This is a genomic window from Haloferula sargassicola (assembly GCF_040362925.1).
In the GTDB taxonomy this organism is placed as follows: Bacteria; Verrucomicrobiota; Verrucomicrobiia; order Verrucomicrobiales; family Akkermansiaceae; genus Haloferula; species Haloferula sargassicola.
This window is the reverse complement of the sequence record NZ_BAABRI010000008.1, coordinates 115,343-210,939: the sequence shown is the minus strand read 5'-3', so window position 1 is coordinate 210,939 and position 95,597 is coordinate 115,343. Positions and strand designations below refer to the sequence as shown.

Below are 95,597 nucleotides of genomic sequence, written 5' to 3'. Positions count from 1 at the left end.
TGGATCCCCGGCAGGAGCGGTGGAATCCGCGGAGAAGCTTTTCGATGCCGCGCTCTTCCCCGCCCCTGCCGGGGCTGGATGTGACCGGGACGGGTTCCGGTGGTTGTCACCACCGGCTAAGCTCCCAAGTCCCTCCGGGACGAAAGAGTAAGGCCCTATCTTCCATGGATCCCCGGCAGGAGCGGTGGAATCCGCGGAGAAGCTTTTCGATGCCGCGCTCTTCCCCGCCCCTGCCGGGGCTGGATGTGACCGGGACGGGTTCCGGTGGTTGTCACCACCGGCTAAGCTCCCAGGTCCCTCCGGGACGAAAGAGTAAGGTCCTATCTTCCATGGATCCCCGGCAGGGGCGGTGGAATCCGCGGAGAAGCTTTTCGATGCCGCGCTCTCCCCCGCCCCTGCCGGGGCTGGATGTGACCGGGACGGGTTCCGGTGGTTGTCACCACCGGCTAAGTTCCCAGGTCCCTCCGGGACGAAAGAGTAAGGCCCTATCTTCCATGGATCCCCGGCAGGAGCGGTGGAATCCGCGGAGAAGCTTTTCGATGCCGCCCTCTCCCCCGCCCCTGCCGGGGCTGGATGTGACCGCGACGGGTTCCGGTGGTTGTCACCACCGGCTAAGTTCCCAGGTCCCTCCGGGACGAAAGAGTGAGGTCCTATCTTCTATGGATCCCCGGCAAGGGCGGCGGAATCCGCGGAGAAGCTTTTCGATGCCGCGCTCTCCCCCGCCCCTGCCGGGGCTGGATGTGACCGCGACGGGTTCCGGTGGTTGTCACCACCGGCTAAGCTCCCAGGTCCCTCCGGGACGAAAGAGTTCGGAGGGGGATCTTCCTCCCTGCCATTTCGGGCTCGGACTTTGTCATGACCGCAACTTCAAGAGGGACACCGCCGATGAACTGGATGGACGCAGATGGGAGGCTCCGGAAGGCGGGTGGATCCGCTCGGTTTCGCTCGGCGAGGCCGGACGGGGCATCGGCCGGACCGGAGGGCGAATCGGTACGGTCGAAGAGCGGATCGGTACGGTCGGAGGGCGGATCGGTACGGTCGAAGGGCGAATCGGTACGGTCGGAGGGCGGATCGGTACGGTCGGAGAGCGGATCGGTACGGTCCGAACCGGCGCCGGCTTCGACTGCTTTCCCTGCGGGACTTCGGTTTCCGCAGGGAGCACGGGTGGATGGGCCGATTTCTTCCTCGGCAGGCCCTCCACGGAGCATCAGGCGCGACGCCGGCGGGACAGGACGGCCAGGCCGGCAAGGGCGAGCAGCGCGGTGGAAGGCTCCGGAACGAGATCGGTGACGCGGACGTTGTCGATCAGCGTGACGTTGAGCAGGACGTCGTTCGGATCCGCGGAGGCACCGGCGTTGGTGTCGGAGTGGCCGAAGAGGATGTTGCTCCCGCCGAGGGTGACGGTGGACAGGTCGAGGGTCGCCATGTCGAGGCCGTCGATGGACCAGGTGGCGAACCCGCCCTCCACCAGGATCTCGACCGCACGCCAGGCGAAGGCGGTTTCCCCCGCATCCGTGACACCGGTCTGGCCGGGAAAAAGAAGCGTCTGCGCGGCCGGGGCGGAGGTGGAACCGAAGACGCTGTAGTAAGGATCGGAACCGTTGGTGGAGGGGCCGGCATAGACCGCATTTCCCGAAGGGTAGCTGGTCGGGGAGGCCGTGGAGTACGCGCGGAAGTCGGAGGCGGAGCCCCCGTCCAGGGTCGCGGCGAAAAACACCGAATCGACCCCGGCGGCCGCCCCCGCCCACTGGGCGCTGGTGCCGGCGGTGCCGAAGCCGGCGATCGAGAGCTGGGTGGAGCCGCTGCCTCCCGGACCGAGCGGGCCGACGTAGTTCGACCACAGACTGAAGCGGATGAGGTAGTCGCCGCTGAACGACTGGCCGGTGGGCGAGACGCTGAACCCGCTGAACACGCCGCCGGAGTTGTTGGCGGTCATCTTCAAGCCGGTGGTGGTGGCGGATCCCGGGGCGGCCGGCACTCCGATCGCGGAGTAGTCGTAGTGAAAGTCGACGGTGACGTCGGAGAGACCCGGAGTGTTGACGGTCCAGTTGGCGGTGTCGTCGAGGTCGAAGTCCTGCTCATAGAGCACGGCGGCATCGACCGCGAGGGGCGCGAGGATGGCGGCAGCAGCCGCGCGGGGGAGCAGGGATCGGCTTTTCATGGATAAGGGCTCGTTTGAGCCAAAATCCGTGGTTGCGCAAGCTTCCGGGAAGATCGACGGGATTTTTGTCCGTCGTCCGCTCGACCCCGTCAGACCCGCCGCAGGGTGAGGTGGAGGATTTCCGCGGGAGCGGCGGTGCGCAGGGGAAACCAATTGCCGGCGCCGTTGCTGATCACGGTGGCCTGGCCGGTGGGCTTGCGATAGAGGCCGGACCAGTAGCGATACATCATGGGCCCGACGCCGACCTCCGGGGAAAGCATCAACTGCCCGCCGTGGGTGTGGCCGCCAAGGGTGAGCGGGATGCCAGCCTGCGCCGCCACATCGAAGGCATGCGGGTGGTGCGCGAGGAGGATGGGAAAGGCCTCGTCGCGGCGGCGGGTGGCGGTTTCGAGAATGTCGCGCGCCATCGCCTCCTCGGAGTGCTCCCAGCGGATGCCGAGCAGGTCGACGGGGTGGCCGCGCACCTCCAGGGGCGCGGCGGCATTGCGCAGCAGCGGAAACCCGGCGCCCTCGACCCCCCGGGCAAAGGCCTCGCGGCCCTCGAAGAGGTCGTGGTTTCCCTCGATGAGCACCAGCCCGCTCCGCGGATCCATGCGGCCGACCATGGCGAGCGCCTCGGGCAGGTCGGCCAGGGCGTGGTCGATGAGGTCGCCGGTCAGCGCGACGAGGTCGGCCTTCATCGCGTTGGTGGCGTCGGCGAGGTCGTGCAGGAGCCGGCCGTGGGTGAACTTGCCGACGTGGACGTCCGAGACGTGGGCGATGGTCATGCCGTCGAGATCCTTCGGCAGGCCGGCCAGCGGGACCTCGATCCGCCGCACGCGGAAATGGCGGGTCTGCGGGATGCTGATGGCCGTGGCGCCATAGGTGGCGATCACCGGCAGGGCGACGGCGGTGGTTTTGAGGAAACGGCGGCGGTCGGTATCGACGGCCTCGGCAACCGCCCCGTGCCGGCTGCGCAGGTGGCGGCGGAGGCGGGCCCCGCTTTGCCACAAGCCGCCGATGACGAGCGTGGGCAGCGCGACGAAGGGCAGGAAGAGCAAGCCCCACAGCAGCACCGCGGCCTGGAGCCAAGCAGGCGGCTCCGACCCCAGATGCCCGCCGCGGGCGAGAAAGATCCAGACAAAGCCGACGACCAGGAGGACGACCGAGGCGAAAAAGGCGATCTTCACCGGTCGGGCGGCCTGCCGCAGGGGGTTCGTTCGGATGGCCCAGAGGAACCACAGTCCGGACAGGATCGGGATCCCGAGGAGGATGAGCAGGAAGAACGACATCGGCGCGGGAAGATGGCCAGTGATCGCCGTGCGTCCAAGGGAATCGAGCGGAGGAGCGCCGCAGGAGGAGCGCCGATTATGAAATCGGCATCGCCTCACCCCGAGAGCCGGGATGACGTTCGATAGGGAGCCTCGCAGCAGCTTCGTGGCGATCTACCTTGAAGTCGCCATCCCGTAGAACTGGCGATGCCGATGTCATCATCGGCGCTCCATGTGATGCCGATTTTATCATCGGCGCTCCTTGCCTTCAGTAGGGCCGGCTCGCGAGCCGGGATCCTCCCCAGCTCAGGGAAACGGCGGCCCAGACGGTGCAAACCAGTGCGAAGGCCGCGCCGAGGTGGCCGAGCCAGAGGCGAGCAAAAGCCGAGTCGGGCTCGAACGGTATGCGGTCGAGCCGGAGGACGACGCTGATGCGCAACGCGTCGAGCGGGTTCGAGAGCAGCAGGCCGAGCCACAGGTCGGGGTGCTCGTCCGCCAGGCCATCGCGAGCCGCGCCGAGCGCCAGCAGGTCGGGACCGGTGAGCAGGGCCAGCCACAGGCAGAGGCCGAGCAGGTGGGACTTGAGCCGGTCGCGGACGGTGAAACCGACCGCCATCCCGAGTGCGGCGAACACGGCACCGGCACCGAAGGCATGGAGCCAAAACCCCAGCATCTGATCACCCGGCGCCCCGGCGAGCAGGGCGGGCACGATGAGCAGCACCGTGGCTACGGCAAGGATCGTAGCAAGCGCGGTGAATTTCCCGAGCACCCTCACGCCGCCGCCGAGCGGCAGGCTGGCGAGGTAGTCGCGCTCCTCGTCCTCGCCCTGCGCGGAGCCGACACCGGTGAGCAGCGAAAAAAGCGGGACCATCCACAGGCAGGCCTGCAGCAAGGTGTAGGCGGCCGTCGTTTCCGCCGCGGCGGACATCAGCACCGGAACGAGCCCGACAACGAGGCACAGCACGGCGAAGAGATAGACGAAGCGGTTCAACAGCGCGCTGCGGATCTCGCGCAGGAAGAAGGCGGTGAAAATGTTCATACGGCTTGCTTGAGAAAAGGGATGAGGATGCGGTTCTCCGGGCGCAGGCGGTCGGGATCGACCTCGCCCTCGATGCGCCCGTCGCGGCACGACAGGCAGCGGTCGGCCGCGCCCTCCCACTCGGCGAGCAGGTGGGTGGTCACGAGCACGGTCTTACCGCGCGCGGCTTCGTCACGCAGCAGCGACTGGAGCTTGCCGCGCCATTCGGGATCGAGGCTCAGGCCGGGCTCGTCGAGCAGCAGCACCGGGACATCGGGCAGCAGCAAGGTCGCCAGCCCGAGCCGCTGGCGCAGGCCGCCGGACAACTTGCCGGCACGCTTTTCCGCGTGAACGGCGAGGCCGGTGAGGTCGAGCACGTGGTCGATCCGGCCGCGATCGACGCCACGCAGCCGGGCGTAGAATCCGAGCACCTGGCGGCAGCTCAGCCGCGGGTGGAAAGCCACGCCCTGCGGCAAGTACGAGAGTTGCCGTTGTGCCCGGCGGCGATGGCGGAGGACGTCGATGCCCGCCACTCGCGCGCTGCCCGAACTCGCCCGGCCGAGCCCGGCGAGGATCCGCAGGGTGGTCGTCTTGCCGGCGCCGTTCGAGCCGATGAGCAAGGTCACCTCGCCCTCGCGGGCGTCGAGCGACAGGCCGCGCAGCACCTCGTGGCGGCCGTAGCGTTGGGTCAGGTTCTCGGTGAGGATCATGATGGGAAATCAGGGTCGGGTGGTGAGCGGCGCAGGATCGGTGATGCCGTGGACCTTCGGCAGCGCGACGTGGCGGTGGGCGAATTCCAGCAGCCCGAGCCCGGGGCTGCCGGACAGCAGGCCGACGGCCGGCGCCTCGCGGCGGAGTCCGCCGAGCAGGTCCACCTCGCGGTGCGGCAGCTCGCCGGTACCGTCGCCATCGAGGTCGATCGGCGCCGCGCCCTGCCAGTGGTTGCCGATGCCATCGAGCGACCAGCGGTTCGTCTCGTTCTGCCCCGCCAACTCGGCGGAGTGCATGTTGCCGGCGAAGGTGTTGCGCGTGAAAACGTTGTCGCCCGACGAGGCGGTCAGCCGGACGCCGACGTAGTTGCCCTCGATGGTGTTGCCGGAGATGACATTGTTGTTATTGTTTTCGAGATAGATGCCGATGGTGTTCCGGCATAGCCGGTTGCCCTCGATGCGGGTGGCGTCGACCGAGCTGAGCAGCAGCCCGTAGGCGCGGAAGCCGTGGTTCGCCTCGAAGCGGTTGCCGCGGACGACGAGGTTCTTCGAGAACATGATCGCCGCGCCGGCCGCGTTGTCGGCGAAGCTGTTGCCATCGAAGGCGTTGTCGTCCGAATACATGTAGTGCAGCCCGTAGCGCACGCCGTGGATACGGTTGGCGCGGACCGTGGTGTGGTCGGTGAAGGAGAAATACATGCCGTCGCGCGTGTCGGTGATGGTGTTGCCATCCAGCTCGCACCCGCGGCTGTTCCACAGGTGGATGCCGTTGCCGCGGACGTTCACGTTAAGCGGCGAGCAGAGGTCGGGGCTGTCGGTGACGATCGTTTCCGAGGCCGGTCGCGCCGGCGCGGGCAGGGTGGTTTTTCCGCGGATCTCGTTGCGCAGCACGCGGCTGCCGGTGCTTTTCTTCAAATAGATGCCGTGCAGGGCGTCGGCGATCCGGTTGCCGGAAATGACCGCGCGGTCGGCGGTGACGTGGATGGCGGCATCGTCCCGCGTGAGGTCGGTGCCCGAGTTGGCGATGACCAGCCCGCGCAGGCAGACGTCGTCCGCGCGGATCGAGATGACGCTGCCCTTTCCGCCGCCATCGATGCGCGGCCAGCCGTGGCCGGCGAGCGTGAGCGGCTTGTCGATCACCAGCGGCCCGGCGTAGTGGCCGGGGCCGACCTTGAGGGTGGCGCCGGGCGCGGCGGCGTCGATGCGCTCCTGCAGCCCGGAAGCTCCAGCGGCGGCGCTCAGCGCGAGGCCGAGGACGAGACCGGCGAAGGTTCTTTGCGGGAAATCCATAGCGCGAGGATGAGGAGGATCATGAATCCCCAGAGCAGGTAGGTGCCGGCTTCGGGGAAGCTCGATTGGGTGAAATTGGCGATCTTCTGCGTGCCGAACATCAGCGGCGTGAAGGGCTCGACGTTCATCGGCGCATGCGGGTCCAGGTTGTGACCGTAACTATGGAGCCTGTAGTAGAAGGCCCCGATCGAGAACAGGCCGAAGTAGGAGGCGAGAACGAAGAGATCGACGACTGCACCCATGTAGCCGAAGACCGCGGCCCTCAGGGAGAGCAGGATGAACAGCCCGAGCATGAAGGGCATCACCTGCATCTCCGTGAAGTCGGCCTCGGAGATGGTTTTCATGCCGATGTAGTGGTTCAGCATGTTGATCTCCTTGAGGTCCTGGCCGTCGTTTCCTCCGACGATCTTGTAGGCGTGGATGGTCATCTCCAGGCCCTCCTCGTACTGCGGGGCCACGAGGTGCAGGCGCCACAGCGGAAAGTAGAGGGAGCCGGCCACCAGCAACGCGCCGAGCAGCAGCAGCACTCGCGACCACCCGTTGAGGGGTTTTTGCAGGAAGGCGTACTCGGCGCGAAGCAGGCGGTTCATGATATCTTCGGGTCGAAGGTTACTGGACGGGCGCTTGCGTTTCACCGGCCTCGCGGATGACGAGGTAGCCCTGCATTTCCTGGTGGAGCGCCGAGCAGAAGTTCGTGCAGTAGAACGGGTAGATGCCCGGTTTCTGGGCGACGAACTCGACCGACTTGGTTTCGCCCGGGTCGACCACGATGTTGATGTTGTGGTCGTTGATGCCGAAGCCGTGGATCATGTCGGGCGTCTGCTCGATGTTGGTGACGTGGAGGGTCACCGTGTCGCCCACGCGGGCCTCGACCTTGTCCGGTCCGAAGCGGCTGCGGACGGCGACGATTTTCGCAGTGACGTGGTTTCCCTCGCGCTCGACCTTGCCATCGGCGAGGTCCCAGACGGCGTTCGGATTGGTGTTCTCGGCCTTCGGGTAAACCTCGATCGGCTTGATTTCATCGACCTTGAGGATCTGCGCGAAGTGCGGCTCGGGCTCGGTGTAGGCCTCGGCGACCATCTTCATTTTCTCGCCCGAGATATCGATGAGCTGGCTGGACTCCGGCTGCGAGGGGCCGACGCTGATATGGCGGCCCTTCGACAGCTTGTTCATCGCCACCAGCCACTTGCCGTAGGGCGCGTTGGTATCGCTGCCGGCGACCACCAGGTGGCCGATGCTGTAGTGGACGGTGATCTTGTCGACCACCACCTTGGACAGGTCCGCCTTTTCCTCATCGGTCCACGGCGGCAGCTTCCACTTGGCGACCGCGGAGTCGATGAACAACGAGGTGTAGGCATTTCCGCGTCCATCATACTGCGTGTGCAGCGGACCGAGCCCGACCGGCACCTCGCCCTCGACCACGCTGTCGTGGCTGACGATCGGGATGCCGCGGAAGTCGCCCTCGTAGTCCTCGCCTTCGATGGCACCGAGGAGTTTCTCGACGTTGATGACGGTGGTGGTGGGCTGCAGCTTGCCGCCGGCGACGACCCATTTCCCGGAGGGATCGACGTCCATGCCATGCGGCGACTTGGCGATGCCGATGAGGTGGACGATGCCCGGCACCTTGGCAGGGTCGAGCACCGGCACGCCTTCCATTTCGGTCGCCTTGCCATCGCGCACCGCCTGGGCGGCGGCCTTCCAGTTGATGATCGCGCCGAGGTCGCGGTCGGCCTGCGAGGCGTTCACCTCGAGCGTGTCGTGGGCCATCTCCGTGTTGTAGGAGGTGAAGAACACATAACCACTGCTCGGGCCCTTGCCGGTCGAGGCCAGGTCGAAGTCGAAGGGCGGCATGAGGATCTGGAAGCCGACCTTCATCTCGCCGCTCTCGGGATCGACCTCGACCGCGGTGACCATGCCGTTGAACTCGTCGGCATACTTTTCGAGATCGGCGACGCGCCCTTTCGGCAGCGGGGTCGAGAAGCGGGTGGAAACGAAGAGATACTCGGTGTTTTCCGTGACGAAGGACGAGGCGTGGCTACCGCTGGCGTTCGGGATGGGACCGAGGATCTGCTTGGTCTTGAAGTCGCGCAGGTCGACGCGTGCCACGCGGTTGTTGGCGTTGTCATTCACGAACAGCCAGCGGCCGTCGTACTTGCTGCCGGTCTGCGAGAGCGCCGGGTGGTGGACATCGCCCCAGGTGAAGTCACCGAGCATCGCCTTCGACTCCTCGTCGAAGCCATAGCCGGTGCCGGGATAGGGAGCGAAGACCGGGATGGTGGAGATGTGCCGCATCGACGGGATGCCCGCCACATAGACCTGGCCGGAGTGCCCGCCGGAGTAGAACAGGTAGTAGTCGTCCTTTTCGCCGGGCGCGACGTAGCTGGCCTGCGCGGCATCGGCCGCGACTTCGTTGCCGGCCTGTTCGCCGGCTTGCTTTCCGCAGCCGCCGAGCGCCAGGCCGAGGGCACCGGCGCAGGCGAGGCCGCCGAGGGTTCGTGGGATGTGTTTCATGTCGTGGGATGGCTTACTTGATGGTGAGGAGGCCCTTCATCCCGATGCCGAGGTGGCCGGGGAAGGAGCAGTAGAAGACATAGTCGCCCGGCTCGGACGGCGCGTTGAAGGTGAGCGTCTCGCTTTCGCCGGGGCCGAGGATCTTGGTGCGGGTGATGACCTGGTCCTCCATGTCCGGCGGGATGTAGTCGTTGCCGGCGGCGGTGAAGGCGTTTTCGGCGAGCTTGTCGGGATCCGCTCCCTTGATGAGCAGCACCCAGTTGTGCCCCATCGAGGCCTTCGGCATGGTGCCGGCGTTTCTGAAAGTCACCTCGAGCGGCTGGCCGGGTCCGGCTTCCAATTGCGTGACGCTGAACTTCATCTGGTCGTTGGCCGTGACCTCGATCTTCTTCAGCGGCAGGTCGGACTTCACGGCGGCGGGCGCGGTTTTTGCGACGGCAGCCACCGTGGACGGGGCCTTGGTGGTGGCCGCGCGGTCGGAAGATTTTTCGCACTGGGTGAGGAGGCCGGTTCCCAGCAGGGCCAGGAAAGCGGCGGAATAGCTTGGTTTCATGATGGTTGGTGGTTTGCGTGTGAATCAGTTGACGGAAAGGGCAGCCGGGCTCGTGCCGAGGGCTTCGAGCACTTCCGCGGGCTTCCAGGCATTGCCGCGCCAGATGCGCTGGATGGTGCCGCCGGGGCCGACGAGGGCGGTGCACAGGCCGTGGTTGATGGTGCCGTATTCGGTCTTCCGATAGACCGAGAAGGCATGGGTGAGGCGGTCGATTTCCTCCGGGCTGCCGCTGGCGAAGCGCCAGAACGCGGTGTCCTTGGTGTGGAAGGACGCGTAGTTGGCGAGCACCTCGGGCGTGTCGAAGTCGGGATCGAAAGAGATGCTCAGCAGGTTGACGCGGCCGGCCAGCGCGGGGTCGCGCTTGATCGCTTTTTCCAGCTCGGCGAACTGCGACGACATCCGCGGGCAGAAGTCGGGCACCGGGCAGCGGGTGAAGATGAAGGTGAGCAGCACCGACTTGCCGGCGAAGGCGCAGTTGCAGAACTCCTCGCCATCCTGGTCGGTGAGATGGATCTCCGGCAGCTTGTCGCCTTCCTTGAGCCGCGGGGTGTCGGCCACCGTCTTCGGGGCCGCCGTTTCCTCCGGCAGATCGAGCACGGAGGCATCGATCTTCCGGAGGTCGCGGATCCACGATTCCGTGTCGCCGACGACGAACTCGAACTCGACCGCGTCGCCCGTCTTCACGCCATCGATGCCCTCCCCCGCCCCCACGGTGAAGGGCATGGTCATGGACGGCATGAAGCCGGGGATGTCCTCGTGCTGGATGAGCAGTGTGGAGTCCGCCGCCTCGACCCCGCAGACGCGGCCGCGCACCTCGAAGCGTTTGGCGCCGGAGATGTCGGCACTTTCCTGCCGTGAGCAGGCGGCGAAAAGCGGAAGTACGATGGCTGCCGTAAGCGCGGGGAGTTTCATGGTCGTGCGGCGGTTCGGGTTTCAGCCCACCTCCTCCTGCAGCTTGCGGGCGGCGGGAAAGAGGACGGAGTTTTCCAGGTGGATGTGGCGGTGGAGGTCTTCCTCCAGCTCGGCCAGCCCGGCGAAGAGGGCGCGGTAGGTGTTGCAGGCGTCGTCGGGTGGCGTGAACCCGTTGGTCAGCTCGCGGAGCTTCGCCAGCGCTTCGCCGGCGTCATCGTGCTCGTGGAGCATGCAGTCGATCGGGCCGTCCAAGGGCATGGCAGCGGAGTCCCCCTTGGCGAGCTTCTCGATGGCGGGAAACAGCACCTGCTCCTCCTTCATCAAGTGCTCGGCCAGCTCCACCGCCAGCCCCTGAAACACCTCGTAAACCTTCACCAGCGAGGGCGTGTGCGGCCCGTGCACGTGGGCGACGCGGGCCGCCATCGCGTCGAGTCGCGGCAGCTCCTCGCGGAGAAAACCATGATGGACGGCAACGACATATCTCGTCAGCTCGGCCGGCGGATAGGTCGCGGGATTCACCTCCGGGGCCGGCTTTTCGCGAAGCTCGGCCTCGAGCTGCTCGACCACGCTCTGCAGCGCGACGCCCTTCCGCTCGCAGGCCTCGCGCAACGTGCGGCCGCCCTGGCAGCAGAAGTCGATCCCATAGCTCTGGAAGACCCGCGACTGCGCCGGACGCTCGGCCACGATCTCCCCCACGGTTCTTTCCTCCATCGGCGTTCCCGCCGGCGAAAACTCAATCGTTCGGTGACTCATAACGGCGCCACCCTCTCGCCGTCGGGCCGACTTCACAAGATAAAAAGAAATGTTTTTCTTTTTATCGTTTGCCACGATTGACAGCGGGTGGCCGATCCGCTCCCTTGGTCGTGTCGCCGGGCGCGGCCGCGTGCCGGCCGGTGCTCCGCCAGGAAGGAGAGATCATGTTTGGATACGGAAAAATGAGCGCCTGCGCCGTGGCCTCGATGAGCGCCCTGGCGGAGAAGCACCCGGGCGGCGAGTCGCTCAGTTCGCAGCAGATCGCCGACAGCCGGAACCTCACCAAGCCGCTGGTGGCGAAGGTGCTGACGGTGCTTTCCCAAGCCGGCTTCGTAACCGGCACCCGTGGCCCGGGCGGCGGCTACCGGCTGGCGCGCGATCCTGCGGAGATCACCGTGTTGGAGGTCGTGGCGCTGTTCGAGGGGCACAAGGAGACGAGCGCCTGTCCCTTCGGCCCGGGCTGGTGCGGGGTCGGCGATCCCTGCCCGCTGCACCACATCCTGGCCGACATTTCCGAGAATGCGGCGGCGACGCTACGCGGCGTGAGCTTCGCGGCGTTCGTGGGGCATGGCAAAGGTGAGCTGTGAGGAGCGCCGCAGGAGGAGCGCCGATTATGAAATCGGCATGGCCTCAGCCTGAGAGCCGAGATGACCCTCGATAGGGAGCCTCGCAGGGGCTTGGTGGCGGTCTACTTAGAAGTGGCCATCCCGCAGAACTGGCGATGCCGATTTCATAATCGGCGCTCCATTTAACGACGCTCCGGTCAGCCCCGCATGTCGAGGGTCAGCGGAAAATCGTGGCTCGGATCCTCGGGGCGGACTTCGGTGTAGCTCACCGCCGGGCCACCGGGTCGCGATTCCATCCTGCGGCGTCCTCCGACCCCCACGGCGGCCGTTTCGATGATCCCCGGAGTGTGCCCATGCTGCCAGAAGCGGCTGACGCGGCGGGCCTCGGCCTCGAAGGCGTTCACGGGGAAGGTCTCGTAGCTGCGACCGCCGGGGTGCGCGACGTGATAGACGCAGCCGCCGAGCGACTTGCGCGTCCAGGTATCGACCACATCAAAAGTCAGCGGCGTGTGGATGCCGATGGTCGGGTGCATGGCCGACCACGGGTCCCAGGCCTTGTAGCGCACACCGGCGACGTATTCGCCGCGGCGGCCGGTCGGGTGCAGCGGGATGCGGCGGCCGTTGCAGACTAGCACATGCCTTTCCTCGACCATGCCGCGGATGCGGACCTGCACGCGCTCGACGGACGAATCGACGTAGCGCGCGGTGCCGCTGCCAGTGGCTTCCTCACCGAGGACGTGCCACGGCTCCAGCGCCATGCGGCACTCGATTTCCACGCCATCGTGGCAAACCCGGCCGTAAACCGGGAAGCGGAACTCGTTGAAGGGTTCAAGCCAGGCCCAGTCGAAGTCGATGCCGGCGGTCTTGAGCTGGTCGGCCACGTCGATGACATCCTGGCGGACGAAGTGCGGCAGCATGAACTTGTCGTGCAGCTCGGTGCCCCAGCGGATCAGCGGGCGCTCGTAGGGCTCGTCCCAGAACCAGGCGACCAGCGAGCGGACCAGCAGCATCTGCACGAGGCTCATCCGCGCGTGCGGCGGCATTTCGAAGGCGCGCAGTTCGAGCAGCCCGAGGCGGCCGGACGACGAACCGGGCGAGTAGAGCTTGTCGATGCAGAACTCGGCGCGGTGCGTGTTGCCGGTGAGGTCGGTGAGCAGGTTCCGCATCACGCGGTCGATCAGCCACGGCGGATCGCCGGGCTTGGGCAGTTGCTTGAAGGCGATCTCCAGCTCGAACAGGCGGTCATCGCGACCCTCGTCGACACGCGGCGCCTGGCTCGTCGGCCCGAGGAAAAGCCCGGAAAACAGGTATGACAGGCCCGGGTGGTTCTGCCAGAAGGTCAGCAGGCTGCGCAGCAGGTCGGGCCGGCGGATGAAGGGGCTGCGGTCGGGCGTCTCGCCGCCGATCGTCACGTGATTGCCGCCGCCGGTACCGGTATGGCGGCCATCGAGCATGAACTTCTCCGTGCCGAGCCGCGACTTACGGGCTTCATCGTACAAGGTCGTCGTGATGTGCGTCAGCTGGTCCCACGAACCGGACGGGTGGACGTTGACCTCGATCACGCCGGGGTCGGGCGTGACCTTGATCCGCTCGACGCGGCGGTCGTAGGGCACGTCGTAGCCCTCGATGATGACCGGGAGGCCGAGGCGCTTGGCGGTCGCCTCGACGGCCTCCAGCAGGACGAGGTAGTGCTCGAGCTGGCTGACGGGCGGGAAAAAGACGTGCACGCGGCCGTTTCGCTGCTCGAAGCACATCGCGGTGTGCGGCATGCCGAGCGCGTAGCCGGCGTCGCCCTGGTCCTGCGCCTCGCGGCCCTCGGCGGGTGGCAGGTCGGCGAAGTAACCCGATTGCCGTACTTCACCATGCGCGGTCTGCAGCGTGCGCCCGACCGGGAGCGGTCCGCCGGGGGCGAAATGGCCGGCGTTTTCCCCGGGAAGGTGGCTGCCGGGCGGCAGGAGCGGGTCGACCGGCTCGAACGGCGAGCGCTCCAGCTCGGCGCGCTCGCGGAGGCGGGCTTCGTTTCCGACCAGCGACTGCAGCGGCAGGCGGAAGCCCATCGGCGAGCCGCCGGGCAGCAGGAACATCTGCTCGCGGCGGAATCGCCACACGGCGCTCTGCCAGATGCCGAGACCGATGTTCCACTCGATCGGAAGGGCGTATCCGGTCGGCGTCTCCAGTCCGCGGTCGAGCAGCGCGGCCAAGTACTGCCTTTCCAGTGGATCCTTGAGGTCGGCCTTGTGGGGATCGACGTCGACCGGCAGCGTACCCTCGCGCCACATGTAGTAGAAGGCGTCCTCGAAGCCGGTGACCAGGTGCTGCGGCCGGCATTTCAGGATGGAGGCGAAGGTTTCACCGAAGCGGCGGGCGTCCTCGGTGGTGTGGCCGTAGTCGCGGGTCGGCGTGGCGAGCAGCGAGCGCTCGCGCCACAGCGGCTGGCCGTCCTTGCGCCAGAGCACGGTGTAGGCCCAGCGCGGCAGCGGCTCGCCGGGATACCACTTCCCTTCCCCGTAGTGGAGCAGGCCGCCGGGGGCGAAGACCTTTTCCAGGCGCTCCAACAGGTCGAGCGCGAGCCGGCGCTTTTCCGGGCTGTCGGCGGTGGTGTTCCACTCGTCGCCGTCCATGTTGTCGATCGAGACAAAGGTCGGCTCACCGCCCATGGTCATGGCCACGTCGGCGGCATCGAGGCGCTCGTCGAGCTTCCGCGCGAGGGCGTCGATGGTCGCCCACTCCGCCTCGGTGTAGGGCATGGTCACGCGCGGGTCCTCGTGGACGCGGGTGACTTCATTGACCCAGGAAAACTCGGTCTCGCACTCGTCGAGCGAGCCCACCACCGGCGCGGCGCTGGCCGGCTCCGGCGTGCAGGAAAGCGGGATGTGCCCCTCGCCGGCGAACAGGCCGGAGGTCGGGTCGAGCCCCACCCAACCGGCGCCCGGCAGGTAGACCTCGGTCCACGCGTGCAGGTCGGTGAAGTCCTCGGTCGGGCCGGAAGGGCCGTCGAGCGACTCCTGGTCCGGCTTGAGCTGGACGAGGTAGCCGGACACGAAGCGCGCCGCGAGCCCGAGGTGGCGCAGCACCTGGACGAGCAGGTAGGCGGAATCGCGGCAGGACCCCGACTTGGCGGTCAGCGTTTCCTCGCACGACTGGATGCCGGGCTCGAGGCGGATCGTGTAGCCGACCGCCTTGTGGACGAGCATGTTGAGCTCGACGAGGAAATCGATGGTCCGCTTTTCCCCGCGCGGCACCTCGGCAAGGAGGGCTTTGAGTTTTTCCCCGTCCTCCCGGATCTTCAGGTAGGGCGCGAGCTCGTGCGAGAGGTGCTCGTCGTAGTCGAAGGGGAAATCCTCGGCGTCCTTTTCGAGGAAGAAATCGAAGGGGTTGATCACGGTCATGTCCGCGACCAGATCGACCTCGATCCGCAGCTTGGTCGCCTTTTCCGGGAACACCAGACGGGCGACCCAGTTGCCGAAGGGGTCCTGCTGCCAGTTCAGGAAATGCGTCGCCGGCTCGATCTTCAGCGAGTAGGCCAGCACCGGCGTCCGCGAGTGCACGCAGGGCCGCAAGCGGATCAGGTGGGGGCCGAGATGGATTTCCCGATCGTAGGAATACTCGGTGACGTGGTGGAGGCCGACGCGGATGGACATGGAATTTACCTTGGGCGGGGAGCCACTATTCACAAGCGGATCGGATGCCAAGTCCGACTTCGAGGCGGTCATGGCACGCGGGTTGCAAACCGCCCGCAAAGCGCTCATACGATCCGCGTGCCCGCCACCGACACCACCCGACCACCCGCCGGCTATCCGGCGAGCGATGGGGATGAAATGATCCGCCCGGACGGCTCGCTCCAGCCCGCGTGGGCACCCGTGGCCCGCTGGATTTCAGAGACCGACGCCGCCGGCCGCGACACCGTGGACACCCAGGTCCGCCGCCTGCTGCGCGAGAACGGCGTCACCTACAGCGTCTATGGCGGCCCCGGCGAGGAGCCGCGGCCGTGGCAGCTCGACGCCGTGCCGTGGGTGATCGGCGAGGACGACTGGAAAAGCATCGAAGCCGGCCTGATCCAACGCGCCGAGCTGCTCGACGAGATCCTCACCGACCTTTACGGCGCTCGTTTGCTCCTCCGCGACGGCTGGATCCCCTCGAAGCTCGTCTCCGCCCACAAGGGCTACCTCCACGCCTGCCGCGGCATGAAGCTGGCGGCGAAACGGCAGCTCATCCTGGGCGCCATGGACCTCGCCCGCGGTCCGGACGGCCGCATGTGGGTCGTCAACGACCGCACCCAGGCCCCCTCCGGCTCCGGCTACGTGGTCGAGAACCGCGTGGTCATGACACGGACCCTGCCGCGCCTGTTCCATGCCAGCGGCGTGCGGCGGATCGCCACCTTCTTCCGCACCCTGCGGGAAACGCTCGAGACCTGCGCTCCCGCCGGCAGCGGCTCGCCGCGGGTCGTCATCCTCACGCCCGGCCCGCAGAACGAGACCTACTACGAGCACGCCTTCCTGGCCTCCTACCTCGGCTATTCGCTGGTCCAGGGCGATGACCTCACGGTGCGCGACGGCCGCGTCTGGCTCGGTTCGCTCGGCGGGCTGGAGCCGGTCGATGTGATCATCCGCCGCGTCGATGCCTGGTTCTGCGACCCGCTGGAACTGAAGGAAGACTCCGCCCTCGGGGTGCCCGGCCTGCTGGAGGCGATCCGCCTCGGCAACGTGCTCGTCGTCAACCACCCCGGCAGCGGCGTTTTGGAAAACCCGGGCCTGATGGCCTTCCTGCCCGGCCTCGCCCGCCACCTCCGCGGCGAGGAGCTGCTGCTGCCCTCCGCCGCCACCTGGTGGTGCGGGGAAAAGCCGGCCCTCGACAAGGTGCTGGCGAACCTCGACCGCTTCGTCATCAAGTCGATCGAGCGCGCGCCGACCTTCGGCACCGTCTTCGGCAGCGAGCTGACCAAGGCCCAGCTCGCCGAACTGCGCGCGCGCATCCTGGCGTTTCCCGAAGGCTTCGTCGGCCAGGAGCAGGTTGCCTACTCGACCGTCCCCTGCCTGCACGAAGGGAAAATCGAGTCGCGCCGCGGCGTCATGCGCGGCTTCGTGACCGCCACCGCCGAGGGCGGCTTCGCGGTCATGCCCGGCGGCCTCACCCGCACCGCCGCCTCGCCCGACGAGATGGTCGTTTCCAGCCAGCTCGGCGGCAGCTCGAAGGACACCTGGGTCATCGGCCGCGACCCCGAGCCCTTCGTTTCCCTCTATGAAAACGGAGCCGGTGCCCCGCCGGAAATGGACGCCCGCAGCGTGCCCAGCCGCGCCGGCGAGAACCTCTACTGGACCGGCCGCTACGCCGAGCGCGCCGAGGGCACCGCGCGCCTGCTGCGGCGCACGATCCTCGCCCTGATCGACGGCTTCGGCGAGGATTCCAGCTCGGCCGAACGCCACCGCGAGATCCTCATGCAGGGCCTCACCGGCGTCACCAACGCCGCCCCGATCAAGCCCGGCAAGAACGCCTCCGCCGTGGCCGATGAGGACGAAATCCTGTCGCTGCTCGGCGACCCCTCGCGCCTCGGCTCGCTGCCCTCGGTGCTGCGCGCGTTCCGGAGCTCCACCTTCGCCGTGCGCGATTTGTGGTCGCCCGACTCGTGGCGCGTCATCGACACCATCCTCGCCGAGTGGGCCGACCGACCGCCCACGCCGTCGCCGCGGCTCGATGCCTTCGCACGTCCGCTCGACCGCCTCATCATCGACCTCACCGCCCTGCTCGGCCTCAACCTGGAATCGATGACCCGCGATGCCGGCTGGCGCCTGCTCGACTCCGGCCGCCGCATCGAGCGCGCCCACTACCTGATCGGCGTGCTCCGCCATTTCCTCCTCGCCCCCCGCCCGCCGCACGAGGAGCGGCTGGTCATGGAGTCGGTGCTCGCCGCCAACGACAGCCTCGTCACCTATCGCAAGCGCTACCGCACCCACCCGCGGCTCGACCTCGTGCTCGAGCTCCTCCTGCTCGAGCCGAACAACGCCCGCTCGCTGCTCTATCAGGTCAACCGCCTGAGCACCAACGTCAACGGTCTCCCCCGCCAGCCGAACGCCGCCCGGCTCACGCCGGAAAGGAAGCTGCTCGTTGAAATCGACAGCCGCCTGCGCCTCGTCGAGCTCGACCGCCTGTGCGAGACCCGCGACCTCAGCCGCCGCCGGCTCGAGATCTTCCTCGACCACATGACGCGCTCGCTCACGCACCTGTCCGACGTACTAACCCTCACGTACTTCCGCCACGCCGAGCGCACCCGGCTGCTGCGCGGTTGAGGTAAAAAACCACTGAACCCATGGTTTACCGCATCCGACACCGGACCACCTATCTCTACGAAGATCCGGCCAACCTCTGCCACAACCTCGCCCGGCTGCGCCCGCTCGACCTGCCGCGCCAGCGCTGCCTCGACTTCCGCCTGCGCATCATGCCGCGACCGGACCTCGCCTCGTCGCACGAGGACGGCTTCGGCAACCATGTCGACTATTTTGCCATCCAGCATCCGCACGACGAACTCGTCATCGAGGCCGAAAGCCGCGTCGAAATGCGGCCCGAGTCGCAGCTCCTGCTCGACTCCAGCTGCGCCTGGGATCAGGTCCACGCGCTCATCGCCGGCACCGGTGACGCCCAACTCGTCGCCGCCCGCGATTTCACCCTCAGCTCGCCGATGATCCCGCGCGTGCCGGGTCTGGAAAAACTCACCGACCCCGACTTCACGCCCGGCCGTCCGTTGCTTGAGACCATCACCGCCCTCAACGAGAGGATCTTTTCCACCTTCGACTTCAAGCCCGGCTTCACGAATGTCGCCACGCCGATCAGCGAAGTCCTCGAAAAGCGCGCTGGCGTTTGCCAGGACTTCGCCCACCTCATGGTCGCCGCCCTGCGCAGCCTCGGCATCCCCGCGCGCTACGTCTCCGGCTATCTCGAAACCCTGCCGCCTCCGGGAAAACCCAAGCTCATCGGCGCCGACGCCTCGCACGCCTGGGTGTCGGTCTTCATCCCCGGGCAAGGCTGGGCCGAGTTCGACCCCACCAACAACCTCCGCCCCGGCCTTCGCCACATCGTCGTCGCCTACGGCCGCGACTACTCGGATGTCTCCCCGCTCCGCGGCGTCACCATGGGCGGCAGCGACCATCGCCTGAAGGTCGCCGTCGACGTGAATCCCGAGTGAGGTCAGTTTGGACTGCTGCGATTCATCGCAGCTTTCCGCAGGACGATTCATCGCCGGCGATCAATCGCCGCACTCTAAAAACTCCTCGGTCGGCGTGCTGAACTCCACCCCGATCGTCATCGAGGAAAACGCGTTCGCCGGTCCGGAGAACTGCCCGGACAGCGGCATCACCCCGCGAGGGTGGTGGCTGGTCCCGGTCACAATGTGCCGGTGATCGCAGGCCCGCCCCGCCGTCGGATCGAAGCCCCGCCAGCCGAGCCGCGGGAAATACACCTCCGTCCACGCATGGGTCGATCCCCGCGCCGCCCGCGTGGCCGGGCAGTCGAGATAGCCGCTCGCAAACCGCGCCGCGATGCCCAGGTGACGCAGCGCCTCCATCATCAGTGTGGCATAGTCCCGGCACGAGCCCGACTTCAGCGCCAGCGTCGATCCCGGCGTCTGCACCCCCTTGGTTTCCCGCCGCTGATACTGAATCGACTCCTTGATGATCTCCGTCAGCCGGATCACGAAGGCCTCGATGCTGGAAAACTCCGACGGCTTCGGCAGCGTCGCGATCCACTGGTTGAGCGCCGCGGTTTCCTCCTCATACACCGGCGTCAGGTAGCCGAGAATGATGCCGTGCTCGATCGGGTCGTATTCCGGCGGATAGGGACTCGGGCTGCGCTCGTAGGTCGGCGGAGACTCCGGATCGAAAAACCGCCGCACCACCACGTCCGAGACCACCTCGAGTTCCGTCGATTCGCCCTCGATCTTCGCCCACGCCACGGAGTTCCCGAAGATATCGCGCGTCCACGACAGCCCCGCCTCCGGTGAAATCGACAATACATGTTTTTCCACCCGCAAATCATGCCCCTCCCGCGGCCGCATCACCAGCCGATGCGTGCCGAAGCGCACCGGAAAGGCATACTGATACACCGTCCGGTGCTGGATGCGGAGGAGATGGTCAGGTGGATGGCTCATTCATCTGAAAAGTAGAACCGCAGATGAACGAGTATGAACGCAGATGAAGATCGGATCAGGAAGAAATTCCCCATCTGCGACCATCGGCGTTTATCTGCGGTTGGAAAATCTGGACTAAGGCTCGAGCACCACCGCCCGCCCTTTCAACTCGTCGTGGGACAGCGGATCGAAGTCGTCGGAGGTACACGATACCATCATGTTCGTCATCCGCATCGATCCGAAGATGGTGGCCAGGGAGGCATCGGCGGCATCGCGCCCGGTGGCGATCCGGACCAGGCCATTCGGGGCGGACAGGCGGGTGGGATCGAAGATGAACCACTGGTTGCCCACGCAGACCTCGAAGCAGGCGTGGAAATCCGGCAGCTCCATGTCGCAGGCATAGCCCGTGAAGTAGCGGGCAGGGATCGACAGCGCCCGGCACAGCGCGATGCCGAGATGCGCGAAGTCGCGACACACGCCGGCGCGCTCGACCAAGGTCTCGCAAGCTCCCGTGTTCGAGTTGGTGGCACCGGGGACGTACTGGACGTTCTCGTAGATCCAGTCCGAGATGGCGGCCGCCTGTTTCAGCGGGTGACCCAGGTCCCCGAAAAGCTGGTAGGCCAGCCGCCCGAGCCGGTCCGACTGGCAGTAGCGGCTGGGAAAGAGATAGGGCAAGGCCTCGCGATCGAGCTCGCCGACCGCGACCTCGTCGATGTCGCGGATCCGGCGGGCGTCGGGATGGGTATCGACCTTCACCGAGTAGGTGATCAGGAGATCTTCGACCTCGCCTGTTTCCAGGCGGACATAGCGGTTCATGCCGACCTCAAGGGGGAAGATCTCGCAAGAGGCTCCCTTGGTGACGGTGAAGGACTCCTCGGAGAGGGTCTGGTTGGGGGTCGAGAGGGCGTGCATCGAGAGCAGCGCCGTGCTCGGCTGGAGCACCTGGTAGCGGAGCTCGGCTTGGATGTTGAATGGCATCCGTCGAACCTCGCCGAGAACGTTTCGGCGTAAAGGGGCAGTTCGATCGCCGCCGGTCTCTTTTGTCGTTGGCAACAAGAAGGGGCGCTCCTTTCGATGCCGGTTTTATCATCGGCGGTCTTTACCCCACCTTCGCCCGCTCCAGCAGCTCCCGCAGCCGCTCTTCCGTGGTGGCCGAGGATTTCGCCACGAAGCCGCGCGCGTGAGCGAAATGGACGTCGCCCTCATCCTCGATCCTCGTGAAGTCGAAACGGGGGTCATCGTTGTGGCGGGAGAGGCCGTAGCCCTGGCCCCGTCGATCCGGATACACCAACGCCGCCACTTCCTCGTGCAGCCCCTGCTCCATCAGGTAGCGTCCGATCCCCGCCGAGGGCTCCGCGGGCAGCGGTTCGGTGCGGGGAAGGTAAAGCACCTTTTCGCCCGCCACCTGCCACATCACGGCATGCTCGCCGACGAAGCGCAGCCGCTCGCGCAGCGAGTGCAGATACTCGACCAGGTCCGCGCCGATCCAGCGCATCACCTCGTAGAGCGGCTCGCCGGGCTCCAGTTGCTGGCATTTCGCGAAGCGACGCAGCAGCGTGACGTCCACCGGCGAGTTCAGCTTCGCCAAGGTGTCGCGATCCACGCCGAGCCACTTCGCCGTCGAGTTCGGCCCGGTGACGTCGAAGCGCTCCGCCGTTTCCAGCCAGTCGCAGAAACTACGAGCATCGTCGTAGATGCCCAGATCCATCAGCACCAGGCTCAGCGCGCAACAGGGCGGCGCCTCGACCGGGAACTGGTGGTGGTCGAAATTCCGCCTCGCCGGGTCGTGATGCCCGCCCACGTCCACGACCGCCGTCGCCGGATCGGCGAGGTCCTCGTCGGTCGGCTCGCGGCGAACGATGGTCACGCCGTGCAGGCCGGCGAGCACGGCGCAGGCGAGGAACTCGTCCTTATGCGCGCTGCCGGGGTGGGTCAGGATCTGTCGGATGGCCATGGCGGGGCATCGTTGGCACGACGGCCCCGCTGGCAAGCCCCGAACGATTCACTTGAAGGTCAGCTCGAAGCGCGCCTCGCCCTTCGGGTCCTTGGCCGGCAGGTGGATCCAGTTCACGCCCAGGCCGCGATGGAGCCTTTGCTTCTTGCCGGTCCAAAGTTCGAACTTCCCGCCCTCGCCGGCGGTCAGCTCCAAGCGCGCGTCGTAAGGTTCGATCTCGATCCGCGCGGAAACGAAGCCCTCTTCCGAGATTTCCTCGCCGCGCAGCTCGGTCCAGCCATCCCACTTCTCCTTTTTCCCGCCGATGCGGACGAACTCGTAGCGGTCATCGCGGGTCTTGTCCTCCAGCTTCTCTTCGTCCCTCTCGTAGGAATACAAATTCGGGATCTTGATCCGCAGCGCGAAACGCAGGTCCTCGTCGGTGAGCGTGCCCTTGCCCACCAGCCGGCCCCCCAGGCGCACGGTGGAGCCATCGATTTCCATCGTGACCTCGAACTCGGCCCCACCCGTCACGGTCCCGCGGTAGGCGATCTTCTCCGCTTCCTCGGAGGCCTCGGTCAGGGCGGTCCAGCCGTTCATTTCCACCTTCTTGGTGATCGGTCCGCGACCCTCGCGGAGCTGCTCGATGACGGGCGTGATGCGGATCCAGTTCTTGTTGTAGATCGTTTCGTCGCGGTTCTTCATCGGCATCAGGAATGCCTCGCCCTCGCGGTTGACGCCGAATCGGAACTTGCGGTCCTGATAGCCGGCGAACCAGCCGGTCCACGGGTCGTGGTCGAGCTGCGGCAGCATGTCCGCCCGCACCACGGCGGAGGCCAGGACGAGAAAAAGGAGACTCTTGATCATGCGTCGGACCTGCCAGATCCGACGCTTTCTGGCCAGCACGGAAGCGCAACGAACTTGGCGTCCCCAGGCCTCTCTGCCAGCGTGGCCCGAGCCATGACCGCCGAAGAACTCGCCCGCTCCGCTGAAACGGAACCGCAGCCGCCCGCCGATGCGGGCCCCGCGTTGCAAGCGCTATGGCTGGCCAAGGCCGGGCGCTGGGACGAAGCCCACGACCTGTGCCAGGAAATCGACGGCCCGGCCGGGGCCTGGATCCACGCCTGGCTGCACCGCGAGGAGGGCGATGACGCCAACGCCGGCTATTGGTACGCGCGCGCCGGCAAACCGGCTCCCGCTGCCGGGGTTTCACTGGGCGACGAGTGGTTCCGGATCGCCCGCGAGCTGGCGGGCTGACGGCATCAATCGAAAAACCCGCGCCCCTTCTCCAGTTCGCGGCGGTTGCGCTTGGTCGGACGGCCCTGATCGCCCTCCTTCCGCATCGAGCGGGACTCCCGCCAGATCCGGCGGCTTTCCTCCACGTCCGGCGGCGTCAATTCCTCGCAAGCCTCCCGCGCCAGCGGGGCAGCGACGCGGCGGTCAATCAGCGACCGCACTTTCACCACGCGGGTTCCGGGGCCTTCGGAAAACGGCAACTCGATCACCTCGCCGCCGCGCAGGACGCTCGACGCTTTCAGCTCTCTTCCCTCGCATTTCACCCGACCGGTTTGGCAGGCCCTGGCGGCCATTCCGCGGGTTTTGAACAGCCGGACGGCCCACATCCACTTGTCGAGGCGCACACTTTCCACAGCCCAACCTTCCCCGAAACCCGCTGGCACTCAAGCACCTCCTTCTTTCGCCGCGACCCACTGATAGGAAGCCTTTCTTTAATGTCCCTGAGAACGCTTGCCGCGGGTCGTGGATTTCCCTTACATCCGCCTCCTGCCGCCATCCCGAACAGACTGTCGGCAATTCAAACCCTGAACCCACGCAACCCATGGAGACCCTCGATTGGATCGTCATCGCCGGCTATTTCGGCCTCATCGGATACATCGCCTGGTGGTACGGCCGCCAGCAGAAGGACACCGCCGACTACTTCCTCGCCGGACGCAATGCCGGCTGGATCACGATCGGCGCCTCGATTTTCACCTCGAACATCGGCTCCGAGCACATCGTGGGCCTCGCCGGCCAAGGCGCAGCCACCGGCATGGCCATGGCGCACTGGGAACTCCATGCGTGGGTGCTCATCATGCTCGCCGGCCTGTTCGTCCCGTTCTATTACAAGTCCGGCGTCGAAACGATCCCGCAGTTCCTTGAGAAGCGCTTCAACGCCCGCGCCCGCTGGGTGCTCTCGGTGGTCTCGCTGGTCGCTTATATTTTCACCAAGGTGTCGGTGACCGTTTACGCCGGCGCGATCGTCTTCAAGGCGCTCCTGCCCGAGGTCAATCTCACCATCGGAGGTCTCTACCTCAATGCCTTCTGGATCGGTGCCTTCACCACCGTGGTGATCACCGGTCTCTACACCGTCTTCGGCGGCATGCGCGCGATCATGGCCACCTCCACCCCGCAGGCGCTGGTCATCCTGTTCGGTTCGGCGGTGATCACCTCGATCGGCCTTGCGCGGCTCGGAGGCGGCGACGGCATCGGTGCCGGCTGGGGGGAAATGGTTTCCTCCGCCAAGGCCAACGCCGACCAGTTCGCCCTGTGGCGGCCGCTCTCCGACCCGGATTTCCCGTGGCTCGGCGTGCTGATCGCCTCCCCGATCATCGGCATCTGGTACTGGTGCACCGATCAGTACATCGTCCAGCGCACACTGACCGCCAAAGACCTCGCCACCGCCCGGCGCGGTGCTCTCTTCGGCGGCCTGCTCAAGGTCTGGCCGGTGCTGATTTTCCTGATCCCCGGCATGATCGGCTGGACGCTCGACAAGAACTTCAACCGTGGCGCCGCCGACCCGATGCTGGCCCAGACTTTCAGCCGCGACATCTCCAAGGAGGACGAATCGAAGGCCGAGCTGGAACTCAACTCCCGCCTGCGCGAGCTCAACGACGTGACCAACGCCGACGGCCAGAAGGGCTTCTTCATCCAGCGCGAGCTGAAGGACACCAAGATCGACGGCGAGACGGTGAAAGCCTTCCAGATTCAGGGCGACCAGGTCTTCCCGACCCTCGTCACCTCACTGCTGCCCACCGGCATCCGCGGCCTGATCGTCGCCTGCCTGCTCGCCGCGCTGATGAGCTCGCTGGCCTCGCTGTTCAACTCGTCCGCCGCCCTGTTCACGGTCGACATCTATGAGAAAATCCGGCCCGGCAACTCGCAGAAGCACCTCCTCACGGTCGGCCGCATCGCCACCGTGGTGGTCGTGGGCGTGGGCATGATCTGGATCCCGGTCATGGCGAAGGTTTCCGACGGCGGCCTTTACCAATATCTCCAGAGCGTGCAGGGCTATCTGGCCCCGCCGATCACCGCGGTGTTCCTGCTCGGCCTGTTTTGGAAACGAATGAACGCGCAGGGTGCCGTCGCGGCCCTCGTCACGGGTTTCGTGCTCGGCATGATCAAGCTGTCGCTCCAGTCGTTCTTCGGTTCCGCCGAAGGGAAAATGAGCGATCCCGCCTTCCTGGCCGCCATCGGGGACTTCAACTTCCTTTACGCCACCGGCGTGCTGATGGTCATCAGCATCGTGGTCATGATCGTGGTTTCGCTCGTCACCGCGCCGCCGACCGAGGACCAGACCCGCGGCCTGACCTACGGCTCGATCCACCACCTGGCGGAGGACGAAATCGAAGGCAGCTGGGATACCGGCAACAAGGTGTTGGCCGTCCTGATCCTGCTCCTCGTGCTCGGCATGTATACCTATTTCAGCTTCTGGCTCAAATAGACCTCCAATTCATGGGCTTCCCGGAGCCGGCCCTCCCGCGGGCCGGCTCTTTTCGTTTTGCACTCCGGCATCGGCGGGTAGCTTGCGGGTCATGAAAACCCTGACCGCCCTGATGTTCGCCAGCTCCTTCGCCGCCGCCAGCCCGACCCTGCAACCCGTCACCAAGGCGGTTGATGAGGCCATCGACGCCTGGCAGGTCGCCGGCGCGGTCACGCTGGTCTCGGAAGATGGCGAGATCCGCCACCTCGGCGCCCAGGGCTATGCCGACGTGGAAAGCAAGAAGCCAATGCCCGAGGACGCCTTGTTCTGGATCGCCTCCATGACCAAGCCCGTCACCGCGGCCGCGGTCATGCATCAGGTCGAGGCGGGAAAGATCGACCTCGAGGCTCCCGTGTCCGACTACCTGCCTGCCTTCAAGGACCTCAAGGGGCCCGAGGGGAAGCCGGCCACCGTGACGCTGAAGCAATGCCTCACCCACACCAGCGGTCTCGCCGACCTGGAGCCCGGAGAGGGCGCGGAGCCGACCACCTTGGAAGAGGTGATTCCCCTGATCGTTGCCAAGCCCCTCAACTTCGAGCCGGGCTCCCAATGGCAATACTGCCAGACCGGCATCAACACCGCCGCCCGGGTGGTCGAGGTGGTTTCGGGCCAAGCCTTTCCCGACTACCTGCAGCAGCACTTCTTCAAGCCGCTCGGCATGGACGACACTTCGTTTTACCCGACCGAGGACCAGTCCAAGCGGCTCGCCACTTCCTATGCCAAACAGGAAAACGGTGACCTCGAACCCGCAGTGCTGCGCTTCCTCTATGGCAAGCCGGTGACCTCGAAGAACCGCTATCCCCTCGCCAATGGCGGGCTTTTCTCCACCGCCCGCGACTACCACCGCTTCTGCCGGATGCTTCTCGGAAAAGGCGAACTCGAGGGCGAGCGCTACCTGAAACCGGAAAGCGTCGAGATGATGTCATCGATCCAAACGGGTGACCTCGAGACCGGCTTCACGCCGGGCAACGGGTGGGGCATCGGCTGCTGTGTGGTCAAGGAACCCCAGGGCGTGACCGCCGCGCTGTCGCCGGGCTCTTTCGGTCACGGCGGGGCCTACGGCACCCAGGCTTGGATCGATCCGGTGAAAAAACGCGTCTATCTCCTCATGGTCCAGCGCGCCAACTTCCCGAATTCCGACGGCTCGAACCTGCGTGAAGCCTTTCAGGACGCCGCGGCGGAAGCCCTCGCCCACGGTTCGGAATCATCACGTGATGGCGATTGACATGACTTCCTCATGGTATGGGATCGCAGGAACTTCGCTCCCATCCGCATGTCTTCTTCCCGGCCTCGCGCCCTGATCTTCCTCTCCGCGCTGGGGGCCTTCACCTCCGCCTGCCTGCCGGCGGAGGCCATCCTCGACACCAACTCCAATGGCCTGAGCGACCTCTGGGAACGTCGCTTCAATCATGGACTCCTGTTCGACGCCTCCTTTTACAAGGGGGATGACGACGATGGGGACGGCTGGACCAACCGCCAGGAGGCGGAGGCCGGCACCGATCCGCGCAGCGCGCGCCCTCCCTTCGGCATGATCCGCCCGGAGGTCGAGATCACCCCAGCCGGCCAAGCCCTGCTCACCTGGCCGCAGGTGTTAGGGAAACACTATGAGGTCGAGAAGTCCACGACGCTGCTCGCCGGCAGCTGGAGCCTCTGCAGCGAACCGATCACTCCCTCGGGCGGCAGCTGCACAAGCGAGATCCACCCGGGCGACGACCCTGCGGATCCCCTGTTTCTTCGGATCACCGTGAGCGATAGGCATTCGGACGCTGACCAGCTGACCGACACCGAGGAGCTCACGCTCGGTACCGATCCCTACTCGGCGGACACCGACGGTGACGGCCTGATGGACCACGAAGACCCCCTGCCTTTCAACAACCCCATCCTCACCGATCCCGATGGGCAGAACCTCGATGCCAGCCTGGCCAATGGACTGATCGGGCGCTGGGACTGCGAGTCGATCGGGACCTTTGGCACGAGTCGCGGCGTGGCCGACATCGCTCCGGACGGTGTCGCGCATCACGCCCTGTCCGCGGCGGACTCGCTGAACCTCGACAACTCCGGCATCATCTCCAAGGGCGTCCGTTTCAATAACTGGGATGACTCCCTGTCCGCCCCGGGCACCCTGTTTGCCGGCCGGCCGGCTTTCAGTTTCTCGATGTGGTTCAAATGCCAGGCCGACACCATCCAAAGCCGCGGCGGCGTGGTGCTGTTCTCGCTGAATACCCAGCTGACCGGTTACCCGCCGCTGATGTTGTTCATTTCCCGGGCACCGACCGCCTTCGCCTCGCAGAACGTTCAAATCGTCGGCTATGCGGGGGCATCGCTCGTGCCGATCGGCACCGGAGCCCTGGCCACCGGCGTCCGCCTCGACGACGGCCACTACCACCACGTTTCCTTCGTCAAATCCGGCACCAGCGGCAGCGCCTACATCGATGGCTCGCTGCTGGCCTCCGGCGTCGTCCCTTCCACCTACACCTCCACTTCGACCGGCTACTTCAGCTTCGGCAAGGCGATCCCGGTGGCGAACGACACCGGCACCATGTTCCTCGGCACCATGGACCGCCTTCGTTTCTACTCCCGCGCCCTCACCGTGGCGGAGATCGGCAAGCTCTACCATCACGACAGCGACGGGGATGGAGACACCGACCTCGAGGAAATCGAGAGCGGCACCGATCCCGCCGTGTGGGGCCGGTGATCAGGCCGTGCGCCGCGCCAGCTGGCCGCAGCCGGCATCGACGTCGATCCCGCGCCGCTGCCGCACCGTGGCCGGCAGCCCGGCGTGCCGGAGGATCTGTTGGAAAGCCATCACCCTCCCCCAGTCCGCCTCGCGGCCCTCGTAGCCCTCGGTGGGATTGAGCGGGATCAGGTTCACGTGGGCATCGATGCCGCGCAGCAGCTCCACCAATCGGCGGGCGTAACCTTCGCCATCGTTGACCCCGTCGATCAGCGTCCACGCCACCAGCACGCGACCTTTTTTCGCTGAATACTCGCGCATCGCCGCGGTCAGGTCCGCCAGCGGCCAGCGCCGGTTCACCGGGATCAGGCGGCCTCGTTCGTCATCGTCCACCCCATGCAGGCTCACCGCCAGCGAGTAGGGTGCGGGATGGTCGGCCAGCCGCAGGATGCCCGGGATGTGGCCGACCGTGCTGATCGAGACCTTGGAAGGCGCGATGCCGAGGCCGTGGCTATCGGTCGCCACCGCCAGCGCCTGCATGGTGGCATCGAAATTGTGCAGCGGCTCGCCCATGCCCATCATCACCAGGTTGCGCAGCCGTTCGCCGTGGCGCTCGGCCGTCAGCCGCGCCACCTCGCGGGCCTGGGCGACGATCTCGCCGGCATCGAGGTGGCGGGAAAAACCCATCTGCCCCGTGGCGCAGAACACGCAGCCCATCGCGCAGCCGACCTGGGTGCTCAGGCAGCCGGTGAAGCGGCCGGGAAAGCCCATCAGCACCGATTCGATCCGCGCATCGTCGCGCAGGCCGAACAGGAACTTCGTCGTCCAGCCGTCCTGGCTCACCGTTTCGGTCACCGTCTCCAGTTCGGTTCGCAGCCCCGCCCGGCCTTCCAGCCAGCGCTCGAGCGGAGCGACGAAACGGCCCCGCACGCCGGTTTGCAGCCAGCGGAAAAGCCCCGCGGCATGCGCCGGGTTGACCCCGTCCGTGACCAGCCGCTCGCGCAGCTGGTCGAGTCGCAGGCCATCGAGGGCGGCAGTCGGTTTCAGGGAAATCGGCACGGCGCGCAAGCTGCGCGATCCCCACGGGTCGATCAAGCCACCTTGTGCCCGACATTGACCTCGGCCCGACGCGCGGGGATGCTGCCGGCGATGTTTCCGCGGCTGATGATTTCCGGCGTGCTCGCCGTCCTGCTCCCGTCGTGCGGCCTGATCCGCGCCCCCTTCAAGATCGCCGGCGGCCTGGTCGAAGGCACCGCCAAAGCCACCAAGGCGGCCGTCAATGCCCCGGGCGAAGCGCTCGAAAAACGCAAACAACGCAAGGCGGCGGAAAAAAAGAAGCAGGAGGCGAAGGACAAGGCCGCGGCACGACAGGGCTCCACCTTTGACGCCGCCGATCCGACCGCCATGCCGCCGCCCGAGCCTACCGTCGAAGAACCGCTGCCCGCCCAGGACGAGCTGCCGTTGCCCGAGTGAGGCTCAGCGGTCCGCCACGAAAAGCGTGTGCGAGAACTTCTTGGCCTGCGGATAGGCCTTCGCGCCCACGGATTCGACGCGGCGGAATTCCTTCTCCAGCAGACGGGCAAAGGACTTGTCGCGGTGGGCCGACCAGAACACGACCCGCCCACGCGGCGACAACGCCGACTTGATCCGGCGCAGTCCTCCCCGCCCGTAGAGCCGGTCGTTTCCGCCACTGACCAAGGCATCCACGCCGTTGTCGACATCGAGCAGGATCGCATCGAAGCCGCCGCCCGAGGCCGCCGCGATGCAGTCGGCCACATCGCCCCGATGCAGCTCGACCCGCTTGTCATCCAGGCAGCCTCCATTCACCCCGCCGAGGAACTCGCGATTCCACGCCACGACTTCCGGCAGCAGCTCCGCCACCACGACCTCACCGTTCGAGGGCACCAGCTCGAGCACGCGCTTCAGGGTGAATCCGAAGCCCAGCCCGCCGATCAGGACCCGCCCGGCACCCCGCGCGCAACCCAATTCCGCCAGCGTCGCCTCGGACGCGGTGGCGGTGGTGCTCATCAGCGTCACGCCGTCGACTTTCAGGAAAAACTCGCCGTCGTGCTCTTGGAGCAGCATCGGGAATCCATCGGGCGTGGTGGTGCTGGCGAGAACGGTGGTGGCTTTCATCCGGGCTTCTTTTCCCGCTCGGCCGGGATCGGGGCGGGCGCCTCCTTGCGCACCGCGTCCACGTCCGGAAGCGTCAACCGAGGGTTCTCCTGACCGGGATAGATGTCGAGGTTCTCGTTGAGTTCGTCCTCGGTCACCGGTGAGGATTTCACGCCCCCCTCCGGCACCTCCATGCCGGCGGTCCAGACGATCGCATTCAGCACCAGCGTGCGGAAGTCATCGATCGCCCAGTTCTTGTGGTAGTGCCCGCCCACGAAGCCGACGCCGCGGCCGCCATCGTCGCGCTGCACGCCCCACATCAGCGTCTGCTCCTTGCCCATGCCCTCGGCCCCGCGCCAGTTCCACATGTTGATGTAGTGGCGGATGCGCTCGCGGGTCGGCACCGCGGTGACCAGATCGAGCACCGCCCCGCGGTCCTCCTGGAAACGCATGTTGTAGTAGAATTCGTCGAAGCCCTCGAAGCTCTCCGACAGCCCGCGGGCGATCGGGTGGTCCGGCTTCACCTTCAGCTCGGCCACCCAGTGCGGGTTCACGGAAAAGTCGTCTTCCATGGTCGCGCCGACCCAGTGCCGCTGCCACGCGTCGGCGTTCTCTTTGCTCGGGTGCACCGCGTAGTGCATGAACATGAGGCCCTTGCCCTGCTTCGCGAGGCCGTCGATGAATTCCCACTCGCCGGCGATGCCGGATGACGCATCGCAGTAGATGAGGATCGCGTCCGCCTTTTCCAGCACGCCGCGCTGCTTCGCCGGCCAGTCGGAGCCGACGACCGTCGCGTGAAGGTCAAGCCCGCTTTCCTCATTGAGCGCCTTCTGCAGCAGCAGGCAGCCCGCGCGGAACTCGTGCTCGCCCGAGCCATGGCTGCGGTCGCCCGCGATGAAAACGATCTCTTTTTCCGCCGCGAACGCCCCTCCCGCCAGTCCACCTGCCAACAATGCGCTTATGATCATTCGGTTCATCGCCCCAGAATACGGTGGGGCGGGAGATTCCTTGCGCGCACCGAAGGGAAACCTCCGGCGGTCTTTCCTGCTAGCGTTCGAAGAAATGAGGGTGAATATTCGACCGTCAATCGTCATCCAAAACCGCGCGAACCATGAAAAACCACATCCTCAAAATCGCCGCCATCGCCCTGCTGCCGCTGATGGCCGTATCCTGCATGACCACCTACGATGCCGCCGGCCGGCCGGTGCAGAGCGTCGATCCCGGAGCCGCCGCCGCCATCGCCGTGGGCGCAGCCGCGCTGGGCGTCGCCGCCGGGCGCCAGTATCGCGGCCATGACGTCTACTACTACCGCGGCCGTCCCGCCTACTACTACGGCGGCCGCCGCTACTGGGTGCCCCGCGGCCACCGCTGGTGATCAGGCCAGCCCGCAGAGCACTTGCGCACCGGCCCGGAGCTTGTCGTCCGGGACGGTGTAGCAGATGCGGAAATGCGTGTCCTTTTCGCTGAACACCCCGCCCGGGATGATCAGCACGTTGTTGGCGATCGCTTTTTCCACGAAGCTCGTGCCCGTGAAGCCCTCGGGCGCCTTCGCCCACAGGTAGAAGGCGCCGTCCGGCGGGCCGAGCTCGAAGTGCCCGCCCAGCAGCCCGACCATCAGGTCGCGCTTCGCCCGATACTGGTCGATGTAGGGCTCCAGAACCACCTCCGGCGCGGCCAGCGCCGCCCACTGCGTCACCGACGGCGCGCAGACGAAGCTGTACTGCTGGACCTTGGTCATCGCCCCGATCACGTCCGCCGGACCGCAGGCATAACCGAGCCGCCAGCCGGTCATGCCGTAGGCCTTCGAGTGTCCGGCCAAAACCAGCGTGTCCTCGTAGATTTCGGCCATCGACACCATCGCGGTATAGGCGAAGTGGCGGTAGATCTCGTCGCTGATCACCAGCACGCCGTGCCTGCGACAGACCTCCGCCACGCCCTCCAGTTCGCTGCGCGAAAGGATGCGCCCGGTCGGGTTCGCCGGAGAATTGAGGAGCAGCAGCTTCGTTTTCGGCGTGATCAGTTTTTCCAGGCGCTCCGGATCAATTCCGAAGGCCGCATCGTAGGTATCGAGATACACCGGTACGCCGCCGAACAGCCGCACGAGGTGCTTGTACATCACGAAATACGGGTCCGGCACGATGACCTCGTCGCCTTCGTTGATGAGTGCCAGCAGCGCCAGGAAAAGCCCGCCGCTCACTCCCGAGGTCACCAGCGTTTCCGCCTCCGACCACTCGCGGCCGGTGAAGCTCTTCTCATCGGCCCGCAGCATCTCCCGCAGCTCGCCGAGCCCCTGGGTCGGCGTGTAGGCGTTGCGACCAGCATCGATCGCCGCGTGCGCCGCCTGCTTGATTTCCGGCGGCACATCGAAGTCCGGCTGACCGATCGAGAGATTGATCGGATCCTTCATCGAGCGCGCCAGGTCGAAGACCTTGCGGATCCCGGAGGCATCGATGACCGAAGTGCGGTGGGCGAGTCGTGACATGCCCGCTTCTCTGCCAGCCTCCGCCCGGGGAAACAAGACGGCTTCCCGGAATTCCGTCGCAGGATGAACCCGATGAAAAGGATGAAAAGGATAAGGAAAATGGATTCAAAACCCTGATTCCCATCCCATTCATCCTCCCCCATCTCATCCATCCTGCTCCCAAATCCCCAAGACCCCGCCTGTTCTCCAGAGTTTCCCTTCCCCAAACCCGCTCCGCCCGCTAGACCCCGGCCCCCAATGCAGCGACCGCAACCCGGACAACGGTGGGTTTCCACCTCCGAACCCGCCCTCGGCCTCGGCATCGTCCTTTCCGCCGGCGACGGCAGGGTGGAGCTGCATTTCCCCGCCGCCGAGGAAACCCGACTCTACGCGCTCGACTCCGCGCCCGTCGTCCGCGTCCGATTCAAGGAGGGCGACACCGTGGCCGACCACCACAGCCGCGAGTTCCGCATCACCGGCATCCGTGAGGAAAACGGCCGCCTGACCTATCTCGACGGCGCCACCGAGGTGCCTGAGGCCGCGCTGCTCGACACGCTCAGCTTCACCGCGCCGGAGGAACGCCTGCTCGCCGGGATGTGCGACGAACCCGGCGACTTCGACCTGCGCCGCCGCGTGCTCGACATGGCCACGCAGCTCCGCCGCTCGCCCGCCCGCGGCTTTCTCGGCGCGCGCATCGACCTCATCCCGCACCAGTTCGCGATCGTCGCCGAGGCCTGCCGCCGGCCCCACCCGCGCTTGCTGCTGGCCGACGAAGTCGGCCTCGGCAAGACCATCGAGGCCTGCCTGATCCTCCACCACCTGCACCTCACCGGCCGCGCCGACCGCGTGCTGATCCTCGTCCCCGAGCCGCTCGTCCACCAGTGGTTCGTCGAGCTGCTGCGCCGCTTCAACCTGCTCTTCGCGCTCTTCGACGAGGCCCGCTGCGAGGCCATCCGCGCCCACGATCCGGAGGCCAATCCTTTCACCGACTCGCAGCTCATCCTCGCGCCGGTCGGCCTGCTGGCGGAAAATGACGAGCTCACCCGGCTGGCCGCCGCGTCCGGCTTCGACCTGCTGGTGGTCGATGAAGCCCACCACTTCGAGTGGTCGCCCGAGGCGAAATCGCCGGCCTACACCGCGGTCGAGTCGCTGGCCGCGGAAACGCCATCGCTGCTCCTGCTCACCGCCACCCCGCAGCAGCTCGGGCCGGAGGGTCACTTCGCCCGCCTGCGCCTGCTCGATCCCGCCCGCTACGGCGACCTCCGTACTTTCCTCGACGAGGCGGAAGGCTACGGCGAGCTGGTCGAGTGCATCGAGTCGCTGCCCGAAGGCTCCGACGAGGCGCGCGACCTGATCGACCGCTTCGGCACCGGCCGTGTGCTCTTCCGCAACACCCGCCGCCGGCTCGAGGGATTTCCCCGCCGCCTGCCGCACCTGCACCCGCTGCCCACCGATCAGTCGCCCTACGCCTGGCTCGCCGACCTGCTGCGGCTGCTGCCCGACGAGGAAAAGGTCCTGCTCATCACCGGCAGCCCGGAGGCCGCCGAAAAGATCCGTGAGAAGCTGCTGGAGGAAATCCACGTCGAGGTCGCCGTCTTCACCGAGGACCTCACGCTCATCCAGCGCGACCGCAACGCCGCCTGGTTCGCCGACCCCGAGGGCGCGCGGATCCTGATCTGCTCGGAGATCGGCAGCGAGGGCCGCAACTTCCAGTTCGCCCACCACCTCGTCCTCTTCGGTCTGCCACGCGATCCCGAACTGCTCGAGCAACGGATCGGCCGACTCGACCGCATCGGCCAGGCCGAGGACATCCACATCCACGTCCCCTACGGGGAAAATAGTAGCTCGGAGCGCCACGCCCGCTGGCTCCACGAGGGGCTCGACGCCTTTTCCCACCCGCTCCGCGGCGCCTCCACGCTCGCCGCCGAGTTCCTGCCCGAGCTTGAAAGCGGGGCGGAGCTCGACGACCTGATCGCCCGCAGCGCCGCCCGCGCCGCGGAGATCGCCGACCAGCTCGACCACGGCCACGACCGGCTCCTCGAACTCGCCGCGCCGCCCGCGTCCGACGCGGAAGCACTGATCAGGCAGGTCGGCGAACACGACGAGGACGCGCGTTTCGAGCGCTTCGTCATCCGGCTCTTCGACCGCCTCGGCCTCGACGTCTCCGACCTCTTCATCCGCGCCTACCATTTCGCCCGCGGCCAGCGCCTCAGCGAAGCCTTCGCCGACCTGCCGGAGGAGGGCCTCTCCGCCACCTTCGACCGCGAGACCGCGCTTGCCCGCGAGGACCTCGCGCTGCTCACCGCCGACCATCCGCTGGTCCGCGGCGCGGTCGACCACTTCCTCACCTCCGAGTCCGGCAACGCCACCTTCGCCCGCTGGGAAGGCGGCCGAGGAAAAGGAATTCTGCTGGAAGCCTGCTACGTTCTCGAGGTGCCCGCGCCGGCGCGACTCCACCTCGACCGCTTCCTGCCGCCGACCGCGATCCGTGTGATGACGAACCACCAGGGCGCCGACCTCTCGGACAAGTCCGCGCCCGCGCCCTTGTCCGGCGGCAACGCGCGCAAGCTCGTCCAGCAGCCCGCCTTCCGCGACAGCGTCTTCCCGATGCTGCTCGGAAAGACCCGGACCTACGCCGAGTCCCGTAGTTCCGAGCCGGCGGAAAAGGCCCGCGACACCGCCGCGGCCGAGTTTTCCCGGGAAATCGAGCGCCTGCGCGATCTCGCCAACCGCAATCCGCAAGTCGGCGAGGACGACATCGCCCAGCTCGAAAAGCTCCGCGACGAAACGCTGGCCCACCTCGATCACCCGCGGCTGCGCCTCGACAGCCTGCGGCTCATCTGGTGCAGCTGATCAGGCCATCGCCGGCTCGTCCTTGGGCTCCGGCACCGGCGTTTTTGAAGTACGGACCCTGTAGTGCTCCGGCGGCTGGGTGTCCCACACGAGGTGCTTGGTCGACCAATTCACCAGCCCGCGGCCATAGCGGCTGCGGGTCGTCACGCCGGAGACCATCCGCGTGATGTTGGCGGTGAGGTGTTTCTCCATCAACGAGGGCAGCTGCCACTTGCCGTAGGCCTCGCGCAGCTTGGTGCCGGCTTCGTACATCGAGAACATGCGGCCATCGTAGAAATACTCGATGATCTCGCCCCACGAGGTGTGCCAGTCGAGCATCTCCGCCTTCACCTTCTCCAGCTTCGGCGCGAGTTTCTCCGGCTGGTCGAGCACCTTCGGCCCGCCGGCGAAGACTTTCTCATCGAGCAGCTCCGCCATGTGCATGGCCATGAAAAGCCCGGGGGAAAGCATCGGGTCGACGAAGCCGAAGGCATCGCCCGCCGCGATCCAGCCGGGGCCGTGCGAGCGCTCGGAGATCAGCTGGTAGTTGGTGTAGGTCTTCACCTCGGTCACCCGCTTGCGGCCCTTGCCGGGGCCGGCGAGGATGGGCTGCGAGTCGATCAGCGACTCCAGCCGCTCCTCGGCGGTGTCGCCGTGCTGCTTGGCGATGTCCTTGTCGATGACGATGCCCACCGACAGCCGGCCGGGGAGCGGGATCCGCCAGCTCCAGCCGTGTTCGAGGATGGAAATGACCACCTGCCCTTCGGTCATGGCGGTGGAGTCGAAGTCCTCGTAGTGGGCGAAGTAGGCCACGTCGTTGCGGTCGCCCTTCTTCGCACTCAGACCGAGCGCCTTGGCGACGGCGCGGGTGCGGCCGGTGGCGTCGACCAGCAGCTTCGGGTGCTTGCCGTTCAGCTCGGGCACGACCGACATGGTATCCGGGGAAAGCTGGATCTCGCGACCATCGCTTCCCTTTTCCACGGAAGCGCGGTGCTTCACGAAGGTGACGCCCAGCTCCCCGGCGCGGTCGCGCAGCAGGTTGTCGAACTCGGGCCGCGGGATGTTGTAGGAGTAGTTCGGCGTCTTGCCGAGAACGCCGTGGGGGAAAAGGAAGTCGAGCCGCTGGCCGTCGCGGTGGACGAAGGCGACGCCGGGCTTGAACTGCGAGAACTTCGCGACGCGGTCCTCGATCTCCAGGCGGCGCATGAGGTCCACGACCGTGGGCAACAGCGACTCGCCCACCAGCAGCTCGGGGCGACGTTCGTCATCGAAGCAGATGACCTTGAATCCGCGCTTCGCCAACAGGGCACCCAGCGTGCTGCCGGCCGGTCCCGCCCCCAGAATCCCCACGTCGAACGCGTCACTCATGCCGCGTTTCTTATCGCCAATCGCCCGGCGCTCAACCCGGAATTTTCATTCCCCGTGGACACCCCGCCTTCCCCGGCCAATGCTCCGGGCGCACCGCGAAATCATGCTTCGATTTTCCCTCTTCGGCATCCCCGTCACGATCCAGCCCTGGTTCTGGGTCACCATCGCCCTGCTGGGCGGCGCCCTGCACAGCGCCACCCCTGATGCCCTGCTTGAGACCCTGATCTTCATGGTGGTGGCGGCGATTTCGATCCTGGTCCACGAATTCGGCCACGCGCTGACCGGGCGGCGGCTCGGTGGCGGGTATCCCGAGGTGGTGCTGTGGGCCTTCGGGGGGCTCGCCTACAATCACGGCGGACGTTTCACCCGCTGGCAGAGGTTTTGGATGATCCTCATGGGACCGGGCGCCGGCTTCCTTTTCCTCGGCCTTGTGGCGATCGCGCTCATCCTGGTGTTCGGCTTCCAGGGCGGCTGCAACATCCTCACCGTCGGGGCCATCGGGAAGGTGGTGTTTCCCGTTTCCGAAGAGGTCCTCGCCTTTCTCCAGCCCCATCATCGTCCCTGGTGGGTGGTCAGCTCGGTGATCTGGATCAACCTGTGGTGGGGGTTGATCAACCTGTTGCCGGTGCTTCCGCTCGATGGTGGCCGAATCGCCGAGTTGTGGATGCGCACTCCCCGCCAAGCCTACTTGCTTTCCGCCACCTGCGCCGGCGGAGTGGCGTTGCTGTTTCTCGGCAGGGGCGACCTGTATGCGACCCTCCTCTTCGGCTTCCTCGCCTTCCAGAGCTTCAAGCACTTTCAGGAGCTGCGGTGATCCTCAGACGAACATTCGGATCGCCGCCACGGCGGCAAAGGCCAGGATCATCCACTCGAAGACGCGCTGCGGCACGCGGTGGAGCAGGGATTTCCCGATGAAAACGCCGGCCACGATCGCCGGGGCGAGCATCAGGCCGGTGGTGACTGTCTGCGAGTTGATCGTGCCGAGGCTGCGGTTGAGCGGGATCTTGATGAAGTTCACCAGCGGGAAAAACCGGGCGCCGATGCCGATCAGCTCCATCTTCGGGATCCGGCGGGAAAGCAGGTAGAGCTGAAAGATCGGACCGGCGGCGTTGGCTAACATGGTGGTGGTGCCCGCCGCCACGCCAGCCCCGGTGCCAAACGCCCGGTGGCCGGCGATTTTTTCCAGCAGTCCGGGTTTCGCAAATCTGAGCCCCTGCAGGGCCAGCATCAGCAGGATCAACCCGCCGATGAGGCGCCGGGCGGTGGTTTCCTCCAGATGCCCCAGCAGCCACCAGCCCGCCGCGAGGCCCACGAAGGTGGCGGGCAGCAGCTTCCAGACATCGGCCCAGTTGCCATGCTTGCGGTAGGCGGGAAAAACGCAGAGGTCGGCGATCAGCAGCAGTGGCAGGCCGAAGCCGGCCTGGGCCTTGGCCCCGAACATCTGGGTGAAGATCGCCACGGCGATCATCGAGGTGCCACTGAAGCCGGACTTCGCGACCCCGATACAAAAGGCCGCGACCGCCGCCAGCAGCCAGTTTTCCCATCCGGAAATCACGGGCCGGTGTTACGTCCGTTGAATCCTCTCCCGCAAGCCCGCCGGGCCGCGCAATCCATCGATCCGATGAGACTTGAAGTTTTTATACGCGTATATACATTCACCTCATGAGCCAAAAGACGATGGTTTTCAAAAGCGGCAATTCCCTTGCCGTGCGGCTGCCAAAGGACTTCCGGCTGCCGGTCGGCGAGGTGGAGATCGAGCGTCTGGGTTCGGATATCATCCTCCGCTGCCCGCGTGCCGGATGGCCGGAGGATTTCCGCGAGCGCTTCACGCCTGACACCGACCTCAGGGATTGGGAAACCCCGGCACGGGAAACGGAATCGGACGATCTCACCTGGTGAAGCTGCTCGACACCTCCACGGTGATTTCCGTTCTGCGCGGACATCGGATGAGCCTCGACCGGCTTCTTGCTCACCAAGTGTCCGAGCTCCGGATCTGCCAACACATTCATTACGAGCTCCTTGTCGGGCTCGAAAAATCGGCGCTCGCCGACGCTCCGGAACTCTTCGCGAAGAAGCAGCGCCGGCTCGACGATTTGCTCGCCTATCTCGACGTCATTCCTTTCACCGCCGAGGCTGCCCACGAAGCCGCCCGTGTCCGTGCCCTGCTCGAAAGCAAGGGAATGAAGATCGGCCCCATCGATACTCTCATCGCCGGAACCGCACGCTGCCATGGATTCACTTTGGTAAGCGAAAACCTCTCCGAGTTCTCAAGAGTGGATGGGCTGGTCGTGGAGAATTGGTCGATGCCACCTGACATTTGAAAATCTTGTCGGACATCCGGCTGCCCGGTGAATTTTGCAGTTTGAAAGCCGCCCGTTCCGGCCTACCCCTCGCGCGACATGAAGATCGTCGTCGCATACTCGGGAGGGCTCGACACCTCCGTCCTCCTCCTCTGGCTCAAGGAAAAATACAACGCCGAAATCATCGCCTACTGCTCCGACTGCGGCCAGGGCGACGAGCTCGACGGCCTCGAGGAAAAAGCCCTCAAAACGGGCGCCTCGAAGTGCTACATCGACGACCAGAAGGAGGAATTCGCGCGCGACTTCATTTTCCCGATGTTCCAGGCCAACGCGCTCTACGAAGGCCGCTATTTCCTCGGCACCTCGATCGCCCGTCCGTGCATCACCAAGGGCATGATCGACGTCGCCCTCAAGGAAGGCGCTGATGCGATCGCCCACGGTGCCACCGGCAAGGGCAACGACCAGGTCCGCTTCGAGCTCTCCGCCGCCGCGCTCGCCCCGGACATCAAGGTCATCGCCCCGTGGCGCGACGCCGAGTTCCGCAAGCAGTTCCCCGGCCGGGCCGAAATGATCGCCTACGCCGAGGCCAACAACATTCCGGTCAAGGCTTCGATGAAGAAGCCCTACTCGATGGACCGCAACCTTCTGCACATCTCCTTCGAGGCCGGTGCCCTTGAGGACGTCTGGCACGACGCCACCGGCGAGGCCGACAAGGACATGTACGTGCTCTCCGTTTCCCCGGAGGATGCCCCGGACGCCCCGCAGTATCTCCAATGCCTCTTTGAAAAGGGCAACATCATCGGCCTGCAGACCGAGGGCCTCACCGAACTCATCGCCGGGCTGGGTGACTTCGAAACGCAGGGCGAAAAGGACGGCTACACGCTGCTCAGCCCCTACGGCGTCATGCGCGTGCTCAATGCCCTCGGCGGAAAACACGGCATCGGCCGCATCGACGTCGTCGAGAACCGCTTCGTCGGCATGAAGTCCCGCGGCATTTATGAGACTCCCGGCGGTGCCATCCTCATGGCCGCCCACCGCGACCTCGAAACGCTGGTGATGGACCGCGAACTCCAGCTTACCCGCGACACGCTCGTCCCGAAGTACGCCCAGCTCGTTTACAACGGCTTCTGGTTCGCGCCCGAGCGCGAGGCGATCCAGGCGCTCGTCACCGAAAGCCAAAAAACCGTAAGCGGCGAGGTCCGCGTGAAACTCTACAAGGGGAACGTCATGCAGGCCGGACGCCGCAGCCCGCACAGCATGTATTCCGAAGCCGTCGCCACCATGGAAGGCGGCCAAGAGGAGGCCTACAATCAGGACGACGCCACCGGCTTCATCGCCCTCAACGCCCTGCGCCTCAAGGCCAACGCCCGCCAGAGCAAATAACGAGAGCGAGTTTTAACTCGCTTCCCCGATCCCCTCCCAAACCCCGCGCGCCCAACCGGCCGCGGGGTTTTTCCCATCGATTGAGATCTCGATTCCCCTGTTTCGCCCGGCTATGCTCGCGTCATGGAAAAAGTCGTCGTCATCCATCGCTCCCACTGGGAGGCCGAAGAGGCGGACAATGCCTACTACCGATCCCTCACTCCCGAGCAGCGCCTCGACATTCTCCTCGAACTGACCCGTCCGGATGAAGCTCAGCCCCGACTTGAAAGAGTTTATCGAATTGTTGAACTCTCACAAAGTTGAGTTCCTCATCGTCGGTGCGCATGCCCTCGCCTTCCACGGCCTCCCCCGCTACACCCGGGACGTCGATTTCTTCATCGCATCGACTCCTGAAAATGCCGCGGCACTGGCAAATGTGATCGACGCTTTTGGATTCGCTTCGACCAGACTGAAAGCGGCCGACTTCCTCGTTCCCGATTCGGTCATCCAGTTGGGAGTCGAGCCCCATCGGATCGATCTCCTCACTGGCCTCAGCGGCATCGATTGGTCCGAGGCGTGGGAAACCAAGCAATCCGGAACGATTGGCGGTCTGCCGGTCTTCTTTTTGTCTCGCGAGAACTATATCAAGAACAAGCTCGCCTCCGGCCGCCCGCAAGACCTCGCTGACGTCGCGCGCCTCCGCGCCATGGATTCGCATTGATCCACCTCCTTTAGCGATCCCGTTCGCCCCTCGACGTCGAACCGGCATTTCATTAAGAACCGCATCGAGCTTCCGAACCTCCTGTCCAAGACAGTCGCCATCCTGGTCCGGCTCAAATCCATCGACTCCTTCCAGCAGCACGTCCTTTCCCAGCTCGCCGACGATCCCGTCCAACTCTCCCGCTGGCGCGAAATGCTCGCCCGTCAGGATTCCCCGGACGCCGAGGTCCCGCGAATCATGATCGGCTACTGGCACTCGGTCATCCGCGAATTCCTCCTTCCCGCCATCGTCTCCGGGGAACAGAGCTGGATCGGAGGAAAGACCGAGCCCTATCACCTGCCCGACCCCGCCGAAACCATTGCGGCCTACACCGACGACAACCGCGCCATCCAGGCCTGGGCGATGGGCCGAGCTGAATCTCCTCCCGATTACGAGCCTGATTCCTTCTCCCAGCTCAGCGAGGAAGGACGGGAAACCATGAGCATGCTGGTCATCGGTGCCTCGGCCTGGTTCCGCGGCATGGAGCGGACCAACACCCTCACCGCCCTCAATGACGCTCTTCTCGCCATCTCGCTCGGCGAGGAGCCCCCGCCGGATCCGGTGACCGGCCAGCCGTTCCTTTGGGACTCCGCGACCCGAACGCTGTCCGCACCGGAAGGCGTGAGCGAGATCGATCCGGTGACCCTCCCCTGACAGCAGCTCGATCGCCCGCGGGGTTTTCCTTTTCAAAACGCGGCCCTCCCTTTATCTCCCCGCCGAACTCAACAAGGAGGCAGTCATGAAGCAATCGCATCAAGAAGACCTGCCCTTTCTACGAGCGCTCCAGTAAGCGCCGGAAGGGCTTCCCATCCGAAACACGGGTCAAGCGCGGCCGCCGGGTCCTCGGCGGCGGCAAGGAACTCAGTGAAAAACTCGGCCGCAACGACCTCTGTCCGTGCGGCTCCGGTCACCGCTTTCAAGGCCTGTTGCCTGGCTGCGGGGCGGTTCGATGGGAGCCTCCGCGATGACTACTTTTAGGGACGATCCTGTCTGATTCTCCGCCCCGTGCGCCGCCCGGCCACGGGGCTTTTGTTTTCCAAAATCGACCTAGCAGAATTTCCGCAGGATCAGCCGCGACGGACGCCTCGTCGCGGCCTGAATGCTCGCAAGCCAGATGGCGCGGACGATTCCGCTGATCCCCTTTGGCCTAACTAGAATTTTGGCGCTCCTGACTACCAGGTTTTACATCATAAGAACTTTCTTTTCTTCCCCGGAAAAGACGCGTTCAATGGCGCGAATCCCTTGGGAAACGTTGGCTCTGCCGGCGTTTCCGACCCCCGTTCACCCCCAAATCCCCCCATCATGAAAAAGCTTATCCTGGCGGCAGCCACGGTTGCCGCTTTGGCCGCTCCTCAGGCCTTCGCCGGCGATTGCCAACCGGTGATCGAACGCATCGCGTCGGTGGCCTCCCGCGCCAAAGTCGATCCGATCGAATTGCTCAAGCTGGTCGATGCCGAGGTGACCGCCCAACCGGGGTGCTGCTGTGAAATCGTCAAGGCCGCCATCCTCGGCACCGAGTGTGATGACTCGATCGTCGGTTACGTGGTCGAGACCGCCATTCAGGCCGCGCCCGACCAGATGCGGCTGATCGCCCAGTGCGCCATCGCCACCGCCCCGGGATCGCTCGATCACGTGCAGGAAGTGCTCGCCCGCCTCGATCCCGGCGCAGGTGAGGCCTACAGCGCCAAGGATGCGAAGGACGCCAAAGTCGAGGTCAAGCCGGCCGCCAAGCTGCCGGATCCGCTCGATGTGCCGATCATCATCATCCCGCCGATCCCGCCGGTGATCGTGCCGCCGCCGTCGACCTATCCGGACTACCGCTACGATTGCCCGTGAGCGGCGTCTGAAAAACACGAATTTTTCCCAAAGCCGGCCCGTCCCCGACGAGGCCGGCTTTTTCATGACCTGCCACCGCGCAGGCCGGGCAAAAGAAACACCGACACGCTCATCGAGATCAGGATCCCCAGCAGGGCGACCTTGCCGAGACTCGCCAGCGCATCGATCGACGCGAAAGCCAGCGAGCCGAAGCCGATCGCGGTCGAGGCACCACAGAACAGGACGGCTTTTCCCGTGCCGTTCCAGACGTGCCGCAGGTGGCCGCCGGTGCGTTTCAGGGAAAGCAGGATGTGAATGCCGTAGTCGAGGCCCGTGCCGAGCAGCAGGGGCGTCGCCGCGATGTTGAGGAAATTCCACTGCAGTCCCGCCAGCCGCATCGCCGCCAGCAGCACCAGGCCGCTCACCGCCATGGTGGCCACCGCCGCCAGCACGTCGCGCAGGTTGCGGAAAACCATGGCCAGCATCAGCAGCATCAGGCCGGCCATCGGGAGGAAGACCTCGACCACGTCCTTCTGCACGAGCGGCAGGACCGCCGGCTTGAGCAAGGCCCACCCGGCCAGCATCACGCCCTCGCCGCCCGCGGCACGCAGGCGCTCCAGGTCCGCCACTTGGAGTTTTTCAGGCTCGGCCAGCTCCACCGTGCCCAGCACCCGACCTCCGCCGGTGTCGCGCCGCGCCACCGTGCCGCGCAGGATTTCATCCACCGCGCCGCCCGACGGCATCCGGTCGGCGGGCCACTTGGTGACCTCGGGAAAGGCCTCCAGCACCATCTTCCCCAGCCCCAGGCCCTCTTCGGAAAAGCCCACCTCGTCGGCCACCGCCAGCAGCCGCTCCCGGTCGGCGCCGAGCTTGGCCAGCGGCGCCCGGTTGGCCTCGATCCGGTCCGGTGACGGCCACCATCCGGTCGGCACGTCGACCCGCTTCACCTGCTCCGGCCAGGATTCCGCCAGCTGGTCGAAATCCCGTTTCGCCTCGATCAGGCGCGACCGCACCTCGGCATCGGTGCCGCCCTCGACCACCAGCTTCAGCGCCGGCGAGCCCCATTCGGGGAAGGCCTTCTGGATGCCCTCGAAGGTGCTCATCGCCGCGCTGTCCCGCGGACGCAGCAGCGAGCGTTCGAACTCCACCCCGGGTGCCCCGCGCAGCAGCAGCACCAGTCCGGCGGCGGCCAGAACGGCCGTCAGGCCGATCATCGCGCCGCGGCGCGGGGGAATCCACGAGCGCTTGCCCTCGACGGTCGGCCGACCCGCTCCGGCGCGGGCCGCCCATGGCACGAACAGCATTTCCATCAGCAGCGCTCCGGCGATCACCCCGCAGGCCACCACCGTGCCCAGCTGCGAGATGCCCGGCATGCCGCTCAGGTTCAGGGCGAAAAACACCGCCGCCGTGGTCGCCGCCGCCCACAGGATCGACTTCGACGTGGCCCCGCGGATCGCCCGCGCGTCGTGATCGCACAATTTCGCCTCCTGGCAGATCAGCACCCCGTAGTCGACCACCAGCCCGAGCAGGATCGCCGCGAAGCCCGCGGCCATGATACTAAGGTCACCGTAGATCCAGCCGGCCATGCCCGCCGTGACCAGAAACACCAGCGCCAGCACCACGCTCATCCCCGCCAGCAGCGTCGGCCGGCGCTGCATGATCAGGAACAGCACGCCGATCAGGATCGAGGTCAGCGTGGCCGTCCCGCTCATGTCGCCCTCCATCGCCCCACCGATCTCGGCCTCGAAGGCCGGATCGCCGGTGTAGCCGACCTTCACCTTGTTCTCCTCCGCCCACGGCTGGATGACTTCATCGAGCTGCTTCAGCCAGGCACCCGCTTCCTTGTAGCCCGGCACCGGATGCGGGGCGTCGATGAATACCAGCTGCGAGCGCCCGTCCTCGCTCAGGAAGCCCTCCCCGCCATGCTCGGAGGCCTCGAAAAAAGCCCGCATCGCCGGGTGGTCGAGAAACCCGAATGGATCGTGCGCGGAAAGCATCAGCTCGCTTCCGTCCAGCGCCGTCGCCACGTCTTCCAGCGAGTCCTCCAGAGTCGACCGGGCGTTCGCCTCCGACAACGAATCGGCCAGACTCGCCACGTCCTGCGGGTCCCCGTTCATCCATAGCCACGCGAACAGCTCACCCAACCCCGCCGGGTCGTCCTGCCAGCGCGGCCGCCACCGCACGCCGCTGGCATGGCCGGATGCCATCACGCGGTCCGCCAGCTCCTGCGCCCGTGCCTGGAGGTCGCCGGAGTTTCCCTCATCCTGCAGCAGCACCACCAGCTCCTCGTCGCGGGAGAACACTTCCTGGAAGGCCTTCAACCCCTTCGCCTCCGGCATGTCCGCTGGCAGCACCGACAGCACGTCCGTATCGATCCGGATCCGCAGGATCCCCGAGGCCGCCACGCCGATCGCCACCACCAGCAGAATCCACTTCCATGCGCCGCGCATGCGCGCATCCCGCCCGCTGCCCGGGCTCATTCCAAGCCCCAATTTCCCCTCCAGGGGCCACGCTCTGCTGATTTTCGGGTTTGAAATCCCGCCCGTCCCCCTTTCCCGTGCTTGCCATGCGCGCGCTGCTTTTCCTGATCTTCGCCACCTTGGTGCACGCCGAGGTCGATACCGCCCCTCTCGCCCGCTGGCTCGAGGCGCAGAAATCGGTCCGATCCCTCGATGCCGACTTCATCCAGGAACGCACCCTGCCCGCCCTGAAAAAGCCCGTCTCCACCCCCGGACGCCTGACCCTCGTCATGCCCGGAAAGCTCCGCTGGGACCTCGGCCAGCCGGCCAAAACCATCGCTGTTTCCGACGGGGAAACCATGACCCTCGTCGATGTGCAGAAAAAACGCGCCCGCCAGCTCGACGCCGACTCCTCGAAGGCCCGCTCGTTTTCCCTGCTTGGCGACGACGCACTCCACGGCGGTCTCGACGGCTTCACCAAGGCCTTCGAACTCGTCGAGTCCCGCATGACCGATGGCATCTACCAGCTCACCACCCGCCCGAAGGACCGCCGCATGCGCGACAAGGTCGGCTACGTCTTTTTTGACATCGACCCCGCCACCAACCGACTCCGCGCGCTGGAAGTCCGGCTCGATGACAAGTCCCGCATCCGCACCGTCTTCAAGAACACCCGCCTCAATGCCGACGTCCCGGCCGATCGTTTCAAAGTCGACCTCTCCGGCTACAAGGTGCTCTGAGGCTCTCTGGGGAGAACGGGCAATCCTGCGCGCAACACGCCCGTCCGTCCTCTTCCTGTCAGGCCTACCCGGCCTGCCCATGGGGCTGCTTCCACATCCCTGGGTGGCGCCGCTCGTAGGGACTCTCCCCTGCGGCCCTCCGCGCGAGGCGCTCGGCCTTCAGGCGTTGGATCTTCTGCACCGTGCACCCCACGACCATTCCGATCGCAGCCAAACCCGTCATCTTGCCCACCATTTTCATAGCTTTCGAAAAACGATTTCCGGGAAATGCTAAGCGCCAGCCATGCTTTGGCAAGACGGCAGGAGCAAAATATGCGGGGCCGATTCAACGAGACGAGTTTCGAGAACCCGCCATTTTGGCGTGCCCCGAACACTCCGAACCGATCCGACTAAGCACGCTGCGCCTTCACCAAGCGGAGTCCTCCGAAGACCGCGGCCAGGAGGGCGGCCATGGACAGCCACGGGATCCACTTCCGCCTACCCGGCGGTCTCTCCTCCTCCGCCTTGATTTCCGACGAGCCGCTCGCTTCAGCCTCACGCTTGGCCGCCTCGAGCCTATCCCTCGCGCTTCTCCTTTCGGGAACATCCTCCGACTCGGGAATCACCAAGCCCTCGCAACCGGGCCAATTCTTTTTCAACCATCTGGCGAGGACGATCTTGCGGACCTTGTGACTCAGCTCCGGATTCGGTTCCTTGAACGAGGACCCCGCTTCCTTGAGCTGGCGAACGATGATTTCGTAAGTAAGAAGAGAGACATCATACCAATAGGGGCTATTATAATCTCCCCCGGCACGACCCACCGGATCATCACGCATGAGCATATGGGACATTTCCTGAATGTAGTTTTCATACTTATCGTCGGAAACCCACGTCATGAGATTCTCACGCAGCAGATGAAAACGACGCGCATCCTCCTCATTGGCCAGCATACGCCTGAACTCTGTGTCACCCCCAATAAGACCAGGATAAACCCTAAACAATCTGTTTAATTTCAGGCGTATTGAATGGGCTATCTCCCTTTCTCGCGAAGACATAAGCCGCAATCATCCGCGTCAACTTATCATCAGGAATATTCGCAAGATTATCGGGAGCCTTCTGGCCATCAGGAATGTATTTTGCCGTATTAGGATAAAATCCCAATGGCTTGATGATTGTCAGCAGCTCATCAGCAAGTCGTTGCTCCTCAACACTGGACGCGGCCTCACAGAGATGGGGCGCACAAAAAACGAAGCACAATAAAAAGACGAAATAAGCGCGCAAGCCACCTAGAATTCGCCCTCGCCTATTCCCTGGCGAGGTCGTCCTCAAACCCCACCCGGCCCGGAGATCCGTTCGCGGATCCTGAGGCTGCCGACTTCGAGGTCGTCGATGACGAGTTTCCTGACCCGGCCGCTGCCCACGGCCAGGCGGCCGATGACCAGAGCCCCGAGCGCCACGGCTCCGACGGAGATGACTCCCACCGCGACGGCACCCACGGCGGCGCGGGATAAGGCGAACCGGGAAACGGCGATCCCCTCGTGACGACGGCGGCAGAAGTCCTGATCCATGCCTCGGATGGAGATTATTCGACGAAGCGGATCTTGGCGCCGGGCAGTTCCCCGCGGGCCATGGCCTCGTGCTGCTCATCGGTGCAGGCGGAGTTCGTCGGAGCATCGGCCTCGGCATCGCTGGCCTGGAGGTAGCCGTTCTCGATCATCCACGCCTCCAGCTCTTCGCCGGAAATGTCGGGAAGCATCTTGCCGTCGACCTCGACGCACGGAGAGAGCGGCTGACCGCTTTTCTGCTCCATTTCCCAGCGGAAAGCCGGGTTCTTGATGATGTCCTTTTCCTCGTACGGAAGATCGTATTTCCGCATGATGGCCCGGACGCCTTCGCTCCAGCCGCAGAAAGTCTTCAGGTAGGCGGTGATCTTGGGTGCTGCTTCGCTCATGGTGGCGAAGATAACGGCCGATCGCCCGCCGGCAAGTCCGGGGTGGTGGAGACGGTCTGGAGGAGAGGGCCGTCGGGGATCTTTGGATCAGGATGGATGGGATGAGGGGGATGAATCGGATGGGGCTTGGGATTTCTGAATTCCCGGTGCCATCCCGTGCCTCTTTGCCATCGGGTTCACCCTGAGAACCAACCCTCGGCCGACTTTTAAGCGCTGGGTTGGAGTGGATGGGCTTTTCCGGATGTAAAATCCCACCTCCTAAAAGCGGCGCCAGGCGGCGGGGACGAAGAGGACGAGAATGGCGAAGAGCTCGAGCCGGCCGAGGATCATGAGGCCGGCCAGAAACAGGTGGGTGGCATCGCGCATGTCGCCGAAGTGCTCGGTGGGACCGAGGTCGCCGAAGCCGGGGCCGATGTTCGACATGGTGGCGAGCACCGCGCCGAGGCAGGTCTCGAGGTTGATTCCTTGGCCGGCTTCGAGCATGCCCACCACCACCGCGGAGCCGGCCACGATGAACAGATACAGGGCGACGAAGGAGGTGGTGCGCGCGCGGGCGGCGTCGTCGACCGGGTTGCCGTTCACGACCAGGCGGAAGATCTGGTTCGGTCGGAAGGCGCGGATGATTTCGTGGGCCGAGGATTTCAGGAAAACGATGAGCCGCCCGACTTTCAGGCCGCCGGCGGTGGAGCCGGAACAGCCACCGATGAGCATCAGGATCGCCAGCAGGGCCTTGCACCAGGCGGGCCACAGTTCGTAGTCGGCCGTGCCGAAACCGGTGGTCGAGGCGATCGAGACCACGATGAACCACGAATCCCGCAGCGCCGGCCAGAAGTCGGTGGAATAACGGGCATCGATCCGCAGGCCGATGGCGATGGCCAGCGCGATGCCGGCACAGAGGCCGATGAACCACCGGGCGTCATCCTCCTCGCGCAGGCGCCGCCACTTCTTGTGCAGGACCACGACGTAGATGATGAAGTTCAGGCTGCAGAGGAGCATGAAAATGCTCAGCCAGAACTCGATCAGCCAGCCGTTCCCCCACTTCGAGTAGTGCGCGACGCTGTCGGCATGCGGGCTGAAGCCGCCGGTCGAGACCGCGGTGAAGGCGTGCGACAGCGCGTTATACCAGGTGAGCCCCATGAACCTGAGGCCGAGGATGCAGGTGAGGGTGATGCCGAAGTAGATTTTCAGCAGCACGATCGAGGTGTCCTGGATGCGCGCGGTGGTGGCCTCGCCGCTTTGAAAGGAGGACTCGTTCCGGAACAGCGACTTGGCCCCGAGCCCGAGGTAGGAGAGCACGGCGACGAACAGCACCAGGATGCCGATGCCACCCAGCCATTGGGTGACCGAGCGCCAGAGTAGCAGACCGCGGGGCCAGCTTTCGATGTCGTGCATCGCGGTCGACCCCGTGGTGGTGAAGCCCGAGGCCGACTCGAAGACCGCCGCGCAGAAGCGCATGTGTGGCGGGCACAGGACGAACGGAAGCGCCCCGAAGACCGCCGACAGGATCCAGGAAACGCCGACGATCACCACGCCCTCGCGCCGCGGGATGCGGTCGATTTTTCCCAGCCCCGCGACCATCAGGATGACGGCCGCGAGCGCCGTGACGCCGGCCGAGGTGAGCAGCGCGACCATCGCCTGGTGGTCGCCCTCCACCCAATCGAGCTTCGCAAAAGCCCCGCAAGCCAGCATGGCGACCGCGAGCAAGAGCAGCAGGTAGCCGAGGACCTTGGCGAGGATGCGGAAATTCATGCGAGCGTGGGGGGCCCTCAGGACAGCAGCTTGACCACGGCCTTGCGAGCCTTCGGCGAAACCACCGCGTAAACGTGGTCGCCCGCCTGCAGGTAGTCCTCCGGCCCCGGCACCTCGGCGTGGGTGCCGCGCAGGTGGCCGACGAGCACCACGCCTTCCGGCCAGTCGATTTCCTTGACCATGTGCCCGGCGGCGATCGAGGCCTTGCGGACGCGCATTTCGAGGACTTCGGCCCCTTCCAGCTTCTTGACCAGGTGGAAGCGCTCCGAGGTGATGAAGCGCTCGACCTCGCGGCGGGTGGCATCGCGCGGGCTGACCGCGCCGGCGATGCCGAAATGCTTGCCCGACCCGCTGATCGCGGCGGCGTAGTCGGCGCGGTGGATGAGGGTCAGGCAGGTCTTCGCCCCGAGCGTGTGCGCCTGCAGGCAGGTCATCACGTTGTCCTCGTCGCTGTCACTGGTGGCCACGAAGAAGTCCACGCCGTCGATCTGCTCCTCCTGCAGCTCGGCTACCACGGTGGCGTCGGCGTTGATGACGGTGGTGTTGGAAAGCCGGTCGACCAGGCTTTTACAAATCGCCTCGTCCTGCTCGAAGATGCGCACCCGGCAGTCCCAGCTCTCCAGCATCTGGGCGAGGGTGAAGCCATACTCGCCGCCGCCGAAAATGACGACCCGGAGCGATTCGCCGTCGCCGCGCTGGTGGCGGAGTTTTTCCGCCAGGCTGCGGAGCTTGCGCGGCTCGCCGAAGATGGTGACCACGTCGCCCTCCTCGAGCGCCGTCTCGGCGCTGGGCACGATGTGGTCGGCCCCGCGGGTGATCATCGCGACGCGGGTGCGGTCGGGCATTTTCACGCCGCGCAGCGACTTGCCTGCGTAGTCGGAGCGGGCATCGACGAGCACCTGCTGGAGCTCGATGCGTCCGCGGGCGATTTCCTCGACCATCAGCGAGTCCGGATTGCGGATGAACTTGGCCAGCTCGATGGCCGCCAGCCTTTCCGAGGAGAACAGGTGATCGACGCCGAAGGTGCCCTTGAAATCGAACAACCACTCCTCGCGCTGGAGGCTCGGATGGACGCGGCAGACGACCTGCGGGACGTCCATCTTCTTGGCGATCGACGAGGCGACGAGGTTGGCGGTGTTCGAACTGGTCAACGCGAGGAACAGCTCGCAGTCGGCAATGTTGGCCTCGACCAGTGCATTGACGCTGGTACCGTCCGAGCACACCACCTTGGCGTCGATCGTCTGCTCGAGGTCCTCCGCCAGCGCGGGATCGTTTTCGATCACCGAAATGCTATGCGCCTCGCTTGAAAGGGAAGCCGCGAGATGGCGTCCGATTTCCCCGGCTCCAACGATGATGATATTCATCCGAGAAGGCTCCGGGCATCCCCGCCCGGGCTGGGACAGCAAACCGGATCAAAGGGCCCCGAACCAGCGGAAAATCCCGTGCTCCGCCCGCTCACCAATCGACGCTCTGGCCGCGGGTATCGACGTGGGTGAAGGTCGCGTAGCGGCCGACGCCCCCCTGGAACACTCCCTCGCCCCGCAGGCGGCGGGCGGTGGCGGCGACCACCGAGGGCCGCGCGGGGAAGACCACGTCGATGGCGTAGTTCTTCTTGTGCCACGAACCGCTGGCGGCGCCGGCACAGCGGGCGTTGTAGGCCGGGCAGCGGTAGGCGGAAATGATCTCGGTGACCGGCTGGCCCAGCTCCAGGCCGATGCGGTCGATCACCTTCAGCGTGGGCACCATGTTGTCCCACATCGAGCGCGGCGGCAGCGTGTTCCAGACGGGACCGTGCTTTTTGGCGTGGGACTCGATGACCTGGCGGGCGGTGAGGTTCCGCAGGCCGATGCTGGAAAGAAACGCGGCGTAGGCATCAAGGTCGGAACCCTGGTGCCGCACCCACTCGGAGGACATGCCGGAAGTGTCGATCCTTTCATCCATCGAGGCGTGGCGCTTGAACAGCGACCAGGCGGAGGCGCCGGACGTACCACTGAACGAAGCGGCGGCGGCAACCGCGAGCGTGGAGAGAATTCCCCGGCGGGAAACCGGGAGCGGTGCGTTCGGAAGGTCGGATTGGCTCATTTCGTGAATCAGGCGGCGGGCGCGAAGCCGGGGCGGACGCTCGGGGGGACGGCAGCAACAAGAAAGGGTTCCTGCCAAGCAAATCACGCGCAGGGAAGCGGCAAGCGTGCCGTCAGGGCAAGGCTAAACTTTCCTAACACCTTCGGAAGCAAGCCATTGTCATCACACCCTGCGGGGAAACACGGAGTCCGCCGCGGAGAAGGGCTATCGTTTCTCGACAGGATCGGAACGGCTCCTCAGGATGCCGCACAGCACCTATGCGGATCTCGGATCGTTACATCGGACGCCACATCCTTTCCGGCACCCTTTTCGCGATCATCCTGCTCAGTCTGCTGCTGGTGATGGGCAACGTGTTCAAGCAGATTCGCCCGCTGCTGGTGGAGTATGGCGCGCCGCTTTCGGTCTTGGGCGACTTCACGCTGCGGGTGCTGCCGGTTTCCCTGATCTACACCATCCCGTGGGGGTTCCTGTCGGCCGTGCTGCTGGTCTTCGGCCGGCTGTCGTCGGACAACGAGCTGAACGGCTTCCGTGCCGCGGGCGTGAGCCTGACCCGCCTCGCGGCGCCGGTGCTGGCGATCGGGCTCGGGCTTTCCATGGTCTGCCTGTGGCTGAACCTCGGCGTGGCTCCGGCCGCCACCAAGACCTCGAAGGACGTCATTCGGGACGCCCTGATCAAGGATCCCCGGGTGCTGCTGCGCGCGGGCCGCGACCAGAGCCGGCTGAAGAACCTGCGGGTGTTCTCCGAGTCGGACAACGGCGAGGTGTTCCAGAATTTCCACGTTTTCCTCGGCGGCGACGCCTCGACCGGCGCCGGCGAGGGCTACATCCACGCGGACACCGCGACCACCGTGAACGACGTTGAGAAGCAGGAGATCCGGCTGCGGTTCACCAACGCCTACACCGAGGCAACCTACAGCGATGCCGAAACCAAGGGCACCGGGAAAACCAAGGACTTCACCCTGATGTCGAAGGCCCTCGAGTGGATGGTGATCAACTACGGTGACGACGCCCGCCAGAACAAGCTGAACCCGAGTTCGATGTCGAACACCCAGCTTGCGGCCATGGCGGAGCATTATCGCAGCGGGCCGCTGGCAGCCGATGCCTCCAAGGAAGAGCGCCGCCGGGATAAGATCCGGCAGGTGGTGCGCTCGAATCTGCTCGCGGAAATGACCCGCCGCTATACCTCATCCTTCGCCTGCCTCGCCTTCGCCTTCATCGGGGTGCCCCTGGGCATCAAGGCCCGGCGGCGCGACACCTCCTCCGGCCTGATCCTCAGCCTGGCGATCGGCGGCCTTTATTTCCTGGGGGGCTCGATGCTCAAGCCGGATGGAGACTCCACCTGGCTGCTGTGGATTCCGAACATGGTCTGCGTGGCACTGGGCATCTTCCTGTTCCGCAGGGCGCGGTTCCGCTGAAAAAAGCCGCCATGTCCGCCTTGAGGAACATCGCCCGTTACCGGCGCCGGCTCGGTGACTTTTTCCGCGAGGGAAACGTCAACTTCGCCGCCGTGGTGGGGCCGATCCGCCGCTACAACCTCACCAAGTTCAAGGCCGACATCGGCGCATCCCCGAACGTCGCCCTGCTCGCCGTGCCCCAGGGAATGGCCTACGCCGCGATCGCCGAGCTGCCCATTTCCTACGGCATCGTCTGCTCGGCCATCGCCTCGATCGTGGCACCGATCTTCGCCGGCTCCCGCCACACCATCCTCGGGCCCACCAATGCGACCGCCTTCATGGTGTTCAGCTTCTTCGCCGCGGAAAAGGCGCTGGCCGCCCGCGAGACGCAGCTCGTTCCCCTGATGGTGATGATGATCGGGCTGTTCTGCATGGTCGGCGCGCTGCTCAAGATCGCCGACCTGCTGCAGTACATCTCCCGTTCGGTGCTGGTCGGCTACCTGACCGGCGCCGCGGTGCTGATCATCGCCAACCAGCTCAAGCACCTGCTCGGTATCGACGACCGGGTCGAGGCGCTCGCGCCGGGAAACTTCATCTCCCTCTGCATCGCGCTCGGGAAATCGCTCGTCGACACGCAGTGGCAACCGGTCGTGATCGGCTTCGGCACGGCTGGCATCTACTTCGGATTGAGCCGTTGGAAACCGCGCTGGCCCTGTTTTTCCCTGGCCCTGATCCTCGGCTCGGCGCTGTTCGGGTCCCTGATCCACCACCCCACCCCGTTCGAGGCCCAGCCGACCTTTCGCACCTTCACCCTGGCCGATCTGATCCCGCACATGCCCGATTTTTCCGCCGCGCGGATTTTCGATGACATCAGCGCGCTGGCCGGCGTGGCCTTCGCGGTGGCCTTCCTGGCGTGCCTCGAAAACACGATGATGGCCAAGGCGATCGCCAGCCGCTCCGGCGACCGGCCGGAGGTCAATCAGGACATGTTCTCCGTCGGCGCGGCCAACCTCGCCTGCGCCTTCACCGGCGGCATGCCGGCCTCCGGTTCGCTGACCCGTTCGGTGCTCAACTACGAGTCGGGCGCGATCACGCGATTCGCCTCGATCTTCGCCGGCCTGATCACGCTCGCCAGCGCGCTGCTGATCGCCCTGTCGCCGCGCGTCGGGTTTCCAATCATCGACTACGTCCCGAAGGCCGCGCTGGCGGCGCTGGTGGTGATCATCGCCGCGGGGCTGATCAACCTGAAGAACATCCGCGTCTGCCTGCGCTCGACCCACGATGACGCGCTGGTGCTGATCACCACCTTCCTCTGCACTCTGCTCGCGCCGCTGCACGTGGCGATCTTCGTCGGCGTCGGCGTCTCCATCTCGCTGTTCCTTCGGCGTGCCAGCCGGCCGCACCTGGTGGAGTACGAGTTCAGCGACCAGGGCGAGCTGAGGGAAATGGGCGAGAAACGGAAGCGCCCGAACCCGGCCATCTCGATCGTCCACGTGGAGGGCGACCTTTTTTTCGGCGCCGCCGAGCTGTTCCGCACCCAGGTCCAGCGCGTGGCGGCCGATCCCTCACTGCGGGTGCTGATCCTGCGCTTGAAAAACGCGCGCCACCTGGATGCGACCTCGGTTCTCGCCCTTGCCGAGCTGATCAGGGTGATGCGCGCCGACGACCGCCACGTGCTGATCTCCGGCGCCCCGCGGGAAGTCTACAAGGTGCTGCGGAATTCGGGCACGCTCGATTTGATTCAGGAGGGCACCGACCGTGAAGCGGGCGAAAGCAACATCTTTCTCCACCGCCCGAGCAACCCCAACCTTTCGACCCGCGACGCCCTCAAGCGCGCCCAACAACTCCTCGGCGGCGAAAAGGCGGACATCCGCATCTTCTACGACCCCAACAAATCCTAACCAGGACGCCGGGGAAAAGCCGGGCATCAACCGGGGGCGGCGGGCATTGACCGGGGGCGGCGGGCATTGACGGGGGGCGGCGGGCATTGACCGCCGGACAGGAGGGCTAGGGCGGACTCGCAGGAGGAGCCGGTTCGAGTTCCTGGCAGTGAGGTTCCCCAGGACCTCCAGCTTCTCAGCTCGCCACGCCTCACCTCGAACAACAGCGCCCCGGAGACCCTGCCCGGCGGTCGATGCCCGCCGCCCCGTGTCAGCTACCAGCGCGTTGCTCGACGCCGGCCCAAAGTTTGATGACGAGGCTCTCCTGGATTTTTTCCATGGTCGCGCGGGTTTCCTCCGCTTCGTCCTCGTGTCCGGCCAGGTGGAGCAGGCCGTGGACGAGATACCGCAGCAACTCCCTCAGCTCCGGCTCGCCATACTCGGCGGCCTGGCGTTTGGCGACTTCCACCCCGATCACGATCTCGCCGTGCTCGAAGGTGATCACGTCCGTCGCCCCTTCGATACCCATGAAGTCGCGGTGCACGCGGTCGCTTTCCGGGTCGTCGACCAGCGCCACATCGATCTCCTCCAGCGCCACCAGCGGGGGATTTCCTCCGCAGAGGTGGGCGTTCTCGATCTCCTCCGCGGCTTTCACGCCCGCCTCTTCCAAGGCCACCAGCCACGCGGGCGGGACCGGCACCGTGCTCTGGTGGTCGCAGACCAACACTTCGCGCTTCATGATCGGGGAATGGCAGGCGGCGGCTCGCCCGTTTTGGTGGCCGGCTTTTTCGCCTCGGCGGCCGCTTCGTCGGCGGCCGGCCTCGGCGCGGCCTTGGGCTGCTTGCTCTCGAGGTCGGACTTGCGGTCGTCCTTGGGATCCTTCGGATAGTCGATCCGGCTGTGCAGCATGCTGCGCAGGGTTTTGGAAAACACCTCCTTCACCGCGGAAAGATCACGGATGGTCAGGTCGCAGTTGTCGAGCTGGCCGTCGCACACGCGGGCTTCGACGAGGTCCTCGACCAAGGCGCGGATCTTCGCCGGAGTTGGTTTTTTCAGCGACCTCGACGCGCTCTCGACGGCATCCGCCAGGCTGATGATCCCGCTCTCGCGCGTTTTCGGCCGCGGGCCGGGGTAGCGGAAGTTCTTCTGGTCGACCTTCGGCAGATCCTCGGGATTCTCGAGCTTCTTCTCGATCTTCTCCATTTCCTCGCGCTTCAGCTCCTGGGCGCGGCGGTAAAAATAAGTCACCAGCGAGTCGCCATGGTGCTCGCGGATGATGTCGATGATCCGCGGGTTGAGCCGGTACTTGAGCGACAGGTCCACGCCGTCCTTCACGTGGGCGATGATGATCAGCGAACTCATCGTCGGCGTCAGCGAGTCGTGCGGGTTTTCCTGCCCGTCCTGCTGGTTTTCGATGAAGTACTCGGGCTTGTTGAGCTTCCCGATGTCGTGGAAATAGGCGCACACCCGGCACATCGCGGCATTCGCCCCGACCGCCTCCGCCGCCGCCTCGGCCAGCGAGGCCACGATCAGCGAGTGGTGGAAGGTGCCCGGTGCCTCGAGCTGCATGCGGCGCAGGAGCTTGTGGTTCAGGTCTCCCTGCTCCAGCCAGCTGATGTCGGTGGTGAGGTGGAAAAGCCCCTCCAGCACCGGCAGGAAGCCGGACACCAGCAGGGCGGTTCCCAGAGAAACCCCGAGCGCGCTCGCCGCGGAAAGCCCGAAGCGCTGCCAGTCCGCCGAGGTCGCGCCGACGCCCAGCGAGCCGAGGTCGATCACCCCGAAAACCATGGCCAGCATGAACGCCATCAGGCCCGAATAGAGCCCGGCGCGCAGCAGCTGCACCCGCCGCCTGACCTTGCGCAGCGTCAGCGCCGAGGCCAGCCCGCTCATCAGGCTGACGCAGAGGAAAAGCGCCTTGTCCTCGTCGGCGAAAAGCAGCGAGCCGAAGAGCGAAACATACACCGCGGAAAACACGCCGGCCGGACTGCCCAGCAGCACCGAGTTCACCATCGGCGCCACCACGAAGGGCATCATCAGGAAGGCGATCGGATACGGCAGCACGTTGGTGGTGACGATCCAGCCCGCAAAGCGCATCAGCCCGAGCTGGCCGAGGATGCTGAGGGCGATGAGGATGACGCGGCTGTTCCGCTCGGTGATGCGATGGTGGTTCAGCTCGACCACCGTCATCGCGCTGATGGCGAGGAACAGGGCATACAGCGCGCTATCGAATGGAGCGCTGCCACCGGCCGAGACGCGCATGACCAGCAGCGCGGTGCCCACGCAGAAGGCGAAGTAAATCACCATCCGCACCCACGGCGAGCGGTCGAGTGAGGCACTGACGGCGGCGTCGTTCTGCGTGCGCCGCTTTTTGCCGGACGACATGCCCTTTTGGGCCAGACGCCAGCGTTTGAAAGCATCGAACAATCCCACGGATGATTCTCTTCTGGTTACGCGGCGTCCGGAGACACCGGAGGGGCGTGATCACCACGCCCCCCAACGGCCGACGATCTATCCTAGCGCCCCCGCCAATGCAATCGGCAAAACCCGCGGGGCGCGCCAACTTGTCGCACCCCATGCCCGCTCAGGCACGCTTGCCGCGACGGTAGCTGACCTTCTTTTTCGCCGCAGGTGCCTTGGTTTCACCACCTTTCAGCTTCGCGATCTGATCGCGCAGGTGCGCCGCGCGCTCGAACTCGAGTTTCGCCGCCGCATCGCGCATTTCTCCCTCCAGCTCCGCGATGACCCGCACCTTGTTGTACTCCTCCTCGTCGTCGGAAACGAGCGAGCGCGACATCTGGTCGGCCTTCGCCCGCTGGTTTGAGTAGAGCTGCAGGCTCTCCTGCACCGCGCGTTTCACGCTCTGCGGGGTGATGCCGTGCTGCTCGTTGTGGTCGATCTGCTTCTCGCGGCGGTAGTCGGTGACGTCGAGCAGCCGCTGGATCGAGTCGGTGACCACGTCGCAGAACAGCACGCACTCGCCGTTCACGTGGCGGGCGGCGCGTCCGGCGGTCTGGATCAGGCTGGTCTCGTTGCGCAGGAAGCCCTCCTTGTCGGCATCGAGGATGCAAACAAGCGACACCTCGGGCAGGTCGAGGCCTTCGCGCAGCAGGTTGATCCCGACCAGGATGTCGAACTCCGCCGCCCGCAGCTGGCGCAGGATTTCCACCCGCTCGACCGCATCGACGTCGGCGTGGATGTAGCGGACCTTGAGCCCGGTGCCCTGCAGGTATTCGGTCAAATCCTCGGCCGTTTTCTTGGTCAGCGTCGTCACCAACACCCGCTCGCCGATCTCGACGCGCTGGCGGCAGAGCTCGATGGTCTCGTCGATCTGGCCCTTGAGCGGACGCATTTTCACGACCGGGTCGAGGAGCCCGGTCGGCCGGATGATCTGCTCGGCGATCAGCGGGCGGCCGGGTTTCCGCACGTCGAAGTCGGCGACCGATTCGCTGCTCGGGCTGGGCTCGATCTTGAGCTTCTTGAAGTCGATGTGCGTGAACCCGCGGTCGTCGCCGCGGCCCTTGACCGGGATGTAGCGCGGGTTGTCGGGCCGCGAGTTGACCACTTCAAACGGCCCCGGCGTCGCCGAAACGTAGAGCCGTTGGTGGGTCATCTGCATGAACTCGTCAAAGCGCAGCGGGCGGTTGTCGAGCGCGCTCGGGAGGCGGAAACCGTGCTCCACGAGCACCGTTTTCCGGCTACGGTCTCCCTCGTACATGCCGCCGATCTGCGGGATGGAGACGTGGCTTTCATCGATCAGCGTCAGGAAGCCCTCGGGGAAGAAATCGAGCAGCGTGTAGGGTCGCGCGCCCGGCGGCCGGCCGGTGAGGTGGCGGGAGTAGTTCTCGATGCCCTGGCAGAAGCCCATTTCCCGCATCATCTCGAGGTCGTAGTCGGTCCGCATGCGGAGGCGCTGGGCCTCGATCAGCTTGCCCTCGCTCTCGAACTGGGCGACGCGCTCGTCGGCCTCCTTTCGAATCTCGACCATCGCCTTCTTCATCTTGTCGCCGGGCGTGACGAACTGCTTGGCGGGGAAAAAGGTGTGCTTGTCCATGCGGTCGATCACCGCGCCGGTCAGCGTGTCGATCGAGGAAATGCGGTCGACCTCGTCGCCGAAGAACTCGACCCGGATCGCGGTCTCGTCGAGGTAGGCCGGGTGGACCTCGACCACATCGCCGCGGACGCGGAACTTGCCGCGGCCGAAGGCGATGTCGTTGCGCTCGAACAACAGAGCGACGAGGCTTTCCAGCAACTCATCGCGGCCGATCTGCTGGCCGACCCACACCGGCACCATCATGCCCTCGTAGTCCTCCGGCGAGCCCAAGCCGTAGATGCAGGAAACCGAGGCGACCACGATCACGTCCTCGCGGGTCAGCAGCGAGCCCATCGAGGACAGGCGCAGCCGCTCGATCTCGTCGTTGATGCTCGAGTCCTTCTCGATGTAGGTGTCGGTCCGCGGGATGTAGGCCTCGGGCTGGTAGTAGTCGAAGTAGCTGACGAAGTACTCGACCGCGTTGTTCGGGAAGAAGTTCTTGAACTCCGAGTAAAGCTGGGCGGCGAGGGTCTTGTTGTGGCTCATGATCAGCGCCGGCTTGCCGATGCGCTGGATCACGTTGGCCATGGTGAAGGTCTTGCCCGAGCCGGTGACGCCGAGCAGCGTCTGGTGCCGGTTGCCGGCGTCGATCGACTTCACGAGTTTCTCGATCGCCTGCGCCTGGTCGCCGCGGGCCTGGTAGTCACTGACCAATTGGAATGCCATCCGGTGGGTTTCCTAAGCGGGCCCGCAGCGCATCGCAAGCGATGGAGCGCCGATGATGAAATCGGCATCGCCTGTTCTGAGATGCGGCTTCATCGAGGTAGGAAGCTGCGGAGCCACCTATCGAGGGCAACGCCCACCCGGCCGCAAGGAGCGCCAATGATGAAATCGGCGCTCTTGCTCCGCTCCTTATCTCGCCTCGTCGCCTTCCGGCGTCAGGCCGACGGCATGCAGGCCGATCCCCTTTTCCTCACACAGCCGCTTCACCTCGTCCGCCTCCAGCAACAGCGTCCGCCCGGCCTCGATCGAGATCGCGCCCACGCCCGACTCGGCGCAGGTGCGAATGGTGTCCGGCCCGATCACCGGGACGTCGAAACGGAAATCCTGGTTCGGCTTCGACACCTTCACCAGCATCACGTTTTTCCCCCGCCCCAGCTCGCCGCCGCGGCGGATGCAGGCATTCGTGCCTTCAAAAGCCTCCACCGCCAACACCGTCCCGTGCCGCACCACGATCGTCTGCCCGATATCCAAGCGGCTCGTTTCCTTTGCGATCGTGAACCCGAATTCCGCGTCGTGGAGCTGGCGGTCTTTGAAACGCGGCCCGAAAACGTGGCCCGGCCCCGGCAGCAGATCCTCCAAAAAGGTGGTCGCCGGCAGCAGCGTGATGCCATCTTTCCCCAGCTCCTCGGCGATGCCGCCGAAAAGCGACTCCGCATTCCGTTCGGGCACCCGCGCCAGCAGCTTCAGCGTCCGCAGGTCCGGCCGCAGGTCGAAGAGGTTCTTCGGCGCGATCTGGCCGACCATGATCGCCTCGGTCGCGCCCTGCTTGCGGAAGAACTTGATCAGCTTCCCGAGCTGGCCGACGCGCATCCAATCGACCGCGTCCACCGCCTTCGCCGCCTCATCGCGGGTCTCGTTCTCAAAGGCGGCCATGACCAACCGGATGCCCGGGCATTTCCGCCGCGCGGCCTCGATGAAGATCATCGGATAAGCGCCGTTGCCGGCGATGATTCCGATCGTTCGCGGGTCCGCCATGCCGGTCAGTCAGGAGAGAGAAAATAGCGGCTGTGGGACTCGAACCCACACTCCGAAGAATTCGATTTTGAGTCGAACGCGTCTACCAATTCCGCCAAGCCGCCCTTGGGGTGCCGCGGATGTTTGCCCTGCGCCCGGTTTCCGCGCAAGCGGCAAATGTCGGTGGAGAGGCGGGCTGCCGGGGAATAGGTCTTATAAGTCCAATAGGACCTATCCCTCCCAAGCCCGACCATCGGCAATCCTCAGTGCCCCGCCAGGTACCGCTCCGCCTCCAGCGCGGCGGCGCAGCCCTGGCCGGCGGCGGTGATCGCCTGGCGGTAGACGTGGTCGGCCACGTCGCCAGCGGCGAAAAGCCCGGCCGTCTTGGTCGCGGTGCCGGTCGTCTGGAGGATGTAGCCGTTTTCATCCAGATCCACCAGCCCGCCCGCGAACTGGCTGTTCGGGATGTGGCCGATGGCGACAAACACGCACTTCACCTCCAGCTCGCTCTCGGACCCGTCGACCGTGTTCTTCATTTTCACGGCGCGCATTTCGCCCTCGTCGTCGGTCAGGTAGTCGGTCACCACGCTGTTCCACACCGGCTCGATCTTGTCGTTGGCCAGCGCGCGCTCGGCCATGATCTTCGAGGCGCGGAGCTCGTCGCGGCGGTGGATGAGATACACCTTGCTGGCGAACCGGGTCAGAAAATCGGCTTCCTCGCAGGCGCTGTCGCCGCCGCCGATCACGCACACCGGGACGTCGCGGTAAAAGGCCCCGTCGCAGGTCGCGCAGGAGGTCAGGCCGTGGCCGATGAGCTGCTGCTCGCCCTCGATCCCCATGTGCCGCGGCGCGGCTCCGGTGGCGATGATCACCGTCTTCGACTCGATCGTTTTCTCCGCGGTCTTCACCTCGAAGTGGCCGTCGGGGTGCTTGGTGATCGACTCGACCATCGCGAACTCGATGCGGGTGCCGAATTTCTCCGCCTGCTGCTGCATGTTCATCATCAGCTGCGGGCCCATGATGCCGTCGGGAAAGCCGGGGAAATTCTCGACCTCGGTGGTGGTCGTCAGCTGCCCCCCGGGCTGCGTGCCGGTGAGCATGAGGGGTTCCAGGTTGGCGCGTGCGGTATAGATCGCCGCGGTGTAGCCCGCGCAGCCGGTTCCGATGATGGTGACGTTTTCCATGGGGTCTGAGAGTCGGTGGAGGGCGGAGTATTCCGGCGGAAATCCGCGCGGGTCAACCCCCGGGACGGCAGGCTGCCGGGAATCGGGTTGCAGGATGGTCAGGATCGAAAGGATGCACCGGATCGGCATTGGGATTTTAAAAATACCCTCCCATTCATCCTGATCATCAGGTCCATCCTGCGACCGTTCTCCGGGCAGCCCTCCACTCAGCGAAAAAATTCGCGCCCCATCGCGTCGATTCGCGTTTAAGACTCCCGCGCCCCTCATGGACAACCTCTTTTCCCAAGCCGAGAAGCCGGAGAAACGCCTTGCCGCACTGCGCGATGAGATCCGCCGGCACGACGAGCTCTACTACAACCAGGCGACGCCCGAGATTTCCGACGCGGACTACGACAAGCTCTTCCGCGAGCTGGAAGAGCTGGAGGAAAAACACCCCGAGCTGGCCGACCCGAACTCGCCGACCCAGCGCGTCGGCGGCAAGCCGATCGAGGGCTTCGAGCAGGTGAAGCACCTCGTCCCGATGCTCTCCATCGACGACGTCTTCGAGCTCGACCCCGCCACCACCGACCAGCCGGCCTCCGAGCTGATTGATTTCTATCGACGTCTGCAGAAGAACCTTGGGCGGGAAAACATCGACGTCACCGTGGAGCCGAAGATCGACGGCGTGGCGGTCTCGCTGGTCTATCGCGACGGCGTCCTCGCCTACGCCGCCACCCGCGGCGACGGCGAAACGGGCGACGACATCACCCACAACGTCCGCACCATCCGCAGCGTGCCGCTTTCGCTTTCGGGCGAGGCACCGGACCTGCTGGAAGTCCGCGGCGAGATCTTCATGCCGAATGAGGCCTTCGCCGCGATGAACGCCGAGCGGGACGAGCAGGGCCTGGCCACCTTCGCCAACCCGCGCAATGCTACTGCCGGCACGCTCAAGCAGCTCGACCCGAAAAAGGTCGCCGAGCGCCCGCTGGCCTTCCTCGCCCACGGGATCGGTGCCTACGAGGGCCCCGAACTCGCCAGCGAGGACGACTTTTCCGCGCTCCTCGACCGCCTCGCGATCCCGCGCAACCAGCCGGTGATCCACGCGGCGGATCTCGACGAGCTGCTGGCCGCGATCGAGCGCATCAACAGCGAGCGCCACCAGCTCGACTACGGCACGGACGGCGCGGTGTTGAAGGTGACAAACTACGAGGAACGCCGTAGCCTGGGCTTCCGCTCGCGCGCGCCGCGCTGGGCCGCGGCCTACAAGTTCCGCCCGGAGCAGAAGGAGACCCTGCTCAAGGACATCACGGTGCAGGTCGGGCGCACCGGCGTGCTGACGCCCGTGGCCGAGCTGGAGCCGGTCCTCGTCTCCGGCACCACCGTTTCCCGCGCCACGCTGCACAACGAGGAAGAGATCCAGCGCAAGGACGTGCGGATCAAAGACACCGTTTTGATCGAGAAGGCCGGCGAGATCATCCCGGCGGTGGTCAAGGTGATCGAGGGAAGGCGCCCGGCCGATGCGAAGCCGTTCTCGCTCTTCGAGCATGTCGGCGGGAAATGCCCGTCCTGCGGCGGCCCGATCGCGCAGGAGGAAGGCTTCGTCGCCTGGCGATGCGGGAATTTCGAGTGTCCGGCGCAAGCGGTGTCGAAGATCAAGCAGTTCGCCTCCCGCAAGGCGCTGGACATCGAGGGCGTCGGCGAAATCGTCGCCGAGGCCCTCGTTTCCCGCGGCCTGTGCTCCACTCCGCTCGACCTCTTCACGCTGTCCGAGGAACAGCTCGCCACCCTCAACCTCGGCAGCGAGGAGGAACCCCGCCGCTTCGGGGAAAAGAACGCCACCAAGGTGATCGAGTCGCTCGATCGCGCCCGCTCGAAGCCGCTCGACCGCTGGCTTTTCGCCATGGGCATCCGGCAGGTCGGCGAGTCGGCGTCGAAGGAACTCGCACGGCTCCATGAGACCCTTCCCGAACTGGCCGATTCGGAAGTTCTCCGAGCCTTGCGCGAGGACACGCGCGCCGATGCGAAGAAGAAAAATGAAACGCTGATCCCCTATCAGGTTTCCGCCGACGTCGGCGGCGCCGTGGCGGAAAGCGTGCTGGCGTTTTTCGAATCGGACGCCGGGAGACACGTCCTCGAGCGGATGCGCGAACTCGAGCTCCACCCGATCTCCTCGAACTACCTTCCCAAGCCTTCCGAAGCCGACACCGCGGAGATGCCGCTCGCTGGCAAGACCTTCGTCCTCACCGGCACGCTCAGCGTCGGGCGCGACGAAATGAAGCGCCTGCTCGAAAGCAAGGGCGCCAAGGTCAGTGGCAGCATTTCCAAGCAGACCGACTACCTCCTCGCCGGAGAAGGCGGCGGCTCCAAGCGCGACAAGGCGGAGAAGCTGGGCGTCAGCGTCATCAGCGAGGACGAAGCGCGGGCGATGATCTGAATCGCGGGTGGAAAAAAAGCCCGCCGCGGTGAACGGGCGGGCTCTTTGGAAACGCGGCGGGGATTATTCGTCGCTGCTCGTGTCGTCGGCATCACTTTGCTCCATTTCAGGAACAAGGACGGCGTCGATGGCGTGGATCACCCCGTTGCTGACGCGGATGTCCGGCTGTGTCACGGTGGCATCATTGATCATGATCTTATCGTCATTCACGGTCACCTGAAGCGTGGTGCTGGCGCTGGTGGAAACGGTGCCCGGGGTGAAATCGCCGGCCACCATTTCACCGGCCACCACGTGACCAAGGAGCACCTTGCTGAGCTGATCCTTGTTCTCGGGCTTCATCCATTCATCAAGCGTCTCCTGCGGGATCTTGTCGAAGGCCTTGTCGGTCGGAGCAAAAACCGTGTAGGGGCCGGGCTGATCGAGCACCTCCCGGAGGCCGGCGGCATCGACCGCCTTGTTCAGGGTGGTGAAATTCTCGGCGTCGCGAAGGGCGTCCGCGACCGTGCCGGTGGCATCGACGGTATCCCGCTTGGTGCGGGGCACGTTGGTCTTGCTGGGAGCTCCGGCGTCGCGCATTTCCCGCGCTCCGGTCGGTTGGTCGGTCGATTCATTGGGTCCGGTGGAGGTATCGGTCCGCTCGATCTGGCTGTTCTGGGCGGGGTCGCCCGTGATCTTTTTCTCACCTTGAGCAAGGATGGCCGGCGTGGCGGTGACAAGGCCCAAGGCAATGATGGAATTGCGAAGTTTCATTGGTTTGTTTGGTTTGGTTCGGGACATCCGCATCGACATCCAAAGCGGCGGATGCGGTGCCACCCTGCTCATCGCAGGCCCCGTTCCGTGACCCGCACAGTGGGCGTGAACGCGGGTAAAGCGCTGGATTTCATACCCCTACGCGGCCTCCCGATGACCGGTCCTGCTCCTGGTGCGCGCTTCCCGCCATGCGTTTCCCCCTCCCACGGGTGCAGGCTGCACCCGGTTTGGCAGGTCATTTCCAGCGCTGTGCGACCACCAGAGAGCCGACCACGAGCATCGCGCCCACCGCCAGCCCCCACCCTGCCGTCTCGTCCTTGAGGAAGAGCAGAGATTCCGTCATGCCGCAGATGGGGATCAGAAAACGATAGCCCGCCAACAGGGGCACCGGATGGCGGGTGGACAAGTGATTCCAGAGGCCGAAGGCGGCCGCCGAAACGAAGGCCAGCCAGCAGGTCAGCCCGATGACCGGCGGGGTCATCAATTGGCCCGCGTGCGCGAAGGCCGGAGCACCGGTGACCAGCAGCATCAGCCCGCCAACCCCAAGGGAAAACCCGGTGGCCGCCCGCGCCCCGATCGATGCCCGCATTTTCCCGAACTGGATGATTCCAACCGCCCCGAGGCCGGTGGCACCCATCATGAGAAGCGCGCCGAGCCCCGGCCGACCCGCGCCGGCACCGGGCGCGGCCGTCGCCAGCGTGATGCCCAGACCTCCGATGGCCAGCGCGATCCATTGGCGGCCACGGGGCCTGGGCGCGCCGGCGAGCAGGGGTGCCAGCACCATCCACCAGAAGCTCCCCGTTCCCGCCAGCAGTCCCGCCAGGCTGCCGCTGGCGACCGCGATCGCGAGGTAGAACAGCAGATACTGGCCGTAGGTCTGGGTCAGGGTGAAGCTGAGCAAAGTCGCTTTCCGGGTCGCCTTCACCTCGGTCCACGGTCGGCGGGCCACCGTCCAAAGCATCAGCCCCGCGAGGGAAAAACGCACTCCGGCGAACCACCAGTAATCGGTGAGGGCGAGGTCGAGTCCGGCTCGCGCCCAGATCGCGTAGACCGTCTTGATGCAGGGAAACGCGCTGCCCCACAGCACCGCACACAACAAGGCCGCGGGCAGAACCTTGAACCAGCGGTGATCACCCTCCACGGCGCGGAGACTCGACGAACTCCGCCAATCCGCAAGACCCATCCCCCGACTCCGGTCATCCGGCAGGCACCCAGCCAGCCCGCTGACAGACCGCGCGCAGGCCTCCTCGCTCGTGCTGCCGGCATCGGCCCGAGCCCCAGGCGTCGCAGGGTAGCTCCGCCGCGCGGTTTGGTCGGCTTCGTCGGGCACGTGGGCCGGGCGCGCGGCAGCTTCTGCCCGAGCAGGCCCCACGATGATCTCCAGCTCGGAACCTTCCGCGCCGCGCCCGGATGAGCGTCGCCATCCCGGATTCAGACGTTGACAGACCGCCCTCCAATGGTCTTCAAATGCGGATTCCGATCCCTGTTGGTCGGTTAATGCAATTACCTGCAACCCAAGCAACAACCCAAAACCCCTGATCCCATGATGACGCGAGAATCATTGTGTCTTACCGCTATTACCGCCGCTGTCCTGGCCATGCTGCCATCATCATCGCAAGCAGCCTTAACCAATCTCTACACCTTCAATGACGGGACCGTGAGCGACTCGGTAGGCAGCCAGAATGGAAATGCCGTCAACAACGTGGTCTTCTCGGGAGGGATGGCCGACCTATCCTCGAACATCGGTCAGAATGGCGGAGCTGGCAATGGTGCCTACATCAATCTGCCGAACGGCCTGGCTACCGCTGCGGCGAATGGCGGCACGGCCGGACAGTTCAGCTTTTCCGTTTGGTTCACCGTCTCCGAGAACCGGGGGTGGGCTCCGGTCGTCTCTTTCGGCAATTCAAACGGTGGCGAGGACGCGGGGGACGCGGGCAACAATGCCGATTATCTGCAGCTCATTCCCTTCGCTGGAACGGGGGCCAACCCGCTCCGGCTGACCTCCCACCAGGCGGGCAATAATACCGAGGGCTTTGTCGACACGATTTCCGCCCCGGTCGATACGCCCTTGAATGTCATCGGCGTTTTCAACCAGTCCGGCGGCCTGCCGGGCACGTTGGAAATGTTCGTTAACGGAATTTCCGTGGGCTCCGCTGCCATGGCCAACATGGACATCTCGAGTTTCACGAACGTGAACAACTGGCTGGGACGCAGCCAGTGGAACGACTCGACTTTCGACGGCATGTTCGACGAGTTTGCCATCTACGATACGGCGCTCACCTCCCTCGAGGCGGCATCGGTCTATGCCGCGGGTCCGACACCGGTCCCGGAACCGTCTTCGCTGGCCCTCGCTGCCGGCGCAGCGGCCCTGGGTTTCCGGCGCCGGCGGAAGTCGAACTGACCGACCCCTGCCGCTGATTTCCGGCCTGCCTGTCCTACCGACGGGCAGGCCTTTTTTCGGCGGTCTTGCAGGAGGGATCCGGGGACGGCGGTGAGCCCCGGACCATTTCCGCTTTCAACCCACCGCAATCCCCCCCAACCTCCGCGGCGGAACGAACCAAGCATCCTCAGACATGGCTTACGATCTCATCGTCATTGGAGGCGGACCCGGCGGCTACGTCGCTGCGATCCGCGCCGCCCAGCTCGGAAAAAAAGTCGCCTGCGTCGAGGCCGACCGCGCCGGCGGCACCTGCCTCAACTGGGGCTGCATCCCCACCAAGGCCCTGCTCAAAAACGCCGAGCTTTTCCATACGCTCTCCCACCGCGCGAAGGAGTTCGGCTTCTCCTTCGACAATCTGCAGTACGATTGGTCGTCCATCATCGGCCGCTCGCGCAAGGTCTCCGACCGCCTCGCCGGCGGCATCGAGTTTCTTTTCAAGAAGAACGGCGTGGAGTACGTCCGCGGCCACGGCTCCGTCACCGGCCCGAACACCGTAGAGGTGACCTCCGCCGATGGCTCCAAGTCTTCCGCCGAAGCCAAGAACATCATCATCGCCACCGGGGCGAAGTCCCGCCAGCTGCCGCCGCTGCCCTTCAACGGCAAGACCGTCATCGGATCGAAGGAAGCCATGGTGCTCGAGAAACAGCCGGAAAGCATGGTCATCATCGGCGCCGGGGCGATCGGCGTTGAATTCGCCTACATCTACAACGCTTTCGGCACCAAGGTGACCGTCGTCGAGATGCTGCCGACCATGGTCCCGGTCGAAGATACCGAGATCGGTGAGGCGCTGGAAAAATCCTTCACCAAGCAAGGCATCCGCTGCCTGGCCAACCACAAGGTCACCGCCACCGCCGACAAGGGCGACCACGTCGAGATCACCGTCGAGGGCGCCAAGGAAAACGGCATCATCAAGGCGGATGTCTGCCTGGTCGCCATCGGCGTCCAACCGGTGCTTCCCGGCGGCAATCCGCCCGAACTCACCGACCGCGGCTTCATCAAGGTCGGCGACCGCTATGAGACCTCGCTGCCGAACGTTTACGCCATCGGCGACGTCACCGGCCCGCCGCTGCTCGCCCACACCGCGTCCTTCGAGGCCCTGCAATGCGTCGATGGCCTTTTCGTCGAGGGCCACAAGGTGCGCAAGGTCAACCATTTCCCCGGCTGCACCTACTGCCACCCGCAGGTCGCCTCGGTCGGAAAAACCGAGCGTGCCCTCAAGGAGGAAGGAGTCGAATACACCGTCGGCAAGATTCCGTTCATGGCCATCGGCAAGGCCATCGCCGCCGGCGAGCCCGACGGCTTCGCCAAGCTGCTTTACGGCAAGAAGCACGGCGAGCTGTTGGGTGCCCACATCATTGGTGACAACGCCACCGAACTCATCGCCGAAATGGGCCTCGCCCTCGACCAGGAGCTCACCATCGACGAGATCCACGCCACCATCCACGCCCACCCGACGATGAGCGAGGTGATCCACGAGGCCACCCTGGCCGCCGAGGGCCACGCCATCCACTTCTAACCGTGGGCCGGGCGAAACATCGTCCGTCATGATTTTTTCCATCCAGCCCGGCGGATTCCCGCCGGGCTGGTTTTTCTGTCGGACCCCATCGGACCCGGGCGGCAATAGGACCACGACCGGACTTGCCCTCAATTGACCCTGCGATTACATCCTTGGGCATGAGCCAATGGTATTACTCCCACGACGGACAGCAGAAGGGCCCCGTCCCGGTGTCGGAACTCTCACGCCTGGCCTCGGCAGGAGATTTCGATCCGGAGACCGATCTCGTCTGGCGTGAGGGAATGCCGGATTGGCAGCCTGCCGTCACGGTGGACGACCTTCCCTTTGGCAAGCCCGCCGACCCGGTTCCGGTCGAGACCGTTGAAGCTTCCGCCCCGGGTCCTTCCCCCTACCAATCGCCGGTCGAGGCGCCGGCACCCACCCCGGCTCCCGCCTCCACCGCGCCCGTGCCCGTGGCCACGGCGGGCTTGGCGATCGCGTCGCTGGTCTGCGGCGTCATCGGCTTTTTCACCTGCTTCCTCTGGTGCCTTGCCATCCCCGCCGCGGTCGCCGCGATCATCACCGGGCACATGGCCGTTTCCAAAATCAAGGCCGAACCCGAACGACTGAAGGGCAAGGGCCTCGCCACTGCCGGCTTGGTCAGCGGCTATCTCGGCCTTCTGCTGGCGGTGCTCTACGGGATCGCCATGTTCTGGCTGGTGACCCGCAGCCCGGAGCAGATCGAAAACATGGACTGGATTCCCGAGCAGTACCGCGAGAGCATCTCCCACCAGATCGAAATGCAGCGCGAAATGCAGGAAAAAATCGAGCAGGAGCAGAACCGCTCGACGGAGCCATAAGCTCCCTCTCCCGTCCCGTCTCCTATCCACGGACTTCCCACCGCGCCGGCTCCCCGGCGCGGTCTTTATTTTGGATCGCCATGAATAGATCCGGAGGCGTCCCGGTCGAAGGAACCGAATCAGGAACCCAAGACCACACATGAAACCACTCATCCGTTTGCTCACCGTCGTCGTGGCCCTCGCCGGTGCCATCAGCACCGCCGAAGCCCACAGCCATCCCCGCGCCCATCGCTACGTCAAATATCGTAGTTCCTGCGGCTGCCCGGTCTACTACGAGCGCTACGTGGCCTTCTACGATTCCTGCGGCCATCCCGTCTTCCGCACGCGGACGGTGCCGGTGGTCCACCAGTGCCGGCCGGTGCGCGTCCACCGCCATGTCGATCGGTGCGAGCCGATAAGGCGCGCCCCCGTGCGGGCTGCGGTTTACGCTCGACCCGTCGTCCGCCCGCTGCCGGTCCGCCCGTGGCGTCGCTGAACGGGCTCAGCGATCGACAAGCGCCCTCAGCATCACATCCATCCCGCAGCGCTCGAACCCTGCCTCGCGCAGGCGCAGCCCTGCGGGAAATCCTTTTCCCTCCAACGGGGCCACCGCTCCTCCGCACAGCAGCGGGGCGAGGAACACGACCACTTCGTCGATCCACCCGTCGTCCATCCAGCGGCCGGCCATGCGGCCGCCACATTCCAGCAGCACCGCATTCACCCCGTCCTCACTGACGAGGCGACGGAGCATTCCCTCCGGATCGCCGGCCGGCACGATCCTCGTCCGGTGCCGGTTGGCATCCGTGAACAAGGGCGCGTTCATCGGCAGCGAGTCCGGAAGATCGGAGACCACGATCCTCCACGGCATCTCCCTGCCTTCCAAGTACTGGGTTTCCCGTAAATCCAGCCGCGGCCGGTCCGCGCGGACCGTCGCCCCGCTGGTCACCACCGCCCCCACCTCGGCGCGCAGCGACTGCACCCGCGCCCGGGCTGCCGCGCGGGTCAGCCACATTCCTTCCCCCGGAGGCCGGGTCAACCGCGCATCCAGGCTCATCGCCGTCTTCCAGATCACCCACGGCAGGCCGGTTCCCATCGCCTTGGCGAAAGGGCGGATCAGGCGAAGCGCCTCCGCCTCGAGAACCCCGGCTGTCACCGCCACCCCGGTCGATTGCAGCGCTGCCTCGGCGCGACCGGCGTGGGCGGGGTTCGGATCGGTGGCGGCATAGACGACTCTTGAGATGCCCGCCTCCCGGATCCCGTCCACGCACGGCGGCGTGCGGCCATGGGTCGAGCAAGGCTCCAGCGTCACAAAGATCGTCGCGCCGCGGATCGCCTCCGCGCCCACCCGCGTCCGCGCATCCGCCAGGGCCTCCCTTTCCGCGTGCGGCTGTCCGGCACGTCGATGCCAGCCCGCGCCGATCTCGCGACCTTCCTTGACGATCACCGCTCCGACCGGAGGATTCGGCGCGGTGCGGCCGACCCCCTTGCGCGCCTCCTCGAGCGCCCGTCGCATCCATCTCTCGTCATCGTCCACGGGCTTTCCATGCCGCGAAGTTTCATCCGCGACAACTCCGGGATTGAAGTGCGGCCGGATCGCATCCAACGTTTTGGATACTCGGATTTCGTATTCCGCCTCACCGCATCGACCCATGAAAACCAACATCCTGATCGCCATCCTCGCCCTCGCCGCGCTTCCCGCTGCCGCCGATGAAGCCAACGACGCCTACCTTCGCGGCATGGAAGCCATGAAGAACAACGACGCCGAAGGCGCCCAGAAGGCCTTCGCGGAAACCCTTCGCCTGCGTCCCGACCACCCCTACGCCCGCTACCAACTGGGACGGCTGAAGCAGGAGGCACCCATGATGAGCGCCCGCAAAAAGGAAGCCCAACTGGCCAGCGTGAGGCTGCCCGAGATCAACTTCGAGGAAGCCCCGCTGTCCGAGGCGGTGGCCGCCTTGAACGCCATGATCGAAACCGAGTCCGGCAAGACGCTCGGCAAGGAGAACGCCGTCATTCCGAACCTGATGGTGCAGGACTCCACCGGTCAGCTGGGAAAGAAGGAAGTCACCCTCCAGCTCAAGAACATTCCGGCCAACACGGTGCTCAACTACGTTCTCGATCAGGTGGGAGGACGGATCCGCTACGACGAGCACGCCACCTTGATCCTGCCCAAGGGTGACTGAAGATCCACGGACTTGCCAGCGGCGGAGTTCACCGCAAGCTGACTGCCGATGGACCGCGTTTGCATCACCGGGGGACACGGAACGCTCGGCCGCGCGTTGGCCGACGCCTTCCGGGCCGCCGGCGATCGTGTTTCGGCCCCCGGCCGGGACGAATTGGACGTCACGGACATGGGGTCAGTGACTTCCTTTTTCTCCTCCCATGACGGCTTTGACCTGTTGATCCTGAATGCCGGAGCGGCGGAAAACGTCCTTCTGGCCCGCTGTGATGTCGAATCGTGGGACCGACCGATGCAGGTCAACCTCCACGGCGCCTTCCGCTGCGCCCAAGCGGCCGCAAGGTCCATGCTGGAGTCGCGCCGCGGCCATCTGGTGTTCATTTCCAGCCACGCCGCCGATCATCCGTCAGCCGGGCAGGCGGCCTACGGGGCCTCCAAGGCCGGCCTGCATGGTCTCGTCCGGTCCCTGGCGCTCGAGCTCGGCCCCGCCAATATCCGGGCCAATGCGGTGCTCCCGGGATTTCTGGATACCCGCATGACCGACGATGTTTCCGATTCCCGCCGTGGCAGCGTGCTCCGGGACCACGCGCTCGGTCGCCTGAATACCTGTGAGTCGGTCGCCCGCTTCATCGTTCATCTCCATCACCACCTGCCCCATACCTCCGGCCAGCTTTTCCAGCTCGATTCCCGCCCCGGATGAGGAAATGCCGGATTGACCCGCCCCCTTCGTTCCCTAGTCTCCCTGCCCATGAAAGCCCTTCTGCCCGTCCTATTTCTCGCGCTGGCACACCTCTCGTGCAGCACCGCCAGCCGCACGGTCCAGACGGCGGGCAGGACGGTCAACGCCGCCAACCGCACCGTCGCCCGCTCCGGCGAAATCACCAGCGGAACCCTGCAAACCAGCTACCGCACCCGGGAACTTGCCAACCGCAGCTACGGCACGGTCCAGCGCACCTACTCGAACGCGCCCGGCACCGTCAACCGCACCCGCGGCACCATCGGCCGGCTCTACGACTCGATCGCGCGCAGTTTCCGCTGACCTCCCGGCTAGCCGGAAACCTTTCGCCCGCCCGACTCCGCCGGCTCGATCCGCAGCCAGCGCGTCTCCGGCGGCATCAGGTCGGGGAAACGGTCGGCCCACTCGGCCACCACCACCCCCCCCTGATCGAGCAGCTCGTCCCAGCCGATGGCCAGCAGCTCGTCCTCGCTCTCGAGCCGGTAAAAATCAAGGTGCACCAGCGGCAGCCGCCCTCCCGGATACTCGTGCAGCAGCGCGAAGGTCGGGCTGGTCGCCTCCGCCCCGCAGCCCAGCCCGCTCGCCAGTCCCTTGGTGAAGTGCGTCTTCCCCGCTCCCAGGCCGCCCACCAGAGCCAGCACCTCGCCGCCGGCCAGGCCCGCGGCGATTTCCTCCCCCAAGGCCACCATCGCGGCCGCATCGGCGACATGTCGTTCCACGGCCGGAAAAAACCCCAATCCAGAGGTCGGGAGAATCCTAAAAATTCCCTTGCCGCTTGGAAATCCCTGTGCTGTCCTCCCCGCCCGCCCGCGGAGTCGCGGGCTTTTTCCACCTCGAACCTTTTCCACGGCCATGGCCTACGCAGTGATCAAAACCGGCGGCAAGCAATACCGCGTCAAAGAAGGCGACCAACTCGACGTCGAGAACATGAACCTCGAAGAGGGCACCAAGATCGAGTTCGCCCCGCTCCTCGTGGGTGAAGGCGGCGACGTCAAGGTCGGTGCCCCGGTCGTTGACGGCTCCACCGTCACCGCCACCGTGCTCGGGAACTTCCGCGGCCCGAAGGGCATCGCCTTCAAGTTCAAGCGCCGCAAGGGCTTCCACAAGACCAAGGGCTTCCGCCGCGCGCTCACCAAGATCGAGATCAACTCCATCGCCTGATCTCCCCCTCCTGAAATTCCAACCATCTCCGACTCATGGCCCACAAAAAAGGACAAGGCTCCGTCAAGAACGGACGCGACTCCCGCTCCAAGCGCCTCGGCGTGAAGAAATTCGGTGGTGAGGTTGTCATTCCCGGCAACATCATCCTCCGCCAGCGCGGCACCAAGTGGCACCCCGGCAAGAACGTCTTCATGGGCAAGGACTACACCATCCACGCCGGCATCGAAGGCCGCGTCTACTTCGATCAGAACGGTCGCCGCGTGAACGTCCAAGCCGCAGAGGTCGCCGCCAACTGAGGCAGGCCTTCCTCGTTTTTTCAGAAGCCGCCTTCCCACCCGGGTCGGCGGTTTTTTCGTTTAGCGGGACAGATCTCCGAGGGCTCTTTTCTCATAGGTCCTATAGGTCCCATAAGACCTATTCCCAGCAGCCGGCCCCACTCATCTCTTGGCACCGCCCACCCGGCACTCCACCCTCACCTCATGTCCGCCGCCGACCTCAAAGCCATCCTTCTCGAAAAGTCCGTCCGCACCGGCACCTTCACCCTTGCCTCGGGTAAACAGAGCGACCTCTACATCGATTGCCGCGTCACCGCGCTCGACCCGGTCGGTGCCATCCTCATCGGCGAAATGGGCTGGGCCGCCGTGCGGGAAAAAATCCAGTCGGAAGGCCTCCACATCGACGCCATCGGCGGCATGACCATGGGGGCCGACCCCATTTCGCTCGCTGTCGGCATGACCTCCGCCCGCCTCCACCCCGACGAAGCCCTGCAGGTTTTCACCGTCCGCAAAGAGCCCAAGGGCCACGGCCAGGGCAAGCAGATCGAGGGCAACTTCAAGAGCGGCGACACCGTCATCGTCGTCGATGACGTCATCACCACCGGCGGCTCCACCCTGAAGGCCATCGACGCCATCGAGCGCGATGGCGGCAAGGTCGCCTTCGCGCTGGTGCTGGTCGATCGCGAGGAAGGCGGCCGCCAAGCCATTGAGGAACGCGGCATTCCGGTCGTATCCCTCTTCAGCCGCAGCTCCCTCCTCTAATGACCCGCCTTCACGGGTACGTCGTGCGGCCTTCAGGCCGTCGCGCTGCCGGAGAAACGCCCTGAAGGCCGCACGACAAACCCCGTTCGGCGAGCTCGTCACGGATCCTCCGCGAACGGATTCGCGGTCTGCCGGGTGTTCACCTCCCGCGGCATCCATTTCCAAGGATCCACGCCCTTCTCTCCGAACACAGCGATCCCGATCACCCCGACGTTCCGCGTGTAGCCATGCCGGCGGTTCGCATAAGAGTCCGCCACGCTGGAAAACTCGAACTTCGCCACCGTCTCCCAGCTCGTCCGCCAGCCCTTCACCTCCAGCGTTTCGCCCGCTGCGATGACATACCCGCGCTTGCGGACCGAGGCCGCCTTGCCATCGATCACGTCCAGCCCGTCCACGCTCAACACCACCTCGACCCGGCTGCGGCAGCGGTTTTTCACGACGATTGAGTAGTTCGATCCCGCCTTGCCCTCGACGAACAGCTTCCCGCCCGAGCGATAGGCCGGCCAGTAGCCGAAGCGCCCCTTGATCCCCCACTCCACCATCCCGCCCGCAACTTGGGTCAACGATTCCGTCTTGTAGCGGTAGCCGTTCATCGCCTCGACACCATCCTCGTCGTTGTAGTAGATCATCCCCGTCCCGGCCGGACCGTTGCTGCTCCGCACGAAGCTCTCCTTCTGCCAAGGATCCCGTACCTTTTCGCCGAAGCCGGTCGCCAGGCCAGGCCGCTCCTCCGCAGCCCGCGTCCTGGATTCCGGCTTTGCCGCATCCCGTGCACCCGCCGACGGAGCCATCTCCGCCATTCCGCCTTCCGGCACATAACTCGAACACGCAGCGAAAGCCAGTGCTCCACCCAGTGCGATCCATTTCCCGAATCCCTTCAGCCATGCAGTCATCTTCATGATGCTGGAAAACCAGCATTTCAAAACGCGGACGTCAATCCCTTTGTGCTATTTTTCCAGCATTTAAATTGCAGCTTTTCCAGCATCCCGTATGTTGCTGCCGATGAGCGACCCGAAAAACGCCGCCCTGGCGCGCCGCGAGCGGCAGGTGATGGACATCCTCTACCGCCTCGGCGAAGCCGGCGCGCAGGAAATCCTCGATGCCATGCCGGACCCGCCGACCTACTCGGCCGTCCGCGCGCTGCTCTCGACCATGGTCGAAAAGGACCTCCTCAAGCATCGCAAGGAATCGCGCCGCTATCTCTACCGCCCCGCGGTTTCTGAAAAAAAGGCCAAGCGCTCGGCGCTGAACAACCTGCTGGCAACCTTCTTCGACGGCCGACCGGAGAAGCTGGTCGCCTCCCTCCTCGACCCCGCCGACCAGAAACTCAGCGACGACGAAATCGCGAAGATCCGTGAGCTCATCGACCAGGAACCATGATCGCCGCCACCCTGATCTTCTCCGTCATCGCCGCCCTGCTGGTGGCGACGCTCGGCCGCCGCGAGCCCCGCCTCGCCGCCACGGCGCTCGTTTTCCTGCTGGCGATGCCGCTGCTCTCGCTGCTGCCGAAGATCGGCGTGTTGCCCGCGACCACGGAAGCGGCTCCGAGCTCGCGGCTGTTGCCGATGTTCTGGCTCGCCGGCTCGATCTTCCTGCTGCTGCGGCTGGCGGTTTCGCTGAACACCCTGCGTCGCTGGCGACACGAATCGGGGCTCCTCGATTCGATGCCGATCTCACCGCGCCGCCTTGCCGAGATCCGGCTTTTCGATTCTTTGGACGGCCCCGTCGCCGCCGGAATCCTGCGCCCGGTCGTGTTCGTTCCCTCGGCATGGCGCGGGTGGAGTCGGGAAACACGTGATGTGGTTCTTGCTCACGAGCTCGCCCACCTGCGTCGGCGCGATCCCTTGTGGCGGCTGCTCGGAGAGCTGGCCTGCGCGGTGCATTGGTTCAACCCCCTGTCTTGGTGGCTCAACCGGCGACTGGCGATGGAGGCGGAACACGCCTGCGATACGCAGGTGCTCCAGACCGGCGTCTCGGCGAAGCGCTATGCCGGGCTCCTGTGCGATCTCGCCTCCACCCGCCGCGTGCCGGCGATGGCGCTCTCGATGGCCCGGCCAAGTCTGCTGCGGCAACGGGTGCAGCGGCTTTTCCGCCCGGCGGGCGTCGTTTCCCCGCTGGTCACGGCGCTGCTGCTGGCGACGGTCGGAGTCTGCGCCGTGGCCGTGTCGGTCATCGGCAGGAGCAAGCGGCCAATACCGGTAGAGGAGGTCCGCCTGCGCCTGAGCGCCGATCCGTTTCCGGGGGATTGATGGAGCGCCGATGATGAAATCGGCATCTTCCGGATCGCCAAAGAAGCCGATTTCATCATCGGCGCTGCAAGACACACCCACCGACCCCTTGGTTTCCTCCCACCGAGGTGACAACTGCCTGGTCCGCGGCGCCTTGCTCCAACGCATCCACCGCCGCGACGAACTGGATCGCGGCGGATGCCCCCATCGCCTCGCCCAGCAGCTTGCGGGTGGAAACACGGGGGCCGCTCCAGTGGACCGACTCCTCCGCCGCGTCGAGCCGGGGAACGCCGTTTCGACCGTCGACCCACAAGGCATCGGCATCGACATCCAGCTCCGACCAGAGGCGGGCGAAGGCCTTGCCGCGATCCGGCTCGAGCGCGTAGCTGACCCCATCCGGCACCGCCAAGAGCTGCGGACCATCGCCATCCCGCTCCAGCAGCACCGCGGCCGCGCCTTCCGCCGCCAACATACGGGAGTCGTAGTAGCCGAGCGCCTCGGCGCTGAGCCAATCGGCTTCTTCGGGGGCCACGATCACGACCGCGTCGCAGTCGCCGCGCCCGAGCCACTCGGCGGCGAGGTCCAGCGCGATGAAAAACTCCGCGCCGTCGCCGATGATCGTGTCGTTCGGCGCGGTCGAGTTCGTCACCGCGGAAATGTGGCTGGCCGGCGCGTTGTAAACGGTCTCCGGAAACAGGATCGGGCTCGCCACCTTCGGATCCGCGAGCACCTCGCCATAGAAGCGGTTCGAGTAGTTCACGCAGCCGTTCATCATCGAGCAGATCACGCCGAGCCGCAGCTCGCCGCGCACGACCGAGTCGAACTTCTCCTGTCCGAGCGCCTCCAACACGGCGGCGGCCGAAAATTTCCCCACCGAACTCGCGCGACGCAGCCGCGGCGACTTCGGCAGCAGCGAGCGATCGGTCAGCGCCGGCACCTTGGCGATCGGCGTGCGCACGACTTCGCCGCCGGCCGTGGTGCGCTCGAGAAACTCCGGCTCGACCGGTTTGCCCGCAGCGAGGAATTCGCGCAGCGCGGGCACGCCCCAGCCGGCCGGGGAAACGACGCCGGTGCCGGTGATCGTGATCCGGCTCACGGCACGACCTCCCTTCCCATGACCAGCGTCGCGTTCGCGCCGCCGAAGCCGAACGAGTTGGTGAGCGCGTGTTTCACCTCGGCCTCCCGCGGCTCGCGGACGAGGTCGAATTTCACCACCGGATCGACCTCGCGGACGTTGAGGTTGGCGGGCAGCCACTCGCCGCGCAGCGCCATCAGGCAGATCACCGCCTCGACCGCGCCGGCGCCGCCGAGCAGGTGGCCGATGGCGGACTTGGTCGAACTGAGCTTGATGCCGGGCGTCGCGTCGCCGGCCCAGCGGGCGACGGCGTTGGCCTCGGCGACGTCGTTGAGCGGCGTGCCCGTGCCGTGGGAGTTGATGTAGTCGATCTGCCCCGGCTCGAGCCCGGCCATCCGGGTGGCGGCGGTCATGGTGAACAGCGCGGCATCGCCCTCCGGATGCGGCTGGGTGAGGTGGTGGATATCGGTCGCCGCGCCATAGCCGAGGACGGTGCCGAGGATTTCCGCGCCGCGCGCCTTGGCGGATTCCAGCGACTCGATGACCACGAAACCCGCGCCCTCGCCGATCGCGAGACCATCGCGGTGGGCATCGAAGGGCCGCGGAAGGCCGCCGGGCGAGAGCGCCTGGAGCGAGTCGAAGCCGGCAAAGACCATCTGCGCGAGCCCGTCGTAGCCGCCCGCGAGCACGCGGTCGGCGCGGCCCTCGCGGACGAGGTGGAAGGCGTGGCCGATCGCGTTCGCTCCCGAGGCGCAGGCATTGGAAAGGATCCGCAGCGGTCCGCCGATGCCGAGCGAGGCCATCATGCGGGTGAGCTGGCGTTGCGGCTGGTAGGTTTCGACCCGCGCGAGCTGGCCGCGTTTTTCGCCGGCCACGGCGCGCTGGTAGTAGTCCTCGCCGATCGGCATCGCGCCAGCGGAGGTGCCGATGCAGACCGGCATTTCCCCGGAGATTCCTGCCTGGGCGAGCGCCTCATGGGCGGCGACAAGCGCCATCCGCGTGCCGCGGTCGAACCGGTCCCACTCGCGGCGGGTCAGCGTGGAAACGGTCGGCCGCTCGGGCATGTCGGCCTGGCCGGCGGTGGCGACGCGTTGGCGGGAGACATCGAAGAGATCGACCGGACGAAACGCGGTCCGCCCGGCTCGGAAACCCTCGGCGTTTTCGGCGAAGCCAGCACCCATCGACGTGTGGATGCCCGCACCCGTGATCACCACGGTGCGAAGGTCGTCGATGCGCTGCTGGTCCGCTCGGTAGGCCACACTTTCCCGTTTTCCCGCTGGCCGAATGCCAGCCGCGGCAGCTAGGCAACCCCCGCCGGAGTTGTCAAATGCTGCTTCCCCGCTGGCACAGAACCCTGACCGATCACCGCGACGCGCCCGCCATCTTCCACGGCGAATCGGCGCTGAGCTTCGGTGCCATCGCGGAGCGGCTGGACGCGCTGCCCACCGCCACCGCCCCGGTCATCGCCACCGGAAGCGCGCTGGAAATCATCCTCGCCACCCTCCGCGGCTGGCGCGATGGCCAGCCGGTGGTGCCGGTCGAGCGGGCCGATGGCGCCCTGCCCGAGCTGGACGGCGTGCGTGAGGGCATCGCCCACGTGAAGCTCACCCCCGGCAACGACGGCCGCCCGCGCGGCGTGTGGTTCACGGCCGAGCAGCTCGCCGCCGATGCCGACCGGCTCGTCGCCGCCATGGGCCTGCGCCGCGACACCCCGAACCTCGCCACCGTTTCGCTGACCCACTCCTACGGCTACTCCTCGATCGTCCTGCCGCTGCTGCTCCACGGCATCCCGCTGCAGACCGTCGAAGTCCCCTTTCCGGCGGTCGTGTCGGCGGCTTGGAAAAACCATGCCCGCATCGTGTTGGCGGCCGTGCCCTCGATGTGGCGGGCCTGGCATCGCTCCGGGATTTTGGAAAACGCGCCCATCGCCCTCGCCCTCTCGGCCGGTGCCCCGCTCGCGCTGGAGCTCGAACAGGCCGTGTGGGACGCCCAAGGCCTGAAGCTCCACAATTTCTACGGCGCCTCCGAGTGCGGCGGCATTTCCTACGACGCCACCGACCGGCCCCGCACCGACGCCGCCGACCTCGGCAGCCCGCTCCTCGGCGTCGAGGTCCGGCTGTCGGACGACGGACGTTTCCTCATCGAAAGCGACGCCGTGGCCACCTGCTACGACCTCCACCGTAGCGGCGAGGTCCTCGGCGAGGGCCGATTCCTCACGCCCGACCACGGCCACCTCGCCGCCGACCACCTGATCCTCGACGCCCGCGGCGGCGAGCACATCAACGTCGCCGGCCGCAAGCTCGGCCCGGGCCGCATCGAGGCCGCGCTGAAAAGCACCGGCCTGGTCGATCGCATCCGCGTCTTCGGCCTGCCCAGCCCGGATCCCGAACGCGTCGAGGAAGTGGCCGCCCTTGTCCCGCCCGGCACCGACACCACCGCGCTGCGCCGCGCCGCCTCCACCCACCTCGCCGGCTGGGAAATCCCGCGCCACTGGTTCACCAGCCGCCACGAAAGCGACTTCTCCCTCACCCGCCCCGAGCTGCGGAAAAAGCACGCCAGCGGAACACTGAACACTGAACACTGAACACTGAACACTGAACACTGAACACTGAACACTGATCACTCGGCACTGCTCGCCCCAGCGAGCTGCACCTTCGCCGTCGCCAGCACCCTCTCGCCGACTTTCACCTCGCCGCCAATCTGGATCATGGGCCCGAGCCGGCCCTCAACCGTGGCGGAAATCTCCAGCACCTCGCCCGGCACCGCCGCGCCGAGGATCTTCGCGCCGCGGATCCCGGTCAGGAGCAAGCCCTCGACCGCCGGAATTTCCGGGTCGCTCTGCGCCGCCACCCCGCCGAGCTGGGCGATCGCCTCGAGCAGGATCACGCCGGGCATCAGCGGGTTGCCCGGGAAATGCCCGGCCAGGAAGGCCTCGTCGCCGCGCACCGTGTAGCGGCCGAGCGCCCGCTTGCCGCCCTCCAGCTCGGTGATTTCATCGACGAAGCGGAACTCGGGACCGTGCGGCAGGGCATCAAGGGCGGACATGCCCGAAGTCACCCTGAAACCCGCCCCGCCGGCAACTCCGGAGGCCCGCAACCACCGCAATATCCGCGCATTCCGTGCTTGGCCGGAATCCGCGGGGCGGATTATGTTTGAAACGTCTCGCATGCCTCCCGCCGATCCATCCGTCCTGCCTAACACCAGCGCCCCCCTCGCGCAGGCGCGTTCGTGGTGTTGGTGGCCGTTCGAAACGATCGCCGCGCTGGGGGCCTTCGCCTACTGGGGTGTTGCTGGGCTTTTGATCACGCTGCTTGCGATTCCGCTCTGCCTCATCCTGCCGAAGCGCCGTGGCGAAATCTTCGGCCGCTCGCTGCTTCACCACGCCTTCCGGATCTTCGTCCGCTACCTGCGGATCACCGGGCTGGTGCACGCCGATCTCGACTCGCTCAAGCCGCTCCGCGCGCGCAAGGACCCGGTCATCATCGCCCCGAATCACACCTCGCTGTGGGACGCCGTGTTTGTGATCGCCTGCCTGCCGCAGCCGATCTGCATCATGAAGGAGTCGATCCTCTGCAACCCCTTCCTCGGCGGCGGCGCGCGCCTCGCCGGCTACATCCCGAACGGCTCGTCCTCGCGGCTGATCCGCGACGCCTCCGACGCCCTCTCGCATGGCGGCCAGCTCCTCCTTTTCCCCGAAGGCACCCGCACCAAGCACGGCGCGCGCTGGATCAACCCGCTCAAGGGCGGCTGCGCGCTCATCGCCCGCCACGCCGGGGTGCCGGTGCTGCCGGTCTACATCCGCAGCAACACCCGTTTCCTCGAAAAAGGATGGCCGCTGTGGAAACGGCCGGAGTTTCCGATCCGCATGAGCTTCGAGCTCGGCGCGGAGATGGTTTCCGACGAAGGCGAGAGCGCGAAGGAGTTCACCTGCCGCCTCGAACAGGGCTACCGGGAAAACCTCTCCCGCCCGCACAAGCTGCGGCGTCAGGTGGCGGAGTAGTTCTTCCGGAGGGCGGGCTCGTTCAAGAGGCGGGCTCTTCACCCATAGGTCTTATAGGACCCATAGGACCTATTCCCTGGCAGCCGCCAGCCGCGCCGCCCCGGTTACCCGCCTCCTCCCATTTTCCCCCGATTCCGCATTCGACAAGCCGCCGGGGCCGCCCCTACCTTCGCGCGCCGCGCGCACCCGAACCGCCTCCGCGCGCGCCGACCAGACTCATGAAAGCCATTCTTGCCCTCGAAGACGGCCGTGTTTTCCACGGACGAGCCTTTGGTCAGCCCGGCACCAGCACCGGCGAAATCTGTTTCAACACCTCGATGACCGGCTACCAGGAGGTCATCACCGATCCGTCCTACCGTGGCCAGATCGTGACCATGACCTACCCGCAGATCGGCAACTATGGGGTCAACCCGGACGACGCCGAGTCCGCCAGCCCGCACGTCCGCGGCTTCGTCATCGGCGAGCTTTCCCCGGTGGCCTCGAACTACCGCTCGCGCCAGACGCTGGCCGAGTATTTCACCGAGCACGGCATCCTCGGCATCGAGTGGGTCGACACCCGCGCGCTCACCAAGCACCTCCGCTCGGCCGGCGCCATGCGCGCCTGCCTGACCACCGAGCTTTCGGAAAACGAGGCCATCGAGACCGCGAAAAACTCCGCCCCGATGGAAGGCGCCGACCTCGTGCAGGAGGTCACCACCGCCGAGGGATACTCGTGGGAGCAGGACAGCCGTCGTTTCACCCTGCCCAATACCGTCACCGGCCAGGAGGACAACTGGGCCGCGCTGCCGCCGATCAAGCACCGCATCGTGGCCTACGATTTCGGCATCAAATACAACATCCTCCGCCGCCTCCGGCAGTCGGGCTTCGACGTCCAGGTCGTCAACTCCCGCACCAAGGCCGAGGACGTGCTTTCGCTGAATCCCGACGGCGTCTTCCTCTCCAACGGCCCCGGCGACCCCGCCGCGCTCGGCTACATCCACGAGGAAATCAAGAAGCTCATCGGCAAGAAGCCCATCTTCGGCATCTGCCTCGGCAACCAGATCCTCGGGCACGTCTTCGGGGGCAAGACCTTCAAGCTGAAGTTCGGCCACCGCGGCGGCAACCAGCCGGTCAAGGACCTGCGCAGCGGCAAGATCTCGATCACCTCGCAAAATCACGGTTTCTCGGTCGATCCCGATACCTTCAGGTCCGACGTCGAGGTGACTCACATCAACCTCAACGACGACACCGTCGAAGGCATCCGCCACAAGGACCACCCGGTCTTCAGCGTCCAATACCACCCCGAAGCCGCCCCCGGCCCGAACGACGCGACCTACTTCTTCGATGAGTTCGCCGCGCTGATCGACTCGACGAAATAGAACCTCGAATGGACGCGAATGGACGCGAATTGGTGTTGAAAGACGAAGCGCACGCGATCGTCGGCGGCGCCATGGAAGTCCACAACGGATTGGGATTCGGATTGAATGAGAAGCCCTATGAGAATGCTCTCGTCGTGGAATTCACCCACCGCGGGATTCCCTTCGTCCAGCAGCCTCGATTCCCGGTTCTCTGGCGGAATGTCAAAGTCGGTGAGTTCATCCCCGACTTGATCGCCTTCGAAAGAATCGTGGTCGATACCAAGACCATCGAACAGATCACCGACCACGAACGCGGTCAGATGCTCAACTACCTCCGCATCACCCAATTCCCCCTCGGCCTGATCATCAACTTCAAGCACCGCCGCCTCCAATGGGAACGAATCGTTCTCACCCTGACCCGTTAGGTTCCCAAAACCCATTCGCGCAAATCCGCGTTCATTCGCGGTAAATTCTTCATGAACACCATCGTCACCGGTCTCCAGTGGGGAGACGAAGGCAAGGGCAAGATCGTCGATTACCTCACCGAATCCGCCGACGTCGTCGTTCGCGGCCAGGGTGGGAACAACGCGGGCCACACGGTCATCGCGCGCGGCACGAAGTACATCCTGCACCTGCTCCCCTCCGGCATCCTGTGGGATGGCAAAACCAACGTCATCGGCAACGGCGTCGTCCTCGATCCGGTCGGTCTGGTCGCGGAAATCGAGCGCATCGAAGCCCAGGGCGTCTCGATCACGCCGGACAAGCTCCTCATTTCCGACCGCGCGCACGTCGTGCTGCCGCTGCACAAGGAGCTGGACGCCGCCCGCGAGCTGTCGCTCGGCGACCGCAAGATCGGCACCACCAAGCGCGGCATCGGCCCGACCTATGCCGACAAGGTGAACCGCTGCGGCCTGCGCGTCGCCGACCTGCTCGACGAAAAGTTCGCCCGCGAGACGATCGCCCACCGCACCGCCGACGCCAACGAGGTGCTGGCCCGCTTCGACCTGCCAACCTTCGATGCCGACCAACAGGCCGACGAGGTCTTCAAGGCCTTTGAGCGCCTCCGCCCTCACGTCGCCAACACCATCCCGGTCCTCCACAAGGCCTGGAAGGCCGGCAGCAACATCCTCTTCGAGGGAGCCCAGGGCACGCTGCTCGACATCGACTTCGGCACCTTTCCCTTTGTCACCTCTTCGAACACCACCTCGGGCGGCTGCTGCACCGGCTCCGGCCTGCCGCCAACCGCCATCGACCAGGTCGTCGGTGTTTGCAAGGCCTACACCACCCGCGTTGGATCAGGTCCGTTCCCGACGATGGACGAAGGCCTCTCGCAGTATCTCCACGACCTCGGCCGCGAGTTCGGCGCCACCACCGGCCGCCCGCGGGGCTGCGGCTGGCTGGATGCGGTCCTGCTCCGCCAGGGATGCATGGTCAACGGCACCACCGGCCTCGCCGTGACCAACCTCGACGGCCTCGACAACTACGAGACCCTCCGTATTTGCGCCGCCTACGAGATCGATGGCGAACGCCACGAACTGGCCCCCGCCGACCGCCACGCCTGGGACCGCGCCGTGCCGATCTACGAGGAACTGCCCGGCTGGATGAGCGACACCAGTGGCTGCACCGCCTACGCACAACTCCCCGACAACGCCAAGGCCTACCTGAAGCGCCTGTCCGAGCTCTGCGACACCCCGATCCAATTCGTCGGCGTCGGCCCCGATCGCGACCAGACGCTGGTGGTTTGAACCCCGGAGGGTCAATGGGTCATTTGAGAAGTTCAACAACCCGGCAACCCCGTGGCAACCGTTCCATCCTCGGGTTCAGGGGAGCACCCGGGACAAGTCGCCACGCGGCGCCGTGGCCTCGTTCGTCAGAACCGAAGCCAAACCGGCCAGGGGATGTCCCGCGCTTTGCACATGGAGGTTGATCTTTTCCACGAGCTGCCAGGTTGTTGAAATCATCGACTCATGTGTATTTCACTCCTTTTCCCGCGTTGTGATCCTTCACGCAGCGGTTCACATCGATCGTGGTCAGGATGACCCAAATGAACCAGACGATCGCCATCAAGAGCGGGGCACCGATCAAAGCTCCTGCCGCAGCGGCTCCGGCTCCGTCGTCGTTCCCTGCCTCACGGGCAGCGGCTGACGCCCCGCCCCCCAGGATCACCGGTATGCAGAACGCCAGGATCTGGGAAACAACAAAGATCGCCTGGTTGGCGATGCCTCTCATGATCTTCCCCGGCTTGATGTAAGCCAGAACGGGAAGACCGATCGCTGCCAGCACGATACTGGCGCATCCGGCAGTGCCGGGATTGATTCCCACAACGGCAACCTGCGGTTGCTGGGTGCGGGGCGGGTCTAGGGGTGTATGGGGTTCCATGGATTCAAAACGGAAGTGAGGGTTCCTTCCCGGTCACTGCGGCGAGGACTTCTGGAGCACGTTCGATGTCCGCCAAACCGATGGTCTGGAGGGAGAGGTATTCCGAAACAGGTCGCCACTCGGAGGACCCGACCATGACCATCTCCGCGGTGCGGCGGATCCGCTCGGATTCCACCAGGCCGAGGAATTCAAATCTCGTCAGGGGTCCTCGGAGCGCTCCGGACCCATCGGCCAGGAAGCAGAAGCTCTTCGCATTCATGGTTCATCGGACCAAGGTCCGGGCGGCATTGAGGATATCCAGCGTGGATCCGGTGGATTCGAAGAAATTACGACGCTTCTGCTGTTCGAGGCCCATCTCTTCCGCCACTTGCTGACGTTGTCGGCTGTATTGTTGGGCCTGCTGTTCGCTAATCTGAGCGTCCGCCCGTCCCCGGGAGGCATTCAGGTAGGCGGAATCAGAACCGGCTCCCAGGCTGGCCACCGTGGGACCTCCCGTGGTGCAACTTGCCAGAAGGAATGCAGCCCCCGCGAGGCTGAACAGGATTCGGGTGTTATGTCTTTTCATGGTCGTTCTAACGAAGAATAAATAGAGGCTCTCCCATGCTCATCACCAGAAACCCAGGAAGGTGGCCGAAGAGCGATGGATAACCTGAGGGTTGTGCCGGGTTGAGAGTTCCCGGGCCTCCGCTTGGCTCATCCGCTCGGCGTGGCGGTATTGCTGCCCGTCGTTTTCGATCATGTGGGTGTATTGGCGGTTGGCTTCCACCTGATCGACGTCCGCCGCAAAATACCCGGCATTGGGCTGGTTGGGATTGATGCAGGAAGGGATGAGACCTCCCATCCCTATCAGCACGATCATCTTATGTGTTATTTTCATCTCTTACGATATTAGGGAGCGGACCCTCCACCGAGGTCCGACCTGATCTCGGAGTCGGTTTCCTGGGGACCCAGATGTTGAAGCAGCACCTCAAGACCGTGTCTCATCGCCATGGCGGCCACTTCTCGTCGATCGAGATCAAGCTGCTGCGCGAGGGCCTCAAGCTGTTCCCCGACCTCCTCGGTGACATGGAGATTCTCGATCATTCGTTCCTGCGGACGGCTACGACGCCCTACGTAGTCAGTTTGACTACGTTAGGCAATACTGAATTGGCGAAATTCGGGAAACGGGGCAGTCTGGGGCCATGTCCTCTCAGAAACGACGGGTATCCGCCCCCATCCGGCTCGATCCTGAAACCTTGGAATTGGTGAAGGTGGCGTCCGAGCGGACGGGGCTGGCCCAAGCCGACATCCTGCGACTCTGCCTTGCCATCGGGTTGGAGGATCTCCGCAAGCTGAACTATCAGATCCCGACGGTCCTCTCCGACGCCGCAGCCCGGACGGAACGTCGCCCGGTGCGCTACCCTGACGGGCGGAATCTCGACAACCTCAAGGTGGCGGAACCGGATCCGGAGGCCTAGTCCGGCGCGGCCTGCGACCGAGGGCCGATTGGGGCTTGATCGCCGCGCGTGAAAATCACCTTCTCGCAGCACGTCCTTCCCCGCTTCATGGAGACCGCGCCTCACACCCCCGCCCACATCGCCATCATCATGGACGGCAATGGCCGTTGGGCGAAGGAGCGTGGTCTGCCGCGGCGCGATGGCCACCGCGCCGGCGCCGAGTCGGTGCGCGAATGCGTGGAGGCCTGCAAACAACTAGGCATCCAGTACCTCACCCTCTACGCTTTCTCCTCGGAAAACTGGAATCGTCCGCCCGCCGAGATCACCGCGCTGATGGCACTGCTCGAGCGCTTTCTCGAGCAGAAGGCCGAGGAGATGATGAAGCAGGACGTGCGGCTCCAGGCCATCGGCCACCTCGATCGCCTGCCGCCGAAGACCCGCGCCAAGCTCGACGCCGCCATTTCCCGCACCTCGCGCAACCGCTCGCTGACGCTCGTCCTGGCGCTTTCTTATGGCTCGCGCGAAGAAATCACCGAAGCCGCCCGCTCACTGGTCGAGGATGCCGCCGCGGGAAAAATCAGCCCGGCCGACGTGACGCAGGATCTCTTCGCCTCCCGCCTCTACACCGCCGGCATCCCGGATCCCGATCTGCTGATCCGCACGTCGGGCGAGCTGCGGGTTTCCAATTTCCTGTTGTGGCAGATCAGCTACGCCGAGATCGTCATCTATCGAAAATTCTGGCCCGATTTCAAACAGGCGGACCTGATGGACGCGGTGGCCGAGTTTTCACGTAGGCACCGGCGATTCGGCGGACTTTGAGCGCCGGGCGGCCTTCCTAGGCCCTTGCCTTCCCGCCCGGAAGTTCCCAATCTCCCCAGCCGCCCAAATCCATGGCAACCCAGGAACAAACCATTCTCCTCGTCGACCAGGATCACGACTTCCTGGACTGGGCGACCAAGCACCTGACTGCGGACGGGGTGCGCATCCTGCGTTGCGACAATTCGGACAACGCGGTCAAGGTCGTCGCCAAAACCGAGATCGATGTCGTCATCGCCGATCTCCAGCTCCAGCCCTTCGACGGCATGGAGCTTCTCGGCAAGATCCGCCTGACCTCTCCGGAAACCCTGGTCATCCTGACCGCCGGTTTTCCCAGCACCGGGCAGGTCATCGAAGCCACCCAGCAAGGTGCCCATGATGTGATGCGCAAGGAGGCGCTGCCCTTCGAGCTGCGGCCGGTGGTGGAAAACGCGCTGCAGGTTGCCGAGGATCGGCGCGGGGCCGAGCATCGCGAGTCCGAGCCGCAGGCGACCGATGCCCGCGTCAAGATCATCGGCGTGTCCCGCGCGTTGCAGGACGTGTTCAAGATCGTCGGCCGCGTCGCCCGCTCGGACGCGCCCGTGCTGGTCACCGGCGAGTCCGGGTCCGGCAAGGAACTGGTGGCCACCGCCGTGCACGAATACTCGCCGCGCCGGCAGCGGGAATTCCTGGCCATCAACTGCGGCGCGATCCCCGAGAATCTCCTCGAGAGCGAGCTTTTCGGTCACGAAAAGGGGGCCTTCACCGGTGCCATCGCCAAGCGCGAGGGCCGCTTCGAACAGGCCGATGGCGGCACGCTTTTCCTCGACGAGATCGGGGAGATGCCGCTCTCCGTGCAGGTCAAGCTGCTGCGCGTGCTGCAGGACGGCACCTTTTCCCGCGTGGGCTCCAACGAGACGATCAAGGCCGATGCCCGGATCGTCGCCGCCACCAACAAAAACCTCGCCGAGGAGGTCAGCGCCGGTCGTTTCCGCGAAGACCTCTACTACCGCCTGAACGTGGTGGAGGTGAAGCTTCCCGCCCTGCGCGAGCGGCCGGAGGACATCCCGCTGCTGGCCGAGTTTTTCCTTCAGAAAATCACCCGGAAAAATGGCATGGCCCGCATCCGCTTGTCGTCCGAGGCGATCAGCTCGCTGCAGGCCCACCACTGGCCCGGCAATGTCCGCGAGCTGGAAAACACCATCGCCCGGGCTTGCGCGCTGGCCTCATCGAACGTGCTCCTGCCCGCCGACCTGCCCCTCGCGGTCGCGCCGGAGCAAATCAACGGCCTCAACAAGGCGATCGACAGTCTGCTCGACCGCATGCCGTCCCAGGGCGGTTACAAGTGGCTGCAGGAAATGATCGCCTCGCGCGCCTTGGAGCGGAATGACGGGGATTTCAAGAAAGCATCGAAGATTCTCGGTCTGACCCAGGCCTCCTTCCGCGAGTGGAATTCGCAGGCCTGATCACCCGGCGGCCCTTGCAGGAACTCCGCGCCTCAGCCTAGCATCGGTCATGCGTTCGTTCGGCTTGTTGCTGGTCTGCCTGGCCACGGTGTTCGGGAGCCGGGGACTGGCGGCCACCGGTCCCGGCGACATCCCGGCCTACCGGCACGGCATCGAAGCGCTCTCCGGCGAGCTGTGGAGCGTGGCGGCCACCCGTTTCCGCGAGGCGCTGGCCACTCCGGACCTCGATCCCGAGGCCCGGCCGACCGTCCTGCTGCGGCTGGCGGAAGCGCTGGTCCGCGACCGGAAGCCGGACGAGGCGTTGCGCGTGCTGGCCGAACCCGCGCTGGAATCCGTGCCGGAGAGGAATTTCTGGACCGGCCAGGCGCAGATCGAGCGCGGCCACTTCATTGAGGCTCTCACCGCCTTTTCCAAGCTTCCGGAAAAATCGCCGTTGGATCGCGAGGCGCTGCTCACCCGGGCCCTGGTGCAAGCCGCCCTCGGCGATCTGGAAGGCTCGGTGGAGTCCTTCGACCGGCTGGGCCGCGAGCGCAACGCGCCGGTGCGCGCCTTGCTGCTGAAAGCCGAGACGCTGCTCGATGCCGGCCAGCCGGAAAAGGCCATCGCCGCGCTGCCCCAGACCGACGACCTCGCCCCCTCCGCCGCCAAGCGGGCGGCCTTGCTGCGCGGGATCGCCCTGCTCGATCTCGGCAAGGCGACCGAGGCGGAAACGATCTTCCTGAGGCTGTCCCAGCCCGCGGAGGCAGAAGGACAAAGCCTGCGGGATTTCCACCTGGCCACCATCCAGCTGGCCAAGGCACGCCTCGCCAACGGCGCCATCCAGGCCGCGGCCGACGGGCTGCTGGCCTTCATCCAGCAGAACCCGGACTCGCCGGTGCTCAACGACGCGTTTTCCACGCTGCTCCGCTGCCTCCCCGCCGAGCCGGCCCCGAACGATCCGATCCTCGCCCGGCTCCGCGAATGGGCGCCGGCGCCGCCCGAAGCACCCGCCGGATTGCTGGCGGAAGCCTCGAACGCCGCTGGATCCTGGCCGACCGCCATGCCGGATACCCTGGGCGCCGAGGCCCTCTACTACCTCGCGCTGGCCACCCGCCGCCTCGCAGTGCCGGATGCCCCCCTGCAGGCCCGCCGCCTGCTGGTCCGCCTCAGGAAACAGTATCCCGACCATCCGCTCGTCGCCCGCTCCCTGCTCGAACTCGGACGATGGGACCTCGAGGCGGGGCGCAAGGAGCAGGCCGCGGCCCACTTCGCCTTGCTGGAAAAGCTCGGCGACCACTCACCCGGCGAGCTGCGTGCGGAGGGGCTCGCCCTCGAGGCCAGATCGAATTTCGAGGATGGCGACTTCGCCCGTGCCGGCGAACTTTTCGACCAGGCCGCGGCCCTGCTCGACGACGACCGCGGACGGGTGGCGCGGCACAACGCAGCGGTGGCCCTGCTGGCCGCCGGGCAGCTGGAGGCCTTCGATCAGGTTTCCTCCAAAGTCGATGAGCCGGAGCTGGCCAGCGACCTCGCCCTCGAGCGCGGCATTTTCCTCGCCTCGAAACGCGATCCTGAAGCACTGGCCACGCTGAAATCGTTCATCGCCCTGCATCCGGGCCACCCGCGGATGGCCGAAGCCCACCTCCACGCCGCGCTCGCCGCGCTCGACGCCCTGCCGCCCGACCCGGATACCGCCCGCTCCCAGCTTGCCGAAATCGAGAACGACCAAAGGAGTTCGCTGCCGGCCGCCACCCTGGCCCTCGTCGAAATCCGGCTCGCCGAGGCCTCGGGTGATTGGACCGCCGCCGCCTCCCGCGCCGCCACGTTTCTCGATAACCACCCGGGTGATCCCGAACGCCCCACCATTCTCTATGAGCGGGGGCGTTCTCTTTTTCAGAACAAGGACTTCAACGAAGCCGCCGTGGTTCTCAAAACGCTGGTCGGCAAATTTCCGGACCATCCCGACGCCCCCGCCGCGCTGCTGCTCGCCGCACGAGCCGCCGCCAGCGGGGCCACCGACCAGTCGCGAAAGGAAAGCATCGACCTCTTCCAGCAGCTCGCCGGCATGGACTCACCGTTCCGCGACTTCGCCAAGCTGGAGCTGGCCGACCTCTATATCCTGCGCTCTGACCTCGACCACGCCATCGACCTTCTGGAGCCGTGGTTTGAAGAGCTCGACCCGAAGGATCCCTTGCTCGTCGACGTCGGGCTGAAGCTTGGCGAGGCGCTCTACGCCCGCGCACAGGAGAACCAGGAATACCTGGAGAAGGCGCTCACGGTGCAGGACCGCCTGCTGTCGCTGCTGCCCAAGGACGCGCCTTCACGCCAGGCGATCTTTTACCAGAAAGGTCTGACTCTTGAACAATTCGGAGATCGGGATGACGAAGCCCTCAACGCCTACATGGAAGTCATCGAACAGGCTTCGGAAACTCCGGAAGGCGACTGGAAGGCGATCGAAGACTGCGGGCGGAGCGCCCTCCGCATCCTGGAAAAGCGCGGCGAATGGTCCGCCGCCATGAAGCTCGCCAACCGCATCGCCGGCCTCAACGGCCCCAATGCCGCCGAAGCGCTGGAGCGGGCCAAGACGCTGCGGCTCCAGCACTACATCTACGAGGAGTGACGTAGCTCAATCCCCGGTAAGCGCGTCGATGAGCAGGGGCTCGCCGGTCTGCATGTCCACCACCCCGAAGCCCACCTTCCATTCCCACCATGACCAGGGGATGTCCCGTTTTTCCGCGGCGTCACGAACCTGCCGGGCATACCGTCGCCGCGATGCGGGATCGGCATCGCGCACACAGCCGAACTCGCCGAGGTGCACCGGTCGCCCGAAGTTCTCCGACCAGGCCTTCGCCTTGTCGAGGAGGCGCTCGACGGACGAGATCGACGACGGATTCGGCCGAGCTTCCGGGTCGCTGTAAGCTGCATACCAACGGGCCAGGTTTTCCACCGGGGCCTGCGCCGGGCTGGACGGAGGACCTGGAAAACGGATGTCCTCGACGCTTTGGAAGCCGACCCACGCTGCTTTCTGGTGGGTGAAGGGAAATGGATCATAACAATGAAAGGTGAGGATCACCCGCTTCTCGGACTGCGGGATCCAGAGCTGGCCGAGCTGGTCCGCCACCGCCCATCGCCCGGGGTCGAGAAACACGATCCGCTCCGGGTCGATGGCGCGGATTTCGGTGAGCACCTGCTGGTGGAGGTCATTGAGCACGCTCCCATGCAGTCCTCCCGTGGGTTCGTTGAGAAGCTCGTAGGCCAAGAGAGGCGACCACGCTTTGAAGTGCGCGGCGATCGTCTTCCATCCATCGATGAAATCCTGCCGATGCCCGTCGGGATCCTCCTCCAGCGCCTTGAAGCCATGCCAGTCGAGAATCATGTGAAGCTTGCGTTTCTCCGCCTGCTTCAGGACCGGCTCCAGCTCCTCGAGCAAGCCCGGGGAAATTTCACCATTCTCTATGCGGTGATGCCATCCCACCGGCACGCGGATATGATCGAAGCCCGCGTCCGCGATGCGGTCGATGTCCTCCGGTCCATACGGCACCCCCCACGACCCCACGGGGGCCTCCCAGCAATTCCCCAGATTGACGCCTCGCTTCAGGGCCGCGGCCCAGTCATGGGCAGGAGTTTTCCCGGAAACGGGATGCATCTCCGGACGATCGGAGGGTGCCGCCGCCCTGGCCCTGAAGCGGAGTGTCACCGGCTTGCCCCCCTCGACCGTGAGCTGCTGCACCAGCGGTCGACCCAGCCACGACGCGCCGACTTCGCGTCCCGCCAAAGGCCAATCCGCCGCTGGTGGAAAGGGGGCCCAGGGAGAAGTCCAGCCCTCGATTCCCGCGGAGAAAGACCCGTTGGTGACGCTGGATCCTTCAGCCTCAACGTCGTCCCACAGGATTTCCTGACGCCAGACGACGCCGGTGCTTTGCTCCTCCCACGGCCCGATGAAGCTCAGCTCGGCCTTGCCGCTCGCCGGCGGGGTGAAGCGAAGCGTCGCCGCCGTCCACTGCCAGGCATCGATCGGAAACGTGAGATCCCGCGTCTCGCCCGGCGGTCCCGGGTCCATCCACGCTCCGGCGACCGTCAGCGCCAGGTTGTCGATCACCTGACCGCCCTCCGCCATCTTGAGCTGCAGCCGGGCCTGCTCCGCCAGCTTCACCGGCGGCTCCTCCGCCATCACCACGCCGGCCAGGAAGACCATCAGGGATTTCATGCCCCCTGCTATCGTTTCGAGGACTTGCCGTCACTCCCGGACTCCGCTTGGCTGGCCGCCATGGAGCACCACGTTTATTTCTGGCTGAAACCCGAGCACTTGAACGAGGCCGACCGCGCCGCTTTTGAAGCCGGGCTGGATTCCCTGTTCACGATTCCGGGCTGCATCGGCGGCTTCTGGGGCCGACCGGCACCGGTCATGCCCCGGCCGGTGATCGATTCCACGTGGCACTATGGCACCTCGATGCATTTCCCGGACGTGGAAACGCAGGACGTTTATCAGGTCCACGAAACCCACGAGGCTTTCATCGGGAACTTCTCCTCCTGGTGGGAAAAGGTGGAAGTCCGCGACCTGGCCAAAGGTTGATCGCGGACTTCCGTAAGTCGTGCCTTACGGCATGACCGCCCTCAGGCGGGCAAAGAGCTTGCCATCGGCCGCGTTGCTCGCGGGGATCGCCACGCTCACCGCATCCGGCGATCCGCTGTCGTCCACCGTCACCGTCACGCCGTTCGCTTCGTTTGCACTCTCCGCACCGATCTCAACGCTGGTCCATTCCCCCTCCAAGTCGGAATCATATTCCAGAGCAAGAGTCGCCAGCCCGAGGCTGTCCGCATTGCGGGCGAAATCGAGCTGAAGGCCTCCTTCCACCGGCGTGGTCGCCACCAGCAGTGAAGAGCCATCTCCAGCCAGGGGATCGCCGCCGAGGATCCACTCGAGACCATTCGCGACGTCGTCGCCATCCGGGTCCTCATCAAAGCCAGCTTCATGACCGGGCGAACCATCGAGACCATTGCCTGCCGCCCAGGTATCATACGGTGAAGCCACCGTGGTGGAAGTCAGGGTCACCCGAGATGAATCCGAGTAGCTCAGGGAGAAGGTGTTGATCCCCACCGTCAGCGAGGCGCCTTGGGCAAGCCCGGCGAAGCTGCCTTGCAAGGTGCCGCCGCCATAGTCAATGATGGTGAACTTGGTTCCCGCGGGAATCAGGCCCGATCCGATCTGATGCAAGACGAGGTTTGCACCGGAAATATCCATCGCACCCGTCACCGTCACGCTATCGGAAAGTTCGATTTCCCGATCCAGCTGCACATCATACGTGCTGCCCGACTCCAGGGTGAGCTGCGAGCAGTAGAACTCCCCCGTGCCTTCGACACCGGGAGCAAGCGTGGCACCGCTGCGGACGGTCACCGGCGAGAAATCGCTCACTCCAAACCCGGCCAGCGTTCCTTCGGTGATATCCGTGTCG

Annotated in this window: 93 protein-coding genes and 1 tRNA gene (1 of these 94 cut by a window edge); 45 read left to right on the top strand and 49 right to left on the bottom strand. The window is 65.6% G+C overall.

The window, feature by feature from the left end:
* Window positions 1-1,207 precede the first annotated feature (1,207 nt).
* The 10 genes from ABXH26_RS08990 to ric all read right to left on the bottom strand — a co-directional run bounded on the left by ABXH26_RS08990 (window position 1,208) and on the right by ric (window position 11,158).
* Entirely contained in the window at window positions 1,208-2,161 is a 954-nt protein-coding gene (locus ABXH26_RS08990; protein ID WP_353566720.1) for a PEP-CTERM sorting domain-containing protein, read from the bottom strand.
* 89 nt (window positions 2,162-2,250) lie between these two features.
* Complete coding sequence (locus ABXH26_RS08985) at window positions 2,251-3,432, bottom strand: metallophosphoesterase (protein WP_353566719.1); 1,182 nt, start codon at window positions 3,430-3,432, stop codon at window positions 2,251-2,253.
* Window positions 3,433-3,679: 247 nt separating this feature from the next.
* On the bottom strand, window positions 3,680-4,450 hold the full coding sequence (locus tag ABXH26_RS08980) for a hypothetical protein (protein WP_353566718.1): 771 nt from the start codon (window positions 4,448-4,450) through the stop codon (window positions 3,680-3,682).
* The gene (locus tag ABXH26_RS08975; protein ID WP_353566717.1) at window positions 4,447-5,139 is read right to left on the bottom strand and encodes an ABC transporter ATP-binding protein; all 693 of its coding nucleotides are present in this window, start codon (window positions 5,137-5,139) and stop codon (window positions 4,447-4,449) included. Before ABXH26_RS08975 ends, ABXH26_RS08980 begins: the two co-directional genes overlap by 4 nt.
* 9 nt (window positions 5,140-5,148) lie before the next feature.
* A complete protein-coding gene (gene nosD, locus ABXH26_RS08970) occupies window positions 5,149-6,429 on the bottom strand; it encodes a nitrous oxide reductase family maturation protein NosD (RefSeq protein WP_353566716.1) in 1,281 nt (426 codons plus the stop codon).
* The gene (locus ABXH26_RS08965; protein ID WP_353566715.1) at window positions 6,378-7,019 is read right to left on the bottom strand and encodes a hypothetical protein; all 642 of its coding nucleotides are present in this window, start codon (window positions 7,017-7,019) and stop codon (window positions 6,378-6,380) included. The genes nosD and ABXH26_RS08965 overlap by 52 nt, the downstream gene beginning before the upstream one ends.
* 19 nt (window positions 7,020-7,038) lie before the next feature.
* Entirely contained in the window at window positions 7,039-8,940 is a 1,902-nt protein-coding gene (nosZ, locus tag ABXH26_RS08960) for a Sec-dependent nitrous-oxide reductase (protein ID WP_353566714.1), read from the bottom strand.
* 13 nt (window positions 8,941-8,953) lie between these two features.
* Window positions 8,954-9,493 (bottom strand): plastocyanin/azurin family copper-binding protein, encoded by a 540-nt coding sequence (locus ABXH26_RS08955; protein WP_353566713.1) that lies wholly within the window; start codon window positions 9,491-9,493, stop codon window positions 8,954-8,956.
* Between the two features lie 24 nt (window positions 9,494-9,517).
* On the bottom strand, window positions 9,518-10,405 hold the full coding sequence (locus ABXH26_RS08950) for an SCO family protein (RefSeq protein ID WP_353566712.1): 888 nt from the start codon (window positions 10,403-10,405) through the stop codon (window positions 9,518-9,520).
* Between the two features lie 21 nt (window positions 10,406-10,426).
* Window positions 10,427-11,158, bottom strand: coding sequence for an iron-sulfur cluster repair di-iron protein (gene ric / locus ABXH26_RS08945; RefSeq protein ID WP_353566711.1), 732 nt, complete (start codon window positions 11,156-11,158; stop codon window positions 10,427-10,429).
* Window positions 11,159-11,340: 182 nt separating this feature from the next.
* Here ric and ABXH26_RS08940 point away from each other — a divergent pair, with 182 nt between their 5' ends.
* Window positions 11,341-11,745 carry an RrF2 family transcriptional regulator gene (locus tag ABXH26_RS08940; RefSeq protein ID WP_353566710.1) on the top strand — a complete coding sequence of 135 codons (405 nt, stop codon included), beginning with the start codon at window positions 11,341-11,343 and terminating at the stop codon, window positions 11,743-11,745.
* A gap of 176 nt (window positions 11,746-11,921) precedes the next feature.
* Here ABXH26_RS08940 and ABXH26_RS08935 read toward each other — a convergent pair whose 3' ends face one another.
* Window positions 11,922-15,365 carry a transglutaminase family protein gene (locus ABXH26_RS08935; RefSeq protein ID WP_353566709.1) on the bottom strand — a complete coding sequence of 1,148 codons (3,444 nt, stop codon included), beginning with the start codon at window positions 15,363-15,365 and terminating at the stop codon, window positions 11,922-11,924.
* Between the two features lie 117 nt (window positions 15,366-15,482).
* On the opposite strand from ABXH26_RS08935, the gene ABXH26_RS08930 reads away from it, so the two are divergent.
* The gene (locus ABXH26_RS08930; RefSeq protein WP_353566708.1) at window positions 15,483-18,008 is read left to right on the top strand and encodes a circularly permuted type 2 ATP-grasp protein; all 2,526 of its coding nucleotides are present in this window, start codon (window positions 15,483-15,485) and stop codon (window positions 18,006-18,008) included.
* 20 nt (window positions 18,009-18,028) lie between these two features.
* Entirely contained in the window at window positions 18,029-18,901 is an 873-nt protein-coding gene (locus ABXH26_RS08925) for a transglutaminase family protein (protein WP_353566707.1), read from the top strand.
* Between the two features lie 60 nt (window positions 18,902-18,961).
* On the opposite strand, the gene ABXH26_RS08920 is transcribed toward ABXH26_RS08925, so the two are convergent.
* The 4 genes from ABXH26_RS08920 to ABXH26_RS08905 form a co-directional block, all read right to left on the bottom strand.
* Window positions 18,962-19,861 (bottom strand): transglutaminase family protein, encoded by a 900-nt coding sequence (locus ABXH26_RS08920; RefSeq protein ID WP_353566706.1) that lies wholly within the window; start codon window positions 19,859-19,861, stop codon window positions 18,962-18,964.
* A gap of 114 nt (window positions 19,862-19,975) precedes the next feature.
* Window positions 19,976-20,818 carry a transglutaminase-like domain-containing protein gene (locus ABXH26_RS08915; protein WP_353566705.1) on the bottom strand — a complete coding sequence of 281 codons (843 nt, stop codon included), beginning with the start codon at window positions 20,816-20,818 and terminating at the stop codon, window positions 19,976-19,978.
* Between the two features lie 121 nt (window positions 20,819-20,939).
* Window positions 20,940-21,794, bottom strand: coding sequence for an MYG1 family protein (locus tag ABXH26_RS08910; protein WP_353566704.1), 855 nt, complete (start codon window positions 21,792-21,794; stop codon window positions 20,940-20,942).
* Window positions 21,795-21,842: 48 nt separating this feature from the next.
* On the bottom strand, window positions 21,843-22,640 hold the full coding sequence (locus ABXH26_RS08905; RefSeq protein ID WP_353566703.1) for a hypothetical protein: 798 nt from the start codon (window positions 22,638-22,640) through the stop codon (window positions 21,843-21,845).
* 93 nt (window positions 22,641-22,733) lie between these two features.
* Here ABXH26_RS08905 and ABXH26_RS08900 point away from each other — a divergent pair, with 93 nt between their 5' ends.
* On the top strand, window positions 22,734-23,030 hold the full coding sequence (locus ABXH26_RS08900; protein WP_353566702.1) for a hypothetical protein: 297 nt from the start codon (window positions 22,734-22,736) through the stop codon (window positions 23,028-23,030).
* A gap of 5 nt (window positions 23,031-23,035) precedes the next feature.
* Here the strand turns inward: ABXH26_RS08900 and ABXH26_RS08895 are convergent, their stop codons facing one another.
* Window positions 23,036-23,413 (bottom strand): RNA-binding S4 domain-containing protein, encoded by a 378-nt coding sequence (locus ABXH26_RS08895; protein ID WP_353566701.1) that lies wholly within the window; start codon window positions 23,411-23,413, stop codon window positions 23,036-23,038.
* Window positions 23,414-23,610: 197 nt separating this feature from the next.
* Between ABXH26_RS08895 and ABXH26_RS08890 the strand changes: the two genes are divergently transcribed.
* The 3 genes from ABXH26_RS08890 to ABXH26_RS08880 all read left to right on the top strand — a co-directional run bounded on the left by ABXH26_RS08890 (window position 23,611) and on the right by ABXH26_RS08880 (window position 28,225).
* Window positions 23,611-25,491 carry a sodium:solute symporter gene (locus tag ABXH26_RS08890; protein WP_353566700.1) on the top strand — a complete coding sequence of 627 codons (1,881 nt, stop codon included), beginning with the start codon at window positions 23,611-23,613 and terminating at the stop codon, window positions 25,489-25,491.
* 91 nt (window positions 25,492-25,582) lie between these two features.
* Entirely contained in the window at window positions 25,583-26,755 is a 1,173-nt protein-coding gene (locus ABXH26_RS08885) for a serine hydrolase domain-containing protein (RefSeq protein WP_353566699.1), read from the top strand.
* 48 nt (window positions 26,756-26,803) lie between these two features.
* Complete coding sequence (locus tag ABXH26_RS08880; RefSeq protein ID WP_353566698.1) at window positions 26,804-28,225, top strand: LamG domain-containing protein; 1,422 nt, start codon at window positions 26,804-26,806, stop codon at window positions 28,223-28,225.
* On the opposite strand, the gene rlmN is transcribed toward ABXH26_RS08880, so the two are convergent.
* Complete coding sequence (rlmN, locus tag ABXH26_RS08875) at window positions 28,226-29,263, bottom strand: 23S rRNA (adenine(2503)-C(2))-methyltransferase RlmN (RefSeq protein ID WP_353566697.1); 1,038 nt, start codon at window positions 29,261-29,263, stop codon at window positions 28,226-28,228.
* A 90-nt stretch (window positions 29,264-29,353) separates the two neighbouring features.
* Between rlmN and ABXH26_RS08870 the strand changes: the two genes are divergently transcribed.
* Window positions 29,354-29,677: a hypothetical protein gene (locus ABXH26_RS08870; RefSeq protein WP_353566696.1), complete on the top strand. Its 324-nt coding sequence runs from the start codon at window positions 29,354-29,356 to the stop codon at window positions 29,675-29,677.
* A 3-nt stretch (window positions 29,678-29,680) separates the two neighbouring features.
* Here ABXH26_RS08870 and ABXH26_RS08865 read toward each other — a convergent pair whose 3' ends face one another.
* Window positions 29,681-30,340: a spermidine synthase gene (locus ABXH26_RS08865; RefSeq protein WP_353566695.1), complete on the bottom strand. Its 660-nt coding sequence runs from the start codon at window positions 30,338-30,340 to the stop codon at window positions 29,681-29,683.
* On the bottom strand, window positions 30,337-31,287 hold the full coding sequence (locus ABXH26_RS08860; RefSeq protein WP_353566694.1) for a ThuA domain-containing protein: 951 nt from the start codon (window positions 31,285-31,287) through the stop codon (window positions 30,337-30,339). Before ABXH26_RS08860 ends, ABXH26_RS08865 begins: the two co-directional genes overlap by 4 nt.
* Window positions 31,288-31,430: 143 nt before the next feature.
* Between ABXH26_RS08860 and ABXH26_RS08855 the strand changes: the two genes are divergently transcribed.
* Window positions 31,431-31,694 (top strand): hypothetical protein, encoded by a 264-nt coding sequence (locus tag ABXH26_RS08855; RefSeq protein ID WP_353566693.1) that lies wholly within the window; start codon window positions 31,431-31,433, stop codon window positions 31,692-31,694.
* Here ABXH26_RS08855 and ABXH26_RS08850 read toward each other — a convergent pair whose 3' ends face one another.
* A complete protein-coding gene (locus tag ABXH26_RS08850; protein WP_353566692.1) occupies window positions 31,695-32,801 on the bottom strand; it encodes a pyridoxal phosphate-dependent aminotransferase in 1,107 nt (368 codons plus the stop codon).
* A 237-nt stretch (window positions 32,802-33,038) separates the two neighbouring features.
* Here ABXH26_RS08850 and ABXH26_RS08845 point away from each other — a divergent pair, with 237 nt between their 5' ends.
* Complete coding sequence (locus ABXH26_RS08845; protein WP_353566691.1) at window positions 33,039-35,633, top strand: helicase-related protein; 2,595 nt, start codon at window positions 33,039-33,041, stop codon at window positions 35,631-35,633.
* Here the strand turns inward: ABXH26_RS08845 and ABXH26_RS08840 are convergent, their stop codons facing one another.
* A complete protein-coding gene (locus ABXH26_RS08840) occupies window positions 35,634-36,980 on the bottom strand; it encodes an NAD(P)/FAD-dependent oxidoreductase (protein WP_353566690.1) in 1,347 nt (448 codons plus the stop codon).
* A 103-nt stretch (window positions 36,981-37,083) separates the two neighbouring features.
* On the opposite strand from ABXH26_RS08840, the gene ABXH26_RS08835 reads away from it, so the two are divergent.
* Window positions 37,084-37,794, top strand: coding sequence for a site-2 protease family protein (locus tag ABXH26_RS08835; RefSeq protein WP_353566689.1), 711 nt, complete (start codon window positions 37,084-37,086; stop codon window positions 37,792-37,794).
* Window positions 37,795-37,797: 3 nt separating this feature from the next.
* Here ABXH26_RS08835 and ABXH26_RS08830 read toward each other — a convergent pair whose 3' ends face one another.
* Window positions 37,798-38,535, bottom strand: coding sequence for a sulfite exporter TauE/SafE family protein (locus ABXH26_RS08830; RefSeq protein WP_353566688.1), 738 nt, complete (start codon window positions 38,533-38,535; stop codon window positions 37,798-37,800).
* A gap of 107 nt (window positions 38,536-38,642) precedes the next feature.
* Here ABXH26_RS08830 and ABXH26_RS08825 point away from each other — a divergent pair, with 107 nt between their 5' ends.
* The 8 genes from ABXH26_RS08825 (at window position 38,643) to ABXH26_RS08790 (ending at window position 43,238) form a co-directional block, all read left to right on the top strand.
* Window positions 38,643-38,879 (top strand): antitoxin, encoded by a 237-nt coding sequence (locus ABXH26_RS08825; RefSeq protein ID WP_353566687.1) that lies wholly within the window; start codon window positions 38,643-38,645, stop codon window positions 38,877-38,879.
* Window positions 38,876-39,301, top strand: a complete 426-nt coding sequence (locus tag ABXH26_RS08820) for a PIN domain-containing protein (RefSeq protein WP_353566686.1) — start codon at window positions 38,876-38,878, stop codon at window positions 39,299-39,301. Before ABXH26_RS08825 ends, ABXH26_RS08820 begins: the two co-directional genes overlap by 4 nt.
* A gap of 78 nt (window positions 39,302-39,379) precedes the next feature.
* Window positions 39,380-40,663 (top strand): argininosuccinate synthase, encoded by a 1,284-nt coding sequence (locus ABXH26_RS08815; RefSeq protein WP_353566685.1) that lies wholly within the window; start codon window positions 39,380-39,382, stop codon window positions 40,661-40,663.
* 123 nt (window positions 40,664-40,786) lie between these two features.
* Complete coding sequence (locus ABXH26_RS08810) at window positions 40,787-40,966, top strand: hypothetical protein (protein WP_353566684.1); 180 nt, start codon at window positions 40,787-40,789, stop codon at window positions 40,964-40,966.
* The gene (locus ABXH26_RS08805) at window positions 40,908-41,363 is read left to right on the top strand and encodes a nucleotidyltransferase (protein ID WP_353566683.1); all 456 of its coding nucleotides are present in this window, start codon (window positions 40,908-40,910) and stop codon (window positions 41,361-41,363) included. Before ABXH26_RS08810 ends, ABXH26_RS08805 begins: the two co-directional genes overlap by 59 nt.
* Before the next feature lie 192 nt (window positions 41,364-41,555).
* On the top strand, window positions 41,556-42,056 hold the full coding sequence (locus ABXH26_RS08800) for a hypothetical protein (protein ID WP_353566682.1): 501 nt from the start codon (window positions 41,556-41,558) through the stop codon (window positions 42,054-42,056).
* 98 nt (window positions 42,057-42,154) lie between these two features.
* Window positions 42,155-42,370 (top strand): SEC-C metal-binding domain-containing protein, encoded by a 216-nt coding sequence (locus tag ABXH26_RS08795; RefSeq protein ID WP_353566723.1) that lies wholly within the window; start codon window positions 42,155-42,157, stop codon window positions 42,368-42,370.
* Between the two features lie 334 nt (window positions 42,371-42,704).
* On the top strand, window positions 42,705-43,238 hold the full coding sequence (locus tag ABXH26_RS08790) for a hypothetical protein (protein WP_353566681.1): 534 nt from the start codon (window positions 42,705-42,707) through the stop codon (window positions 43,236-43,238).
* Between the two features lie 62 nt (window positions 43,239-43,300).
* Here ABXH26_RS08790 and ABXH26_RS08785 read toward each other — a convergent pair whose 3' ends face one another.
* Entirely contained in the window at window positions 43,301-45,667 is a 2,367-nt protein-coding gene (locus tag ABXH26_RS08785; protein WP_353566680.1) for an MMPL family transporter, read from the bottom strand.
* 116 nt (window positions 45,668-45,783) lie between these two features.
* Between ABXH26_RS08785 and ABXH26_RS08780 the strand changes: the two genes are divergently transcribed.
* The gene (locus ABXH26_RS08780; protein WP_353566679.1) at window positions 45,784-46,413 is read left to right on the top strand and encodes a LolA family protein; all 630 of its coding nucleotides are present in this window, start codon (window positions 45,784-45,786) and stop codon (window positions 46,411-46,413) included.
* Window positions 46,414-46,802: 389 nt separating this feature from the next.
* Here the strand turns inward: ABXH26_RS08780 and ABXH26_RS08775 are convergent, their stop codons facing one another.
* From ABXH26_RS08775 to ABXH26_RS08745, 7 genes are all read right to left on the bottom strand, one after another.
* Window positions 46,803-47,342, bottom strand: a complete 540-nt coding sequence (locus ABXH26_RS08775; protein WP_353566678.1) for a hypothetical protein — start codon at window positions 47,340-47,342, stop codon at window positions 46,803-46,805.
* Between the two features lie 43 nt (window positions 47,343-47,385).
* Window positions 47,386-47,673, bottom strand: coding sequence for a hypothetical protein (locus ABXH26_RS08770; protein WP_353566677.1), 288 nt, complete (start codon window positions 47,671-47,673; stop codon window positions 47,386-47,388).
* 44 nt (window positions 47,674-47,717) lie between these two features.
* The gene (locus ABXH26_RS08765; protein ID WP_353566676.1) at window positions 47,718-47,960 is read right to left on the bottom strand and encodes a hypothetical protein; all 243 of its coding nucleotides are present in this window, start codon (window positions 47,958-47,960) and stop codon (window positions 47,718-47,720) included.
* A gap of 14 nt (window positions 47,961-47,974) precedes the next feature.
* Entirely contained in the window at window positions 47,975-48,343 is a 369-nt protein-coding gene (locus tag ABXH26_RS08760; protein ID WP_353566675.1) for a glutaredoxin family protein, read from the bottom strand.
* A gap of 258 nt (window positions 48,344-48,601) precedes the next feature.
* A complete protein-coding gene (locus tag ABXH26_RS08755; RefSeq protein ID WP_353566674.1) occupies window positions 48,602-50,092 on the bottom strand; it encodes a TrkH family potassium uptake protein in 1,491 nt (496 codons plus the stop codon).
* A gap of 17 nt (window positions 50,093-50,109) precedes the next feature.
* Window positions 50,110-51,456: a Trk system potassium transporter TrkA gene (trkA, locus tag ABXH26_RS08750; protein ID WP_353566673.1), complete on the bottom strand. Its 1,347-nt coding sequence runs from the start codon at window positions 51,454-51,456 to the stop codon at window positions 50,110-50,112.
* Between the two features lie 91 nt (window positions 51,457-51,547).
* The gene (locus tag ABXH26_RS08745) at window positions 51,548-52,174 is read right to left on the bottom strand and encodes a YcbK family protein (protein WP_353566672.1); all 627 of its coding nucleotides are present in this window, start codon (window positions 52,172-52,174) and stop codon (window positions 51,548-51,550) included.
* A 257-nt stretch (window positions 52,175-52,431) separates the two neighbouring features.
* Between ABXH26_RS08745 and ABXH26_RS08740 the strand changes: the two genes are divergently transcribed.
* The gene (locus ABXH26_RS08740; protein WP_353566671.1) at window positions 52,432-53,589 is read left to right on the top strand and encodes an LptF/LptG family permease; all 1,158 of its coding nucleotides are present in this window, start codon (window positions 52,432-52,434) and stop codon (window positions 53,587-53,589) included.
* Between the two features lie 11 nt (window positions 53,590-53,600).
* Entirely contained in the window at window positions 53,601-55,469 is a 1,869-nt protein-coding gene (locus ABXH26_RS08735; protein ID WP_353566670.1) for a SulP family inorganic anion transporter, read from the top strand.
* Window positions 55,470-55,719: 250 nt separating this feature from the next.
* Here ABXH26_RS08735 and ybeY read toward each other — a convergent pair whose 3' ends face one another.
* The 6 genes from ybeY to trxB all read right to left on the bottom strand — a co-directional run bounded on the left by ybeY (window position 55,720) and on the right by trxB (window position 62,399).
* Window positions 55,720-56,187, bottom strand: a complete 468-nt coding sequence (gene ybeY / locus ABXH26_RS08730) for an rRNA maturation RNase YbeY (protein ID WP_353566669.1) — start codon at window positions 56,185-56,187, stop codon at window positions 55,720-55,722.
* Window positions 56,184-57,878 carry an HD family phosphohydrolase gene (locus tag ABXH26_RS08725; protein WP_353566668.1) on the bottom strand — a complete coding sequence of 565 codons (1,695 nt, stop codon included), beginning with the start codon at window positions 57,876-57,878 and terminating at the stop codon, window positions 56,184-56,186. Before ABXH26_RS08725 ends, ybeY begins: the two co-directional genes overlap by 4 nt.
* 151 nt (window positions 57,879-58,029) lie before the next feature.
* Window positions 58,030-60,204 carry an excinuclease ABC subunit UvrB gene (locus ABXH26_RS08720; protein WP_353566667.1) on the bottom strand — a complete coding sequence of 725 codons (2,175 nt, stop codon included), beginning with the start codon at window positions 60,202-60,204 and terminating at the stop codon, window positions 58,030-58,032.
* 186 nt (window positions 60,205-60,390) lie between these two features.
* Complete coding sequence (locus ABXH26_RS08715) at window positions 60,391-61,236, bottom strand: LpxI family protein (RefSeq protein ID WP_353566666.1); 846 nt, start codon at window positions 61,234-61,236, stop codon at window positions 60,391-60,393.
* 24 nt (window positions 61,237-61,260) lie between these two features.
* Window positions 61,261-61,340, bottom strand: a tRNA-Leu gene (locus tag ABXH26_RS08710).
* 138 nt (window positions 61,341-61,478) lie between these two features.
* Window positions 61,479-62,399 carry a thioredoxin-disulfide reductase gene (gene trxB, locus ABXH26_RS08705; RefSeq protein ID WP_353566665.1) on the bottom strand — a complete coding sequence of 307 codons (921 nt, stop codon included), beginning with the start codon at window positions 62,397-62,399 and terminating at the stop codon, window positions 61,479-61,481.
* 265 nt (window positions 62,400-62,664) lie between these two features.
* Here trxB and ligA point away from each other — a divergent pair, with 265 nt between their 5' ends.
* A complete protein-coding gene (gene ligA / locus ABXH26_RS08700; protein WP_353566664.1) occupies window positions 62,665-64,812 on the top strand; it encodes an NAD-dependent DNA ligase LigA in 2,148 nt (715 codons plus the stop codon).
* A 63-nt stretch (window positions 64,813-64,875) separates the two neighbouring features.
* Here the strand turns inward: ligA and ABXH26_RS08695 are convergent, their stop codons facing one another.
* The gene (locus tag ABXH26_RS08695) at window positions 64,876-65,562 is read right to left on the bottom strand and encodes a fasciclin domain-containing protein (protein ID WP_353566663.1); all 687 of its coding nucleotides are present in this window, start codon (window positions 65,560-65,562) and stop codon (window positions 64,876-64,878) included.
* Window positions 65,563-65,797: 235 nt separating this feature from the next.
* Entirely contained in the window at window positions 65,798-66,703 is a 906-nt protein-coding gene (locus ABXH26_RS08690) for a DMT family transporter (protein WP_353566662.1), read from the bottom strand.
* Window positions 66,704-67,105: 402 nt separating this feature from the next.
* Here ABXH26_RS08690 and ABXH26_RS08685 point away from each other — a divergent pair, with 402 nt between their 5' ends.
* The 4 genes from ABXH26_RS08685 (at window position 67,106) to ABXH26_RS08670 (ending at window position 70,832) form a co-directional block, all read left to right on the top strand.
* The gene (locus ABXH26_RS08685; protein WP_353566661.1) at window positions 67,106-67,963 is read left to right on the top strand and encodes a LamG domain-containing protein; all 858 of its coding nucleotides are present in this window, start codon (window positions 67,106-67,108) and stop codon (window positions 67,961-67,963) included.
* A gap of 172 nt (window positions 67,964-68,135) precedes the next feature.
* A complete protein-coding gene (lpdA, locus tag ABXH26_RS08680) occupies window positions 68,136-69,518 on the top strand; it encodes a dihydrolipoyl dehydrogenase (RefSeq protein WP_353566660.1) in 1,383 nt (460 codons plus the stop codon).
* 158 nt (window positions 69,519-69,676) lie between these two features.
* On the top strand, window positions 69,677-70,357 hold the full coding sequence (locus ABXH26_RS08675) for a GYF domain-containing protein (protein ID WP_353566659.1): 681 nt from the start codon (window positions 69,677-69,679) through the stop codon (window positions 70,355-70,357).
* 139 nt (window positions 70,358-70,496) lie between these two features.
* Window positions 70,497-70,832, top strand: coding sequence for a hypothetical protein (locus tag ABXH26_RS08670; RefSeq protein ID WP_353566658.1), 336 nt, complete (start codon window positions 70,497-70,499; stop codon window positions 70,830-70,832).
* Window positions 70,833-70,838: 6 nt separating this feature from the next.
* Here the strand turns inward: ABXH26_RS08670 and ribD are convergent, their stop codons facing one another.
* Entirely contained in the window at window positions 70,839-71,987 is a 1,149-nt protein-coding gene (gene ribD / locus ABXH26_RS08665) for a bifunctional diaminohydroxyphosphoribosylaminopyrimidine deaminase/5-amino-6-(5-phosphoribosylamino)uracil reductase RibD (protein ID WP_353566657.1), read from the bottom strand.
* Between ribD and ABXH26_RS08660 the strand changes: the two genes are divergently transcribed.
* Genes ABXH26_RS08660 through ABXH26_RS08650 form a run of 3 tightly spaced genes read left to right on the top strand, consistent with a single transcriptional unit; the run spans window position 71,986 to window position 73,554 of the window.
* Window positions 71,986-72,519, top strand: a complete 534-nt coding sequence (locus ABXH26_RS08660; protein WP_353566656.1) for a tetratricopeptide repeat protein — start codon at window positions 71,986-71,988, stop codon at window positions 72,517-72,519. The two genes, ribD and ABXH26_RS08660, sit on opposite strands and share 2 nt — an antisense overlap.
* A gap of 48 nt (window positions 72,520-72,567) precedes the next feature.
* Complete coding sequence (locus ABXH26_RS08655) at window positions 72,568-73,215, top strand: SDR family oxidoreductase (protein WP_353566655.1); 648 nt, start codon at window positions 72,568-72,570, stop codon at window positions 73,213-73,215.
* Window positions 73,216-73,263: 48 nt separating this feature from the next.
* The gene (locus ABXH26_RS08650) at window positions 73,264-73,554 is read left to right on the top strand and encodes a hypothetical protein (RefSeq protein WP_353566654.1); all 291 of its coding nucleotides are present in this window, start codon (window positions 73,264-73,266) and stop codon (window positions 73,552-73,554) included.
* Between the two features lie 8 nt (window positions 73,555-73,562).
* On the opposite strand, the gene tsaE is transcribed toward ABXH26_RS08650, so the two are convergent.
* Complete coding sequence (gene tsaE / locus ABXH26_RS08645; protein ID WP_353566653.1) at window positions 73,563-73,970, bottom strand: tRNA (adenosine(37)-N6)-threonylcarbamoyltransferase complex ATPase subunit type 1 TsaE; 408 nt, start codon at window positions 73,968-73,970, stop codon at window positions 73,563-73,565.
* Between the two features lie 133 nt (window positions 73,971-74,103).
* Here tsaE and rplU point away from each other — a divergent pair, with 133 nt between their 5' ends.
* The 3 genes from rplU (at window position 74,104) to pyrE (ending at window position 75,449) form a co-directional block, all read left to right on the top strand.
* Window positions 74,104-74,412, top strand: a complete 309-nt coding sequence (gene rplU, locus ABXH26_RS08640; RefSeq protein ID WP_353566652.1) for a 50S ribosomal protein L21 — start codon at window positions 74,104-74,106, stop codon at window positions 74,410-74,412.
* Window positions 74,413-74,447: 35 nt separating this feature from the next.
* Window positions 74,448-74,708: a 50S ribosomal protein L27 gene (rpmA, locus tag ABXH26_RS08635; RefSeq protein ID WP_353566651.1), complete on the top strand. Its 261-nt coding sequence runs from the start codon at window positions 74,448-74,450 to the stop codon at window positions 74,706-74,708.
* Between the two features lie 183 nt (window positions 74,709-74,891).
* Window positions 74,892-75,449 carry an orotate phosphoribosyltransferase gene (gene pyrE, locus ABXH26_RS08630; RefSeq protein WP_353566650.1) on the top strand — a complete coding sequence of 186 codons (558 nt, stop codon included), beginning with the start codon at window positions 74,892-74,894 and terminating at the stop codon, window positions 75,447-75,449.
* A 98-nt stretch (window positions 75,450-75,547) separates the two neighbouring features.
* Here pyrE and ABXH26_RS08625 read toward each other — a convergent pair whose 3' ends face one another.
* Window positions 75,548-76,348, bottom strand: coding sequence for a hypothetical protein (locus tag ABXH26_RS08625; RefSeq protein WP_353566649.1), 801 nt, complete (start codon window positions 76,346-76,348; stop codon window positions 75,548-75,550).
* A gap of 103 nt (window positions 76,349-76,451) precedes the next feature.
* On the opposite strand from ABXH26_RS08625, the gene ABXH26_RS08620 reads away from it, so the two are divergent.
* Together ABXH26_RS08620 and ABXH26_RS08615 are read left to right on the top strand one after the other, a co-directional pair.
* Window positions 76,452-76,829: a BlaI/MecI/CopY family transcriptional regulator gene (locus ABXH26_RS08620; RefSeq protein ID WP_353566648.1), complete on the top strand. Its 378-nt coding sequence runs from the start codon at window positions 76,452-76,454 to the stop codon at window positions 76,827-76,829.
* Window positions 76,826-77,698 carry a M56 family metallopeptidase gene (locus ABXH26_RS08615; protein WP_353566647.1) on the top strand — a complete coding sequence of 291 codons (873 nt, stop codon included), beginning with the start codon at window positions 76,826-76,828 and terminating at the stop codon, window positions 77,696-77,698. Before ABXH26_RS08620 ends, ABXH26_RS08615 begins: the two co-directional genes overlap by 4 nt.
* A gap of 55 nt (window positions 77,699-77,753) precedes the next feature.
* Here ABXH26_RS08615 and ABXH26_RS08610 read toward each other — a convergent pair whose 3' ends face one another.
* Together ABXH26_RS08610 and ABXH26_RS08605 are read right to left on the bottom strand one after the other, a co-directional pair.
* Window positions 77,754-78,773: a beta-ketoacyl synthase N-terminal-like domain-containing protein gene (locus ABXH26_RS08610; protein ID WP_353566646.1), complete on the bottom strand. Its 1,020-nt coding sequence runs from the start codon at window positions 78,771-78,773 to the stop codon at window positions 77,754-77,756.
* Window positions 78,770-80,011, bottom strand: a complete 1,242-nt coding sequence (locus ABXH26_RS08605) for a beta-ketoacyl-[acyl-carrier-protein] synthase family protein (protein ID WP_353566645.1) — start codon at window positions 80,009-80,011, stop codon at window positions 78,770-78,772. The genes ABXH26_RS08610 and ABXH26_RS08605 overlap by 4 nt, the downstream gene beginning before the upstream one ends.
* A gap of 68 nt (window positions 80,012-80,079) precedes the next feature.
* On the opposite strand from ABXH26_RS08605, the gene ABXH26_RS08600 reads away from it, so the two are divergent.
* Window positions 80,080-81,336 (top strand): AMP-binding protein, encoded by a 1,257-nt coding sequence (locus tag ABXH26_RS08600; protein ID WP_353566644.1) that lies wholly within the window; start codon window positions 80,080-80,082, stop codon window positions 81,334-81,336.
* A 35-nt stretch (window positions 81,337-81,371) separates the two neighbouring features.
* Here ABXH26_RS08600 and ABXH26_RS08595 read toward each other — a convergent pair whose 3' ends face one another.
* On the bottom strand, window positions 81,372-81,797 hold the full coding sequence (locus ABXH26_RS08595; protein WP_353566643.1) for a 3-hydroxyacyl-ACP dehydratase FabZ family protein: 426 nt from the start codon (window positions 81,795-81,797) through the stop codon (window positions 81,372-81,374).
* 121 nt (window positions 81,798-81,918) lie between these two features.
* On the opposite strand from ABXH26_RS08595, the gene ABXH26_RS08590 reads away from it, so the two are divergent.
* The 4 genes from ABXH26_RS08590 (at window position 81,919) to ABXH26_RS08575 (ending at window position 85,834) form a co-directional block, all read left to right on the top strand.
* Window positions 81,919-82,752, top strand: a complete 834-nt coding sequence (locus tag ABXH26_RS08590; protein ID WP_353566642.1) for a lysophospholipid acyltransferase family protein — start codon at window positions 81,919-81,921, stop codon at window positions 82,750-82,752.
* Between the two features lie 218 nt (window positions 82,753-82,970).
* The gene (gene carA, locus ABXH26_RS08585; protein WP_353566641.1) at window positions 82,971-84,110 is read left to right on the top strand and encodes a glutamine-hydrolyzing carbamoyl-phosphate synthase small subunit; all 1,140 of its coding nucleotides are present in this window, start codon (window positions 82,971-82,973) and stop codon (window positions 84,108-84,110) included.
* 8 nt (window positions 84,111-84,118) lie between these two features.
* Window positions 84,119-84,514, top strand: a complete 396-nt coding sequence (locus ABXH26_RS08580) for a GxxExxY protein (protein ID WP_353566640.1) — start codon at window positions 84,119-84,121, stop codon at window positions 84,512-84,514.
* Between the two features lie 51 nt (window positions 84,515-84,565).
* Window positions 84,566-85,834 carry an adenylosuccinate synthase gene (locus ABXH26_RS08575; RefSeq protein WP_353566639.1) on the top strand — a complete coding sequence of 423 codons (1,269 nt, stop codon included), beginning with the start codon at window positions 84,566-84,568 and terminating at the stop codon, window positions 85,832-85,834.
* A gap of 220 nt (window positions 85,835-86,054) precedes the next feature.
* Here ABXH26_RS08575 and ABXH26_RS08570 read toward each other — a convergent pair whose 3' ends face one another.
* The 3 genes from ABXH26_RS08570 to ABXH26_RS08560 all read right to left on the bottom strand — a co-directional run bounded on the left by ABXH26_RS08570 (window position 86,055) and on the right by ABXH26_RS08560 (window position 87,327).
* Complete coding sequence (locus ABXH26_RS08570; RefSeq protein ID WP_353566638.1) at window positions 86,055-86,468, bottom strand: hypothetical protein; 414 nt, start codon at window positions 86,466-86,468, stop codon at window positions 86,055-86,057.
* A 262-nt stretch (window positions 86,469-86,730) separates the two neighbouring features.
* Window positions 86,731-87,033, bottom strand: coding sequence for an NGK_0946 family protein (locus ABXH26_RS08565; RefSeq protein WP_353566637.1), 303 nt, complete (start codon window positions 87,031-87,033; stop codon window positions 86,731-86,733).
* Window positions 87,034-87,075: 42 nt separating this feature from the next.
* The gene (locus ABXH26_RS08560) at window positions 87,076-87,327 is read right to left on the bottom strand and encodes a hypothetical protein (protein WP_353566636.1); all 252 of its coding nucleotides are present in this window, start codon (window positions 87,325-87,327) and stop codon (window positions 87,076-87,078) included.
* Between the two features lie 322 nt (window positions 87,328-87,649).
* On the opposite strand from ABXH26_RS08560, the gene ABXH26_RS08555 reads away from it, so the two are divergent.
* The 4 genes from ABXH26_RS08555 to ABXH26_RS08540 all read left to right on the top strand — a co-directional run bounded on the left by ABXH26_RS08555 (window position 87,650) and on the right by ABXH26_RS08540 (window position 92,764).
* A complete protein-coding gene (locus ABXH26_RS08555) occupies window positions 87,650-87,925 on the top strand; it encodes a hypothetical protein (RefSeq protein ID WP_353566635.1) in 276 nt (91 codons plus the stop codon).
* Window positions 87,926-87,973: 48 nt separating this feature from the next.
* Window positions 87,974-88,723, top strand: a complete 750-nt coding sequence (gene uppS / locus ABXH26_RS08550; RefSeq protein WP_353566634.1) for an undecaprenyl pyrophosphate synthase — start codon at window positions 87,974-87,976, stop codon at window positions 88,721-88,723.
* Window positions 88,724-88,794: 71 nt separating this feature from the next.
* Entirely contained in the window at window positions 88,795-90,165 is a 1,371-nt protein-coding gene (locus tag ABXH26_RS08545; RefSeq protein WP_353566633.1) for a sigma-54-dependent transcriptional regulator, read from the top strand.
* A 49-nt stretch (window positions 90,166-90,214) separates the two neighbouring features.
* Window positions 90,215-92,764 carry a tetratricopeptide repeat protein gene (locus tag ABXH26_RS08540; RefSeq protein WP_353566632.1) on the top strand — a complete coding sequence of 850 codons (2,550 nt, stop codon included), beginning with the start codon at window positions 90,215-90,217 and terminating at the stop codon, window positions 92,762-92,764.
* A 6-nt stretch (window positions 92,765-92,770) separates the two neighbouring features.
* Here the strand turns inward: ABXH26_RS08540 and ABXH26_RS08535 are convergent, their stop codons facing one another.
* Complete coding sequence (locus tag ABXH26_RS08535; RefSeq protein ID WP_353566631.1) at window positions 92,771-94,351, bottom strand: glycoside hydrolase family 5 protein; 1,581 nt, start codon at window positions 94,349-94,351, stop codon at window positions 92,771-92,773.
* Between the two features lie 24 nt (window positions 94,352-94,375).
* Here ABXH26_RS08535 and ABXH26_RS08530 point away from each other — a divergent pair, with 24 nt between their 5' ends.
* Entirely contained in the window at window positions 94,376-94,717 is a 342-nt protein-coding gene (locus ABXH26_RS08530; protein WP_353566630.1) for a Dabb family protein, read from the top strand.
* 24 nt (window positions 94,718-94,741) lie between these two features.
* Here ABXH26_RS08530 and ABXH26_RS08525 read toward each other — a convergent pair whose 3' ends face one another.
* Window positions 94,742-95,597 carry the final stretch of an immunoglobulin domain-containing protein gene (locus ABXH26_RS08525; protein WP_353566629.1) on the bottom strand. 2,960 nt of this gene lie beyond the right edge of the window, so the window shows 856 of its 3,816 coding nt (coding positions 2,961-3,816); its start codon lies beyond the right edge, outside the window; its stop codon occupies window positions 94,742-94,744.

What these genes read in the sequence shown, in the direction of transcription:
- trxB (WP_353566665.1), bottom strand. Translation starts at nt 62,399, where the DNA reads ATGGAAAACGTCACCATCATCGGAACCGGCTGCGCGGGCTACACCGCG.
- ABXH26_RS08600 (WP_353566644.1), top strand. Translation starts at nt 80,080, where the DNA reads ATGCTGCTTCCCCGCTGGCACAGAACCCTGACCGATCACCGCGACGCG.
- ABXH26_RS08745 (WP_353566672.1), bottom strand. Translation starts at nt 52,174, where the DNA reads ATGAGCCAATCCGACCTTCCGAACGCACCGCTCCCGGTTTCCCGCCGG.
- ABXH26_RS08855 (WP_353566693.1), top strand. Translation starts at nt 31,431, where the DNA reads ATGAAAAACCACATCCTCAAAATCGCCGCCATCGCCCTGCTGCCGCTG.
- ABXH26_RS08755 (WP_353566674.1), bottom strand. Translation starts at nt 50,092, where the DNA reads ATGAATTTCCGCATCCTCGCCAAGGTCCTCGGCTACCTGCTGCTCTTG.
- ABXH26_RS08580 (WP_353566640.1), top strand. Translation starts at nt 84,119, where the DNA reads ATGGACGCGAATGGACGCGAATTGGTGTTGAAAGACGAAGCGCACGCG.
- pyrE (WP_353566650.1), top strand. Translation starts at nt 74,892, where the DNA reads ATGTCCGCCGCCGACCTCAAAGCCATCCTTCTCGAAAAGTCCGTCCGC.
- lpdA (WP_353566660.1), top strand. Translation starts at nt 68,136, where the DNA reads ATGGCTTACGATCTCATCGTCATTGGAGGCGGACCCGGCGGCTACGTC.
- ABXH26_RS08870 (WP_353566696.1), top strand. Translation starts at nt 29,354, where the DNA reads ATGTTTCCGCGGCTGATGATTTCCGGCGTGCTCGCCGTCCTGCTCCCG.
- ABXH26_RS08765 (WP_353566676.1), bottom strand. Translation starts at nt 47,960, where the DNA reads ATGGATCAGGACTTCTGCCGCCGTCGTCACGAGGGGATCGCCGTTTCC.
- ABXH26_RS08850 (WP_353566692.1), bottom strand. Translation starts at nt 32,801, where the DNA reads ATGTCACGACTCGCCCACCGCACTTCGGTCATCGATGCCTCCGGGATC.
- trkA (WP_353566673.1), bottom strand. Translation starts at nt 51,456, where the DNA reads ATGAATATCATCATCGTTGGAGCCGGGGAAATCGGACGCCATCTCGCG.
- ybeY (WP_353566669.1), bottom strand. Translation starts at nt 56,187, where the DNA reads ATGAAGCGCGAAGTGTTGGTCTGCGACCACCAGAGCACGGTGCCGGTC.
- ABXH26_RS08660 (WP_353566656.1), top strand. Translation starts at nt 71,986, where the DNA reads ATGAAAACCAACATCCTGATCGCCATCCTCGCCCTCGCCGCGCTTCCC.
- ABXH26_RS08975 (WP_353566717.1), bottom strand. Translation starts at nt 5,139, where the DNA reads ATGATCCTCACCGAGAACCTGACCCAACGCTACGGCCGCCACGAGGTG.
- ABXH26_RS08560 (WP_353566636.1), bottom strand. Translation starts at nt 87,327, where the DNA reads ATGATCGTGCTGATAGGGATGGGAGGTCTCATCCCTTCCTGCATCAAT.
- ABXH26_RS08980 (WP_353566718.1), bottom strand. Translation starts at nt 4,450, where the DNA reads ATGAACATTTTCACCGCCTTCTTCCTGCGCGAGATCCGCAGCGCGCTG.
- ABXH26_RS08890 (WP_353566700.1), top strand. Translation starts at nt 23,611, where the DNA reads ATGGAGACCCTCGATTGGATCGTCATCGCCGGCTATTTCGGCCTCATC.
- ABXH26_RS08685 (WP_353566661.1), top strand. Translation starts at nt 67,106, where the DNA reads ATGATGACGCGAGAATCATTGTGTCTTACCGCTATTACCGCCGCTGTC.
- ABXH26_RS08815 (WP_353566685.1), top strand. Translation starts at nt 39,380, where the DNA reads ATGAAGATCGTCGTCGCATACTCGGGAGGGCTCGACACCTCCGTCCTC.
- ABXH26_RS08595 (WP_353566643.1), bottom strand. Translation starts at nt 81,797, where the DNA reads ATGTCCGCCCTTGATGCCCTGCCGCACGGTCCCGAGTTCCGCTTCGTC.
- ABXH26_RS08625 (WP_353566649.1), bottom strand. Translation starts at nt 76,348, where the DNA reads ATGAAGATGACTGCATGGCTGAAGGGATTCGGGAAATGGATCGCACTG.
- ABXH26_RS08780 (WP_353566679.1), top strand. Translation starts at nt 45,784, where the DNA reads ATGCGCGCGCTGCTTTTCCTGATCTTCGCCACCTTGGTGCACGCCGAG.
- ABXH26_RS08740 (WP_353566671.1), top strand. Translation starts at nt 52,432, where the DNA reads ATGCGGATCTCGGATCGTTACATCGGACGCCACATCCTTTCCGGCACC.
- nosZ (WP_353566714.1), bottom strand. Translation starts at nt 8,940, where the DNA reads ATGAAACACATCCCACGAACCCTCGGCGGCCTCGCCTGCGCCGGTGCC.
- carA (WP_353566641.1), top strand. Translation starts at nt 82,971, where the DNA reads ATGAAAGCCATTCTTGCCCTCGAAGACGGCCGTGTTTTCCACGGACGA.
- ABXH26_RS08840 (WP_353566690.1), bottom strand. Translation starts at nt 36,980, where the DNA reads ATGAGTGACGCGTTCGACGTGGGGATTCTGGGGGCGGGACCGGCCGGC.
- ABXH26_RS08760 (WP_353566675.1), bottom strand. Translation starts at nt 48,343, where the DNA reads ATGAGCGAAGCAGCACCCAAGATCACCGCCTACCTGAAGACTTTCTGC.
- ABXH26_RS08620 (WP_353566648.1), top strand. Translation starts at nt 76,452, where the DNA reads ATGAGCGACCCGAAAAACGCCGCCCTGGCGCGCCGCGAGCGGCAGGTG.
- ABXH26_RS08885 (WP_353566699.1), top strand. Translation starts at nt 25,583, where the DNA reads ATGAAAACCCTGACCGCCCTGATGTTCGCCAGCTCCTTCGCCGCCGCC.
- ABXH26_RS08775 (WP_353566678.1), bottom strand. Translation starts at nt 47,342, where the DNA reads ATGCTGGCCAATGAGGAGGATGCGCGTCGTTTTCATCTGCTGCGTGAG.
- rplU (WP_353566652.1), top strand. Translation starts at nt 74,104, where the DNA reads ATGGCCTACGCAGTGATCAAAACCGGCGGCAAGCAATACCGCGTCAAA.
- ABXH26_RS08955 (WP_353566713.1), bottom strand. Translation starts at nt 9,493, where the DNA reads ATGAAACCAAGCTATTCCGCCGCTTTCCTGGCCCTGCTGGGAACCGGC.
- rpmA (WP_353566651.1), top strand. Translation starts at nt 74,448, where the DNA reads ATGGCCCACAAAAAAGGACAAGGCTCCGTCAAGAACGGACGCGACTCC.
- ABXH26_RS08790 (WP_353566681.1), top strand. Translation starts at nt 42,705, where the DNA reads ATGAAAAAGCTTATCCTGGCGGCAGCCACGGTTGCCGCTTTGGCCGCT.
- ABXH26_RS08615 (WP_353566647.1), top strand. Translation starts at nt 76,826, where the DNA reads ATGATCGCCGCCACCCTGATCTTCTCCGTCATCGCCGCCCTGCTGGTG.
- ABXH26_RS08925 (WP_353566707.1), top strand. Translation starts at nt 18,029, where the DNA reads ATGGTTTACCGCATCCGACACCGGACCACCTATCTCTACGAAGATCCG.
- ABXH26_RS08860 (WP_353566694.1), bottom strand. Translation starts at nt 31,287, where the DNA reads ATGATCATAAGCGCATTGTTGGCAGGTGGACTGGCGGGAGGGGCGTTC.
- ric (WP_353566711.1), bottom strand. Translation starts at nt 11,158, where the DNA reads ATGAGTCACCGAACGATTGAGTTTTCGCCGGCGGGAACGCCGATGGAG.
- ABXH26_RS08800 (WP_353566682.1), top strand. Translation starts at nt 41,556, where the DNA reads ATGCTCGCCCGTCAGGATTCCCCGGACGCCGAGGTCCCGCGAATCATG.
- ABXH26_RS08675 (WP_353566659.1), top strand. Translation starts at nt 69,677, where the DNA reads ATGAGCCAATGGTATTACTCCCACGACGGACAGCAGAAGGGCCCCGTC.
- ABXH26_RS08810 (WP_353566684.1), top strand. Translation starts at nt 40,787, where the DNA reads ATGGAAAAAGTCGTCGTCATCCATCGCTCCCACTGGGAGGCCGAAGAG.
- ABXH26_RS08565 (WP_353566637.1), bottom strand. Translation starts at nt 87,033, where the DNA reads ATGAAAAGACATAACACCCGAATCCTGTTCAGCCTCGCGGGGGCTGCA.
- ABXH26_RS08540 (WP_353566632.1), top strand. Translation starts at nt 90,215, where the DNA reads ATGCGTTCGTTCGGCTTGTTGCTGGTCTGCCTGGCCACGGTGTTCGGG.
- ABXH26_RS08965 (WP_353566715.1), bottom strand. Translation starts at nt 7,019, where the DNA reads ATGAACCGCCTGCTTCGCGCCGAGTACGCCTTCCTGCAAAAACCCCTC.
- ABXH26_RS08920 (WP_353566706.1), bottom strand. Translation starts at nt 19,861, where the DNA reads ATGAGCCATCCACCTGACCATCTCCTCCGCATCCAGCACCGGACGGTG.
- ribD (WP_353566657.1), bottom strand. Translation starts at nt 71,987, where the DNA reads ATGGGTCGATGCGGTGAGGCGGAATACGAAATCCGAGTATCCAAAACG.
- ABXH26_RS08785 (WP_353566680.1), bottom strand. Translation starts at nt 45,667, where the DNA reads ATGCGCGGCGCATGGAAGTGGATTCTGCTGGTGGTGGCGATCGGCGTG.
- ABXH26_RS08825 (WP_353566687.1), top strand. Translation starts at nt 38,643, where the DNA reads ATGAGCCAAAAGACGATGGTTTTCAAAAGCGGCAATTCCCTTGCCGTG.
- ABXH26_RS08590 (WP_353566642.1), top strand. Translation starts at nt 81,919, where the DNA reads ATGCCTCCCGCCGATCCATCCGTCCTGCCTAACACCAGCGCCCCCCTC.
- ABXH26_RS08715 (WP_353566666.1), bottom strand. Translation starts at nt 61,236, where the DNA reads ATGGCGGACCCGCGAACGATCGGAATCATCGCCGGCAACGGCGCTTAT.
- ABXH26_RS08910 (WP_353566704.1), bottom strand. Translation starts at nt 21,794, where the DNA reads ATGGCCATCCGACAGATCCTGACCCACCCCGGCAGCGCGCATAAGGAC.
- ABXH26_RS08865 (WP_353566695.1), bottom strand. Translation starts at nt 30,340, where the DNA reads ATGAAAGCCACCACCGTTCTCGCCAGCACCACCACGCCCGATGGATTC.
- ABXH26_RS08915 (WP_353566705.1), bottom strand. Translation starts at nt 20,818, where the DNA reads ATGCCATTCAACATCCAAGCCGAGCTCCGCTACCAGGTGCTCCAGCCG.
- ABXH26_RS08880 (WP_353566698.1), top strand. Translation starts at nt 26,804, where the DNA reads ATGTCTTCTTCCCGGCCTCGCGCCCTGATCTTCCTCTCCGCGCTGGGG.
- ABXH26_RS08535 (WP_353566631.1), bottom strand. Translation starts at nt 94,351, where the DNA reads ATGAAATCCCTGATGGTCTTCCTGGCCGGCGTGGTGATGGCGGAGGAG.
- ABXH26_RS08555 (WP_353566635.1), top strand. Translation starts at nt 87,650, where the DNA reads ATGTCCTCTCAGAAACGACGGGTATCCGCCCCCATCCGGCTCGATCCT.
- ABXH26_RS08655 (WP_353566655.1), top strand. Translation starts at nt 72,568, where the DNA reads ATGGACCGCGTTTGCATCACCGGGGGACACGGAACGCTCGGCCGCGCG.
- ABXH26_RS08650 (WP_353566654.1), top strand. Translation starts at nt 73,264, where the DNA reads ATGAAAGCCCTTCTGCCCGTCCTATTTCTCGCGCTGGCACACCTCTCG.
- ABXH26_RS08985 (WP_353566719.1), bottom strand. Translation starts at nt 3,432, where the DNA reads ATGTCGTTCTTCCTGCTCATCCTCCTCGGGATCCCGATCCTGTCCGGA.
- ABXH26_RS08935 (WP_353566709.1), bottom strand. Translation starts at nt 15,365, where the DNA reads ATGTCCATCCGCGTCGGCCTCCACCACGTCACCGAGTATTCCTACGAT.
- ABXH26_RS08695 (WP_353566663.1), bottom strand. Translation starts at nt 65,562, where the DNA reads ATGAAACTTCGCAATTCCATCATTGCCTTGGGCCTTGTCACCGCCACG.
- ABXH26_RS08805 (WP_353566683.1), top strand. Translation starts at nt 40,908, where the DNA reads ATGAAGCTCAGCCCCGACTTGAAAGAGTTTATCGAATTGTTGAACTCT.
- ABXH26_RS08900 (WP_353566702.1), top strand. Translation starts at nt 22,734, where the DNA reads ATGACCGCCGAAGAACTCGCCCGCTCCGCTGAAACGGAACCGCAGCCG.
- ABXH26_RS08570 (WP_353566638.1), bottom strand. Translation starts at nt 86,468, where the DNA reads ATGGAACCCCATACACCCCTAGACCCGCCCCGCACCCAGCAACCGCAG.
- ABXH26_RS08905 (WP_353566703.1), bottom strand. Translation starts at nt 22,640, where the DNA reads ATGATCAAGAGTCTCCTTTTTCTCGTCCTGGCCTCCGCCGTGGTGCGG.
- ligA (WP_353566664.1), top strand. Translation starts at nt 62,665, where the DNA reads ATGGACAACCTCTTTTCCCAAGCCGAGAAGCCGGAGAAACGCCTTGCC.
- ABXH26_RS08545 (WP_353566633.1), top strand. Translation starts at nt 88,795, where the DNA reads ATGGCAACCCAGGAACAAACCATTCTCCTCGTCGACCAGGATCACGAC.
- ABXH26_RS08990 (WP_353566720.1), bottom strand. Translation starts at nt 2,161, where the DNA reads ATGAAAAGCCGATCCCTGCTCCCCCGCGCGGCTGCTGCCGCCATCCTC.
- ABXH26_RS08575 (WP_353566639.1), top strand. Translation starts at nt 84,566, where the DNA reads ATGAACACCATCGTCACCGGTCTCCAGTGGGGAGACGAAGGCAAGGGC.
- ABXH26_RS08720 (WP_353566667.1), bottom strand. Translation starts at nt 60,204, where the DNA reads ATGGCATTCCAATTGGTCAGTGACTACCAGGCCCGCGGCGACCAGGCG.
- ABXH26_RS08835 (WP_353566689.1), top strand. Translation starts at nt 37,084, where the DNA reads ATGCTTCGATTTTCCCTCTTCGGCATCCCCGTCACGATCCAGCCCTGG.
- ABXH26_RS08940 (WP_353566710.1), top strand. Translation starts at nt 11,341, where the DNA reads ATGAGCGCCTGCGCCGTGGCCTCGATGAGCGCCCTGGCGGAGAAGCAC.
- ABXH26_RS08735 (WP_353566670.1), top strand. Translation starts at nt 53,601, where the DNA reads ATGTCCGCCTTGAGGAACATCGCCCGTTACCGGCGCCGGCTCGGTGAC.
- ABXH26_RS08670 (WP_353566658.1), top strand. Translation starts at nt 70,497, where the DNA reads ATGAAACCACTCATCCGTTTGCTCACCGTCGTCGTGGCCCTCGCCGGT.
- ABXH26_RS08845 (WP_353566691.1), top strand. Translation starts at nt 33,039, where the DNA reads ATGCAGCGACCGCAACCCGGACAACGGTGGGTTTCCACCTCCGAACCC.
- ABXH26_RS08950 (WP_353566712.1), bottom strand. Translation starts at nt 10,405, where the DNA reads ATGAAACTCCCCGCGCTTACGGCAGCCATCGTACTTCCGCTTTTCGCC.
- nosD (WP_353566716.1), bottom strand. Translation starts at nt 6,429, where the DNA reads ATGGATTTCCCGCAAAGAACCTTCGCCGGTCTCGTCCTCGGCCTCGCG.